The sequence below is a fragment of the Mesorhizobium sp. M0771 genome (assembly GCF_040320155.1).
Taxonomy (GTDB): domain Bacteria; phylum Pseudomonadota; class Alphaproteobacteria; order Rhizobiales; family Rhizobiaceae; genus Mesorhizobium.
This window is the reverse complement of record NZ_JAMYPC010000001.1, coordinates 280,517-391,594: the sequence shown is the minus strand read 5'-3', so window position 1 is coordinate 391,594 and position 111,078 is coordinate 280,517. Positions and strand designations below refer to the sequence as shown.

Annotated in this window: 113 protein-coding genes, 1 tRNA gene and 3 pseudogenes (2 of these 117 only partly in view); 55 read left to right on the top strand and 62 right to left on the bottom strand. The window is 61.4% G+C overall.

All coding sequences use genetic code 11. The annotated features are described in order from the left end of the window. The 3 genes in view from NKI05_RS01940 to NKI05_RS01930 are tightly spaced (at most 21 nt apart) and all read right to left on the bottom strand, a layout consistent with a single transcriptional unit that may run on beyond the window. On the bottom strand, positions 1–9 hold the beginning of the coding sequence (locus NKI05_RS01940) for an ABC transporter permease (RefSeq protein ID WP_023683345.1). 912 nt of this gene lie to the left of the window's left edge; the window shows 9 of its 921 coding nt (coding positions 1–9); its start codon is at positions 7–9; its stop codon lies beyond the left edge, outside the window. Further along, the gene (locus NKI05_RS01935) at positions 6–941 is read right to left on the bottom strand and encodes an ABC transporter permease (protein WP_023683344.1); all 936 of its coding nucleotides are present in this window, start codon (positions 939–941) and stop codon (positions 6–8) included. Before NKI05_RS01935 ends, NKI05_RS01940 begins: the two co-directional genes overlap by 4 nt. Before the next feature lie 21 nt (positions 942–962). Then, positions 963–2,450 carry an ABC transporter substrate-binding protein gene (locus NKI05_RS01930; RefSeq protein WP_352792157.1) on the bottom strand — a complete coding sequence of 496 codons (1,488 nt, stop codon included), beginning with the start codon at positions 2,448–2,450 and terminating at the stop codon, positions 963–965. Between the two features lie 767 nt (positions 2,451–3,217). Between NKI05_RS01930 and NKI05_RS01925 the strand changes: the two genes are divergently transcribed. Then, complete coding sequence (locus NKI05_RS01925) at positions 3,218–4,186, top strand: LysR family transcriptional regulator (RefSeq protein ID WP_023683342.1); 969 nt, start codon at positions 3,218–3,220, stop codon at positions 4,184–4,186. A 40-nt stretch (positions 4,187–4,226) separates the two neighbouring features. Next, the gene (locus tag NKI05_RS01920) at positions 4,227–4,682 is read left to right on the top strand and encodes a RidA family protein (protein ID WP_245261772.1); all 456 of its coding nucleotides are present in this window, start codon (positions 4,227–4,229) and stop codon (positions 4,680–4,682) included. A gap of 39 nt (positions 4,683–4,721) precedes the next feature. Here the strand turns inward: NKI05_RS01920 and NKI05_RS01915 are convergent, their stop codons facing one another. Next, positions 4,722–5,858, bottom strand: a complete 1,137-nt coding sequence (locus NKI05_RS01915; protein WP_023683340.1) for an aminotransferase class V-fold PLP-dependent enzyme — start codon at positions 5,856–5,858, stop codon at positions 4,722–4,724. A 4-nt stretch (positions 5,859–5,862) separates the two neighbouring features. Continuing rightward, entirely contained in the window at positions 5,863–6,873 is a 1,011-nt protein-coding gene (locus tag NKI05_RS01910; RefSeq protein ID WP_023683339.1) for an ornithine cyclodeaminase family protein, read from the bottom strand. A gap of 227 nt (positions 6,874–7,100) precedes the next feature. On the opposite strand from NKI05_RS01910, the gene NKI05_RS01905 reads away from it, so the two are divergent. The 6 genes from NKI05_RS01905 to NKI05_RS01880 all read left to right on the top strand — a co-directional run bounded on the left by NKI05_RS01905 (position 7,101) and on the right by NKI05_RS01880 (position 13,895). Then, positions 7,101–8,258 (top strand): NAD(P)/FAD-dependent oxidoreductase, encoded by a 1,158-nt coding sequence (locus tag NKI05_RS01905; RefSeq protein WP_081727304.1) that lies wholly within the window; start codon positions 7,101–7,103, stop codon positions 8,256–8,258. A gap of 171 nt (positions 8,259–8,429) precedes the next feature. After that, on the top strand, positions 8,430–9,992 hold the full coding sequence (locus NKI05_RS01900) for an ABC transporter substrate-binding protein (protein ID WP_352792156.1): 1,563 nt from the start codon (positions 8,430–8,432) through the stop codon (positions 9,990–9,992). Positions 9,993–10,056: 64 nt separating this feature from the next. Continuing rightward, a complete protein-coding gene (locus NKI05_RS01895) occupies positions 10,057–10,995 on the top strand; it encodes an ABC transporter permease (RefSeq protein ID WP_023686269.1) in 939 nt (312 codons plus the stop codon). Positions 10,996–10,997: 2 nt separating this feature from the next. Next, a complete protein-coding gene (locus NKI05_RS01890; protein WP_023683335.1) occupies positions 10,998–11,873 on the top strand; it encodes an ABC transporter permease in 876 nt (291 codons plus the stop codon). Continuing rightward, positions 11,870–12,898 carry an ABC transporter ATP-binding protein gene (locus NKI05_RS01885; RefSeq protein WP_352792155.1) on the top strand — a complete coding sequence of 343 codons (1,029 nt, stop codon included), beginning with the start codon at positions 11,870–11,872 and terminating at the stop codon, positions 12,896–12,898. Before NKI05_RS01890 ends, NKI05_RS01885 begins: the two co-directional genes overlap by 4 nt. Further along, on the top strand, positions 12,891–13,895 hold the full coding sequence (locus NKI05_RS01880) for an ABC transporter ATP-binding protein (RefSeq protein WP_023686268.1): 1,005 nt from the start codon (positions 12,891–12,893) through the stop codon (positions 13,893–13,895). The genes NKI05_RS01885 and NKI05_RS01880 overlap by 8 nt, the downstream gene beginning before the upstream one ends. Positions 13,896–14,172: 277 nt before the next feature. Here the strand turns inward: NKI05_RS01880 and NKI05_RS01875 are convergent, their stop codons facing one another. The 8 genes from NKI05_RS01875 to NKI05_RS01840 all read right to left on the bottom strand — a co-directional run bounded on the left by NKI05_RS01875 (position 14,173) and on the right by NKI05_RS01840 (position 20,793). Then, entirely contained in the window at positions 14,173–14,865 is a 693-nt protein-coding gene (locus NKI05_RS01875) for an amino acid ABC transporter permease (RefSeq protein WP_023669865.1), read from the bottom strand. Positions 14,866–14,882: 17 nt separating this feature from the next. Then, complete coding sequence (locus tag NKI05_RS01870; protein ID WP_023686267.1) at positions 14,883–15,599, bottom strand: amino acid ABC transporter permease; 717 nt, start codon at positions 15,597–15,599, stop codon at positions 14,883–14,885. A 67-nt stretch (positions 15,600–15,666) separates the two neighbouring features. Continuing rightward, on the bottom strand, positions 15,667–16,494 hold the full coding sequence (locus tag NKI05_RS01865) for a transporter substrate-binding domain-containing protein (protein WP_023669867.1): 828 nt from the start codon (positions 16,492–16,494) through the stop codon (positions 15,667–15,669). A 24-nt stretch (positions 16,495–16,518) separates the two neighbouring features. Continuing rightward, positions 16,519–17,259, bottom strand: a complete 741-nt coding sequence (locus tag NKI05_RS01860) for an amino acid ABC transporter ATP-binding protein (protein WP_023669868.1) — start codon at positions 17,257–17,259, stop codon at positions 16,519–16,521. Between the two features lie 57 nt (positions 17,260–17,316). After that, a complete protein-coding gene (locus tag NKI05_RS01855) occupies positions 17,317–17,880 on the bottom strand; it encodes a peroxidase-related enzyme (RefSeq protein ID WP_023669869.1) in 564 nt (187 codons plus the stop codon). Beyond that, a complete protein-coding gene (locus NKI05_RS01850; protein ID WP_023669870.1) occupies positions 17,877–18,359 on the bottom strand; it encodes a CMD domain-containing protein in 483 nt (160 codons plus the stop codon). The genes NKI05_RS01855 and NKI05_RS01850 overlap by 4 nt, the downstream gene beginning before the upstream one ends. After that, the gene (locus NKI05_RS01845) at positions 18,356–19,825 is read right to left on the bottom strand and encodes an NAD(P)-binding domain-containing protein (RefSeq protein WP_023686266.1); all 1,470 of its coding nucleotides are present in this window, start codon (positions 19,823–19,825) and stop codon (positions 18,356–18,358) included. The genes NKI05_RS01850 and NKI05_RS01845 overlap by 4 nt, the downstream gene beginning before the upstream one ends. Next, a complete protein-coding gene (locus tag NKI05_RS01840) occupies positions 19,822–20,793 on the bottom strand; it encodes a LysR family transcriptional regulator (RefSeq protein ID WP_023669872.1) in 972 nt (323 codons plus the stop codon). The genes NKI05_RS01845 and NKI05_RS01840 overlap by 4 nt, the downstream gene beginning before the upstream one ends. A gap of 231 nt (positions 20,794–21,024) precedes the next feature. Between NKI05_RS01840 and NKI05_RS01835 the strand changes: the two genes are divergently transcribed. After that, a complete protein-coding gene (locus tag NKI05_RS01835; protein ID WP_031202372.1) occupies positions 21,025–22,095 on the top strand; it encodes an NAD/NADP octopine/nopaline dehydrogenase family protein in 1,071 nt (356 codons plus the stop codon). Between the two features lie 210 nt (positions 22,096–22,305). On the opposite strand, the gene NKI05_RS01830 is transcribed toward NKI05_RS01835, so the two are convergent. The 3 genes from NKI05_RS01830 to NKI05_RS01820 are packed head-to-tail and all read right to left on the bottom strand — an operon-like array spanning position 22,306 to position 24,160. Then, entirely contained in the window at positions 22,306–22,953 is a 648-nt protein-coding gene (locus NKI05_RS01830; RefSeq protein ID WP_352792154.1) for a transmembrane anchor protein, read from the bottom strand. Between the two features lie 34 nt (positions 22,954–22,987). After that, positions 22,988–23,722 carry a HupE/UreJ family protein gene (locus NKI05_RS01825; protein WP_031202371.1) on the bottom strand — a complete coding sequence of 245 codons (735 nt, stop codon included), beginning with the start codon at positions 23,720–23,722 and terminating at the stop codon, positions 22,988–22,990. Positions 23,723–23,770: 48 nt separating this feature from the next. Beyond that, positions 23,771–24,160 (bottom strand): hypothetical protein, encoded by a 390-nt coding sequence (locus NKI05_RS01820; protein ID WP_023683326.1) that lies wholly within the window; start codon positions 24,158–24,160, stop codon positions 23,771–23,773. A 104-nt stretch (positions 24,161–24,264) separates the two neighbouring features. On the opposite strand from NKI05_RS01820, the gene NKI05_RS01815 reads away from it, so the two are divergent. From NKI05_RS01815 to NKI05_RS01775, 9 genes are all read left to right on the top strand, one after another. Beyond that, a complete protein-coding gene (locus NKI05_RS01815) occupies positions 24,265–24,546 on the top strand; it encodes a metal-sensing transcriptional repressor (RefSeq protein WP_023669876.1) in 282 nt (93 codons plus the stop codon). Between the two features lie 8 nt (positions 24,547–24,554). Further along, positions 24,555–25,895 carry a cation diffusion facilitator family transporter gene (locus NKI05_RS01810; protein ID WP_023686263.1) on the top strand — a complete coding sequence of 447 codons (1,341 nt, stop codon included), beginning with the start codon at positions 24,555–24,557 and terminating at the stop codon, positions 25,893–25,895. A 64-nt stretch (positions 25,896–25,959) separates the two neighbouring features. Beyond that, a complete protein-coding gene (locus NKI05_RS01805; RefSeq protein ID WP_023691678.1) occupies positions 25,960–27,282 on the top strand; it encodes an MFS transporter in 1,323 nt (440 codons plus the stop codon). A gap of 9 nt (positions 27,283–27,291) precedes the next feature. Further along, a complete protein-coding gene (locus tag NKI05_RS01800) occupies positions 27,292–27,732 on the top strand; it encodes a YqaA family protein (protein ID WP_023683323.1) in 441 nt (146 codons plus the stop codon). 130 nt (positions 27,733–27,862) lie between these two features. Then, positions 27,863–29,425 carry an ABC transporter substrate-binding protein gene (locus NKI05_RS01795; protein WP_023686260.1) on the top strand — a complete coding sequence of 521 codons (1,563 nt, stop codon included), beginning with the start codon at positions 27,863–27,865 and terminating at the stop codon, positions 29,423–29,425. A gap of 28 nt (positions 29,426–29,453) precedes the next feature. Next, positions 29,454–30,395 (top strand): ABC transporter permease, encoded by a 942-nt coding sequence (locus tag NKI05_RS01790; RefSeq protein ID WP_023686259.1) that lies wholly within the window; start codon positions 29,454–29,456, stop codon positions 30,393–30,395. 4 nt (positions 30,396–30,399) lie between these two features. Further along, entirely contained in the window at positions 30,400–31,311 is a 912-nt protein-coding gene (locus tag NKI05_RS01785; protein WP_023814961.1) for an ABC transporter permease, read from the top strand. After that, positions 31,308–32,318: an ABC transporter ATP-binding protein gene (locus NKI05_RS01780; RefSeq protein WP_023686258.1), complete on the top strand. Its 1,011-nt coding sequence runs from the start codon at positions 31,308–31,310 to the stop codon at positions 32,316–32,318. Before NKI05_RS01785 ends, NKI05_RS01780 begins: the two co-directional genes overlap by 4 nt. Beyond that, complete coding sequence (locus NKI05_RS01775) at positions 32,311–33,294, top strand: ABC transporter ATP-binding protein (protein WP_023686257.1); 984 nt, start codon at positions 32,311–32,313, stop codon at positions 33,292–33,294. Before NKI05_RS01780 ends, NKI05_RS01775 begins: the two co-directional genes overlap by 8 nt. A 34-nt stretch (positions 33,295–33,328) precedes the next feature. Here NKI05_RS01775 and NKI05_RS01770 read toward each other — a convergent pair whose 3' ends face one another. The 3 genes from NKI05_RS01770 to NKI05_RS01760 form a co-directional block, all read right to left on the bottom strand. Beyond that, the gene (locus NKI05_RS01770; protein ID WP_023669885.1) at positions 33,329–33,799 is read right to left on the bottom strand and encodes a chromate resistance protein ChrB domain-containing protein; all 471 of its coding nucleotides are present in this window, start codon (positions 33,797–33,799) and stop codon (positions 33,329–33,331) included. Then, the gene (locus tag NKI05_RS01765; protein ID WP_023669886.1) at positions 33,796–34,770 is read right to left on the bottom strand and encodes a Fe-Mn family superoxide dismutase; all 975 of its coding nucleotides are present in this window, start codon (positions 34,768–34,770) and stop codon (positions 33,796–33,798) included. The genes NKI05_RS01770 and NKI05_RS01765 overlap by 4 nt, the downstream gene beginning before the upstream one ends. 109 nt (positions 34,771–34,879) lie before the next feature. Further along, a complete protein-coding gene (locus NKI05_RS01760) occupies positions 34,880–35,104 on the bottom strand; it encodes a hypothetical protein (protein WP_352792153.1) in 225 nt (74 codons plus the stop codon). A 236-nt stretch (positions 35,105–35,340) separates the two neighbouring features. Between NKI05_RS01760 and NKI05_RS01755 the strand changes: the two genes are divergently transcribed. From NKI05_RS01755 to NKI05_RS01745, 3 genes are all read left to right on the top strand, one after another. Continuing rightward, complete coding sequence (locus NKI05_RS01755; RefSeq protein ID WP_023669887.1) at positions 35,341–36,318, top strand: chromate resistance protein ChrB domain-containing protein; 978 nt, start codon at positions 35,341–35,343, stop codon at positions 36,316–36,318. 17 nt (positions 36,319–36,335) lie between these two features. After that, positions 36,336–37,751 carry a chromate efflux transporter gene (chrA, locus tag NKI05_RS01750; RefSeq protein WP_031192963.1) on the top strand — a complete coding sequence of 472 codons (1,416 nt, stop codon included), beginning with the start codon at positions 36,336–36,338 and terminating at the stop codon, positions 37,749–37,751. An 86-nt stretch (positions 37,752–37,837) separates the two neighbouring features. Then, positions 37,838–38,875 (top strand): Cj0069 family protein, encoded by a 1,038-nt coding sequence (locus tag NKI05_RS01745; protein ID WP_031205226.1) that lies wholly within the window; start codon positions 37,838–37,840, stop codon positions 38,873–38,875. 229 nt (positions 38,876–39,104) lie between these two features. Here the strand turns inward: NKI05_RS01745 and NKI05_RS01740 are convergent, their stop codons facing one another. After that, positions 39,105–39,749, bottom strand: coding sequence for a TetR/AcrR family transcriptional regulator (locus tag NKI05_RS01740; RefSeq protein WP_023669890.1), 645 nt, complete (start codon positions 39,747–39,749; stop codon positions 39,105–39,107). A 153-nt stretch (positions 39,750–39,902) separates the two neighbouring features. On the opposite strand from NKI05_RS01740, the gene NKI05_RS01735 reads away from it, so the two are divergent. From NKI05_RS01735 to NKI05_RS01700, 8 genes and pseudogenes are all read left to right on the top strand, one after another. Further along, positions 39,903–40,715 carry a class I SAM-dependent methyltransferase gene (locus NKI05_RS01735; protein ID WP_050587014.1) on the top strand — a complete coding sequence of 271 codons (813 nt, stop codon included), beginning with the start codon at positions 39,903–39,905 and terminating at the stop codon, positions 40,713–40,715. A gap of 154 nt (positions 40,716–40,869) precedes the next feature. Next, the gene (locus NKI05_RS01730) at positions 40,870–41,397 is read left to right on the top strand and encodes a hypothetical protein (protein WP_023685957.1); all 528 of its coding nucleotides are present in this window, start codon (positions 40,870–40,872) and stop codon (positions 41,395–41,397) included. Between the two features lie 87 nt (positions 41,398–41,484). Then, positions 41,485–42,129 (top strand): DUF1007 family protein, encoded by a 645-nt coding sequence (locus tag NKI05_RS01725; RefSeq protein WP_155929560.1) that lies wholly within the window; start codon positions 41,485–41,487, stop codon positions 42,127–42,129. A gap of 20 nt (positions 42,130–42,149) precedes the next feature. Further along, positions 42,150–42,866 (top strand): HoxN/HupN/NixA family nickel/cobalt transporter, encoded by a 717-nt coding sequence (locus tag NKI05_RS01720; protein ID WP_023669894.1) that lies wholly within the window; start codon positions 42,150–42,152, stop codon positions 42,864–42,866. A 481-nt stretch (positions 42,867–43,347) separates the two neighbouring features. Then, positions 43,348–44,690, top strand: a pseudogene (locus NKI05_RS01715) (hemolysin family protein). A 651-nt stretch (positions 44,691–45,341) separates the two neighbouring features. Beyond that, positions 45,342–45,485, top strand: coding sequence for a hypothetical protein (locus NKI05_RS01710; protein ID WP_023686252.1), 144 nt, complete (start codon positions 45,342–45,344; stop codon positions 45,483–45,485). 161 nt (positions 45,486–45,646) lie between these two features. After that, positions 45,647–45,760, top strand: a complete 114-nt coding sequence (locus NKI05_RS01705) for a YHYH domain-containing protein (protein ID WP_023686251.1) — start codon at positions 45,647–45,649, stop codon at positions 45,758–45,760. A 115-nt stretch (positions 45,761–45,875) separates the two neighbouring features. Further along, positions 45,876–46,127: a hypothetical protein gene (locus tag NKI05_RS01700; RefSeq protein WP_245261776.1), complete on the top strand. Its 252-nt coding sequence runs from the start codon at positions 45,876–45,878 to the stop codon at positions 46,125–46,127. 282 nt (positions 46,128–46,409) lie between these two features. On the opposite strand, the pseudogene NKI05_RS01695 reads toward NKI05_RS01700, so the two are convergent. Together NKI05_RS01695 and NKI05_RS01690 are read right to left on the bottom strand one after the other, a co-directional pair. Then, a pseudogene (locus NKI05_RS01695) lies at positions 46,410–46,641 on the bottom strand (hypothetical protein). Continuing rightward, positions 46,601–46,792 (bottom strand): hypothetical protein, encoded by a 192-nt coding sequence (locus NKI05_RS01690; protein ID WP_155929562.1) that lies wholly within the window; start codon positions 46,790–46,792, stop codon positions 46,601–46,603. Before NKI05_RS01690 ends, NKI05_RS01695 begins: the two are co-directional and overlap by 41 nt. 662 nt (positions 46,793–47,454) lie before the next feature. On the opposite strand from NKI05_RS01690, the gene NKI05_RS01685 reads away from it, so the two are divergent. Continuing rightward, positions 47,455–47,766 (top strand): DUF736 domain-containing protein, encoded by a 312-nt coding sequence (locus tag NKI05_RS01685; RefSeq protein WP_023669902.1) that lies wholly within the window; start codon positions 47,455–47,457, stop codon positions 47,764–47,766. 88 nt (positions 47,767–47,854) lie between these two features. Here the strand turns inward: NKI05_RS01685 and NKI05_RS01680 are convergent, their stop codons facing one another. The 3 genes from NKI05_RS01680 to NKI05_RS01670 form a co-directional block, all read right to left on the bottom strand. Then, entirely contained in the window at positions 47,855–48,385 is a 531-nt protein-coding gene (locus tag NKI05_RS01680; RefSeq protein ID WP_023669903.1) for a Ros/MucR family transcriptional regulator, read from the bottom strand. A 540-nt stretch (positions 48,386–48,925) separates the two neighbouring features. Then, a complete protein-coding gene (locus NKI05_RS01675) occupies positions 48,926–49,174 on the bottom strand; it encodes a conjugal transfer protein TraD (RefSeq protein WP_023669904.1) in 249 nt (82 codons plus the stop codon). 1 nt (position 49,175) lies between these two features. After that, positions 49,176–49,502 (bottom strand): conjugal transfer protein TraD, encoded by a 327-nt coding sequence (locus NKI05_RS01670; protein ID WP_023686249.1) that lies wholly within the window; start codon positions 49,500–49,502, stop codon positions 49,176–49,178. A 172-nt stretch (positions 49,503–49,674) separates the two neighbouring features. On the opposite strand from NKI05_RS01670, the gene traA reads away from it, so the two are divergent. Beyond that, the gene (gene traA, locus NKI05_RS01665; RefSeq protein WP_352792152.1) at positions 49,675–52,722 is read left to right on the top strand and encodes a Ti-type conjugative transfer relaxase TraA; all 3,048 of its coding nucleotides are present in this window, start codon (positions 49,675–49,677) and stop codon (positions 52,720–52,722) included. 129 nt (positions 52,723–52,851) lie between these two features. Continuing rightward, complete coding sequence (locus tag NKI05_RS01660) at positions 52,852–53,067, top strand: helix-turn-helix transcriptional regulator (RefSeq protein WP_023669907.1); 216 nt, start codon at positions 52,852–52,854, stop codon at positions 53,065–53,067. Positions 53,068–53,152: 85 nt separating this feature from the next. Here NKI05_RS01660 and NKI05_RS01655 read toward each other — a convergent pair whose 3' ends face one another. After that, entirely contained in the window at positions 53,153–53,395 is a 243-nt protein-coding gene (locus NKI05_RS01655; RefSeq protein ID WP_023699715.1) for a helix-turn-helix domain-containing protein, read from the bottom strand. A gap of 135 nt (positions 53,396–53,530) precedes the next feature. Here NKI05_RS01655 and NKI05_RS01650 point away from each other — a divergent pair, with 135 nt between their 5' ends. The 3 genes from NKI05_RS01650 to NKI05_RS01640 all read left to right on the top strand — a co-directional run bounded on the left by NKI05_RS01650 (position 53,531) and on the right by NKI05_RS01640 (position 56,773). Continuing rightward, positions 53,531–54,211: a hypothetical protein gene (locus NKI05_RS01650; protein WP_023691674.1), complete on the top strand. Its 681-nt coding sequence runs from the start codon at positions 53,531–53,533 to the stop codon at positions 54,209–54,211. 7 nt (positions 54,212–54,218) lie between these two features. Continuing rightward, positions 54,219–54,674 carry a helix-turn-helix domain-containing protein gene (locus tag NKI05_RS01645; protein WP_023686247.1) on the top strand — a complete coding sequence of 152 codons (456 nt, stop codon included), beginning with the start codon at positions 54,219–54,221 and terminating at the stop codon, positions 54,672–54,674. A gap of 470 nt (positions 54,675–55,144) precedes the next feature. Beyond that, complete coding sequence (locus tag NKI05_RS01640) at positions 55,145–56,773, top strand: recombinase family protein (protein ID WP_031205257.1); 1,629 nt, start codon at positions 55,145–55,147, stop codon at positions 56,771–56,773. On the opposite strand, the gene NKI05_RS01635 is transcribed toward NKI05_RS01640, so the two are convergent. Next, positions 56,730–56,806: transfer RNA gene (locus NKI05_RS01635), tRNA-Met, on the bottom strand. The two genes, NKI05_RS01640 and NKI05_RS01635, sit on opposite strands and share 44 nt — an antisense overlap. Before the next feature lie 235 nt (positions 56,807–57,041). On the opposite strand from NKI05_RS01635, the gene NKI05_RS01630 reads away from it, so the two are divergent. Then, positions 57,042–58,001 carry a Gfo/Idh/MocA family protein gene (locus NKI05_RS01630; RefSeq protein WP_023699712.1) on the top strand — a complete coding sequence of 320 codons (960 nt, stop codon included), beginning with the start codon at positions 57,042–57,044 and terminating at the stop codon, positions 57,999–58,001. Positions 58,002–58,066: 65 nt separating this feature from the next. Here the strand turns inward: NKI05_RS01630 and mnmA are convergent, their stop codons facing one another. Next, on the bottom strand, positions 58,067–59,257 hold the full coding sequence (mnmA, locus tag NKI05_RS01625) for a tRNA 2-thiouridine(34) synthase MnmA (RefSeq protein WP_023683624.1): 1,191 nt from the start codon (positions 59,255–59,257) through the stop codon (positions 58,067–58,069). Between the two features lie 257 nt (positions 59,258–59,514). Here mnmA and sciP point away from each other — a divergent pair, with 257 nt between their 5' ends. Then, entirely contained in the window at positions 59,515–59,790 is a 276-nt protein-coding gene (gene sciP / locus NKI05_RS01620; RefSeq protein WP_013529904.1) for a CtrA inhibitor SciP, read from the top strand. Between the two features lie 64 nt (positions 59,791–59,854). On the opposite strand, the gene NKI05_RS01615 is transcribed toward sciP, so the two are convergent. Then, positions 59,855–60,784 carry an NADP-dependent oxidoreductase gene (locus NKI05_RS01615; protein WP_023669943.1) on the bottom strand — a complete coding sequence of 310 codons (930 nt, stop codon included), beginning with the start codon at positions 60,782–60,784 and terminating at the stop codon, positions 59,855–59,857. A 93-nt stretch (positions 60,785–60,877) separates the two neighbouring features. On the opposite strand from NKI05_RS01615, the gene NKI05_RS01610 reads away from it, so the two are divergent. After that, positions 60,878–61,279 (top strand): winged helix-turn-helix transcriptional regulator, encoded by a 402-nt coding sequence (locus NKI05_RS01610; RefSeq protein ID WP_023669944.1) that lies wholly within the window; start codon positions 60,878–60,880, stop codon positions 61,277–61,279. Positions 61,280–61,387: 108 nt separating this feature from the next. On the opposite strand, the gene NKI05_RS01605 is transcribed toward NKI05_RS01610, so the two are convergent. After that, complete coding sequence (locus NKI05_RS01605) at positions 61,388–61,765, bottom strand: flagellar export protein FliJ (protein WP_023669945.1); 378 nt, start codon at positions 61,763–61,765, stop codon at positions 61,388–61,390. Positions 61,766–62,214: 449 nt separating this feature from the next. On the opposite strand from NKI05_RS01605, the gene ctrA reads away from it, so the two are divergent. Then, the gene (gene ctrA, locus NKI05_RS01600; RefSeq protein ID WP_006203583.1) at positions 62,215–62,910 is read left to right on the top strand and encodes a response regulator transcription factor CtrA; all 696 of its coding nucleotides are present in this window, start codon (positions 62,215–62,217) and stop codon (positions 62,908–62,910) included. Between the two features lie 85 nt (positions 62,911–62,995). On the opposite strand, the gene NKI05_RS01595 is transcribed toward ctrA, so the two are convergent. Next, positions 62,996–63,364 carry a response regulator transcription factor gene (locus tag NKI05_RS01595; RefSeq protein WP_023669946.1) on the bottom strand — a complete coding sequence of 123 codons (369 nt, stop codon included), beginning with the start codon at positions 63,362–63,364 and terminating at the stop codon, positions 62,996–62,998. Positions 63,365–63,607: 243 nt separating this feature from the next. Continuing rightward, on the bottom strand, positions 63,608–64,237 hold the full coding sequence (gene chpT, locus NKI05_RS01590; protein ID WP_023669947.1) for a histidine phosphotransferase ChpT: 630 nt from the start codon (positions 64,235–64,237) through the stop codon (positions 63,608–63,610). A 390-nt stretch (positions 64,238–64,627) separates the two neighbouring features. Between chpT and NKI05_RS01585 the strand changes: the two genes are divergently transcribed. Next, positions 64,628–65,164 (top strand): DUF1134 domain-containing protein, encoded by a 537-nt coding sequence (locus NKI05_RS01585; protein WP_245259859.1) that lies wholly within the window; start codon positions 64,628–64,630, stop codon positions 65,162–65,164. Positions 65,165–65,312: 148 nt separating this feature from the next. Continuing rightward, positions 65,313–66,473 carry a coiled-coil domain-containing protein gene (locus NKI05_RS01580; protein ID WP_023686196.1) on the top strand — a complete coding sequence of 387 codons (1,161 nt, stop codon included), beginning with the start codon at positions 65,313–65,315 and terminating at the stop codon, positions 66,471–66,473. Positions 66,474–66,476: 3 nt separating this feature from the next. On the opposite strand, the gene NKI05_RS01575 is transcribed toward NKI05_RS01580, so the two are convergent. The 6 genes from NKI05_RS01575 to NKI05_RS01550 form a co-directional block, all read right to left on the bottom strand. Then, entirely contained in the window at positions 66,477–67,304 is an 828-nt protein-coding gene (locus NKI05_RS01575) for a TrmH family RNA methyltransferase (RefSeq protein ID WP_023686195.1), read from the bottom strand. A 71-nt stretch (positions 67,305–67,375) separates the two neighbouring features. Next, positions 67,376–67,714, bottom strand: a complete 339-nt coding sequence (locus NKI05_RS01570; protein WP_023669951.1) for an ArsR/SmtB family transcription factor — start codon at positions 67,712–67,714, stop codon at positions 67,376–67,378. Between the two features lie 153 nt (positions 67,715–67,867). Beyond that, positions 67,868–68,638, bottom strand: coding sequence for a HugZ family pyridoxamine 5'-phosphate oxidase (locus NKI05_RS01565; protein ID WP_023686194.1), 771 nt, complete (start codon positions 68,636–68,638; stop codon positions 67,868–67,870). A gap of 35 nt (positions 68,639–68,673) precedes the next feature. Continuing rightward, positions 68,674–69,840: a CaiB/BaiF CoA transferase family protein gene (locus tag NKI05_RS01560; RefSeq protein ID WP_352792151.1), complete on the bottom strand. Its 1,167-nt coding sequence runs from the start codon at positions 69,838–69,840 to the stop codon at positions 68,674–68,676. Positions 69,841–69,846: 6 nt separating this feature from the next. After that, a complete protein-coding gene (locus NKI05_RS01555; protein WP_023705950.1) occupies positions 69,847–70,608 on the bottom strand; it encodes a 3-hydroxyacyl-CoA dehydrogenase in 762 nt (253 codons plus the stop codon). Between the two features lie 106 nt (positions 70,609–70,714). Next, the gene (locus tag NKI05_RS01550; RefSeq protein WP_023669955.1) at positions 70,715–71,251 is read right to left on the bottom strand and encodes a GNAT family N-acetyltransferase; all 537 of its coding nucleotides are present in this window, start codon (positions 71,249–71,251) and stop codon (positions 70,715–70,717) included. 271 nt (positions 71,252–71,522) lie between these two features. Here NKI05_RS01550 and NKI05_RS01545 point away from each other — a divergent pair, with 271 nt between their 5' ends. Then, positions 71,523–72,509: a glutathione S-transferase family protein gene (locus NKI05_RS01545; protein WP_352792150.1), complete on the top strand. Its 987-nt coding sequence runs from the start codon at positions 71,523–71,525 to the stop codon at positions 72,507–72,509. 16 nt (positions 72,510–72,525) lie between these two features. Here the strand turns inward: NKI05_RS01545 and NKI05_RS01540 are convergent, their stop codons facing one another. Then, positions 72,526–73,026, bottom strand: a complete 501-nt coding sequence (locus NKI05_RS01540) for an NUDIX domain-containing protein (RefSeq protein WP_031195394.1) — start codon at positions 73,024–73,026, stop codon at positions 72,526–72,528. Positions 73,027–73,097: 71 nt separating this feature from the next. Between NKI05_RS01540 and NKI05_RS01535 the strand changes: the two genes are divergently transcribed. Continuing rightward, positions 73,098–74,024, top strand: a complete 927-nt coding sequence (locus NKI05_RS01535) for a metallophosphoesterase family protein (protein ID WP_023695843.1) — start codon at positions 73,098–73,100, stop codon at positions 74,022–74,024. Here the strand turns inward: NKI05_RS01535 and NKI05_RS01530 are convergent, their stop codons facing one another. The 4 genes from NKI05_RS01530 to leuA all read right to left on the bottom strand — a co-directional run bounded on the left by NKI05_RS01530 (position 74,025) and on the right by leuA (position 79,272). Further along, the gene (locus NKI05_RS01530) at positions 74,025–74,642 is read right to left on the bottom strand and encodes a hypothetical protein (RefSeq protein WP_023686189.1); all 618 of its coding nucleotides are present in this window, start codon (positions 74,640–74,642) and stop codon (positions 74,025–74,027) included. Positions 74,643–74,726: 84 nt separating this feature from the next. Beyond that, positions 74,727–75,530, bottom strand: a complete 804-nt coding sequence (locus NKI05_RS01525) for an alpha/beta fold hydrolase (protein WP_023686188.1) — start codon at positions 75,528–75,530, stop codon at positions 74,727–74,729. Between the two features lie 103 nt (positions 75,531–75,633). Continuing rightward, positions 75,634–77,403 carry a tetratricopeptide repeat protein gene (locus NKI05_RS01520; protein WP_023814966.1) on the bottom strand — a complete coding sequence of 590 codons (1,770 nt, stop codon included), beginning with the start codon at positions 77,401–77,403 and terminating at the stop codon, positions 75,634–75,636. A 192-nt stretch (positions 77,404–77,595) separates the two neighbouring features. Then, positions 77,596–79,272 (bottom strand): 2-isopropylmalate synthase, encoded by a 1,677-nt coding sequence (gene leuA / locus NKI05_RS01515; protein ID WP_023737773.1) that lies wholly within the window; start codon positions 79,270–79,272, stop codon positions 77,596–77,598. Positions 79,273–79,754: 482 nt separating this feature from the next. Between leuA and NKI05_RS01510 the strand changes: the two genes are divergently transcribed. The 3 genes from NKI05_RS01510 to NKI05_RS01500 are packed head-to-tail and all read left to right on the top strand — an operon-like array spanning position 79,755 to position 82,017. Further along, positions 79,755–80,921 carry an ATP-grasp domain-containing protein gene (locus NKI05_RS01510; protein WP_023695839.1) on the top strand — a complete coding sequence of 389 codons (1,167 nt, stop codon included), beginning with the start codon at positions 79,755–79,757 and terminating at the stop codon, positions 80,919–80,921. 5 nt (positions 80,922–80,926) lie between these two features. After that, complete coding sequence (locus NKI05_RS01505) at positions 80,927–81,703, top strand: esterase family protein (RefSeq protein ID WP_023814967.1); 777 nt, start codon at positions 80,927–80,929, stop codon at positions 81,701–81,703. Further along, on the top strand, positions 81,703–82,017 hold the full coding sequence (locus NKI05_RS01500; protein ID WP_031192978.1) for a nuclear transport factor 2 family protein: 315 nt from the start codon (positions 81,703–81,705) through the stop codon (positions 82,015–82,017). Before NKI05_RS01505 ends, NKI05_RS01500 begins: the two co-directional genes overlap by 1 nt. A gap of 10 nt (positions 82,018–82,027) precedes the next feature. Here NKI05_RS01500 and NKI05_RS01495 read toward each other — a convergent pair whose 3' ends face one another. Further along, the gene (locus NKI05_RS01495) at positions 82,028–83,563 is read right to left on the bottom strand and encodes an MFS transporter (RefSeq protein WP_023695837.1); all 1,536 of its coding nucleotides are present in this window, start codon (positions 83,561–83,563) and stop codon (positions 82,028–82,030) included. A 146-nt stretch (positions 83,564–83,709) separates the two neighbouring features. Here NKI05_RS01495 and NKI05_RS01490 point away from each other — a divergent pair, with 146 nt between their 5' ends. Then, on the top strand, positions 83,710–84,606 hold the full coding sequence (locus NKI05_RS01490) for a LysR family transcriptional regulator (protein WP_023814968.1): 897 nt from the start codon (positions 83,710–83,712) through the stop codon (positions 84,604–84,606). A 56-nt stretch (positions 84,607–84,662) separates the two neighbouring features. Here the strand turns inward: NKI05_RS01490 and NKI05_RS01485 are convergent, their stop codons facing one another. The 5 genes from NKI05_RS01485 to NKI05_RS01465 all read right to left on the bottom strand — a co-directional run bounded on the left by NKI05_RS01485 (position 84,663) and on the right by NKI05_RS01465 (position 88,298). Continuing rightward, positions 84,663–85,415, bottom strand: coding sequence for an SDR family NAD(P)-dependent oxidoreductase (locus tag NKI05_RS01485; protein WP_023669968.1), 753 nt, complete (start codon positions 85,413–85,415; stop codon positions 84,663–84,665). A 45-nt stretch (positions 85,416–85,460) separates the two neighbouring features. Beyond that, positions 85,461–86,549: an AbrB family transcriptional regulator gene (locus NKI05_RS01480; protein ID WP_023751272.1), complete on the bottom strand. Its 1,089-nt coding sequence runs from the start codon at positions 86,547–86,549 to the stop codon at positions 85,461–85,463. A gap of 80 nt (positions 86,550–86,629) precedes the next feature. Continuing rightward, positions 86,630–86,938, bottom strand: a complete 309-nt coding sequence (locus NKI05_RS01475) for a putative quinol monooxygenase (protein ID WP_023686181.1) — start codon at positions 86,936–86,938, stop codon at positions 86,630–86,632. A gap of 78 nt (positions 86,939–87,016) precedes the next feature. Next, entirely contained in the window at positions 87,017–87,796 is a 780-nt protein-coding gene (locus tag NKI05_RS01470; RefSeq protein ID WP_023686180.1) for an SDR family NAD(P)-dependent oxidoreductase, read from the bottom strand. A 73-nt stretch (positions 87,797–87,869) separates the two neighbouring features. Then, positions 87,870–88,298: a DsrE family protein gene (locus NKI05_RS01465; RefSeq protein WP_023686179.1), complete on the bottom strand. Its 429-nt coding sequence runs from the start codon at positions 88,296–88,298 to the stop codon at positions 87,870–87,872. Between the two features lie 100 nt (positions 88,299–88,398). Between NKI05_RS01465 and NKI05_RS01460 the strand changes: the two genes are divergently transcribed. The 3 genes from NKI05_RS01460 (at position 88,399) to NKI05_RS01450 (ending at position 90,175) form a co-directional block, all read left to right on the top strand. After that, positions 88,399–89,481, top strand: coding sequence for a hypothetical protein (locus NKI05_RS01460; protein ID WP_352792149.1), 1,083 nt, complete (start codon positions 88,399–88,401; stop codon positions 89,479–89,481). A 65-nt stretch (positions 89,482–89,546) separates the two neighbouring features. Further along, complete coding sequence (locus NKI05_RS01455) at positions 89,547–89,792, top strand: antitoxin (protein WP_023724992.1); 246 nt, start codon at positions 89,547–89,549, stop codon at positions 89,790–89,792. Continuing rightward, on the top strand, positions 89,789–90,175 hold the full coding sequence (locus NKI05_RS01450) for a type II toxin-antitoxin system VapC family toxin (RefSeq protein WP_023724991.1): 387 nt from the start codon (positions 89,789–89,791) through the stop codon (positions 90,173–90,175). The genes NKI05_RS01455 and NKI05_RS01450 overlap by 4 nt, the downstream gene beginning before the upstream one ends. A 6-nt stretch (positions 90,176–90,181) precedes the next feature. On the opposite strand, the gene NKI05_RS01445 is transcribed toward NKI05_RS01450, so the two are convergent. Together NKI05_RS01445 and NKI05_RS01440 are read right to left on the bottom strand one after the other, a co-directional pair. Further along, positions 90,182–91,111 (bottom strand): cation diffusion facilitator family transporter, encoded by a 930-nt coding sequence (locus NKI05_RS01445; RefSeq protein WP_196814886.1) that lies wholly within the window; start codon positions 91,109–91,111, stop codon positions 90,182–90,184. 23 nt (positions 91,112–91,134) lie between these two features. Then, a complete protein-coding gene (locus NKI05_RS01440) occupies positions 91,135–93,324 on the bottom strand; it encodes an anthranilate synthase (RefSeq protein ID WP_023814971.1) in 2,190 nt (729 codons plus the stop codon). 321 nt (positions 93,325–93,645) lie between these two features. On the opposite strand from NKI05_RS01440, the gene NKI05_RS01435 reads away from it, so the two are divergent. Then, a complete protein-coding gene (locus NKI05_RS01435) occupies positions 93,646–94,416 on the top strand; it encodes an isocitrate lyase/PEP mutase family protein (protein ID WP_023814972.1) in 771 nt (256 codons plus the stop codon). Position 94,417: 1 nt separating this feature from the next. Here NKI05_RS01435 and NKI05_RS01430 read toward each other — a convergent pair whose 3' ends face one another. From NKI05_RS01430 to NKI05_RS01415, 4 genes are all read right to left on the bottom strand, one after another. After that, complete coding sequence (locus NKI05_RS01430) at positions 94,418–95,473, bottom strand: succinylglutamate desuccinylase/aspartoacylase family protein (protein ID WP_023814973.1); 1,056 nt, start codon at positions 95,471–95,473, stop codon at positions 94,418–94,420. Positions 95,474–95,564: 91 nt separating this feature from the next. Beyond that, positions 95,565–96,737 (bottom strand): MFS transporter, encoded by a 1,173-nt coding sequence (locus NKI05_RS01425; protein ID WP_352792148.1) that lies wholly within the window; start codon positions 96,735–96,737, stop codon positions 95,565–95,567. 120 nt (positions 96,738–96,857) lie between these two features. After that, on the bottom strand, positions 96,858–98,249 hold the full coding sequence (locus NKI05_RS01420) for an FAD-containing oxidoreductase (RefSeq protein WP_023814975.1): 1,392 nt from the start codon (positions 98,247–98,249) through the stop codon (positions 96,858–96,860). Beyond that, positions 98,246–98,707 carry a membrane protein gene (locus tag NKI05_RS01415; RefSeq protein WP_023695827.1) on the bottom strand — a complete coding sequence of 154 codons (462 nt, stop codon included), beginning with the start codon at positions 98,705–98,707 and terminating at the stop codon, positions 98,246–98,248. The genes NKI05_RS01420 and NKI05_RS01415 overlap by 4 nt, the downstream gene beginning before the upstream one ends. 154 nt (positions 98,708–98,861) lie before the next feature. Here NKI05_RS01415 and NKI05_RS01410 point away from each other — a divergent pair. Continuing rightward, positions 98,862–99,418: pseudogene (locus tag NKI05_RS01410) on the top strand (sugar O-acetyltransferase). Positions 99,419–99,433: 15 nt separating this feature from the next. On the opposite strand, the gene NKI05_RS01405 reads toward NKI05_RS01410, so the two are convergent. Continuing rightward, positions 99,434–100,429 carry a helix-turn-helix domain-containing protein gene (locus NKI05_RS01405; RefSeq protein WP_023814976.1) on the bottom strand — a complete coding sequence of 332 codons (996 nt, stop codon included), beginning with the start codon at positions 100,427–100,429 and terminating at the stop codon, positions 99,434–99,436. 127 nt (positions 100,430–100,556) lie between these two features. Here NKI05_RS01405 and NKI05_RS01400 point away from each other — a divergent pair, with 127 nt between their 5' ends. Both NKI05_RS01400 and NKI05_RS01395 read left to right on the top strand, forming a co-directional pair. Next, positions 100,557–101,195, top strand: coding sequence for an isochorismatase family protein (locus tag NKI05_RS01400; RefSeq protein ID WP_023748141.1), 639 nt, complete (start codon positions 100,557–100,559; stop codon positions 101,193–101,195). 520 nt (positions 101,196–101,715) lie between these two features. Beyond that, positions 101,716–103,032, top strand: coding sequence for a hypothetical protein (locus NKI05_RS01395; RefSeq protein WP_352792147.1), 1,317 nt, complete (start codon positions 101,716–101,718; stop codon positions 103,030–103,032). A 61-nt stretch (positions 103,033–103,093) separates the two neighbouring features. Here NKI05_RS01395 and NKI05_RS01390 read toward each other — a convergent pair whose 3' ends face one another. The 3 genes from NKI05_RS01390 to NKI05_RS01380 form a co-directional block, all read right to left on the bottom strand. Beyond that, positions 103,094–104,773 carry a formate--tetrahydrofolate ligase gene (locus NKI05_RS01390; RefSeq protein WP_023683662.1) on the bottom strand — a complete coding sequence of 560 codons (1,680 nt, stop codon included), beginning with the start codon at positions 104,771–104,773 and terminating at the stop codon, positions 103,094–103,096. Between the two features lie 312 nt (positions 104,774–105,085). Beyond that, complete coding sequence (locus NKI05_RS01385; protein ID WP_023686165.1) at positions 105,086–106,210, bottom strand: DUF2333 family protein; 1,125 nt, start codon at positions 106,208–106,210, stop codon at positions 105,086–105,088. A 16-nt stretch (positions 106,211–106,226) separates the two neighbouring features. Continuing rightward, positions 106,227–107,531: a DUF6638 family protein gene (locus NKI05_RS01380; RefSeq protein ID WP_023683664.1), complete on the bottom strand. Its 1,305-nt coding sequence runs from the start codon at positions 107,529–107,531 to the stop codon at positions 106,227–106,229. 127 nt (positions 107,532–107,658) lie between these two features. Between NKI05_RS01380 and NKI05_RS01375 the strand changes: the two genes are divergently transcribed. Further along, positions 107,659–107,796, top strand: a complete 138-nt coding sequence (locus tag NKI05_RS01375) for a hypothetical protein (protein WP_023701543.1) — start codon at positions 107,659–107,661, stop codon at positions 107,794–107,796. A gap of 68 nt (positions 107,797–107,864) precedes the next feature. On the opposite strand, the gene NKI05_RS01370 is transcribed toward NKI05_RS01375, so the two are convergent. The 3 genes in view from NKI05_RS01370 to NKI05_RS01360 are tightly spaced (at most 27 nt apart) and all read right to left on the bottom strand, a layout consistent with a single transcriptional unit that may run on beyond the window. After that, positions 107,865–109,775 (bottom strand): ATP-binding protein, encoded by a 1,911-nt coding sequence (locus tag NKI05_RS01370; protein ID WP_023695821.1) that lies wholly within the window; start codon positions 109,773–109,775, stop codon positions 107,865–107,867. Between the two features lie 24 nt (positions 109,776–109,799). Further along, on the bottom strand, positions 109,800–110,945 hold the full coding sequence (locus tag NKI05_RS01365; protein WP_023751264.1) for a hypothetical protein: 1,146 nt from the start codon (positions 110,943–110,945) through the stop codon (positions 109,800–109,802). A 27-nt stretch (positions 110,946–110,972) separates the two neighbouring features. Then, positions 110,973–111,078 carry the 3' portion of a hypothetical protein gene (locus NKI05_RS01360; protein WP_023669990.1) on the bottom strand. The gene runs 983 nt beyond the window's last position, so only the last 106 of its 1,089 coding nucleotides appear in the window; the start codon falls outside the window, past its right edge; the stop codon is at positions 110,973–110,975.

Here is a 111,078-nt window from a genome sequence, read left to right as displayed (position 1 = left end):
GCGCTTCATGCCACCTGCCTCCGCAGCTTAGGGTCCGCCGCAATCATCAGCAAGTCGGCTATCAGGTTCACCAGCGAGACATACAGTACAAACGCCAGGAGACAGGCCTGCATGACCATGAAATCTCTGGTGCGAACGCCTGATACAAAGAGCTCGCCTATGCCGTGAAGGGCGAAAAGCGGTTCGACGATGATCGCTCCGATAGTCATCGAGCCGATCATGTTGCCCAGCGCGCTGACATATGCGGGAACTGCATTGGGTAAGGCATCGCGGAGCATGATATGCAGGACCGAGAACCCCTTCGCGCGCGCCGTCAGGGCATAAGGCCGTGTCATCGCTTCGGAAATGCCGATCCGGAGCACACGAGAAAGCACAGCAGCGGAAGGCGCCGCCATCGCGATTGATGGGAGTACCCAACTCAAAATGGAGCTGTCGCCAAACGAAGGCAACCATCGCAAATTGACGGCGAAAATCAGGATCAGAACTGCGCCTCCGAAAAACACTGGTGTCGACGCGCCTAGCAGAGCCATGAGCCGCACTATGTGGTCGGGGAAACGTCCTGGCCAAGCCGCACCGATCAGTCCCATCGCTGCCGACAAGACTATCGTCACGATGCTCCCCCCGAGAATGAGTTTCATCGTGGTCGGAACCCTGTCTCTGATGGCGTTGCCGACATCTTCGCCTGTTATATAGGCAATGCCGAAGTCACCTTGAGCGACGCCTTGCAACCAGTGCCAATAGCGAACAGGAACAGGATCGTTCAGCCCGAGCTCCTGCGCGACCTGGTCTACCATAGCCTTGGATGCGCCCGGAAAGCGCAGCTCGGCGATGAGCTGCGCGACATTTCCCGGGGCAGCCACGACGAGCCCGAAACACAATACTGACGCCATCAGCAGCAGCAGTGCTGAGTTTCGCAATCGGCGCCTCAGATAAATAAACATGAACAAGCCACCTCCCCGAAACTAAGACTTCAACACCATACCTCGATAGGGGAATTCTGTATCGGTGGGAGGGACGTTGAAGCCTTCGACCCGACTCGAAGCTGCCCAATATGTCGGCGGGTAGAGGACTGGTGAATATAGGACATCTTCACGAAGCTTGTCGTAGAAGACCTGCAATGCGGCCAACTGAGCTTCAACTCCCACCGCTTCAGTGGCAGCTGCGATGAGTGGATCCAGACTTGGATCGAGCGCGACCTTGCCGTCGGACCCGCTTTCTATCGTGGATAGGAACAGAAGTGTCACCGAGCCGAATGGATCATAGGGAGCGCCATAGGTCTGAAAGATTGCGATGTCATATTCGCGCTTAGGAATCTCGGAATGGCGGGAGGCATGGTCGACGGAATGCACCGTGACGTTTATGCCTATTTCACCAAGCTGCTGCTGAAGAATTTCGCCAAACACCTTGGAGCCGGCGATAAAATCGTCTGAAACTAGAAGCTCCAGGGACAAGTTCTTGCCACTCTTCGAGCGGTACGGCGCGCCCGTCCAACCGGCGTTCTCGAGCAGTTGCTTCGCTTGCTCGACGTCGCGAACGGGTGCGTCATGCCTCGTGCCAGACAAGGGCACGGTGGGCCCGAGAAGATCACCAGCCGGAGCGGCGTCGCCATTGAAGAGCACAGCCGATACGGCAGTCCGGTCGTAGCCAACATCAATCGCCTGTCGTACGGCCTTCTCCGCAAGGGCGGGGTTCCTTTGAGTATTGAAGGAAAGCACCATCGTCATCGAGCCCTGCGCGGTGATGACGTTGATTTCCGCCCGCCGCAAGGTGTCCGCCTCCTGCGATGTCAGCGCAGCGGCTCCGCCGCCGACAATGTCCAGTTCATCAGAACGCATGGCATCAACACGGGAACGAGAATCCGGCATAACGGTAATCTCGATCCCGGAAAAAGATGGCTTATCTCCCCAATATTTATCATTGCGGATGAAAGAACTGCCGGAGGTCGAATTTGCTTGAACAATCCACGGCCCAGTTCCAACCGGTGCCTTGAGGGTTCCGTCCTCGTTGACGGAAATGGGAGACAGGAAACGTACGGGCCGAACATAGCTGAGTTCATACATGAGCCCCGGTACGGGCTGCGTAAACTTGATCTCGATCGTGTGCTCGTCGATCTTCTGGACACCCGAGAAAAACTTGGAGGCGTTGATCCAGGAATTGTCCGCAACACCCATCCAGAGTTTCAGGTTCCAGATAGCCGAATCCGCGTCGAAGGGATGCCCGTCGGTAAAGCTTACATTCTTCCGCAAATTCAGCGTCAATCGAGTGTCGTTGTCGGAAAGGCTCCAGGATTCTGCGAGGCAGGGTACCGGAGCACCCCTTTCCCCATATCTGATCAATGGCTCGTAAATGAGATCTTGCAGTTGGAACTGGGCGACATAGTCACGCGCGTCCAGATTGGTGGACGCTTTGGCCACCGCGACACGCAAGGTTCCCGTGTGGTTGTCGGCCATGGCAGACCTGATCAGGCCGTCCAACCCCAACAGGAGTGGTGCAGTGCGAAAGACGTTAGAATGTTGCGACGCGTAAGTGTCATTGAGCTTTCTCCATCGCCCTTTTCCCCATTTTACCTCGCGAGCCGGACGGGCTGCCTCCGCGCGGTTCCGATCTTTCCTCTTGCCGGATTATTTTGGTGAGTCGCCGAAGTGGTGTTGCCGCGATCGTTTCCGCAAACGCCGTCCGAACCAAGGGCAGAACCTCTTTCCAATTCGGCACGGCCGGTATCCACTCCAGCTGTCACATGTAATTTTAAGGAAGGTGACATGGCGCAGATCATGCCGTCTAATATTTTTATCAGCACGAGCTATTCTCGAGGGTTATAGGATGGGATCATCGACGTTCATAAAGTCGGGGCAATGAGATTGCGTTGACCCTGGCAGAATCTCCCATACCGCAGGGATGATTGGCCTCCCTCCGCCCGCTCTCCGAGGTAACGGGCAGGCGAAATGGCGAGGCATCGCCCCAAGCGCCCGTGAGGTTTTCTCCGATTTTGTGTGATCGCCGATCAGGATCGCAAGGCTTGCGGGCGCATCCTTGAGGCAGCGCGGCCACAACGCACCCTCATGTTCGCCTGCAAAAAGGGCCAAAGATACGAACGGCTGGCAATGATCTCATTATCTATGAACTGCTTGCATGAGATTATTCCCCAAAGTTATTAGTAGAGACACTCGCCTGGCCATAGCGTCAAGTATCTGGTTTTTGATAACAAGGGTGGTTCTGGATGGGCAATCGAAGTGCCACTGATCCAGGGAAACACGAGGAATTCACTCCCCGCGAAATCGAGGTGTTCGCCTCGGTTATGCTGCACGGAACAACGACGAAGGCAGCGGACGCTCTGGACATCACGCAACCGGCCGTTAGCAAGATGCTGCAGCACCTTGCGGAGAAGGCCGGCTTCCAGCTTTTCAGGAAGACCCGGCAACGTCTCATTCCGACGCCGGAGGCGCATATGCTGCACGCTGAAGTGCAACGGGTTTTTGAGTCGGCACGAGGTATTTCGCGTGCGGCTAGAGATATCCGTGAACTACGCAGCGGCCGGCTGAACGTATGTGCATTACCAGCTTTTGGACTCACGTTACTTCCGTCGCTGATCACCAGCTTTTCCCAACTTCATCCATCAGTCTCGATCTCGCTGGAGATCCGGAGCTCGATAACCGTTATCCAGCGGGCGAGCCGTAACCAGTTGGACATCGGAATCGGCGTTACCTCATCGGAAGAAAACCCATCAATCGTTCGCCGCGCCTTGACGGCAACTCCGCCGGTTTGCGTGATGCCTGCCGGCCACAAGCTCTCACAATTGCAGGTCATTCAGGCGGACGATCTCGACGGCATCAACTTCATTTCGATGGGATCATCAGATCCAATGCGGCGGCAACTCGACGCCTTGTGCGTGGAGCGTGGGGTGAACCGTTCACTCAAAGTGGAGTCGAGCCTTTCAAGTACCTGCATCAGTCTTGTGGCGTGCGGCATGGGCGTAACCGTCGTTGATCGCTTGTCCGCCTGGACGGCGCGCGACCTACCGATCGAGATCAGGGATTTCCGGCCTCATCTCGATCTCAATCTCAGTGTCTATCGACCATGGGGCGTGATCGCATCCACGGCAGCCGATGCGTTCACCGAACATCTCATCCAGGGCACGCGCAGCTATATGAACGGGGTAGAGGAAGGCATCCTGAACCTCGTGCGCTGAGTTCATAACTTTTCGCCCGATGCGTGCGGCCCCAACTCAATTGACCGATTTTGATCCCGAAGCGACTGTCGCCGCATCTGGCGGCAGCAAAAAGCTAGTTCAGCAAGCTCTGGCCGCCGATGCAACAGCAATGGAAACCAAATTGATGTCAGACATCCAAAGGCTAGAAACAAACGAAAAATTGAGCCGTGTGGTTATCCATCAGGGGGTGGCATATCTCTCGGGCCTGACAGCCGATGACAGAAGTGCCGATGCTTTCGGGCAGACTCTACAGGTGCTGCGGAAGGCTGACGCGCTTCTTGGCAAGGCTCAGTCGGACAAATCGAAAATTCTGTCAGCGCAAATTTGGATGCGCGACATCAACGAGTTTGATGAGATGAACAGGGCATGGATCACATGGCTCGAAGGCACGGTTCCTCCCGCACGCGCTACCGTGGGCGCGACCTTCGCGCTCCCGGACATCCATGTGGAAATCCAATTCACTGCCGCCGTCTGACCGTGTCAGCGAAGGGGAGGGGTCTTGCGGCCCCGCAATTCATGCAATAGCTGCGAAGAGGCGCTTCACATCCTCTTCGTCGTTATAGACGTGAGGAGAGATCCGTAGTTTCTTTCCACGCACGGTCGCAAAAATTCCCTGGCTCTTGAGGTGTTCGGAAAGTCCCTCTATCGGCCTGTCGCCAAGATCGACGATTGCAATATGCGGGGCTCGAAAGCGGTTGTCAGACACCGTTAGATCGAGCTTCGCAGCTTCGTCCCAGATCAATTGGTTGAGGTAATCAAGCCGGGAAAACACGGTTGGGACGCTCCACTCACTCAAGAGGCGAAGAGAAGCGGTCGCAACTGGCAGTACCGCGAAATCGGAGCGTTCGCCCATGTCAAATCGCCGGGCGCCTGGTAGAAACTCAGCCACATCTACCGCATAGAAGTCCGATTTATCGCCGCCTACACGGTTCCACGAATGGTGTTCGAGAGGCTTGCCTGTCGAATGCCATCGGCGGTCCGCGTAAAGAAACGCGAGCCGATATGGCCCGAGAAGGAATTTGTAGGTCGCGAAAACGAGAAAATCCGGACGCACCGTCTTGACATCGAAAGGCAGCGCTCCCACCCACTGGGTTCCATCGACGACGACACAGGCGCCAACCTCCCGTGCGGCGGATGCGATTGCCTCCAGGTCAACCGACATTCCCTCGAACCAGTGCACCATCGTACCTGCGACGACAGCGACCGGCACGCTGGACGACCCGATCGTCGAGATGATCGCAGACGTCCAGTCATTGTCGGCGGGCCGTTTCGCGATTGTGATCGACGCACCTTTTTTCTCCGCAAGTTCGTACCAGACATACCGATGCGACGGATGTTCGTTCTCCATGAGGATGATCGTCGAGCCGGGCTCCACAGGCACGTTGGCCGCGGCAACTGCTGTACCGTAGCTTGTGGCAGCAACGATTGCGATATCGTCCGCATCCGCGTTGATCATCGAAGCGGCCAGTGTCCGTGCATCCTCGACCTCGTCGTAGTACGACCCGATGGACATCTTCCAGGGCGACGCTTTCACCGCCGTCCCGGCTATGCCAGCCTGCAGCGATATTTTCGGGATTGGAGACATGTATGCGGCGTCGAGATAGGAGATCGACCTTGGGAGATCGAAAAGATCACGTTGGCAGTCCAGCATACGATCACACCTCGAAATCAATGGGCGTGCCAAGCGACTTTTCGCGGGCAACGCAGTAAACGAAATTCGCAAGTTCGATATCCTGCGCCGGGACGCCGAGAGAACGGTATAGAGTGATCTCCGCATCGGTAGTGCGGCCGGGGATGGCGCCTTCCAACATCGCGCCGACTTCTCCGCGGATGTCGTCTCGGCTAGCAACCCCGAGCTTGAAAGCTTCGACCATCTCTCCGGCCGCGATGAGCGCCATTGGCATGTAGTCGACCCAAATGCTCGATCTGCGCACGCATTCCAGGTCGAGTTCGCGGCATTGAGACACGCTTGCGCCGACGGCGTTGATGTGAATCCCCGGAGGCAGCCATTCGCCGAACAGTACCGGCTCCTGCGCCGAGGTTGTGGTGCAGACAATGTCCGCTTCTACCAGGGCGTCTCTTGCGGATGGGAAGACCAATGTCTGAAAGCCTGCGCTCGCCTGTTCTTCGGCGAAACGCGACGCCTTCCCAGGATTTCGCCCCCAGATGTGAAGCCGCTTGATAGGCCGCACCTTCGAGATCGTTTCTATGTGGCGTCGCGCCTGTTCGCCATATCCAAAGATCGCAAGGATTGAGGAGTCGGCGCGAGATAGTGCTCTGGTAGCGACGGCACTCGCTGCCGCTGTGCGCCAGGCGGTCAATTCCCCGCCATCGACCAGTGCAACCGGACTGCCATTTTCCTTATCAAAGAGGATGATAGCTCCTCGATGAGAAGGCAGCCCCAGGGCGAAGTTGTCAGGAAAGATAGAGAGGACTTTCGCACCGAACAGGTCACGGTCGGAGAGCGCCGCGTACATTACGGATAGGCAAGTTCCTTCCGACCCAGGCAGCGTCAGCGTTCGTCGGACATCTTGGCTCGCAACGCCGTTCGACGTCTTGCGTAGGGCTGCTTCTGCGATCTCGAGCGACAGTTCGATCGAGAGCGCAGCTCGAATGGCATTTTTGTCGAGCACCATAAAAGCTGGTGCTTGATGATCGGCACTCATGATGCATGCGTCCCTGGGCAATTTTCGTGCAGCCTATCACCGGCACTACCGGACTCATCCGCGAAGTTCATAACTTTAAAGCATAAACCACACGTTGCTGGATCGTTGACGATGCATGTCGCTCTCAGCAGAATACGCCAGCAGAGACAGCCGCTTCCAAGACGAACTCGGCTGCATGCTGAGATGCCGAAAGCATTCCTGGGATAAAGCGCTCGGAGCAATAATATATGCGTGCTATCGTTATAGGATCAGGAGTTATTGGTACCTCCGTTGCATACGAGTTGGCGAAAGCGGGAGCGAAAGTTTCTGTCCTTGAGCAGGGTAGAGTTGCTTCTGGCGCTTCCGCGGTAAGTTTTGCTTGGACCAATGCCAACGGCAAAAGACCTCGCGAATACCATGCGCTCAATGTCGCTGGTATGCGCGCCTATATCGATCTCGCCCGTGAGTTCGAGGGCGCGGGCTGGTTCAACCAAACAGGCAGTTTCGAATGGTGGACCACGGAGGCTGCACAGGCAAAGCAGCTGGCGGGAGTAAAGCTTGAACAGGAATGGGGGTATGGCGTCGATTTCATCTCCCGGGATCGCGTTGCCGCGATGGAGCCCGACCTCGATGTTCGGGCGATAGGTGAGGCGCCTATCGTCTATTACCCCGAAGAGGGCTGGATCGATCCAGTTCTGTACGCAGCTTGCCTGTTGCGCAGTGCGTGCGAACGCTGGGGCGCGCAGGTGTACACCGGCACGCAAGTCAAGTCGTTGGAGACGCGGTCTGGACGCGTTTCAGGCGTGCGCACGGCGGCCGGCGAACGATTTGAAGCTGACATTGTGGTGAATTGCGCAGGGGGGGCATCCAAAGACAGCTTGGGCGAGATTCCCGGCATCCCAATGAAGTCGTCAATCGGCGTTCTGGCGTTCACTCAGCCAGTGGCGATGACCTTGAGACGGCAGTTCCACGCTGACGATCTCGATGTCCGTCCCGACGGCGCAGGCCGCCTGATGCTTCATAAAATATCAGTCGACGATCAGCTCTCCGAACCGAAACTGCTTCGGCCCGATGGCATCGAAGCGACCACCATCCTCAATGCTGCACGTGAGCTGCTTCCAGCGCTCGAGGCAGTCAGCATCGAGGCCGTCAGGACGACGGTTCGCCCGATTCCCGGCGACGGATTGAGCTGCGCCGGCCCGATGCCGCAAGTCGATGGGTATTATGTTGGCGTGACACATAGCGGTGTCACGATCGCCCCGCAGATGGCGCGGTTGCTGGCTGATGAGATTGTTCACGGGAACATCCGCGAAGAACTCGCCATGTTCAGACCAGCGCGCTTCTTCGGCGGAGCCCCTGGCAGCGTCGTACCCAAATCCGCGGTTGCCGGCCCCAGCCACGACTGAGCATTCAGGCAAGTCAAGCACCGAGGTGTGGCGCTGCCGTAGGAGATCAACCAGTCCGGAATTCGAATCGAACAAATGAGCGCAGCCTCGGAAAGGGGCGACAATCAAAAGGAAGCGCAAGGGTCGAAGGCTACGCAGAAGACAGGTCATAACCATAACAGGGGAACTCAGATGACACTTCTTTCACGCAGAACTCTATTGCTGGGATCGGCGGCCATTGGCGGCCTCTTGGTCACCGGTGTTGGTACGAATCAAGCTTCGGCAGAAGAAGGCAACACGTTGCGACTGCCGATCGGTCGCGCAGCGGGAAATCTCGATCCGCAGCGTTATGTCGGCATCTTCGCCGTGCAGGATATGATCTTCGACCCGCTCGTGCACTACTCTTCGGGCGGCAAGATCGAACCGGCTCTGGCTGCCTCGTGGGACAAGTCACCCGATGACAAAGTATACACGTTCAAGCTTCGCCCCGAGGTGACGTTCACGGATGGCGAGCCTTGGAACGCCGAAGCGGCAAAGTGGAATCTGGATCGCTGGCTTCCGAAGGAAGACTACAACTGGATGCGTATCAGCGCGAATCTCGACAAGATCGAGATCGTCGACCCGATGACGATCGCAATCCATTTCAAGCAGCCGACTCCCACGGCTCTCGTAGAGTTTTCCTATGTCAGGCCCGTAAGGTTCCTGAGCCCTAAAGCAGTTGATGGAGAGGGTAAGTACGCATCTCCTGTGGGAACCGGTCCGTGGAAGATCGAGAAGGACGCGCCTGAGGGCACCGACCTCATTCCCAACGAAAAGTACTGGGGGGCAAAGCCTTCTGTTGACAAGGTTTCGCTGATTGTCATGCCGGACGCACGCAGTCGGATGTCGGCGCTACGAGCAGGCGACATCGACGCGATGGGCGGACAGTTCATCGCTCCCGTCAGTCCTCAGGATGCGAAGACCCTTGAGTCTTCCGGCATGACCGTGGTGACCGACACGGGCACGGATACGATTGTGCTCGGCTTCAACCCGCGCATCGATACTTTTAAGGATGTGCGTGTTCGCGAGGCGTTCAACCTGCTTATCGACCGCGAGGGCATCTGCAAGGCAGTGATGAAGGGTTTTGCCACGCCTACGATGAACCTTTATCCCGAGGTGATCGCCTATTCGGGAACCCGATTTGAAGTTCCGAAGCGTGACCTGGAAAAAGCTAAGAGCCTGCTCGACGAGGCCGGTTGGGTTGGAGAGCCTGTCCGATCCAAGGACGGCAAGCAGCTGAACATCGATCTTGTCATATCCGAAGACGCGGTCCCGAGCTCCCGGGCCCTAGGCGAGGTTATACAGGCGTTGCTTTCGGAAGCCGGTATCGGCGTGAAGTTGCGCAACGTCGACCACGCTACGCGTCACGGTGATATTCCGGAGTTCAAGTATGATCTCTCGCTGTTTATAACCAACGGCGCGCCGTATGACCCCTTCAATTCAATTGGTTTGATGGTCCTCTCGACGATCGAACCGGGAACGGACGGAAAGATCTACGAGGACAAGGCGGTTGACCCACTGATCCTCAAGGCACTCTCGGCTCCGGAGCCCGAGCGGGCTGAGGCATTCCAGGCCGTTTTCACCTGGCTGCATGACAACTGGGCGATGATGCCGCTGTTCCACGCCCAGCGAATCTGGGCGCACAATGATCGCGTCAAGGCTTTTGCCATACCCGCGGCAGAATACGAGATGCCGCTGAAAGGCATATCTCTTTAAGCTGTACCTGTGCCTCGGCTTCGCGCCGAGGCACCCGCAGTCTCAGGAAAGCCAAAGGTTCGCCATGCTGAGAATAGCCATGAAGCGCGGTGTTTCCGCCGCCATCCTCATCGCCATCGCCTCTGTGTTCTCTTTCATCTTGATCGCAGCGTTTCCCGGAAACGTGGCCGCGCTCATAGCTGAGTTGAGAGGCGGCTTTGTGTCGCACAAGGTCGTTGAGCAGGTGGCGATCGAATACGGCCTGAACGATCCGCTGCCATTGCGATATGTGCACTGGCTCGGCGATGTGTTGCAGGGCGATTTCGGAAGGTCGCTGCGAACCGGTCAGCCGGTCTCAGAAGCCATAATGGAACGCCTTGAGCCCACTCTGGTTCTTATTGCTGGCGGCGGCATTGTCATGCTGATCGTTGGTGTCGGGCTCAGCTTCATGGGTGCCATGTGGCCTAACGGAACGACAGACCGGATGATCCGCGCCTTCGCCGTTTTGAACGTGTCGATCCCAAAATTTTTCCTAGCATCAATGCTCATTTATGCGTTCGGCGTGACGTGGAACGTGTTTCCCACTTTCGGCTTCAGGGGACTTTCCAGTTGGATTTTGCCGAGCATCGCCATTGGGGTTGTTCCAGGTGCGCTCCTCAGCCGCGTCGCACGGGTCGCGCTGGAGGAAACTATGAGCAAGCCTTATGTCATCACCGCGATCAGCAAAGGCTTCAGCAGACGAAGAATTCTGTTTCGCGACGCCTTGCCGAATATCGTCCCGGTCGTTTTGACAGCGTTTGGAATGGCGCTGGCCCAGATGGTGCCCAACGCGTTCATCATCGAACCGATTTTTTCGTGGCAAGGTCTTGGCGCCTATTTTGTTGAGGCAGCTCGCTTCCGGGATCTCCCAGTACTGCAGGCGTGCCTGCTGATCTTCTCCGTGCTGTTCATTGTGGTGAATCTCGTCGTCGACCTGATCGTCATTGTCGTCGATCCGCTTCAACGTCGAGCTGCGAGGGCCTGATCATGAGTTCGATAAAATCATTCTTTCGCAGCGTCGGCTGGCCGATCTCGCTGATGATCGGGTTCTTTGTCTTCATCGCGACCTTCGGCTCACTGGTCAGCCCTTATGACCCGAATACGCAAAACCTCCTTGCTCCAACTGAATCGTTTTCAGGAGTCTACTGGCTGGGCACCGACAACCTCGGGCGCGACGTGCTCAGCCGACTTATTGCGGGTGCCCAGACCACGCTCGTGGGTGTGACCATTGTCCTGTTTCTTGCCGGCATATTTGGAATGTTGGTTGGGACCATATCCGGCTATTTCGGTGGCTGGATCGACGAAATCCTCATGCGTATGGTCGACTTCGGCCTCAGTGTGCCTAGTCTCGTGGTGGCGCTGGCGATCGTTGGTGTATTCGGTCCTAGCTATTGGAATATGATCATTGCGCTGGCGATCGCCTGGACGCCAATCTATGCCCGGCTGACGCGAGGTGTGGTGGCGGCGGCAGTAAACCAGCCGCATATCGAAAGCCTTCGCGTTTTGGGCGCCAGCCGACTCAGGATCATATTCAAACATCTGGTGCCGGTCGCATTGGGATCCGTGCTGATCTACGCGAGCGCGGACGTCGGTATTTTGGCCCTCGCGATCGCTAACTTGAGCTTTCTGGGGCTCGGTGTGCAGCCGCCGCAAGCGGAGTGGGGACAGATGCTGGTTTCGAGCCTGCCCTATCTTGAAGAAGCACCGCGCCTGGTGATCCTTCCGGGGCTCGCGCTTACCATCATGGTCGTAGGTTTCAACCTGTTCGGCGAGAAGATCGCGCTGTCCAAGAACCCGCGCCGGATGACCAAGCGGAGCTTGGCCGCCCGCAAGAAACTGTTCATGAAGGAGATCGCGACATGAGCACTGGGAGTTCCCCAACACCTGCATTGCTCGAAGTCTCCAATCTGTCGGTGACGCTCCATACGGCGAGAACCAGCGTCAAGCCGGTCGATGGCGTGAGCTACCGTGTGAACGAAGGCGAGGTCCTGGCGATTGTCGGCGAAAGCGGCAGCGGCAAGACCATCCTCAACATGGCGCCGCTATCTCTGCTTCCGACGGGACTCGACGCTGAAATAGAGGGGACGGTGAAATTCAACGGCCTCGACATCCTGCGAGCGCCTGAGCAACAAATGCGCAAACTGCGTGGCGGCGAGATCGGCGTCATATTTCAGGATCCGTTGAGTTCTCTCAACCCGGTCCGACGCATTGGAAGGCAGATCGCCGAGGTCTCGGAATTGCACCTTGGCATGACTGCGGCGCAGGCCGACAAACGAGCCGCCGAACTGCTGGCGTTGGTCGGGCTACCCGATCCACTAAGCCGACTGCAGCAGTATCCGCACGAGCTTTCCGGGGGTATGCGCCAGCGCGTTGGCATAGCGATGAGCATTGCCGGCGAGCCCAAGCTCCTCATAGCGGATGAGCCTACCACCGCGCTCGATGTCACGGTTCAGGCTCAGATCGTGGAGCTGCTGAAAGACCTACAGAGGCGCCTGCAGATGGCCATCGTCATCATCACTCACGATTTTGGTGTGGTCTCCGGCATGGCGACCAAGGTGGCGGTGATGTACGCCGGCCGGCTGTCAGAACTGGGTCCGGTGGGCGACGTGCTGATGACGCCGGTCCACCCCTACACCAAAGGTCTGCTCGGTTCAGTTCCATCGCTAAATGCAGACATTGGTTCGAAATTTATTGGTCTTCCTGGCCAGCCGCCAGATCTGTCTCGGTTGATACGCGGTTGTGCGTTCACGCCACGCTGCGCTTCGGCGCTGCAGAGCTGCAGCGCCACTCAACCGCACTTGCTTTCAGTACCAGGAGAGTCGTCGACGCACGTCGCCGCATGCCCGGTCATCATCAACAAGCTTGCGCGAGTGATGGAAGATGCCTGAGAACCTCATTGAGATCGTCGATCTCAAAACTCACTTTCGCGACCGCCACACAGGGGCTGAGATTAAGGCCTGTGATGGCGTGAGCCTGAAGATTGGCGCGGGCGAGATTGTAGGATTGGTCGGGGAGTCGGGATGCGGAAAATCGACACTGGGTCGCACGATCGTCGGTCTCGAGAGCGCCAAATCCGGAGAGATCCGATTCAAGGGCGAAAATTTCCTGGCTATGAGCGGCAAGCATTTGTTCGAACGAAGGCGCAAGATCCAATACATCTTTCAGGATCCGCTTTCCTCGCTGAGTTCCCGACAGACGATTGGTCAGGCGATCGATGAAGCGCTGCTCATCAATGGGGAGAACAACCATTCCGCGCGGGCGGCACATGTCAAAGAACTCTTGGACCAAGTGGGGCTGCCCGAACAGATAATGGAGCGCTATCCGCGCGAGATGTCGGGTGGCCAACGTCAACGCGTGTGTATCGCGCGATCGCTTGCTGCCAACCCAACCGTACTCATATGCGATGAGCCTGTCAGTTCGCTCGATGTCTCCATCAGAGCGCAAATCATGAACCTGTTTCTGAAGCTGCGCGATGATTTCGGAATGTCATGTCTTCTCATTGCGCACGATCTGGCCATCGTTCGCCAGGCCGCACAGCGCGTCTACGTGATGTATCTCGGCCGCGTCATGGAAGAAGGTGAGAGCGGCGCGCTCTATAGCCAGCCCGCACATCCGTATACACAGGCGCTGCTCAGCGCGGTCCCGTCGACAAATCCAGTTGAGGAGCGCGAACGTCAGCGGATCATTCTAAAGGGAGATGTGCCAAGCCCTGTGAATCCGCCGACCGGATGCCGTTTTCGTACGCGCTGCCCTGCCGTGCAAAGTGTTTGTGAGACATCGCCTCCGGTCAACAGCTTGTCGGAATCGCATCTCGCAAGTTGTCATTTCGCTGGTCGGATCAAAGCGGGTATCCTGCAGGAATACGACGTGAGACAAGTCGGATAAACCGGCGTGGGAGACGGAGAGGCCCAGGTTCTCCAATATTGATGCGTACTCGCGGCGCCGAATACGGCTTGGGGATCTCCATGCCAGTAGCCGGAGACCGGATTCCTCTGGTCGGCACAGTCGCAACGTTGCGTCGGCGCGATCGGTGCTTCAGTCGGCATTCAGCGGTACATACATCGGCTACTTGGGTTTCTCCTCAAGCTTTTCATCCCCGAAAGAATTGCCTCCCAGGTGCGGCTCGATATCCGAAGCTTGACGATTCTATCCCACATCCGCCTCACGTCCGCACCCTCAGCGCCTGCTCCAGCCTGTCGGCAATCTGTGTGACGATATAGGCAATCACCATGTAGATCACGACGGCAATCACGAAGGCTTCGAGGTAGTAGTAGTTCAGGGCGGCGGTCAGCTGGGACTGGGCGAAGATATCGACGACCTCGATGGCGAATCCGAGAGAAAGCGCCTTCATGATGACCATCATCGAAGTCGTCAGGTCGGGAATTGCGGTGAGGGCCACCTGGGGAAACAGGATACGTCGAAACAGTTGGCCGCCCGTATAGCCGAGCGAATGGGCCGCGTCCGACTGACCGGTGTCGAATGCATTCAGGGCTCCCTTGATAATCTCGGATTGGAACGCGGCGACACAGCCGGTAATCGCGACGACAAGAATGACCCAATTGGGGGTTTCGTGAGCGTTGAAGTTGATCCCGAGCAACGAGAACAGGAACTGAAATGCGGGCGGCAGACCGAAATAGGCGAGGAAAATAACGATGACCATTGGAACGCCCTTGAAGACGATCTTGTAAGTCATGATGAGCTCTCGCAGAACCGGCACCCGTCTGTATTCGATCAGCGCGAATATGCTGCCGACTATCGTCGACAGGACGAAAATCAAGAGTGCCATTCCAACGGTCACGGGTACGGCACTCAGAATTTCCTGCGTGTCCTGGAGCAAAATATCGGTATCAAACATGGTTGAATACCCTTACGTCAGACGCTCGCGAGGAGCTCGTTCTTGATCGGAGTTGTTGTCGTTGACTCTGGCGCTTGCATCGGTGATCGAAGCTCGAAGAAGCGCACGATGAGCCATGCGACCAGGCACATCAGCGAATAGATGACCGCCAGGACGAGGTAGGTTTCGAACTGGAACTGGTTGTAGTCGCGCTCCATGATCAAATGCGCAGTCGCCATGACGTCGGCGGCGCCGATGTACATGACCAGCGCAACGTTATGGATCAGGTAGATGACGGAGTTCCCGTAGCCCGGTAGTGCGAAGTGCACCGCTTGCGGGCCGACGACGCGAGTAATTTTCTGCCGGAACGTATATCCAAGGCTATCGGCCGCATCGTGCTGGCCGCGATCGACGGCAAGATATGCAGGCCGCATGACTTCCGACAGATATCCTCCATGGTAGAGGCTCAACCCCACCATGGCAGCCATCGTCGGCGAAATAAAATCTTTGGCGCCGAACAGGATCACCAACAGCGGAAGCCCATAAAACGCGACGAACAGCTGCAGGACGACAGGAACGCTCCGGGCATAGGACACGTAGAGGTCCACCAGGTGACTGATCAGTGGCACCCTGCGAACCCGGAGTGTTGTCGCGATGAGAGCCAGACAGAACCCGGAAATGAGGGCCGTAAACGTGATGGCGAGCGTCAGCGGCAGTGCCGAGAGCAACTCGGGAATCATAGCAGATACATCCACTTTGAAACGCTCCTTTTTGCAATTCAGCCTTGCCGCTGACTAGCGAATATGGCCCTCGACGGCCGTGCTATTTCATGTACTGGACGATGCCCTCGCCGAACCACTTCTGCGAGAGCTTCTCGATCGTGCCGTCGTCTTTCAATTCCTTGAGAACCTTGTTCACATCGTCAGCCAGAACCTTGTTCTCGTCTGATCTGTGGATCAGCATGTAGGTGTTGTTGCTGAACACTGGTTCGGACGCCACGATATCGAGTTTCTTTTGCTCGATGACGGTCTGCTCACCGAGATTGGACGGCAAGACGAGAGCGTCGAACTTACCGTTCTGAACTTCGTCCAGCCGGTTCGGGTAGGGAATGCCTGCACTCGATGCCGTGACATCGAGCTTGTATTGCGGGTTTTCTTTCTGCCAGTTCATGATGAACTTGTAGGTTCCACCGCCGGCCGTGGTCGGAACGATCCTCTTGCCGACCAGGTCTTTCATTTCCTTGATGCCGCTGTCTTTCTTGCTGTAGATCTTCATCAGGCTGGCGCCCATGGGATTTTCCGGAATGAAGAACTGCTTGGAGCGCTCGGGCGACTTGTAGTAGCCACCCACCGCGATGTCGTACTTGCCCGTAGCGAGACCGGTTTCCTGGGCAATGTCGGAGACGCCTTCCATTTCGAACTTGTATTGCGGCAGCTTTGCGTTGATCGCCCTCAGGAGATCGGGCTCATAGCCTTGCGGCTCGACGCCGATCGCGCCCCATGCCAGCGGCTTGGATTCGGCAGACGTCGCGATCTTGATTGTCCGAACGGTCTGGCCATAGCTGACCCCCGCCGTTGCAAGGGCTATTGCGATGCCGCCGACGACAGCCAGGGCATGACGACGGGAAAAGCGGGATGTGATTACAGACATTTCTTAGGTTCCCTTGTTGTTGGATTATTGAAAAGCGAGTTCTGACTGCAGGAATTGAGCAAGTCGTGGGCTGGAAGGCGCGTCGAAGATATCAGCCGGGCTGCCATCGGCGGCGACCACGCCACGGTCCATGAAGACGATCCGGTTGGAGATGTTCCTTGCGAATTGCATCTCATGGGTCACAAGCAGCGAAGTGATCCCTGACGAGGTGACGTCCTTGATCACCTTCAGGACTTCACCGACGAGTTCTGGATCCAGCGATGACGTAGGCTCATCGAAGAGTATCACGTCGGGACGAACCGCCAGGGCGCGCGCAATGCCGGTGCGCTGGAGCTGGCCGCCCGACAGTTGGGAGGGATAGCTGTCTCGCTTCGGGGTGAGGCCGACCCGCTCGAGCTCCCGCAAGGCGATCTCCCGCGCCTCGTCCGCGGACTTGCGCTGCACGACGACCAGTGGATCCATCACGTTCTGCAGGACCGTCATGTTCTTGAAGACGTTGAATTGTTGAAAGACCATCGCCGTTCGCAACCGGATCGCCTGGACAGCGACCTTGTCGGCACGCTGGTAATCCATCCGGATCTGATCGAACGCGATGGTTCCTGACGACGGCTTGGCCAGGTAGTTGATGCATTTCAGCAACGTGGTCTTGCCGGTGCCGCTGGGGCCGATGATCGAAACCACGTCACCCCGCTTTACCGAGAGATTGACGCCGTTCAGAACCTGCGTGCTTCCGTAAGACAGCTTTACATCTTTGAGTTCAAGCATTGCTGGTTGTCCCTTCGGAAAGTGTGAGACGGACTGCTTCGACCGCATGCGACATCATCACCCGCTCTCCGCATGGCCGAGAACGTGCATCAGCCGGTTTGCCCAGCCGAAGATCGATATGGCGTGGATCAGGTCGATAATCTCGCGGTCGTCCATGCCGACTGATCGAAGCGCGGCGATATCGTCTGCCGTTGCTTCCGACGGGGCCGCCGACAGGCGGCGGGCAAAACTGTAGATTGCCGCATCGCGTGGGCCGAGCGCTTCAGGTTTATCGAGATAGAGCGCGGTGACCACTTCGTCGTTCTTGGTCAGCTCTGCATGCCTGCGGGCGTGAACAACGGCGCAGAATTTGCAGCCATTGACGATGGACGCACCTAATGCACCAAGCTCGCGGTCAGGGCGGGCAAGCCCGCCTTCGACATACATGATGGCGTTGAACAAGATGGTGCGGGCAAGGTAGCTCTCAGGGTCATGCGCAAGGGTGCGCACATATTCCGAAACTTTCTTGGCTGATGGCGTGACCTTCATCGCTTCAAGCTGTTCCGGCGTGGCCTCGGATAGCTCGACCGGCGCTATGTACGGATGCCAATTCAATGGCTTCAGGCGCACCGCGGAAATCATGCCGTCCTCAACAATCGCAGGCCGGTTGCCACCCGCGTCTGGAAATTGACGAAGGCGATGAGCTCGGAAAGGGCGACGATCTGAGGATTGTTCAATCCAGCTTGGGCGAGCAGGGCGATGTGGCCCGCTTCCGCCTTTTTCGGTGTCAGCGTAATCAGGTCCACATGACGTGCGATGGTCGCCAATGGCTCTTCCAAATCCGTTTCCCCCTGGGCTAAGGCCAGAAGCTGCTCAGTCGGATCGAGCTGAGCCAGCTGCACATCAAATTCGGCCATCAGGACCGGATCGGCATTCAGAGCGGCCATGCGACGGGCCAGAGCAACCCGCAAATTAGGCGCAAGCCCTTGGTCGTTTGCTGGCTGCAGGACGGAGAGGCGACATTCCTCGGCCCCCAGCACGAATTCAGGCCGAAACCGACGCGCGCTGAAAAGCGCATCGTGCGGTGATAGACCGGCGGCCTTGTCCATTGCGTCGATCACAGCGCGGCCTCCTTCTCCAACAAGGGTGTTGAATCGACCCATTCGTCGCCCAGAAGTTCGGGCGTGTCGTAAGCGATCAGGTTGGCGAAGTGGGTTTCGACATCTTCGGCAAACAGCGATGCGGCAATGCCGCGGACCAAACGGTCGGCACCCGCGCTGACGGCTGGGATATCACCGGAGACCTTGCCGTGCGTCAGCATGGCGGCGTCGTTGAAGCAGTGGATATGCGACAGCATCGGGCAGGAGCCGGGGACGCGCTCACGAAACTCGAAGGCGGGACCTAGGTCCGGTGCGTCGGACATGCCTGCACGCGCCGGCCCCATGTCCGGTGTATATCGGCCATCCGACCAGGTGCGGATATGTGGCGCGATGGCTGCAAATTCCGGGCGGCCGTTGAAGTCGTTTGAAAAGCCGGTTGCCGCGATCAGGAAGTCGTAGCGCATCAGCCCCTGGGTGGTTTCGATAAGCAGGCCTCCCGCATCTTCCGTGACCGCGACGATGCCGCAGTCGAGAAAGAACCGGGCATTGGGGTGGCGAGAAACGCGAAGCGTCGATGAACGCGGCGGCGGCGTCTGGGTTGAGGCGGTGTAGTCGAAGAACTTCCACTTCCAGGCATCGGGCAATTGATGCATGCCGAGTACAACACCCGGACTGCCGATTCCGGTCAGCTTGTTGACGCGCGGCATTTCCTTGCGCCGGATCAACATGTCCACAGATCCGGCGCCCGCCTCGAGTGCGGTTGCGGCATTGTCCATGGACGAGGCACCGGCGCCGATGACCGCCACACGCTTACCTTGCAGCGCGTCGAAATCGATCTCGTCCGCAGAATGGGCCCAATAAGCGCGATCGATGCCCCTGAGGAAATCGGGCACGGCAAAACCGCCCAGACCAGAGCGGCCGGTGGCCAGAACGAGATGACGGGTGAGAACCCGGCCGGATTCCGCGCCTTCGATATCGATCGCAATCAGATCACCAACCGGTGCGACGCCGGTCATGCGCACGCCGTTGCGCACAGGCAGAGCAAGAACCTTGCGGTACCAGACCAGGTAATCCATCCACTGGCCCTTGGGGATTTTGTCCAGCGACCGCCAGGCGTCGACGCCCCATTGCGCCGTGAACCAGGCGCGGAACGTCAATTGCGGCAAGCCGAGCGACGGACCGTGCAGGGTCTTCGGCGACCGGAGTGTTTGCATGCGGGCAAACGTTATCCACGGTCCTTCGAGCCCAGCCGGCGCCGCATCATAGGCGACGACATTGGTGATCCCTGCCAGCACCAGCTTTGCCGTGGCAGCAAGTCCGCACATGCCAGCGCCAATGACCACGACATCACGGACCGGGGCGCCCTCATGCATGCGTGTGGGGACCCAGGGCTTGGCGGGCAGCTCGACAAAGTCGAGATCCTGCGCGAGCTGGGCTTCCAACGCGGCAAGGCCCGTCGATGCTGCCGGGGTGGGAGTATGCTTCATATTCCAGTTCCGTTATTTGTGCCCGACGCGGGATCGTTCACCAATTGGCTGGCCAAAGCTGGATCGAGCTTCTTGAAACCGACGATCGACCGTTCAGCCACCGCTTCGACCGCATCCATCAGCGCCTGCGCGACTGGGCGAAGGGGACGTTTTGAGGCAGCCACAACGCCCCAATAAAAGAGAACGGTTACATCGATCGGGCGAATGACGACCCCAGGCAGGGCGACGCCATAGGCCGTGAGGGGATCGATGACGGCCGCGACACCAGTATGGCGCACGATCTGCAACGCGCCGTAGGCAGTATTGGTCCGGATCACCGGGCCGGTGTCGATGCCCCGGGCAGCGAGTGCCTTGGCGACATGCAACTGAAACCGCAGCGGATTGAGCAACGTAGCCACGCGACGACCCGCAAAAGCCGAAAGCGGTATGACATCAAGTTCAGCCAGCGCATCGTCCTCCCGCACGGCAGCAACATCAGGCGCCGAATAGAGCCGTAGGACATCCAGACCGGGCGTATCGAGCGGCAGGCTTGAAAACCCGATCTCGGCACGTCCGCTGCGCACTTCCTGGGCGACGATCGAGGGAAGAAACTGCCCGAGATGCGTCTCGTGCGGAAGCTCGACACCCTTGAGCTCGGCCAGGGCCGCCGGGATCAAGCCGGTGCCGATCGCGGAGGTTGTGACAATCTGCAGGATCCGCCCACGGCCGGCGGCGATCATCTTGGCCCGCGCTGCAAGTTCGGTGAAAGACATCAACAATCGCCGCGCTTCCTCCTCGAATGCGACACCCTCTTCAGACAGCTGCACCCGTCGACCGATCCGATGCAGCAATTCGAAGCCAAGTTCGGCCTCGAGCTCCTGAATGGTGCGTGTCACCGAAGGTTGGGAACGCCCGAGCATGTCAGCCGCCTTGGTAATGCTGCCGCTGGCAGCAACCGCAAGGAAGGTCTGAAGGTCCCGGGTTTCCATGTTCTCCCTACATGCGTAATTCGTATGATTGACATCGTCTCATTCATTTTTGATATATGTCAAGCGGAAACTAATAGTCGTTGCGGCGTTTGCCGGCTCAGAGCCGGAGTCCTGATCGAAACGGCTGATGGCAACCGACGTGACTTCAATTCGGATCCTCCCGATGAAAAAACTTGTAGGCGGGGACGGCAAGGATTCTCGAACCATAAAGCCGGCGACAGGAGGAATGTTATGCGCGTGAGTATTCTGGGCGCTGGAGCAATTGCCTATGGCCTTGCGGCCTATTTGGCACAATCGGGACATACGCCAACACTTTGGTCACCGTCGGGAGACCGCACCAGAACGTTGGCGACTGGCGAATTATTGAAGGCGACGGGGGATATCGAGGCGACGGTGCCGGTGCGTATTGCCAATGATTGTAAAGATGCCATCGATCACGCGGATGTGGTGGTGATCGCGCTTCCCGCTTACGGCCACAAGATAGTGATGGATGCCGCCGTCCCTCACCTGGCAGATGGTATTCCTGTCATCGTCAGTTCGCACAGTTCGTTCGGCGCGCTGTATCTCTCCAAGCGGTTAGCCGAGCGCAAGGTCAGGTTGCCGATCGTCGTTTGGGGCACAACGCTCTTGACCGGCCGCCAGCTCGGACCAGCAGAAGTCCAGGTCACTTCCATTCGCCAGAAGCTTGATGTTGCGACGCTGCCTTTCGATGCGCTCGATCAAGGGTACAAGCTTTGCACGGCCTTGTTCGGCGATCGTTTCGTCAAGCGCGATGGTCTGCTGGCAATTGCGCTCAGCAACCTCAATCCGCAGAACCATCTGGGAATTGCCCTTCTCAATCTCACACGAATGGAGAAGGCCGAGCGATGGAGCCAGGGGGGAAATGTCACTCCTGCCGTTGGTCGCTTCATCGAGGCTCTGGATGCCGAACGATTGGCCATAGCTGGCAATTTCGGTATCGCGGTTCGTACCGTCCAGGAACATTTTTCATTGTCGTTCCACGTCCCCATGAGCACCGTTTCGGAAATGAACCTGGAGATGGATCGCCAAGGTCGTGGCGGCTTTGGCCCGACGACTATCGAGAGCCGCTATATTCTCGAGGACGTTCCGTTCGGCCTGTTACCAACCGCAGTCCTGGGGAAGATCAGCGGAAATCCGGCGGTTCTCCATGAATCCGGAATTTCCATATTGTCGGCGGCTTATGGCCGGGATCTCAAGGGAGATAATGATATTCTTCCTGGGCTCGGCATCGAGAAAATGACAAAGACGGATCTTGAAGCCCTTTGCCGCAAGGGGTTTTGAGCGCGCTCGCGGCCAATGCGGCGTGATTACGCTTTGGGGAAGCTAGCGCGACGCTCCTGTTACATCATTGCGAGCTGATTCTAACCAACGACATCCGAAGGGGACCAACACAGGTTGGATATTATCAAACTGTGTTGGTCCGAGTTGGCTATTTCACCTGCTTGATCTCCCCCGGCGCCAAACGGCGCCGGATAAGACGTGCCGTATCGATCACATCATGCGTTTGATGTCGGTGTACGCGCCATTCGTCTTCAGCGTCACGGTGACGTCGGCACCGGTGCGGTTGCGCCAGAACCAACCGTGATTGCCGTCAAAGGCTGCCTCAAGTACGCCCTCGTCCTCTGCAGCACCGCGTCCCTTCTCGTATGAGATGCTTTCGCCGCCGCCGTCACCATGGGTGTCGAAGTTCACCGCCGCGCCATTGGCTGTCCAAGAGTAGTTTGCCTTTGCGCCCTTGGCCATGACGAGCTTGATCTCAGCTCCTTCGCCGGGCTTGAGGGTGACCGACATTTCGTCCGTCCGCAGTTCCTGGGCAGAGGCGGAACCAATCACCAGTTCAGCGAAGACGCGCTCCAGAAGACTCGACTGCTGATCTTGGCCTGGCACTGCGGTCGGCGTGCCGTTTTGCAATTCGCGAAGGCGGTCTTGCTCGGCCTCTTCGGCGAGTTGTGTCTTGATCTCGCCCATCTCGGTGAGCTCGAGCGCTCGCCCAACGCCGGTGGGATCGATGGCGTATTCGGCCGGCAGCACGATGGTCACAAGGATGGCCGCTGCCGCGACAATGGCGATGAGGGTAGATCGGAGGAGCTGCATGGATGTCGGCAGTTCAGCGCGGGTCGGGGTGTCTGTGTTGTACATGGGAGAATTCCTTTTTTGATCTTTACTTGGAGGTTCAGGAGACGACCCAGCCGGTGAGCTGATAGCCGATCAGCACAAACCCGGCGGTCATCATGATGGTGTTGGCGGTGTATGCGTGGCGCCAGAAACTGTCGGTCCGGCGCCAGTAGCCCATGACGATAAGGATAGCAGCGAGCGCGAGAAGCTGACCGACCTCAACGCCGACGTTGAAGGCAAGTAGGTTGGGCACGAGCCCGTCGGGCGAGATGTTGTATTCGATGATCTTCGTCGACAGGCCGAAGCCGTGGAAAAAGCCGAAGATCAGCGTCGCGATCTTGGTGTTCGGCTGGAAGCCGAGCCACCTCTGGAAGGCACCCATATTGTCGAGCGCCTTGTAGACGACCGACAGGCCGATGATCGCGTCGATGATGTAGCTGTTGATGCCAACGTTGAAATAGACGCCAAGCAGCATGGTCGTGGAATGGCCGAGCGCGAACAGGCTCACATAGATGCCAATGTGCTTCATCCGGTAGAGGAAGAAGATCACGCCGAACAGGAACAGGACGTGGTCGTATCCCGTCACCATGTGCTTGGCGCCGAGATAGATGAAGGGCAGCAGATTGATGCCCGTGATCTCCTGGATATAGCCCTTGTCGCCTTCGGCAACGGCATGGGCGAGGGCAGTCCCCCCAAGCAATGGGAGGGTCAGGAGAGCAATGAGCACAGGAAGGGCCAACCGCCAGCGCGCGCAAGGCGTGCGTGGCGGACCCTTGTAGAAGGATCCTTGCATGAGAATTCCAATCGTCGTCGTTGAGGATGGCCGCGCGTGCGGCCGCGATCATGCGATGACGATCTGCCTGGGAGGGCGCTCAAGCCGGAAACGGATTTCGAGGTCGGCAAACGAAGGCGGGTAAACCAGCCAGCTCCGGCCTATCGGCGGTGCTGGCTGCGCGAAGCCCGGAAGCGTGCTCGCCGTTTCATGGGTGTGGTCGGCCGGATTGTGGCCGTGGGTATGACCAAAGCTCTGCTCATCGGCTTCGCCATCGTCATGGCTGTGGCCGTGTTTTTCGATCTGTGCTGTCAGCTCTGCGTGACGCGCTGCCTCGGCGGCAGCGAGCGCAATCGGGCTATGCGAGGCCGAACTACCCACTGGGGAGAGCAGCACGCCGAGAGTCATCGCGAACGCGACGATGAGACGAAAGGCTGTGCTAGGGATCCAATTCGGCATGCTTAACGATTATTCTCTAAAATCCTAACGAATGGTGGCATGCACCAGAATCGAGGCCACTTTGAGGCTTGGAATATCCTCTCTGGGGGGATAGCATCAAGGGCATGAATGAGCGTCCCCACGTCCACGAAACCCATCCTGCCATCATCAAGCGGCTGAAGCGCGCCGACGGCCATCTGCGCGGGATCGTCGAGATGATCGAGGCCGGGCGACCGTGCCTCGACATCGCCCAGCAACTTCATGCCGTGGAGAAGGCCATCGCCCAGGCCAAGAAGACGCTGATCCAGGACCACCTCAACCACTGCCTTGAGGACGTCGTCGGACCGCTGGCGCTCGAGCAGCGCCGCTCGATCGACGAGTTCAAGGATATCACCAAGTACCTGTGAGAAGCGCCATGATGGACAAAGTTCGCGATTGGTTCGGGTTCGGCCCGATGACGCAAGGCATGGGCGGCCACGGACATGATCACGGCGAGGGCGGCCATGGCCACACGCATGGCGTCATCGACCCGACGATCGCCACGACGACGCGCGGCATCTGGGCGATCAAATGGTCATTCGTCGTTCTGGCCATCACGGCGGCGCTGCAGTTGGTGGTCGTGTTCCTCTCCGGCAGCGTGGCGCTGCTGGCCGACACGATCCACAATGTCGGCGACGCGGTCACCGCCATCCCATTGTGGGTCGCCTTCATGCTGGCCCGTCGCAAACCGAGCAAGACGTTCACCTACGGGCTGGGCCGCGTCGAAGATCTGGCCGGCATTCTGATTGTCCTCATCATCTTGTTCAGCGCCATCGTTGCCGGCTACGAGGCGATCGACCGGTTGATCAATCCGCAGCCGATCGCATTTCTTGGCTGGGTCGCCATAGCCGGCATTATAGGTTTCTTAGGCAACGAGGCCGTTGCAGTGTTCCGTATCCGGGTCGGCCGCGAGATCAACAGCGCGGCGCTGATCGCCGACGGCTACCATGCGCGCACCGACGGCTTTACCAGTCTGGCGGTTGTGCTGGGTGCTATCGGCGTATGGCTGGGGTTTCCGCTGGCCGATCCGATCATCGGGCTCTTGATCACGGTGGCCATCTTCGCGATCGTCTGGCAGTCTTCGAAGGCAGTCCTCACGCGCATGCTCGACGGTGTCGAGCCCGGCATCGTCGATGAAATCCATCATGCCGCCGAGCATGTGTCCGGTATCGAACGTGTCCAAAGCGTGCAGGCGCGCTGGATCGGCCATCGCCTGCATGCCGACGTCGCCATCAGTGTCGCCGACGCGGCGACGGCCAAGGACGTGATGGGCGTCACCGAAGCCCTCAAGGAGGAACTGTTCGCCCACTTGCCGGCGTTGGCTGAAGCGAATGTTCGTCTGGAGAGTTCGGCCGGGTCTGCCGCGACGGGCACGGAACCCTCTCACTCACATGGTCATCATGCGCCGGAGCCCTTCAAGGTCGACTGCGATCTGGCTGCCGGGACATTGGAAATCGTCGACACGCCGGCTGGCGAGCGGATGCGGCTGACCATCGACCGGCATGCCGACGATCTGATGGCAACGGTGATCATCGATAGGCCTGGCGGGCCGGAGACGCTTCGCCTCGAACCCGTCGCCGACAACCATCATCGCCTTGAGAGCACCGTGGCTCCTGCTGAGCCGCATGAGTTCCAGGCGAGGCTGGTCTTGGCCGCGAAGGGTCGCGAGCAGGTGCTGCCGTTCAAAATGGTCGAGCCGGAAGGCCACCATCACTGAGATCAGGCCCGCCATTCAATCGCCACGGATCAACGACCCATCGCTCCTCCAAGAAGACAGACATATGCTGCAAGTCCTTGCCAATCGCACTTATCGCCATCTTTTCCTGGCCCAGGTCATCGCCCTGATTGGCACTGGCCTTGCCACCGTGGCGCTCGGGCTGCTGGCCTATGACCTTGCCGGCGCCGATGCCGGCGCGGTGCTCGGCACGGCGCTTGCCATCAAGATGATCGCCTATGTCGGCGTGGCGCCCGTTTCCGCCGCGTTCGCCGAGCGCCTACCACGCCGTACCATGCTGGTTTCGCTCGACCTCATCAGGGCAGGGGTTGCCGTATTCCTGCCCTTCGTCACCGAAGTCTGGCAGATATATCTTCTCATCTTCATCCTGCAGTCGGCGTCAGCCGGCTTCACCCCGACCTTCCAGGCTTCGATCCCTGACGTGCTGCCCGAAGAGAAGGACTACACGCGGGCGCTGTCGCTGTCGCGGCTTGCCTACGATCTGGAGAGCGTGGTCAGTCCGATACTGGCGGCGGCACTGCTTTCCGTCATCAGCTTCCATAGCCTGTTCGCAGGCACGGTCATCGGCTTCCTGGCGTCGGCCGCGCTGGTGGTGTCGGTGGTTCTGCCGAGCCCGAAACCCTCTGAGCCGCGCGGCATTTACGAGCGCACCACACGCGGCATCCGTATCTATCTGGCGACGCCGAGATTGCGCGGCCTGCTGGCGCTCAACCTCGCTGTCGCCGCCGCCAGTGCCATGGTGATCGTCAACACGGTCGTGCTGGTTCAGGCAAAATTCGGCCTTTCCCAGAGCGACACGGCACTTGCCCTTGCCACCTTCGGTGGCGGCTCGATGATCGCGGCGCTGGTCCTGCCGCGGCTGCTGGACAGCATCCCGGATCGGGTTGCGATGTTGTCAGGCGCCGGCCTGCTGGTTGCCGGCGTGTTCGCAGGGCCGTTCGCCATCAGCTATCAGCTGCTCTTGCCGCTCTGGTTCGTGCTCGGGCTGGGCTATTCGCTGGCGCAGACCCCGTCTGGGCGGCTGATCAAGCGCTCGGCCGATCCCGTCGACCGGCCGGCATTGTTTGCCGCGCAATTCGCGCTTTCGCACGCCTGCTGGCTCATCACCTATCCGATCGCCGGACTCGTCGGCGCGGCGATGGGCCTGCCCTTCACCTTTATCCTGCTTGGCGTCATTGGCGCCGCGGCACTCTTTGCCGCGATGTGGTTGTGGCCGCGTCACGATCCCGACGTTCTCAGCCACGCCCATGACGATCTGTCTGACGGGCATTCGCACCTCGAGGACGCCGTCTGGACCGAAGCAGGCTTCGAGCATGCGCATGGTTATGTCGTTAACGATAGGCACCCAAAATGGCCGAAAGCGAGCTGAGCGGCCCCAATGCTGGGAGATGTTGGTGCCTTCGGCGCGCTGTTCCTCACCGCGTTCGCCGCAGCGACAATTCTGCCGCTGCAGTCAGAGGCGGTGCTGGCCGGCCTGCTGCTGACCGGAAGCCAGTCACCGGCGGCGCTGATCCTGGTCGCGACGATCGGCAACGTGCTTGGTTCGGTTGTCAACTGGCTGCTCGGCCGCTGCATCGACCGCTTTCGCGACCGCAAATGGTTTCCGGTCAAGCCCACTGCGCTCGATCGCGCCGCGGCGCGCTACCGCCGTTACGGACGATGGAGCCTGTTGCTGAGCTGGGTTCCCGTCATCGGCGATCCGCTGACGATGATGGCCGGTGTTCTGCGCGAGCCGCTCTGGAGCTTCGTTGCGATCGTCACGATGGCGAAAGCCGGCCGCTATCTCGCGCTCTCGGCGGCGGTGCTGAACTGGCTGTAGGCCGCAACCGCGACCAAGTGGGTCGCTGGGGTAAAACTCTCAAACGGTTTTCCGACTTTATGTCTTATGTCTATACAAATTAGCAAGCGTGCACATGATCGTTGCCAATCAAACAAAAAGGGGAACTAACATGATGACTCTCGACCGCCGCAATTTCCTGGCCTCCACAGCCGGCCTGGCCTTCATTGCCGCGTTTCCGCGCGCCGCGTACTCGGAGGGGCATGAAACGTTGAAGGTCGCCATTGCCGCCGAAACCGGCGATCTCGACCTGCTGCAAAACGTCTCCACGCTGAGTTCCTACACGGTCGTGTTCGACGCCCTCATACACTATGGCCAGGACGGCGCGCTCGAGCCCGGGCTCGCCACCAAGTGGGCTGTCGCCGACGACCAGCTTTCGATCGCCTTCGACCTGCGCGAAGGTGTTGCCTTCAGTGACGGCACACCCTTCGATTCGACCGCCGCCGAATGGAATCTCAAACGCTGGCTGGGCGTCGCGGATTTCTCATGGATCGGTGTGTCCGACGGATTCGACAGCATCGTCACCGATGGACCCAGCAAGTTGACGATCAAGCTGAAGCGTCCGGTGCCCGCCGCCTTGCTGGAGCTCACCATCGTGCGTCCGGTGCGCTTCCTGTCGCCGAAGGCTGTCGACGCCGGCGGCAAGCAGACCGCTCCGGTCGGCACCGGACCGTGGATCGTCGAAAGCTACGATTCCTCCGGCACCGTGCTGGTGCGCAACGACAAATACTGGGGCGAGAAGCCACTGTTTGCTCGCATGGAGCTGAAGGTGGTTCCCGACGAACTCGCCCGCGCCAACGCCCTGCGTTCCGGCGATCTCGACGTGATCGGCGGCGACTGGGTGGCGACGCTGTCGCCACGCCGCGCCCGCGCGCTTGAAAAGGACGGTATGAAAGTGGTGGCCGAGGCCGGCACCGCAACCATGCTGCTCGGTTATTCGCCGAAGGCCAAGATGATGGCCGACAAGGCCGTGCGCGAGGCCATCTATGTCTCGGTCGACCGCGCCGCGATCGCCAAGGTGTTGTTCGAAGGCTACGCAGATCCGGCGGCGGATCTCTTCCCGGCCAACGTGCCTTCGTCGGGCAAGCGGCATGACGTGCCGGTACGCGACGTCGCCGCGGCCAGGAAAATCCTTGCCGATGGCGGTTGGAGCGAAAGCGGAGGCGCCTGGAGCAAGGAGAGCGCGCCGCTGGCGATCGATTTCCTCGTATCGGAGGAATCGCTGCCGGGTTCGCGCCGCATCGCCGAGATGATCCAGGGTCAGCTGTCCGAGGTCGGCTTCCAGGTTCAGGTCTCGTCAGTCGACAACGCCACCATGCACGACCGTCGCCCGGCGTTCGAATATGATCTTGCCTTCTTCACCACCTATGGCGCGCCCTATGATCCGCACGGCACGCTCGGCAACGCGTTCGTATCCACCGCCGACAGCGGGCCGGACGGCAAGATCTATGTTTCCCCGGAGCTTGATGGCGTGGTCAAGGCCGCGCTCGAAGCGAGCGGCGACGAACGCGAAGCCAAGATGCAGGCGCTCTACGACTGGCTGCACGACAACCGGGCGATCTGCCCGCTCGTTGTCAGCCAGCGGCTGTGGGCGCACAATCCTCGCGTCGAGAACTTCGCGCTTCCCGCGACGGACTACGACCTGCCGTTCAAGGCGATCACGCTGAAGGCCTGAACGCCTCGAACCTCCTGGGGGAGTTCCGATGAGACGCACGATTCTGCGAAGGATGTTGCTTGCCTGTCTGCTTGTCGTGGCGGCATCGGCATTGACCTTTACCCTGGTTGCCGCGGCGCCGGGCAACGTCGCCGCGCTCATGGCCGAGCGTGCGGCAGGCCCGGGCGCGGATGCCGAAATGATCAAGAAGATCGGCGAGGACCTCGGGCTCTATGATCCGCTGCCGGTCCGCTACGGCCGATGGCTTTTCAGCGCCATCACAGGCGATCTCGGCGTCTCGCTGCGCACCGGCAAGCCGATCGCGCAGGAATTCGCCGCCAGAATCCCGATGACGGCGGCGCTGCTTGCGGGCGGCGGCATTCTCGCCTTTTTCCTGTCGCTGGCGCTCGGCGTTGCCGGTGCGGTCAGCAATGGTGGCGCGTTGGACTGGTTCCTCCACGCCTTCTCGCTGGTCGGCGCCTCGACGCCGAACTTCTTCGTGGCGGCGCTGCTGGTCATCGTCTTTTCGGTGATGCTGGGCTGGCTGCCCACCTTCGGCGTCAGCGGCTTCACCTCGTGGCTCTTGCCGTGGGTGACAATCGCCCTGTTTCCGGCATCGGTGCTGAGCCGCGTCGTCCGCGTCAACCTCCAGGAGGCCATGTCGCGACCCTTCGCCACGACGGGCTTCGCGAAGGGCTACACGAGGACACAGGTGCTGATGCGCGAGGCTCTGCCCAACATCGCCATCCCGTTCCTGACCACCTTCGGCGCCCAGTTCACGCTGATGATCATCGGTTCGATCGTGGTTGAAACCGTGTTTGCGCTGCGCGGCGTCGGCGCCTTCTTTATCGATGCAATCCGCTTCCGCGACTTCGTCGGCATGCAGTCGGTTCTGTTGCTGTTCGTGGTGTTCTTCGTTGTCGTCAACCTGATGGTTGACGTGATCTGCATGTTTGTCGACCCGCGCATGCGTAGGGCGAGAGGAGCTTGATCCGATGAACACGTCCTTGTTCAGGAGCATGAAGGACTGGCCCTGGCTGGTGCTGCTGCCAGTCGTCTTCTTTGTCGCGGTCGCTGTGCTCGGTCCCTCGATCATGCCTTACGATCCCGGCGCGCAAGACTACGACGTCACGCTTGCGGGACCGAGCTGGGCTCACTGGCTGGGCACCGACTATCTCGGCCGCGATATTCTGAGCCGCATCATCGGCGGCGCCCGCATATCGCTGGTGGCGATGGTGATCGTGCTGGTGGCCGCACTTGCCATCGGCGTCAGCATCGGTTCGTTCGCCGGTTATGTCGGCGGGCGCGTCGAGCTGGTGTTGATCAGCCTCATCGACATCGCGCTGGCGCTGCCAAGCCTGGTGATCGCGCTGGCGCTGATCGGCATTCTCGGCACCGGCTACTGGTCGATGATCACGGCGCTGACGCTGGCGTGGTGGGCGAACTATGCCCGCATGAGCCGCGCCGTGGTCACCGCCGAATTGCAACAGCCCTATATCGAAGCGGCAAGGGTGATGGGCGCCAGCCATCTGTGGATCTTTGTGCGCCATATCCTGCCGCATGTCCTGGCCCTCGTCGTGGTCTATGCCAGCGCCGATGCTGGCGCCCTTGTCCTGGCCATCGCGACGCTGAGCTTCCTCGGCCTGGGCGTCGCGCCGCCGGCGCCGGAATGGGGCCAGATGCTGGTCGACGGCATGAGCTACATTGAGGAATACCCGAGGCTTGTCGTCCTTCCGGGCCTTGCGCTCACTTTGGTGGTGGTCAGCTTCAATCTGCTGGGCGAGACCTTCGCGTTGCAAAAGGTGCCGAGGCCGGTGCGCGGCGGTTTGCTGCGCAAGCGTCGCAAGGCGCGCGCCGTTGAGGAAGCGGAGCGGAACGCCGTCGAAACGGGAACAGCCGCGCCATGAGCGACGAGCCGATCTACTCCATAGAAAACATGGTCATTGATCTCTACGCCACGACCGTTTCCGTGCGCGCGGTCGATGGGGTGTCGTTCAACGTCCGTCCCGGCGAGACAGTCGCCGTCGTCGGCGAGAGCGGTTCGGGCAAGACCGTCATGACGCTTGGGCCGCTCGGCCTGCTGCCCGAGGGCGTCACCGTCGACATCAAGGGATCGGCCCGAGCCGAAGCGAGCGAACTGGTCGGAATGGAGTCCAGGCGCTTGTCTGACCTTCGCGGCCGCTATTTCGGCGTCATTTTCCAGGACCCGATGAGCGCGCTGAACCCGATGCTGAAGATCGGACCGCAACTGGCGCGCCAGGCGCGCCGCTTTGCCAATCTCTCGTATGCGGATGCCCGCAAGGAAGCGGTCTCGCTGCTCGCCCGCACCGGCATCCCTGACCCGGAAGACCGCTACGATCGCTATCCGCATGAAATGTCTGGCGGCATGCTGCAGCGCGCCATGATCGCACTGGCCCTGGCAAGCCGGCCGCGCGTGCTGATCGCCGACGAGCCGACCACTGCGCTCGACGCCACGGTGCAGGCGCAGATCCTGGAGCTCATCCGCCAGATCCAGCGCGAGGAAGGCATCGCGGTCGTGCTGATCACGCACGACATCGGCGTCGTCGCCTCGGTCGCGGACCGGGTCATGGTGCTCTATGCCGGGCAGGTGGCGGAGGAGGGGATCGCGATGGATGTGCTGACGCGGCCGACGCATCCCTATACACGCGGGCTGCTTGCCTCTGTACCGGATTTCCGCGCCGACGAACGCGCCGCGACCAAGGAAATACCAGGTTTGCCGCCGAACCAGATCAGGCTGGAGCCGGGCTGCCGTTTCGCTGCCCGCTGCGAACTGGTTGAGCCCGAATGCCGCGTGCATCGGCCGCCGCTCCAGACGATCTCGACGGGCGGGACGCCGCACAAGGTGGGATGCCCGGTGGTGCTGAGGCGGGAAGGGATAGCAATCCATGGCTGACATTGCGGCGATTGAGGTTAAGGGCCTGAAGGTCCATTTCGCCAACCGCTCCGGCACAGGCGCCGTGCGGGCGGTCGACGGCATCGACCTGACCATTCCGCGTGGTGCCTTCCATGGCATCGTTGGCGAATCCGGTTGTGGCAAGACCACGCTGGCTCGCAGCGTCGTCGGCCTGCAGAAGGAGACTGAGGGTACGGTGCTGATCTCGGGGCGGGATCGCGCCCAGTGGCTGAAGTCGGACCGCAAATCGTTCAGCCGCGAGGTCCAGTTCGTCTTCCAGGATCCGCTGGGCTCGATGAGCCGTCGCCAGACCGTCTACCAGACGCTGGAAGAGCCGCTGCAGATCCATCGCCTCGGATCTCCGGCCGAGCGCCGGCGCCGTATCGGCGAGCTGCTGGATCTGGTGGCGCTGCCAGCGACCGTGCTCGACCGCCTGCCGCGTTCGCTTTCCGGCGGCCAGCGCCAGCGCGTTTCGATCGCTCGCGCGCTTGCGCTGAAGCCATCGATCCTGGTTTGCGACGAACCGCTCAGCGCGCTTGACGTTTCGATCCGGGCGCAGATCGTCAACCTGTTCACATCATTGCAGAAACAGCTTGGCCTTACCATCGTCATCGTTGCGCATGACCTGGCGATCGTGCGCGAGGTCTGCTCAAACGTGACGGTGATGTATCTTGGCCGCATCGCGGAAGCCGGCGTGACGCGGCCGCTGTTTCGCGAGCCGGCCCATCCCTACAGCCAGGCACTGCTTTCGGCGGTTCCTTCGCCGGATCCTCGTATCGAGGCCGGCCGTCGCCGAATCATCCTCGCGGGCGACCCTCCAAGCCCCAGCGCGCCGCCACCGGGATGCCGCTTCAACACCCGCTGTCCTGTGGCGATCGATGTCTGCCGGACCGAGGAGCCGATGTTGCGCTCGGTGCCGCATGGCGGGGTCGCGGCCTGCCACCTTGCCGACGGCGAGCGGCGGCCGGTGATTTGAGTGCCGACTTGATCTGCCCTCGTTGCCCGCTACTTCAGGCCGCCGCCGGCTTCGTGACGGGTGGCCAGCTATGGGTCTCCGCCTTGCGTCGTGAGGCCCAGGCATAAAGCGCATCGTAAATGACGAAGCCGTGCTTCAGGATCTCGTGGTCGTCGGGCGTCACGTCCCGCAGCCCCATGGAGATCGCGAGCAGTCCTGCAGACTGTGGCGTGAGATCGTGCCGATCCGTGTCGGCGCCGCGCACGATCGCGGCAATGGTCACGATCGCCGGGTCGCGATCGAGGCCGAATTTCGAGACGAAGGTGTCGAAGCTGCAACCGTCGCCGACATGGGTGAATTCGACGCCGGGCACGTCGTAGGGTGTCGCGCCCGCTTCCTGGGCAACACGGATCACCTGATCAGGTGCCGCGAACAGGAAATCAGGTTCCTTGTCGATGAAGCGTGCAATCAGCCAGGGGCAGGCGATGCGGTCGATGACCGGGCGTTCACGGGTAACCCATTTCATGACGCAATCCTTTCTTCGCTCATCACCAGAGGGACGGTTGGCGCGCCGATGGCGTGCCAGGCGGCGATGCCGCCTGAGAGCGCCGTTGCATCGACGCCGCGGCGACGCAGTTCGGCGACTGCGTCGCCGCTGACCTGGAAGCCGTACACGCAATAGACGATGACAGGCCTGTCCCTCGGCAGTTCATCGGCCCAATCGGCAATGGTCTCGGGAGCGCGGAGCTTGGCGCCCGGCAGCATATCGCTGCGTTTTGCCAGATCGTCGGCCAGGCAGACGTCGAGCACGACCAGATCTTCGCCCTGGTCGAGTCGGGCCCGCAGTTCCTCTGGCGCAACAGTTGGAACCTTATTGTCCGATGCAGGTCCTGTTGAAGGATCGCGCTGCGCGACAGCCCGCCGGTGGCGGGCGGCAACCCGCTCCCAATGGATGTTCTTCATGAACGCGTCGACATAGGCGCCAGCCTTGGCGCCAAAATCGAGGTGGTAGGCATGTTCGTACATGTCGAGCGCGAGGATCGGCATGCCGCCGGCGAGACAATTGGTGTGATCCGCCGCCCATTGAATCGTCAGCCGATCGCGGCGCTCCGACCAGGTCAGCAGCGTCCATCCCGAGCCTCCGGCCTGCGCCTTAGCACAAGCCATGAACTTGGCGCGCCATGCCGCCACGCTGCCGAAGTCGCGCTCCAGTGCTGCGGCAAGATCGCCTCCGGCATCGCCGGAACCACCGAGCCCATCGAAATAGATCTCGTGCAGGATCGCCGAATTTGCCGCGACCAGCTCTTCGCGCTTCAACCCGTTGATGTCGAAGACGGGTGCTGCGCCCCAGTCGAGTTCATCGAGCCGCTGTTCGATAGCGTTGAGGCGGCGAACCGCACCGCCGTAATTGTTTTCATAATGGCTGGCCAGCAGGCGTTCGGACAGTCCGACGAGCCTGGGCGGCTTGAACGGCAGCGGCATGATCTGGTGCGGCATTGGATTTCCTCGCTCGGCGGCACGGCCCATCCGTGAGCAGGCGCACGTTATGCCCAAACGAGAAATGATACAAGTGTTGCATCTTGCTCAGGCGTTTGATACGGGTCACTTATGGGCGAGAGGGAATCGATCCCAGCTGCGCCGGGTATTCCTCCAAGGACGAGGAGCGAACCATCTGCGGCTGAACCGCAGTCCTCAGGGGCGGCACGCCTTGGGTGGTTGCCACCACCGATGTCGCTTCCGAAAGGCCCGCCGTCACCTCGACGCGACCGTTCTCGGTGACACCAGCCTTGATGGCGAGGCGTGTGATGCGATTGTCCGTGACTGTGTACACGAAGGTGCCGTCGCCATTACTTCCGGGGCCTCCATTCCTGCCGGACGACGTTCGAGGGGCGCCACATGAGCTTTCTTTCTTCGCCCGGAAGTGCGCTGGGGCGCTTCGACAACCGACGATGAGCTTCGCCCGCATTGAAGTATGGTGTCTCTGCGGATCTTGGCCATTTAGTATGGTTTGCGCATGAGCCATGATACAAGTGTTGCATCTAATTCAGTCCATGATACGGTTCACTTATGAGTGAGGGGCAATCGCAGGAGCAGCGCTGGCTGCTCCTGATTTATCAGCTGCCAAGCAAGCCCGCCTATTTCCGGGTGAAGATCTGGCGACGGTTGCAAGGCATCGGCGCGGTCGCAGTCAAAAGCACCGTTTACGCCCTGCCGGCCAATGCCGAGATGCAGGAGGATTTCGAATGGCTTCTGAAGGAGATCGTCGCCGGCGGCGGCGAGGCCATGATTTGCGAGGCGCGCCTTGTCGACGGTCTGTCGGACGCGCAGGTGCGGGCGATGTTCGACGCGGCCCGTGATGCCGACTATGCGGAGATCGCTGGGGAAGCGCGCGAGCTGGCTGCAGCGATTGGGGCCGACGCGACATCGGAAAAACACGCAGAAGCGCGTCCGCAACTTGGTCGCTTGCGCAAGCGGCTCACTGAAGTGGTGATGATCGACTTTTTTGGTGCCAGCGGTCGCCTCACGATCGAGGGACTGATCGCCGAACTTGAAACACAGCTTACAGAGGACAAGGCCATGACCAAGGAACCGAAGAAGGCCGCCGAGCCGAGCGAGCTCAAGGGCCGAATCTGGGTCACGCGCCGGGACGTGCATGTCGACCGCATCGCCTGCAGTTGGCTGATCCGCCGGTTCATCGATGCTGACGCGATCATCCGCTTCGTAGCGGGCAAGGGATACGTGCCAAAGGAGGGGGAATTGCGCTTCGACATGTTCGAAGGCGAAATCACCCATGAGGGCGATCGCTGCAGCTTCGAAGTTCTGCTTACCCGCGCCGGCATCAATGATCCGGCACTCCAGGCCATCGCCGAGATCGTCCATGACATCGACCTCAAGGACAACAAGTTCGGTCGCGAGGAGGCGACTGGGATTGCCAGTCTGATTGCAGGCATCGCCATGGCGAACGAGAGCGACGAACAGCGGATCGCGCAGGGCGCTCCTGTCTTCGACAACCTCTATCAGTATTTCCGCAAGAAACGCGGATGACCGCAGGGACTCAAACTATGGCCAATCTGGAGCAGTCCGTCACGACGCCGCCATCTCTGGCCGAAACCCACGACCATGACATTTCGTTTGCGGACGCCATGCGAGTATGGGCCCGCGTTGCAATGCTCAGCTTCGGCGGCCCGGCCGGCCAGATCGCCATGATGCATCGGATCGTCGTTGAGGAAAAGCGCTGGATCGGCGAGACGAGATTCCTGCATGCGCTCAACTACTGCACGCTGCTGCCAGGTCCGGAGGCGCAGCAATTGGCCATCTATATTGGCTGGCTCATGCACAAGACCAAAGGCGGCCTCGTCGCGGGAATCCTGTTCGTGCTGCCAGGCGCGGTCGCCATCATGGTCCTGAGCTGGATCTACGCCATCTTCGGCAACGTTGGCGCTATCCAGGCGCTCTTCTTCGGCCTGAAGGCGGCGGTTCTGGCCATCGTGCTCGAAGCGGTCCTGCGGATCGGCAGGAGGGCGCTCAGGAACAATGTGATGGTCGGCCTCGCTGCGGCAGCCTTCATCGCCCTGTTCTTCTTCCATGCACCGTTCCCGCTGGTCATCCTGGTTGCGGCCGTGATCGGCTACGTCGGGGGCAAGATGGGTTGGGCCGCATTCCAGCCAGGCAATGGACATGGCAAGCTTGGTGGCAAGCAGGTCGATGATGTCGACTCGGCGCTTGGCGAAGGGATGCCGGCGCATGCCCGGCCATCCATCGAATGGTCGCTGAAGATTGCGGCGGTGTTTCTGCTGCTATGGTTCGTTCCGGTCCTTTTCTTGTTGCTGTTTCTTGGGCAAGGCAATGTCTTCACCGACATCGCCATCTTCTTTTCCAAGATGGCGGTGGTGACGTTCGGCGGGGCCTATGCGGTGCTTGCCTATGTCGCCCAGCAAGGAGTCGAGCACTATGGCTGGCTGAAGCCTGGAGAAATGCTGGATGGCCTCGGCATGGCCGAAACGACGCCGGGTCCGCTGATCATGGTCACTCAATTCGTTGGTTTCATGGGAGCATTCCGGGAGCCGGGGGTTCTTAACGCGTTGGTCGCTGGAACGCTCGGCGGCCTTCTGACGACGTGGGTGACCTTCGTCCCGTGCTTCCTGTGGATATTTCTCGGCGCGCCGTACATAGAGACGATGCGCAGCAACAAGGCCCTGTCAGCCGCACTGTCGACCATCACGGCAGCGGTGGTTGGAGTGATCCTGAACCTCGCGGTGTGGTTCGCGCTTCATGTCCTGTTTCGCGATTTGCATGAGATCGGCTTGCTGGGCATGAGGCTCGACGTGCCAGTCCTCGGTTCCCTCAACATTCCGTCTCTCGTACTGACCCTCGGTGCGATGCTGGCGGTATTCCGCTTCAAGGTCGGCGTGATCCCGGTGCTAGCGGCATGTTCGATCCTGGGCGTGCTTTTCGGCGTCGCGGCGGGCTCGGTCTAGGGCGATCTTTCTGCTCGGATGCGAGCATCGCAGTCTATTTCGTATCGGGGCTGCCTGATGGGCGAGCAAGTAGGAGGCGAGGTATAATGGGCACGAGGCGAGTGGCTGTGGTCTGGCGCGGTGACCTGGAGGCGCGTCGCACGGCGACACCGCAGAACAACCGGTTTCATCGCGTGTTCGAGGAACTCGCTGCGATCGGTGTTCACGCCGAACCCGCCGTTTATGACGAAGAGTTTGCCGAGGAGGTTCGGACCCAGCTCCTGGCGACGGACGGCGTGCTGGTCTGGGTCGATCCCTTGCACGAGGGAAAAACCCGTGCGGTGCTCGACCCGCTGCTGCGCGACGTGGCGGCACGCGGCCCCTGGGTGAGTGCACATCCAGACGTGATCCTGAAAATGGGCGTGAAGGAAGTTCTGCACCGTACGAAGCATCTCGGATGGGGAACCGATACTTACCTCTACGGCTCCGCCGAGGCTTTTCGCGAGGCGTTTCCGGAGCGGCTTCGGACGGCCGGTCCACGGGTGCTGAAGCAGAACCGCGGCAATGGCGGCCAGGGAGTATGGAAGGTCGAGCTGATCGGTTCGCTTCCTGGCGGAGAGCCGGCGGTTCGGGTGCTGCACGCGCGACGCGGCAGTATGCCGGAAGAACTCGCACTGCCGGATTTCATGGCGCGCTGCCAGGTGTATTTGACACCCGATGGCTGCATCGTGGATCAGCCATTCCAACCGCGTTTACCCGACGGGATGATCCGCTGTTACATGGGCGCCGACAAGGTGGTCGGCTTTGGCCACCAGTTCATCAAGGCCCTAATCCCACCACCTCCTGAAGGGCCAGATTCCGAGGCTGCGCAACCAGGGCCGCGGATAATGCATCCCGCCACGGCCGAACCGTTTCAGTCGCTGCGGACCAATATGGAAACCGGGTGGACGCCGCAAATGATGGCTGTGCTAGGCGTCGATGCCAGGTCGCTGCCGATCATTTGGGATGCCGATTTTCTCTACGGACCACGGACTGTGTCAGGTGAAGACACGTATGCGCTTTGTGAGATCAACGTCAGCTCGGTCTTTGCCATCCCCGATCAAGCGCCGGCCGAAATAGCTCGACTCGTTGCCATGCGATTTTGAATCGACGAAGATTGGCGGTCCGAGTGGGGCTCTGGCCGAACGCGGTTCGGCGGTCAGTCCGATGGTCGCCGGACCCCTGCTTGCCGTTTCCGGTTTCGGCTGACCAATTCTCGTCGCCGGTGGCTTGAACACCATCTACGAAATCCTTTGCTCATGACGTTTCGCAAGATTCGGCCGCCCGAGGAACGTTAGCCTCAACCGGCGCGAGATCTGGATTTGGAAGGTCTTGCTAGGGTGACCGCCCCGGAAGAGCTGAACCCGCCATCCGCTGGAACAGGTCGTCGACCTGGGCCGGCGATAGGCTGGAGTCCTCGGCGATCCACCAGGCAAGCACCGAGAGAAAGGCTCCCGATATGAACTGGACGACGAATTCCAGCGGCACGCCCGCGTCGCCGATCCGCTTGCCAGACAGTTCGGTTCGCACTGCGCGCCGTATGCGTTCACGCAATTGATCGTGGATCGTGTCGCCGCTGCTCGCAAGTAGCGCTTTGTGAAGCGACCGGAACGCCCGCGCGTGCTCGAACATCGGCAGGCTGAATTCGAACAGGCGATTGCCTGTCTTTTCGTCTGCCGACACGCGCCTGCTCAGCGACAGCAGATGCGCCTCAAGGGCCGCGCTGCGCAATTCGTCCTTGCCGGCATAGTGCGTATAGAAGGTCGACCTGCCGACATCAGCTTTCTGGCAGATGTCTTCCACGGTGAGAGCCGCATAGCCGCACTCTGGGATCAGAGCAATCAGCGCGTCCTGCAGCATGGCGCGCGTGCGCGCGACACGACGGTCGATCGTACCCCTGTCGTCGGGCCGCTCGATTTTAATGGTCATTGCTCTTTCCACCGTGCGGTTTGGGACGTTCAGCGGTCCGTTGTCCAGCAACAGCGCTAATGGACAATCTGTCCAGTATGATACGCCGAGTCCAGAAGCTCAAGAATGCCTTGAGCACTCCGGAAACGGACGAGGAGGCAAAAGGAAATGCACCAATTTGGTCATCGGGCTGGAAACGGACAGCATTCGCGAAAGGGTGTTATTATGCTTGCTGTGCTCGTCAAACTGTCGCTGGTCGCCGGTTTTCTGCTAATGCTTCATTTCGGGGACGGCTATCTCAATGCCGGTGCTTGGACGGCTGCAGTCCACGGCCTCATCCTCGCTGCGGTCGCGGCATTCGCACTCTGGGGCGGCTTCCATCACATGCGGACTGCCGGCGCGCATGGCGCCGGCGAAAGGGGCATCGGCATCGTCCTGCATAGGGCGGTCGGCTATGACCTGCTTGCGCGCGTCCTGACTTGGGGCCGCGAGGACCGGTTCCGTGAATTCATGCTGCGTCTGGCAAGGCTCCAGCCCGGCGAGGCGATGCTCGATGTCGCCTGCGGTACGGGCACGCTTGCCATAGCCGCGAGACGGTTGGTCGGAGCGGTCGGACGCGTCACGGGCGTCGACGCATCGGTCGAAATGGTCGAGAGGGCGCGCGTCAAGGCTACGCGAGCCGGCGTTGATCTTACCTTCGTCCAGGCGACGGCCCAGGAACTTCCCTTCGAGGATGGCCAATTCGACATCGTGATCGGTACGCTCATGCTGCATCACCTGCCGAAACCCGACCGATCGACCTTCTTCCGTGAAGCGGAGCGGGTTCTGAAGCCGGGAGGCCGACTGCTGCTGATCGACTTCGGAAGGCCGCTGCACGAATCCAGATTGCCGAGGCTCCATCGGCACGGGCATATCGACATGAATGCGGTCGGAACTCTACTGGTCGAGACAGGCTTCAGGGTCGACGATACCGGCGCCGTCGGGACCATGAACCTCGATTATGTGCGCGCGACCACGGACAAGATCCTGCCTGCCTGAGCGCCGCATGCCGCGGCGACCGGACCGGGCGCGCCGCCGCCAGGAAGACGCGCGGGCCGGTAGTCGCGGGCCGCGCTGCATTGCGTGCGTAGCCGCCGCGGCGCTATCTTGCCGATTGGCTATCCCGGCCTGCTTCGATACGCGAGTCTACCGAATGCCCAAGACCTACTTGTCCTTGACGCTTGCGGCCGCATGGTTGGCATCACCGCTTGCGCATGCCGATGGCGTCGACCGGGCGCTGGATGCCTTCCACGCGACATGCCTGGCGCACGGCCCCGACTTCGAGCGAACCGCGACATTGGCAAAGACGCGCGGATGGACGCCGCTCGTCGACGGCGCGGCACTTGCTCCTGTGGATGCCATGAAGGCGTTCCGCGGATGGCAGGTCACCGGCGACGACCTTCCGGCCGGAACGATGGTCGCGGTGACCAGGGCGACCATGGACGGCAGGTCCGTCCAGACCTGCTCGCTCAAGCTTTTCGATGTCGACCGCGCCGAGTTTGAAAAACGGTTCTTCCACCGCACCGACGCCGAAAAAATCGGCGAGGAGAGGAAGGGCAGGCAGGTTTCCCGGCTGTTCATACTGATCGCGGGCAATCGCAAGCAGCTCGTGCATTTGACGTCGCCAGCCGTTCGGGGCACAGCGAACGCCATCATAGCAAGTTCGATAGTCGATGATTGAAAAGGCTTCGCGGGCCGCGTCCCAATTTAGCCTGCTTGCGCTGCCAGATCACTCGGTTGGCGCGCAATGACGAGAAAGCGAGCGCAAATGCGACTGACCAGCACGATTTTTGGCATGGCGCTCCTGCTCGCCTCCACCGTCGCGGTCGGCGCTCATCCTCATGTCTTCGCGGAAGCCCGTTTGGACCTAACGGTTGGCGCTGACAAGTCGGTCAAGTCGCTCAAGCATCTCTGGCGGTTCGACGAGCTCTTCTCCTCGACGGTGCTGATGGAGTTCGACAAGAATTCCGACTTTACTCTCGACGCCGAAGAACTCGACGCCGCCGCCCTCACCATCCATGCCTCACTGGAAGAATACAATTATTTCCAAATGGTCACTGTGGAAGGCAAGGACGTGGCGATGACGCCGCCGGCGAGGCTGGTCACTAGCTACGAGAACAATCAACTCATCATCCAATTCGAGACGCAGCCGAAAGACACGTTGGCGCTCGCCGGCAAGGTGAGCATCGGCGTCTACGATCCGACCTTCTACACCGCGATCGATTTCACCGATGACGATAAGATCGCCGTGGCTGGCCTACCGAAAGATTGCACGAGGGCCGTCGTCCGCCCCGATCCGAATACCGCAATCGCACAGAATCAGACGAAATTGACGGATGCCTTCTTCAGCGATCCGACCGGAACCGATCTCGGCAAGATATTCGCGACACGCCTTGAATTGACGTGCAGTTGAAGCGGCGGAACGGATAGAACGTGTTTTTCCAAACCCTGGTCGAGTTTCAACGCACGATATACTTGGCGCTCGCCGAACAGATCAAATTGCTGTCAGCCGGGGGCGACTGGCTGGCGTTCACTGCCTTCCTGCCGATGGGTGTCCTGTTCGGAGCTGCGCATGCTTTGACACCCGGACACAGCAAAGCCGTGCTGGCTACCTATTTGGCCGGATCGGATGCCAGCATCCGTCGCGGCCTACTGGTGTCGCTGACACTCTCCTTCACCCATGTCACGATTGCCGTTGTGATTGCAGCCCTCTCGTTGCCATTGGTCTCGATTGCGCTGGGCAGCGTCGGCCGGGCGCCGCTTTTGGAGGATGTCAGTCGTGGCCTGCTCGGGTTAATTGGTCTGTGGATGCTTTGGCGGGCGCTCAGCCACGGTCATCACCATCAGCATGAAGGCGAGGTTGTGGGCGTCATGGCCGGCCTGATCCCATGTCCATTGACGCTCTTCGCGATGACCTTCGCGATCTCAAGAGGTGTTCCGGTCGCGGGCATACTCTTTGCAATCACCATGATGGCCGGCGTGGCACTGACGTTGTCTTGCGTGGCAGTTCTGTCGATCCTGTTTCGGGAACGGCTGGTGCATTTCTTCGACCGTCGGCCGCGCCTGTTCGATGTGATATCGCGAACTATCGAAGGTACCGCCGGCCTTATTCTTACTGGCGTGGCTGTCTGGCAAATCTCGTCGAAATGAGAAAGTTTGACCGACCGCCAAGGCCACAGCGATTCTCATAGGGATCACATTGCAATTAACGACGTCGTGCCATTAAGTGCCGGCACGCGCGGTTCGGGTTTGGGTTTAGAACATTGAGCGACCGTCAGAAGATCATTTGGATGATAGCGCTGGCGATCCTCGCCGGCATCGGGGTGATATTGCTAAATCACTGGATCAAAGGCGATCTCTACGCGGCGGGTCCATTGACTTCGACTACCCAGACGCCACATTTAGTTCGGCCGGCATGACCGGTTCTTTTTCTATCCGATTTCTGGCCCGCCGGTTCGCGCCGGCGGATTTTTTGCGGGGGTAGGATACTCAGCGCGGATTTGGCTATCTTGCCCCTGATTGTCAGAGGCGGAGCTGCGGTGATCGCTCCGCAATGATGGCCAACGGCGGTTCCACGACGGCGGCATACGCGCTTGAGAGATGAGAGTGGCTGTTTCATAAAGAGGATATCATGCCTGCGGACGATGGTAGTCTACGCGACATTCTTGGAATTCTGTTGGTTCTCCTACTCGTAGGCGCCAACGGTTTCTTTGTCGCCGCCGAATTTGCGCTGGTCGCGGTTAGACGAAGCCGCGTCGACGAATTGGCTACAGCTGGACGCTCGAACGCCAGCCTCCTTCAACGGGCTTTGGTGAATCTCGATGCGAACCTTGCAGCAACTCAGCTCGGCATCACCATCTCATCGCTGGCGCTCGGTTGGGTCGGCGAGCCTGCACTCGCTCATTTGATCGAGCCACTCCTCTTGGGAGTGATGGGGTCGCTGGCCACGGCAGCTTCGCACACCATTGCCGTCGCAATCGCCTTCATCATCATAACCGCGCTACACATTGTCCTGGGTGAACTAGCGCCGAAAAGTCTGGCGCTCCAGCGCAGCGAGAGCACGGCACTTCGGGTCGTCCGCCCTCTCGGTCTGTTCCTGCTCCTGCTCAGGCCGGCGATTCTTGTTCTCAACGGTCTCGGCAATCTGGTGCTGCGTCTGTGCGGTCTGCGTCCGGGCACAGGCGAGGAGTCCTTGCATTCGCCCGAAGAGCTGAAGCTGCTCGTGGCGGCAAGCCAGGAGGCAGGGCTCCTTCATCAGACGCAACAGGAACTGGTCGAGCGTGTCTTCAACATCGGCGATCGGCGCATTGCCGACATCATGACACCGCGACGCGATATCGACTGGATCGATACCGACGACATCCCTGACGAGATTCTGCGCACCATCCGGCAATGTCGCCATGAGCAGCTTCTGGTCGGCCGTGGGGGGATAGACGAACCGCTTGGCATGATTCTGAAGAAGGACCTTCTCGACCAGGTGCTCGACGGCAAAACGCTTGACCCGATGGCGGTCATCCGAGAACCTTTGATCGTTCACGAGGCAACGCCGATTTTCCGTGTACTCGATCAGTTCAAGCGGACGCCGGTGCGTCTGGCGATCGTATCGACGAATATGGCGCTCTGGAGGGGATCGTCACCCAGACCGATCTGCTCGAAGCCATCGCAGGGGACCTTCCTGACCTGGACAATGAGGACCCTGATGTCATCGAGCGCGATGACGGGTCCTTGCTCATCGACGGAATGATGCTGGCGCACGATGCGTTCGCTCGCCTAGGATTCCGATCGGGGTCTGCCGAAGGGGATTTTCACACGATCGCTGGGTTCGCCTTGTCCAGCCTTGGGCACTTGCCGGAAGCCGGTGAGCACTTTGACCACGAGGGCTGGCGCTTCGAGATCCTCGATATGGATGGAAGGCGGATCGACAAGCTGCTCGCTCGCCGTGAGCCGCCTACATCCAAGCCGGCAACCAGTTGAGACTGACCGCGCGACAGGCCGGTAAGCCGGCCGGCCTTTTGCGCGCGAATATTCCCACTTTTCGAACCCACGCTCCCACAGTAGTCCCTATCCACAAACGCCCGTCAGTTCGCCCAGGACGCGTATCCGCTGGAGTCACAGTGACTGGTGAGCGTCTTCGCGTCGCGCTATGTGATCAATGGAACCGACAGTTGAGGGTCTAAATGGACGCCAAGAGCGCCGTCTGGCTGATTATTGGGGTCCTGGTGGTGCTAGTGGTGGCCTTTCTCACCGCAATGGCATTCGGGCTGCTATGAGTCAGCCAGGCTGATCGACACTCGCCACAGGCCGTTGTGGCGCCGTGGCGGTGGCACCCCCATTACCACAGCGACTGCGCGACGGAGGGACATGTCGGTTGCGTGTCGACGAGCGACCACAGATGCGGCATGCGGCAATTTTTTGCGGCGAAGAATGATTTTTGAATCGTGTACAGAAGTCATGGCCAAGACCAATCCGAAATCCCCTGATTTTCCGCCGCCGCGCCGTTGACCCGCTTTGAGAAAGCCGAGTTCGCGAAGCTTTGCGATCCGAAAGGCCGTCGCAAATCAACTTGCGCCGACAGATGCCTCGCTGGTCTGTGATCTGGTAGCGGCGAGGTCGCGCTGATTCGCCATGCGAGCCCTGTTCAAGCGCGCTGTGGCCGATTGCAGCGACTCCGAATTTCTTTCGACGAAACGACATCTGCTGTCGATCACCAGCGGCATTGACCGGACGACGGCGGCCACGCAAATGATGGCCGCGCAATTGGGCGTCTAAGCCCGTCGCTCGCCATTTCATCGGCCGATCTTGATGCGGGGGGCAATATTGGATATTGAAGATCGCCACTTAACAAGTAGGTAATTTGCATTCAGCCAGTTGTGCTACTCCACGATAGTGCTCTTCTGTCCAAATTATCTTGGGAGGGCTTCCTTGCCGCCATGGCGGCTTTGACCATGTTCGCATTTTCGATGGATACCTTCGCACACGGCGGCGGCACCGATGCCAATGGATGCCATACCAACCACAAGACTGGCGAGTATCACTGCCACTGATATCAGGACCAAATTGCGTGATTTGGGTTCGTGCGAGTAGGCATATTCGCGGCGCCTAGATAGCAGCGTTGCTCACCATGGGGGGGCGCAGATGAGAATTCGAAGGCTGTTCCACTTGGGCACATTGATGCTTGCGGCGGCATCAGCCACGCCATGTCATGCGCAGGGGACTTTCGGAGGAAATGACTGCACCGAAGATTGTTCCGGGCATAAAGCTGGCTACGACTGGGCTGAGCAAAATCAGATTTCCAACAACAGCGACTGCAGCTCAAACAGCCAACCATTTAATGAGGGCTGCCAAACCTTCGTCGAAGACTCGTCTCGCGGTTCGAACGAAGACGATGAAGGCGAAGAGATAGACGACTGAGATACAGCGCTGATTCGGATAAGGATCCAGCCGGCGGCTTCCCGTCGTGTAGGCGCGGTCGCTTTTGGTGTGGCATCTTTCATCGGCTGCGCTCATGCCGAAGACGCGTGCGCCCCAAACTACGCGGGAGCCTGCGTTCCAATCGCCAGCGACGTCGATTGCTCCTCCGGAAAGGGCAATGGTCCGCCTATGTACGCGGCCCGGTCACTGTTGTCGGCAGGGATATCTATGATCTGGACCGCCACGGCGATGGGATCGGCTGCGAAAACGGCTAGAGCCACGCTACGGCTTGCACGGCCCTGTCCCGTTCCACTGGATGAACGCCACTTCCTTCCCGGTGACTTCCCGCACGGCTTTCAACAGCACCTCATGCAGGACGCGCGTCTGCCGGTAAGTGGTCGCTATCGGGCGATATAAACGGCTTGATGATACTTAAGTGCAGTGCCTCCGCTGCCGTCACAAAGCGCTCAATTTCAGCCTGTGATAATTGCTGCGAACCTTTCGACCTGGCCATGTCCTACCCTCGAAATCTCTGTGTGCCAGACGACCTTGCCGTCGATCTTCATCGGCTTGTGGATCATCAAGCGCTTCGGCAGATGCTCGGGGTGCACCTCCAAACCAATGGTCGAACCGGGAATTTCCACCACTCTTATCGGGAAAGTCACGCAGCGCATCACCTCGGCGTCAGACGCCCGGCGTGAATCCGACCTTCCAGCAATGCCTCACCGCGCGTCGGCGTGACCGCAGCGGGAACATTCGGCCATGCGGTGGAGGATCAGGTGTGACGCATCTATAGGAAATCGTCGGCATCTGTCGGCTTAGAAGTGCTGCCCTCAGCAATCAATTGGTCGCCTTCGGAGCCGCCCCGAACGCGATGACGATTCAGCCCAAAGATTAGGGAAATCGGACGTCCCTTCTTCACCGGTTAGGAGTAGGACCAACACCGCCCTGGCGCGTGAGGAAGGTCTGTGACCGAAATTCAGAAGCGCAGGGCGCAAGCTACAATGGCCCTGACTGGATCTTAGCCAATGTGGCGTTCCTTCCGGGTATTCTTTCCAGGCCACGCCCAAGGCGTCCTCGAATGGATTGGGTCTGACCGAAGACCGTCTTCGTTTCACTCCGTCTCGATCGTCTTCTCGCAACGTCGGCGCTGCGTTTTCTTCCCCTGTCCGCTGCGCGTCCATTCCTCACGGTCCAAGAAAGCCTCGCGTCGCCGTCTTCCACTTCGTTTCAGCCCCTTCGGGATGCAGACCGATCGTTTCCGGTCTCACGTCCACCATCGAGGCCGCGATGGGCGCGGCCCGAGAAAACACAAAGGAACATCACCATGGCTACGATCGGCACTTTCTCCCGCACCGCGAACGGCTTCTCCGGCTCGGTCAAGACCCTCAATCTCAACGTCAAGACGGTAACGTTCGCTCCGACGGATGGCGAAAATGAAAAGGGTCCCGACTTCCGCATCTTCGCTGGCGCCACCGAGTTCGGGGCGGCATGGAAGAAGACCTCGCGCGAGGGACGCGACTACCACTCGGTCAAGCTCGACGATCCCAGCTTCCCCGCTCCGATCTATGCGAGCCTGGTCGAGACCGACACCGAGGGTGAGTTCTCGCTCATCTGGTCACGCCGCGCCGCAGAGTGACCCGACAAAACACAAAGCCCCGCCGCAAGGCGGGGCTTTGCCATGTTCAGGTCCTATACAACTTGGCACGTCCGCTAGGTGCAGCGCGTTACGCTTTGGCCGGCGCCTTGCGGACCTTCTTCAGCGGCGACTTCATGGCCGCCGCAGTCGTCGCCGCTGCCGCCGCACGAGTAGCCCGTTTTGGTTTTTCCGCCGCGGCAGACGTGGGCGTCGCCGCCTTGCGCCCGAGCCCTATTGATTTCGCCAGAGCCGACCGGGTAGCCGCGTAGTTCGGCGCCACCATCGGATAGTCGGACGGCAGGTTCCATTTCTGCCGGTATTCGTCGGGGGTCAGGTTGAAGTGCTGAAGGTGCCGCTTGAGCGATTTGAATTTCCTTCCGTCTTCCAGACAGATGATGAAGTCAGGTGTCACCGATTTCTTGATCGAAACTGCCGGGTCCTGTTTTACCACAGGTTCTACCGCCGGCGTGCCGATGCCATTCAGGGCGGCATGGATGTCGCCGATGAGTTTTGGCAACTCGCCAACCGGTACTGGATTGTTCGATACATAGGCGGCGACAATGTCAGCCGTTATCGACACGGTATCCAGTTTGTTGCCTTGCTCGAGAGCAGTGGTCATATGATTTCCCTTTTTTGTATCGGATGAATTGAGCGACGTTTGATTTTTCTAGCCTGCCCACGGCGCAAATAGTACGTTTCTTCGTAAAATCCACCTCTCTTGCGCAACATGACAAGAGTAAGTTTCGCTTCTGTTGTCCCATCGGCTGGGATGCTTTTGCCTATCTCATCTAAAGCGAGGAGCTTCCTTCACTTTTCCGCCCGTTCCAGCTGTGCAGAGCAATGCCGCTGGCTCTCACCCTGGCTATAGAGTTTGTATCAATGCGCAGTGTGCATGATCGAATCTGGAGGGCGTGGGAGGTTTCGAGGGCACGATCTGGATTTTGAAGTTCGCTCATAGGGCAGCGCCCGCTTTGACGAGCGTCGCCAACGCGAGCCTTGCGCTCTATATGATCAGGATCAAGGCTCGCGAGAGAAGATTGTCGGCGGTCGCGAGGAGATCGCGAAAGCTTCCTGCGCAAGCGCTTGACTGCGGCGCTGGCACACCGGCGGAAGTTTGCTGTTCCGACTTTGGATTGGCCGCTGCTCGCGCCAACTGTGGCTATGTTCGCCAGTCCATCTGCTCTTCACGCCGTTCACCATCGAATGCCTGCTTTCCCTTCGCGGCCAAAAGCTCCCGGGCATGCTTACCGTCATGGCCCTGCAGCTTCGCGGCGATCCAGAGCATCGCGCCGTAGATGATTGCGCGATCGTCATTGGTGAGCTCGACAATGCCTGCCTTGAGGACGAGACCGCCAAGCTCGATCAGCTGTCGGGTGCGTTTGCGACGCTCCACCTGCCATGTTCTCATGTCATTGCGAGCCTGTGCCGCCTGCCGGCGATTGCGCGCTGCCCGATTGCGCTGGAGCGCCGCGAGGGTTGCGCTGAGATGCCGAAGCAGTTCGCCGGCACCTGCTCTCGAAAAACATCACCCCACGCTTAGCCCATGCCTCACGCTTTGCCGTGTCTTTCGTCTCAGTGATTGCGACCAGTGCGCCCGCCAGTTCGTCGGCGCTGAGCTGATCGGCGCCGGTGGCGATCACCAGCTCGCCAAGCTGCTGCACCTTTCTGGTTTTGAGCTCTCGCGCTTTTTCTTCCAGGGCTTGAAGTTCTGCGTCGAAGTCCCGCGGTTTGCGCATGGCTGTCTCCATCGGTTGTCGGTCGGAGGATGATAGGGGAGCGGCTGCCGGAAGGCTTCAGGGTCGCCGAGACAGCCCGGGACGGGCTGGTCCATCCCGAGATTTTTTCGAGGGAGGGCGCGCTTATACGTCGTGCCGACGTGGGCTTTGACGTGCAAATGATCTGGTCGCGATGGCGATCTATCATCTTCACGTCAAGGTCATTGGCCGCAAGGCAGGCTCAAGCGCTGTGGCGTCCGCCGCCTACCGCTCGGCCTCGCGGCTGAGTGACGAGCGGATAGAACGCAGCCACGACTTCTCCGCCAAGCGCGGTGTCGTTCATTCCGAGGTGATGCTGCCGGAGGATGCACCGGAGGCCTGGCGCGACCGCGAACGGCTTTGGAACGATGTCGAGGCGTTCGAGGTGAGGAAGGATGCGCAACTTGCCCGCGAGGTCGAGTTTGCGCTCCCGCGTGAACTCAGCCAGGCGCAAGGCATCGAGTTGGCGCGCGACTTCGTTCAGGCTGAGTTCGTAAGCCGGGGCATGGTCGCCGATCTCAATGTGCACTGGGACCGCGCAGAGGATGGAAGCCCCAAGCCGCATGCTCATGTCATGCTGACCATGCGGGCCGTGGACGAGAATGGTTTTGGCGCCAAGGTTCGAGACTGGAATGCTACCCAGCTGGTTGAGCGCTGGCGCGAGCGATGGGCGGAGCTGGCCAATGAACGCCTGGCCGAACTCGACATCGACGCGCACATCGATCATCGCAGTCTGGAAGCGCAGGGCATTTCACTGGAGCCGCAAACCCAGATTGGTGCGCCAGCACAGCGCATTGAGGGCAGTGGCCTTGCTGCTAGCGACATTGAAGCAGATCGCGCCGAACTGCATCGCGACATCGCGCGCAACAATGGTGCGCGCATCATTGCCGATCCATCCGTGGCGCTCGATGCCATCACGCATCAGCAATCGACTTTCACCCGAAAGGACATTGCGAAGTTCTCGCATCGGCACAGCGACGGAGTGGAGCAGTTCAACGCGGTCGTGGCAGCCATCAGCAACGCACCCGATCTGATTGAACTCGGCAAGGACGGACGTGGCGAAGATCGCTTCACCACTCGGCAGATGATCGACACCGAACAGCGCCTTCACCGCGCTGCGGAGCGTATCGATTTGGACGAGAGACACGCGGTGAGTAAGGCACATCGCGAGGCGGCACTGGCGCGCGCAGCGCAACGCGGGCTTGTCCTTTCGAGCGAGCAGACCGATGCGCTGGCGCATATCACCGATAGAAACGGTCTTGGTGTCGTCGTCGGCTTTGCCGGAACGGGCAAGAGCGCCATGCTGGGCGTTGCGCGCCAGGCATGGGCAGCGGCGGGCTACGAGGTTCGAGGCGCCGCACTCTCCGGCATTGCCGCCGAGAATCTGGAAGGCGGATCAGGCATCTCATCACGCACCATCGCCAGTATGGAGCATAGCTGGGGACAGGGCCGCGATCTGCTCACAGCTCGCGATGTCCTGGTGATTGATGAGGCCGGCATGGTCGGCACGCGCCAGTTGGAGCGCGTGCTTTCCCATGCCGCCGACGTTGGCGCAAAAGTCGTACTCGTCGGCGATCCGCAGCAGTTGCAGGCGATCGAGGCCGGCGCCGCGTTCCGTTCCATCCACGAGCGTCATGGCGGCGTCGAAATCGGTCAGGTCCGCCGGCAGCGTGAGGACTGGCAGCGCGATGCCACGCGCGATCTGGCAACCGGCAGGATCGGCGCCGCGATCGGCGCCTACGATGCGCAAGGCATGGTGCATCAGGCTGCAACGCGCGACGAGGCGCGAGCTGAACTCGTCGAGCGCTGGGATCGCGACAGGCAGGCGCATCCAGAGGCAACCCGGATCATCCTCACCCACACAAACAACGAGGTGAGCGCGCTCAACCAGGCAGCGCGCGAGCGCATGCGCGCTGCCGGCGATCTCGGCGACGAGGTTCAGGTGGATGTGGAACGCGGTGCAAGGGCCTTCGCCGGCGGCGACCGTGTCATGTTCCTGCGCAACGAGCGCGCGCTTGGCGTCAAGAACGGCACGCTCGGCGTGATCGAAGAGGTCAGCATACAGAGGATGACGGTTCAAATCGACGACGGCCGATCCGTGCGCTTCGATCTGAAAGACTATGCCCACATCGACCACGGCTATGCCGCGACCATTCACAAGGCCCAGGGCATGACCGTCGACCGGACGCATGTGCTCGCCACACCGGGCATGGATGCGCATGGCAGCTACGTCGCACTGTCGCGGCATCGAGACGGAATGGACCTGCACTACGGCAGCGATGACTTCACGACCCGCGAACGCCTCGTCCGGACGCTGTCACGGGACCGCGCCAAAGACATGGCGTCGGATTACGAGCAGGTCGACTCGGCGCAACACTATGCCGAACGGCGCGGTATCACGTTCCGCGAGCGCGCGGTCGAGATCGTGCGCCGGATCGTTCCGGAGAAGCTGCGCGACAGGATAGGCGGACTGCTCGACGGGTTGCGCTCGCCCGCAGACGCCGTGCCCATGCAGGAACGTGGACCTGGGCCGGGAAGGGAGAGTGTAGAGGTACGGATCGGAGATGCGGACCCGACGCCCGGCAGAGAAAATCTCGCCACCGGAGTGCCACGCGGCGCGAATGTGCCGGTGGACGCGGAAGCGGCGTTGCGCAGCGCTCGTACGAAGGCGCTTATTCGTCACGCGCGCGCTATCGACGCGATATCGCACAACGGAGATGCGGATGGGCTGGGCAGTCCCGAGCAGATGCGCGAGTTGAGGGATGCCCGTAGGGCCTTCGAGAAGGTGCGGCCCTTTGGCTGGCGCGATGCCGAAGCGGCTTATGTGAAAAATCCCGAACTTGTCCACGAGGCGGGGGCTGGCCGTGTCCGCCGCATCGTGCTTGCTCTCCAGCTTGAGACGGAAATCCGCACCGGGATGGACATCGATCCAGGCCGCCGCGCCGACCGTTTCGTCGAACGCTGGCAAAAGCTCGATCGGACGGGACGGGAGCAATATCAGGCCGGCGACATGTCCGGCTACAAGTCAACGCGCTCGGCCATGTCCGATATGGCCAAGAGCCTTGAACGCGATCCGCAGCTTGAATCCATGCTTGCCAATCATAAGAAGGCGCTTGGCATCGAGGTCGAATCCGGCCGGCGTCTGGGTGTGGAACTGGCATTCAGCCATGGCATCGGAAAGGGGCGGGGCCTTGGGCTCTGACACCCCTCCGATTTGCCACCGTTTTCACGCTACAGGCGGATGAAGCGAAAAATCGGATTGCCTCCGGCATGGGTTCGTCCTGTCTGTCCCAACAGAAATCAGCTACAACCATTCAGGTGGACGCAAGCTATGTCCGAGCCGGATCGTATCGTTCGTCTCAAAACAGTCCTCGCCAGGACCGGCCTGTCCCGCTCGACAATCTATCGCAAGATCGCCGACGGCACGTTCCCGGCTCAACTGAGGATCAGCACCAATGGCGCCGGGTGGCATGAATCCGAGATCAACCGCTGGGTTGAGGATCCCATTCGATGGGGGTCGAAGGCTGAGGTGAAGAGGTCCGATTGAACGGGTAGGTGCAACAACCTGGGGGCTTCCTTGCCGGTTCTGCAAATTGTCAATTTGCACTAGCGCGGTCACACGCTCCCATCGCTCAACCTGTTACTTCCGATAGCTTCTTGATGGCTGACGGAGCGCTAAAACCGAGAATCTCGGCGAGGTTTATAAACTCCACGACATCAACACGTCTCTGTCCGCTTTCTAGTCGAGCTACGAACGATTGGTATTGGCCGAGCCTGGTTGCCAACTCAACTTGCGTAAGGCCTGCCGCTTCACGGTTTTTGATCAGCAGCGCGATCAAAGCTTTGTGCCGATTCGTACCGAGTGTATCGACCACTTATCACCTCATCTGAACTCAGATGGGGGCTTCCTTTATATCTGATTTTCAGTTATCTTAAATTCAGATATTTAACTGAGGCCGCCAAAGCGTTTGGCTGTATCACTCCATGCAAAGCTGTTTGGAGCTCGGATCATGGATGATTCCGACGATAGCATAAATTTGTTTTTCATCACCCGGCGGCGCTTGCTGACGGGAACGGCCACGGGCGCGGCGGCATGGCCCTTCCAGGCAAAATCGCTGGCTGGCGAACTGACGGACGGCAGCGCGGCCGATCCTGCTCTTCGTCTGTGTGGGAGCTGGCAAAGAATCCATGATGAGACACTGGCGCTGTGCCGCGAACAGCAGCGGTTGGAGACACACCTCGCCAGGATAGTTGGCTTTCCCTGCGCCAAGGTGCGGCTTGCCGATGGTACGGACGTGACGCTCCATTCCATCGAGAGCCTGAACGATGCCCACTCTCCTGAAAATGAAGTCGAATGGGGCAGGGCGCTTGCGGATTTCGTGGCACACCAGGCGCGCTGGGACGCTGCTGATGCTGAGATCGGCTATTCGAGAACAGACGAACTGATCCGAAAATCGGAAACAGTCGAAGGGGCACTTCTGGATGATCTACCGCAGACAGCGGCCACGTCCATCGAAGGCATTTTGGCCAAGCTCAAGGTCATCCTGCGTGACGGTGAGCACTGGGAACATCCAGACGATTTTCCCTGGCCGCACATCCGATCGGTACTGAATGACCTCGTCCGTCTTCACCGTTTAGACGTTGCGACGAACCCAAGCTCAGAAAAGCAGCAAAACTCACAGAGCAGGTGAAGCCTTGATGAAAATCTTGGATCGTTTTCAAAGCGGTGTGGCACCTAACGGTGAGGTCGGTCCCCATCCGGCCGACCGTCACGTCGGCAGGCAGATCGCGACTCTGCGAGTCCAGTCGGACGTCTCGCAGGCGCAACTGGCCCGTGCGATCCGCATCAGCTTTCAACAGCTCCAGAAATACGAAAGCGCGCGCAACCGCGTCAGCGCTTCCACGCTCTACGAAATCGCCCGCTCGCTGGATGTTCCTGTCAGCCGCTTCTTCGATGGTCTGCCGGGCAATGGCGAGGCAACCGCTCCGCTCCTGACCGTAGACGAACGCCTGGGATTCATCGCCAGCGCGGAAGGCAGACGCTTGATCGAAAGGCTGATGCGACTCCCCCCGCGTGTGCGCAACCGCGTGTCGTCTCTGCTCTTTGAATTGGGAAAGGAAATCGATCCTGTGCAATGCCCAGACGAGTATTAGAAACGAGGTTGAGGAGGTCGTGAGGGCCCGCGCCACTTGTTGCCTACAACCTCGGAAAGACGGCGGTGGGTGTAGTCAGGCGATCCCGCCAGACATGCCTGAGAGCTTCTCCAGAGCCGCCCGGAATAGCTTGCGGCTTGAGGTTGGGACTTACGGATTTCCGAAAAGCACGCCTTGCTATCCAATTCTGCGACTAATCAATTTGATGGCTTTTCTCATCTCCTGCATGCGCGCATCTGGGAGACATGGACCAAGATCATGATCTCGGCAGGATCGAACCAAGCCGCGCATTCTTATTTTCAGCAGAAGCCCAGCCGATCCGTAGCGAGCGCTACTCGCAATGGTTGTGAGGCACCAAAAAAGGGCCTTGTTCCGAGCGCCTGATAGAGCGATTCTGCGCCTTGCAAAAGCACTTGCGCGCCAAGCGGCTCGCGAAGACCACGAGCGTGAACAGGCCGAGAAAACTTATCATGACTCGAACCGCGATCTACGCACGCTTCTCAACCGACCTTCAAAATGAGCGATCAATCGACGATCAACTCGCTTTGTGCCGAGCATATGCAGAACGTGAGGGGTTGAACGTTGTCGCAACGTTTGACGACCGAGCACGCTCCGGTGGCTCCGTCCTGGGCCGTGACGGATTACTTCAGCTCATGGACAAAGCGCGTGAGCACGAATTCGACGTGCTCGTCGTAGAGGCACTTGATCGGCTCTCGCGCGACATGGAAGACCTTGCGGGCATTCACAAACGCCTTTCATTTCTCGGCATCGAAATTCGTGCCGTTCACGAAGGCGTGGTGAACACGGTCTTGGTCGGCCTGCGCGGTCTCGTTGGCCAGCTATACCGAGAGGACATCGCTCACAAAGTCCGCAGGGGCCAAGCCGGCCGAGTCAACAAAGGGCTTCACGCCGGCGGTCTGACCTATGGCTATTCGTACGTGCTAGGCGATCCCGGGAAGCGGATGATCGCAGAGGATGAAGCGGAAATCGTGCGTCGTGTCTTTCGAGAGTATGTCGCAGGGCAAACCCCGCGCGATATCGCTCACGATCTAAACACAGACCGCATACCGCCGCCTCGCGGTCGTGCCTGGAATGCCTCCACCATCAATGGAAATGTGCAGAGAGGGACGGGGCTGCTTCACAATGAGCTTTATGCTGGCCGCCTGATCTGGAACAGGGTCAGAATGATCAAGGATCCTGACACGGGGAAACGTGTCTCGCGCCCAAATCCCAAGGGTGACTGGCGAGTAGTCGCAGTGCCCGACCTCGCTATTGTTCCGTCCGACCTGTTCGACGCAGCACAAGCACGCAAGAAGGCGCGTGCAACCACTCATCCAAGCCACCAGCGCCGACCACGGCACATGTTGACGGGGCTCCTGAGGTGTGGTGCCTGTGGTGCGGGAATGTCGTCGAAAGGCGTGGACAAGTCCAAGCGCATTCGCATCCGCTGTTCCGCCGCGACTGAAAGCGGAACATGCGCCGATCCCAAGACCTTCTATTTGGATACGGTCGAAGCTGCAGTTCTGAACGGCCTTTCCGCCGAGTTGCGCCATCCCGAAGTGATTGCCCAGTACGTCCAGACCTACCACGAAGAACGGAAGCGCTTGGCAGCCGACACCGATGCCAGGCGCAGCCGTTTGGAGCGACGGCTTGAAGAACTAACTCGGGAGATCGAGCGCCTGGTCAACGCCATTGCCAAGGGCTATGGCGACCCAGCCGTGCTGGGACCGCAATCAACAACGCTGAATGAAGAGCGTAAGGGCATTCTAGCCGAGTTGGATCGGGTGCCCGCCGCTACGGGAGTGATCGCGCTGCACCCTGCGGTGCTCGCTCGCTACGAGGAACAACTAAACCAACTTCGGACCGGGCTTGCTAAGGGCATTGCTTTTGGCGATTCCGAATGTGCAGAGGCAATGCGCGACTTGGTCGAAACCGTCACGGTGTTTCGAGATCCATCGAGGATCGGCGGCGTCGAAGTCGAAATCGCTGGGCGGTTAACGGCACTCTTGGGCGAGGGTGCCTTCCCCCACGGCGTCAAACGAGCGGGGGGAATGGTGGTAGCGGGAGAGGGACTTGAACCCCCGACCCCAGGATTATGATTCCCGTGCTCTAACCAACTGAGCTACCCCGCCAGGGCGGCGAAAGGCCCGAAATCCGCCTTAAATCGAAAGGCATTTCGAGGCGTTCGCCAAGGTCGCGCGGATATAAGGTTGGGAGGGCGAGCCTGTCAAGCATCGATGCGCGAGGGCGCCGGCATATTGTCGCCGGTAAAAGCTTTGCCGGGCTGGCATCTCCGGTAAGCCACCGGGGTTGAGTTCGACGGGGCACGCCGCTATGTCTCGGCCAAGAAATTAGAGTTTGAAGCTGATGAAGCCGCGCATTGCAGTCCTCGGTTGCGGATACTGGGGCAGCAACCACATCCGCACCCTCAAGGCGCTCGGCGCGCTACATGCGGTTTCCGATGCCAATCGGGCGCGGGCCGAAGGCTTTGCCAGCGAGCAGGACTGCCTGGCGATCGAGCCCGACCAGCTGTTCGTGCGTGATGATATCGACGCCATCGTCATGGCGCTGCCGCCGCAATTCCATGCCGATCTTGCCGTGCGCGCCGCTGAGGCCGGCAAGGACGTGCTGGTGGAAAAGCCGATTGCGTTGACCGTGCCCGACGCCGAGCGCGCCGTGCAGGCGGCCAGGGACAACGGCCGCGTGTTCATGGTCGGCCATGTCTTGCGATTCCATCCCGCCTTCGAGACGCTGAAGGCGCTGATCGACAATGGCGAGCTCGGCGAGGTTCGCTACATCCACTCGCACCGGCTCGGCCTCGGCAAATTCCACACCGAGAACGACGCACTGTGGGATCTGGCGCCGCACGATCTGTCGATGATCCTGGCCATCACCGGCACCGAGCCGATCGACGTCAGGGGCGAGGGGGCCGCACTCCTCGACAATCTCAGCGATTTCGCGCATCTGCACATGCGTTTTCCCAATGGCTTGCGCAGCCATCTCTTCACCTCGCGGCTCAATCCCTATCGCGAGCGGCGGCTGACCGTGGTCGGCACCAAGGCAATGGCGGTGTTCGACGATGTCGAGCCATGGGAGCGCAAGCTGGCCGTCTACCGCCACGCGGTGTGGCAGGACAGCGGCCAGTGGGCCTTCACCACCAACGAGCCGTCCTATGTCGCGGTCGGCCAGGGCATGCCGCTGACGCGCGAGCTCGAGCACTTCATCCAGTGTATCGAGACGCGGGCCGAGCCGCGCACCAGCGGCGAGGAAGCCATCAGGGTGCTCCGCATCCTGACGGCGGGTACAGTCACGCACACAAAGTCCTGAGACCGTTTCGAAACTCTGCCCTTAAGGCAGATCGAAACTAAAACTGTCTCCGAGAGGGGTAGTGTTTACTCTGCGGGAATCTGCGCCGGCCTGGCTGCGAGCCGGCTGAGCATGGCTTCGGCCTCGGCGCCGCGCTCGGAGCGCTCGATGAAGCCGCCGCCGAAGACGCGGGCTTCGTTGCCGTCGTCGGAATAGAGCACGCAGGCCTGTCCGGGCGCGATGCCGGACTCGCCGTCGACCAGTTCGACAAAGGTGCTGCCGGCGCGGTGATGCAGCACGGCCGGGCGCGGCGGCCGCGTCGAGCGGACCTTGGCGAACAGCTCCATGCCGGCGGCCGGAATGTCGGACAGCGCGCGATCGCCCAGCCAGTTCATGTTGCGCAGATAGATCTTGTGGGTCTCCAGCGCCTCGCGCGGGCCGACGATGACACGGGCCCGGTCGGCGTCGAGATGGACGACGTAAAGCGGCTCGCCCGAGGCGATGCCGATGCCGCGGCGCTGGCCGATCGTATAGCGCAGGATGCCGTCATGGCGACCGAGCACGCGGCCGTCGATATGGACGATGTCGCCTGGGTTGGCGGCAGCTGGCTTCAGCTTGGCGATGATGTCGGAATATTTGCCCTGCGGCACGAAGCAGATGTCCTGACTGTCCTGCTTGGCGGCAACGGTCAGCCCCATTTCTTCGGCGATGGCCCGCACCGCAGGCTTGGACAGCCCACCCAGCGGAAAGCGCAGATAGTCGATCTGCGCCTGCGTGGTGGCAAACAGGAAATAGCTCTGGTCGCGGTCGGCATCGACGGGCCGGAACAGCGCGCGGTGGGCGCCATTGGCCCCGGAGCGGATATAGTGGCCGGTGGCGAGCGCATCGGCGCCAAGGTCCTTGGCGGTGGCCAAAAGGTCGGCGAACTTCACCGTCTGATTGCAAGAGACGCACGGAATGGGCGTTTCGCCGGCGACGTAGCTTTCGGCAAACGGGTCGATGACCGCCTTACGGAAGCGCTCCTCATAGTCGAGCACGTAATGCGGAATGCCCAGTGTCTCGGAAACGCGGCGGGCATCGTCAATGTCCTGGCCGGCGCAGCACGACCCGGCCCGGTGCGTTGCGGCGCCATGGTCGTAGAGCTGCAGCGTGACGCCGACGACATCATAGCCTTCGCGCTTCAAAAGGCCGGCAACGACAGACGAATCCACACCGCCCGACATGGCGACGACGATGCGGGTGTTTTGCGGGCTGGCGGGAAGGTCGAGGCTGTTCATGGTTCTTTCGTTCTGCGCGGCGCTTCAATGGCAGTGGCGCGAATATAGGTCAACCACACCAGCGGCGCCAGCTTTGCGGCGGTGCCGATTTTGCGGGAAAATTGCGCGCCTGCCCGCCGTTGCCTCAAATGCCGACGAAAAGACTAACGCGGCGTTCATGATCCTTACCTACTCATTAGGGTTCGCTTAGGCAATTTTTAAAGCTGTGGCGGTAATGTGGTGGGGATTGGGTCTTTGAGTTTTTAGTAGAGAGTACGATGACCGATCTTGTTAGACCGCGAGTCAAATATGTTATTGGGCCTGACGGCAGCCCTCTTACGATTGCCGATCTTCCGCCGACGAATACACGTCGCTGGGTTATCCGGCGCAAGGCGGAAGTGGTTGCTGCGGTGCGCGGCGGGCTTTTGAGCCTCGACGAGGCATGCCAGCGCTACAAGCTGACCACCGAGGAATTCCTGTCCTGGCAAGCGTCGATCGACGAATACGGCCTTGCCGGGCTGCGCACGACGCGCATCCAGCAATACCGGCACTAGAGCCAGGACCACAACAGAAAAGGGCGCGGTAACCGCGCCCTTTTGCCTGTCGGTAATGCCTGCTTCAGACCGTCAGCACCACCTTGCCGATCGGCCTAGTGGCGAGAAAAGCGTGCGCGGCGCCCGCCTGTTCGAGCGGAAACGCCTTTGCCACATGGACCGCAAGCTTTCCCGCATCGACCAGTTTGCCAAGTTCGACGAGGCCTTCACGGTCGGGCACGACGGACATGCGCTCGACGCGGATCCCACGCGCAGCAGCCTTGGCTCGGGTGGTGTCGTGGACATTGAGCAGCGACACCAGGGCGCCACCGTCCTTCAGGACTGTCAGCGATTGGTCGGCATGGTCGCCGCCCATCGGCTCCAGCACCAGGTCGACGTCGCTGACCTCGGCGGTGAAATCTCGCTTGGTGTAGTCGACCACTTCATCGGCGCCGAGCGAGCGGACGAAATCGAGTTTCTTCGGGCTGGCGGTGGCGATGACATAAGCGCCGTGCGCCTTGGCGATCTGCACCGCCAGATGCCCGACGCCGCCGGCCGCGGCATGGATCAGCACGCGCTGGCCGCGCTTCAGGCCGCCATGGCGGACAAGGCCTTGCCAGGCGGTCAGGCCGGCCAGCGGCAGCGCGCCTGCATGAAAGTGATCGATGCCTTGCGGCTTCGGTGCGATTTCATCAGCCGGGGTGACAGCGAGTTCCGCATAGGCTGCGGCCTGCTTGGGAAAATGCGGCATGCCGAACACGGCGTCACCGACCTTGAGGCCTCCATCGACGCCTGGGCCTACCGCCTCGACCGTGCCTGAAATATCCCAGCCCAAAGTGAAGGGCGGTTCGCCCAGCAAAGGATAGTAACCGGCGCGCACCGAGCCATCGACCGGATTGATGCCGGCGGCATGCACGCGCACGAGCACTTCGCCTGACTTGGGCAAGGGCGCAGGGCGATCGGCGATGACGAGGACGTCGGGTCCGCCGACGGAATTCTGGACAACGGCACGCATGGGTGAGGCTCCTGCTGGGGTTTCTGTGCCACTATCATTTGGATAGTAATATTCCCTTGTCCAGTATGTACCTTTTCCATATATAGGCACTTTATGGATAGTGATAATGATTGCGGCTCCGGCTATGACGCCTTCCAGCGGACGTGTCCTTCGCACGCCGTGCTCGAGATGCTGGCCAGCAAATGGGTCTATCTGACGGTTTGTGCGCTGCGCCGTGGCCGGATGCGCAACGGCGAACTGGCGCGCAAGCTCGAAGGCATCACGCCTAAAATGCTGACGCAGACGCTGCGCGTCCTCGAGCGCGACGGGCTTGTGCGGCGCGAAATCTTTCCGGTGATCCCGCCGCGGGTCGAATATGAATTGACCGAACTTGGCCAGAACCTGGCGGGGCTGCTCACCCAGATACGGTCCTGGTCGGAAGAGCATGTGCCTGACATCAAGCAAGCGCGGGCGAGGGCGGCGGCGAACCAGGACGGGGATTTGACACGGGCCTGAAGCTGCGGCCGCCTTGCGGCCAGGTCAGCAGCGCCGGAGCCTTTTGGCGCGCTACACGCAAAGCAAAGCGCGGCGTCAGGGGGCGCCGGTCGGGTTAAAACCCTGCCGTCAGCCGATCATGGCGCTGCGACCGCCGAGTTCCGCGTCGCGGATCTTGGTGTCGCGCGATTCCAGCATCTCGGCCTTGGAAAGCTCCGCTTCAGCTTCGCCGAGTAATGATTCGGCAGCGCTTCGCTGCTGGGCGAGGTCGCTTTGAGAGTTTCTGAGGTTATCACGGCGCAGACGCGCCGCCTTGGCGAAGGTCGGATAGGCAAAATGATTGATGTCGGTGATCCCGGCCTTCTTCTCCTCGGCGGTGATCTGAAGCTCCAGTTCAACGGCCATGCGCTCGAACTCGGCGATCATCATGTCGAGCTGCAGCAGCTGCCGCCGCTTCTCATTCACCTGAAATTGCTTCAGCCGAACGAGGTTTTCACGTGACTTCATGATTCGGTACTCCCGGAAACGCACACCTGCACATATCGTCCAATCCGCCCGCCAGGGCCTGGCGCCGCCCGTATCCACCGGCATTCCCCGAACTATGGGAAACAAATCCCTAAAGTTTTTTGCCGGCGGTAACCATTCGTTTACGCGCATTGTTAATCATAAGGGCGAGGACTTAAGGCCGGGTAAAAATTCCGGCTCCCGATGCGGAAGCCGGCCAGCGAGTCCCTTGAGTCACTTAGTCCGACTTATTAATGTGTAGCATTAGCGATTTGGTTCTGTGATTCATCATTAGATTCAAGAGGGTGTAGAAAGCGGTTAAAAAATCTGGTACCGTCCTTGGTGCGGAATTAGGTTTTGTTAACCATTCGATGGCAGCCTCTGTTCAGGCAATCACTGCTCCGGTCCCGGATGGGTCGTGACATGGTCCGGCGGCAGAAAAGGGGAATGAAATGCGCGTTCTGCTGATAGAAGACGACAGTGCAACCGCTCAGAGCATCGAGCTGATGCTCAAATCTGAAAGTTTTAATGTTTACACGACCGACCTCGGCGAAGAAGGTGTCGATCTCGGTAAACTTTATGATTACGATATCATTCTTCTCGACCTCAACCTTCCCGATATGTCCGGCTACGAAGTCTTGCGGACACTTCGCCTGTCCAAGGTGAAGACGCCGATCCTGATCCTGTCCGGCATGGCCGGTATAGAGGACAAGGTGCGCGGCCTGGGCTTCGGCGCCGACGACTATATGACCAAGCCGTTCCACAAGGACGAGCTGGTCGCCCGCATTCATGCCATCGTGCGCCGTTCCAAGGGCCATGCCCAGTCGGTCATCACCACCGGCGACCTAGTGGTCAATCTCGACGCCAAGACCGTCGAAGTCGGCGGCCAGCGCGTGCATCTGACCGGCAAGGAATACCAGATGCTGGAGTTGCTCTCGCTGCGCAAGGGCACCACGCTGACGAAGGAAATGTTCCTCAACCACCTTTATGGCGGCATGGACGAACCGGAACTGAAGATCATCGACGTCTTCATTTGCAAGCTGCGCAAGAAGCTCGACGCAGCATCCGGTGGCCAGAACTACATCGAGACGGTCTGGGGTCGCGGCTATGTGCTGCGCGAGCCGGAAGACATCCGCGTCAGCGCCTGAGCGAACACCATCCGATTGAACCAATGCAAAAAACCCGGCTCAGGCCGGGTTTTTTGCTGTCCTTTTTGGCCGAAAACGAGCCGAATCAGGCGGCAACCTTCAAGGTACGAAAACGTTCGAGCAGTTGCGGCCGGTTGAACGGCTTCAACAGATAACCCTGGGCGCCGGCGCGCTTTGCCTTCATGATCGAGGCAACGTCGACCTCGACCAGTGAGATCAGAATCTGTGGTTTGATCGTGCTCTCCATGGCGCGAACCTGGCGAATGACGTCGACCGCTTGCATGTCCGGCAGGGCGCCGTCGACGACAATCACATCAGGCATCTCGGCAGCGCACATCTCGACAGCATCAAGTCCAGTTGCCGCTTCGATCACCACCATGTCGGAGCCGCCAAGAATCCGTTTTGCAACTTTTCTGATGACGCTCGAATCGTCGACAAACATGCAGCGCTTCATTTCCGGGTCCTCTTTGCCATGGGGCGAACCGGCGGCATCCGGGTATCGGGATGCACACTAGGCCGATCTGGTAAAGAAGCAGAAAAGCCGTTAGGTAAAGTTTTTACAAACATGTCGTTTGCAGCCCCATTCTGCAGGGGCGTTGCCGGCAATGAAACTTGCCTGTTCTGAATTGCCGCAAATATCAGCGGGAAAAGATACTTGATTGTTCTTGATGCTCGGCGTCCTGCCGAACGGCTTCGCTCAAGCCGCGGACAGCACGATCTCTTCGGCGGTCGCGTGAATCGAGATCGTCATGTTGGCCTCACGCGCCAGCAGCAGCGTGTAGTAGGGCTGGACGGTATGGGCGTCGATAGGCTCCTCGGGCTTGTTGCCGGAATGGAGCTCGAGGAATTTCGGCGGCACGCGCAGCATCGGGCCGCTTGCGGCAAGCGCAAAGCGCGGCTCGGTGTCGAGGTTTTCCAGCGTGACCACCAATCTGCCACCGCGCGGGATGGCGGCATTGGCGACGAGCAGCAAATTGAGCAGCAGCTTGACCTTGTTCTTGGGCAGCAGGGCGCGAACCCCGTTCCAGATCAATTCCGGCTTCTCGTTCTTCAGGAAGGCGATGGCGACGGACTCGGCATCGCCGGTGTCGATCATCATGCCCGCCGAACCGGCGGCGCCGAAGGCGATGCGGGCGAATTGCAGGCGGGCCGAAGCGTTTCTGGCGCTCTGCCGGATCAGTTTCATGGCGTCTTCGTCGGCGCCGCCCTCGTCCAGGAGTTCAAGGCCGTTGTTGATGGCGCCGACCGGCGAAATGATGTCGTGGCAGACTCGGCTGCACAACAAGGCTGCGAGATCGGGTGCGGAGAGAGAGAAAAGCTCAGCCATCGGCGAAAAACCCCTGCTAAAATTCACATCCTGGTGGCCGCGCGGCCGACAGCCACGCTCACCACCCGAATCACGCTCTCTCCCCCCAGGCATTCTGAATACACAGCGCCCGAGCGTGCAGCAACAATCCACAATTCTTGTGAGAAAAACGGCACTTTGCACAGGATGGGCGCCCGCGCAGACCGTCAGAAACAGCCTTCGAACCGCCATGTTCATGTGGGAGGTTAATGGTTGAAAAAGGATTACGGCATAGTTTGCCCGTAACAGTCATCCTTAACGGCCGCCTAAAGAGCCGGACGGGGTGCGAGGCGTCGGCGAAAGTGCTCCCTGACGGAGATTGGAAGCATGGTTTCCCGATTCTACGACCGGACGTTTGTCCGCGTCTTCTTCATGGCGATTGCCCTCATGGGCGCTCTCGCTTTCTCAACCTCTGCGTCGCGGGCACAGGAATACACCGCTCAGGAGATCGTCGATTCCGGTCACAAGTTCTTCGGCGCGACGTCGGGCGGTCTCGCCACCGTCGTCGAGAAGATTTTTGCCTCCTACGGCCTGCCCAATGGCTATCTGCTCGGCGAAGAGGGATCCGGCGCGCTGATTGGCGGCCTGACCTATGGCGAAGGTACGCTCTACACCAAGAATGCCGGCGACCATAAGGTGTTCTGGCAAGGGCCTTCGCTCGGTTGGGATTTCGGCGGCGAGGGATCGCGGGTGATGATGCTCGTCTATAACCTCGACGACGTCAGCAATCTCTACAATCGGTTCGGCGGCGTTGCCGGTTCGGCCTATGTCGTGGCCGGCGTCGGCTTCAACGTGCTGCAGAACAACAGGGTGCTGCTGGTGCCGATCCGCACCGGCGTCGGCGCGCGGCTTGGCGTCAATCTCGGCTATCTGAAGCTGACGCAGAGGCCGACCTGGAATCCTTTCTGAGCGATTCCGACCACACTTCGACCCGATCAACAGATTCTGACCCGGTGCAGCTGCGGCAAACCCTTGCCGCAGCGCTGGATTTGCGTCATTGGCAAAGTCCAGACTTGGCGGTTGCCGGATAGCGGCCCGCCCGTAACGGGTAGTCACCTTGGTTCAGTCGATCCTGTTCTTCGCCCTCGGCTTTCTGTGCGCAGGCTTTCTGGCGCTGCTGGTCGCGCCGGCCATCTGGCGGCGGGCGGTCGCGCTGACACGCAAGCGTGTCGAGGCGTCGGTGCCGCGAACGCTGGCCGAGATCCAGGCCGACAAGGACAGCTTGCGGGCCGAGTTCGCCATGACGACGCGCCGGCTCGAAATCAGCATCAAGACGCTGCGTGAGCAGGCGAATGAGCAACTCGTCGAAATCAATCGCGGCCGCGAGGCGCTGAAGGGCCTGGCGGTCGAGCGCAAGGACAAGAAGCAGGCGCTTTCGGAGCTCGGGGAAAAAAACGAATTGCTGCTGCATCGCGAGCAGCAGATACAACAGCTGTCGGACAGGCTTGCACAAACAGAGCGCATGATGGAAAAGCGCGCGCTCGAGCTGGAAAAGCTCGAACATATGTACGACGACGCGTCCTTCTCCTCCAGCAATCGTCAGATCGAACTGGTGGCTCGCGAATCCGAGCTGGAAAAACTTGCCAACGACATTTCAGTGCTGCGCGGCCAGCGGAAGGAGGCCGACAAGCGCCATCAGGAAGTCGTCGCCGAAGGCAAGGCCACGCGCGATGCCTTGAAGGCCGAAAAGAAAAGAACCGCCGACCTCGACAGAAAGCTCGAGCGCCTGCTCGCCACTCTTGCCGATCGCGAGGACAAGCTCGATCGCCGCGAAAAGGAACTGGCCCGGCTTCGCGAGCGGGTGAAGGGCGAGGCTACAGGAGGCGCCGCGGCTGCTGGCCTGGTTGGTGCGCAAGACAGTGCCCGCGCCAGGAACGAGGACATGGACAAGACGCTCGCCAAGCTCGAAGGCGACCGAGAGCGGCTCGAAGCCAGGCTGACGACGCTGGCCCGCGAAAACAAGCGGATGAAGGCGGAGCTTGGCGGTTCTGGATCCGCGAAGCCCGGGAATGGCCCCGGCAATGGCAATGATGCCGGTTCTGCCTTGCGCGAACAGATGAACAATCTGGCGGCTGAGGTCGTCCATTTGACGGCCAAGCTCGAAGGACCTGATTCACCGATCGCCAAGGCGCTGGCGGCGCCGCAGGAAACGCGGTCGGGAACCACCAGCCTCGCCGATCGCGTGCGGGCGTTGCAGAAGGCAGATTTGCCGAGCTGAGTTTCAAGCCCCGGCTTGGAATTGCCTGACTACGCCTATCAGGGCGAAATGGTGCAGCGCAATGGCTGACGCGGCAGCAACATTCAGGCTGTCGAACCCTTCCGACATCGCGATCCGCACCGTCCGCAGGCGGGCAAGCAGGCTCTCCGGGAGGCCCTCGCCTTCGGTGCCGAGATAGAGGGCCAGTCGTTTCGGTCGCGCGGCATCGCGAATGTCAGCCTCACCACGCGGCGACAAAGCGACCTGGCCGAAGCCCAACTCGCCGAGCTTCGCGATGAAAGCTTCAGTGTCGCCGAAGGACGCAAAGGGCACCTTCAACGCGGCGCCGACGGAGACGCGGATCGCCTTGCGATACAGTGGGTCGCAACAGGTGGCGTCGACGAAGACGGCATCGGCGCCGAAGGCGGCGGCATTGCGGAAGATCGATCCGATATTGTCATGGTTGGCGATGCCGATGAGAACGACGATCAACGCTTCGGCAGGCAAGGTGTCGAGCAAGGCCTCGGCGGGCTGTGGCGTGCCCTTGCTGCCGATCGCCAATATACCGCGATGCATGTGGAAGCCGGCGATCCTGTCCATGACGGCGCTTGCCGCAACGTAGACCGGCAGGTCGGCAGGGGCCTTGCGCAGGATGTCGTCGAGCCCGGCCAGCCGGTTTTCGAGGACCAGGACCGACTCCGCAGCAAAGCGTCCGGCTGACAGCAGGACGTCCAGCACCACCTTGCCTTCGGCAACGAACCGGCCATGGCGGCCGGTGAGATCGCGCTCGCGGATGTCGAGATAGGCGGCGACCCGCGGATCGCGCGCGTCGTCGATCTGGATCGGATCCATCAATACCTCGGCCGGCGAAAAATCGTCAGCGAGGTAAGGAGCGATCGGAGCCGCAGGTCAAGCCCTGCAGGTCAAGTCCCGGCGCGGCGCAGACGCGTTGCCATTTGGGACAAGTCGCCTATCCCGAAAATGCCGTCCAGCATGCGCAACAGTTCGCGCACGGCTTCGGACTTGCAGGAATAGTAGATCATCTGCCGGTCGCGGCGGGTCTCGACAAGATCGAGCGCCCTGAGCTTGGCCAGATGTTGCGACAAAGCGGACTGGCTGAGCATCACCTTTTCGGCGATGGCGCCGACCGACATTTCACCGTCGGCCAGATAGCTCATGATCAAGAGCCGCTTTTCGTTGCCCATAAGGGTCAGAAATGTCGCCGCCGATTCGGCATTGGCGATTAGTTTGGTCGAGACCATCGATGCCCCATGTTTTCCTGCTCATCCAAACGCTATGGGGGCAAATAGCGTTGGCTGCTATAATTCAGCTATGGATCACGCTGCTGATTCAGCGTCGCCTGAATCGTAGATCATTTCGCCCAAATCTCAAGACGTGCTTTTGATTCATGACGATTATCCTTGCGTAGCTGGCGCACGACCGGCTTTGGCCATGTCGACCAGAACCGGCCGCAGGTCGCGCGCGGTCTTCAATGGCTGTGGAAAATAGACCCTGCAAACGGTGTCGCCCGATGCCAGGTCGATGCCATCGGCATCGAAGCCGGTCATGGTCCAACCATCACCTTCAACCCTGGCGAAATGATGGGCATAGACGGCGATGGCGTCGAGATGGTCGGCATTCATGTGGTCGAGAGCGGATTGTTCGCTGGCGGCCAGCTCGTCGACGATCAACCCCTCGGTGATGAGATCGGCACGGTCGAGCAGGTAGGCCTTACCGTAGCCGCCATTCAGGCTGGCGCGCTCCGGCTCGAGGCGAAAGATCGAGAAATCGCCGAGCCCGGCATAGAGCTTTGCCTTGGGATTGCGGTTGAGATAGCGCCGCTCGGCGCGGGCATGCGCGCTCGACCCGCGTTCCAGCGGCTGCGCCCGGCAGACCAGCGTTATCCTGGGATGCGCCAGCGGATCGCCCTTGCCGGGTTCGCCGACAAGCAGCGAGCAGCGCGGCTCGGCAAGGATGGCGCCGGTATGGGCTGACAGCGCCGAGACAAGGATCAGAGGCGTGCCATCGATGTCGGTGGCGACTCCGACCCTGGAGGCCAGCGGTGCGCCGGTCGAAGGCTCGATCACCGCGAGGGCGCCGAAACGGGCGCTGCGGATCAGCGTTGCGGCCAGCCTGATCGCCTCGGCGTCCGTCGCGCGAATGACGTCCTTCTTCGGCTGGTCCAAAATGCCCACCAGGTAAGTTGATTTTCTAAATCCAGTTATTGGCCAATCATGCCGGCTTTGACAAGCGCTTTGATCTCGGCTGTCGAAAAGCCGAAGCGCGCCAGCACAGTCTGGGGCAGCTGATCGTCATCTTCAGACATGCCGGCAAGCGCCGGCTGCGAGGCCGAGAAGCGTGGCGCGGGCGCGGGGCGCTCGAGCGCACCGGCCTTCACAAATGCGTGACGCGCCCGGTTGTGTGGATGATCCCTGGCTTCGGCCAGCGACAGAACCGGCGCCACGCAGGCATCGCTTGCGGCAAACAGCGCGTCCCAGTCGTCGCGTGTCTTCTGCCGGAACCGGTCGGCAATGGCCGCGCGCATGTCCGGCCACAACGCCTTGTCGTATTGGCCGCGGACAAAATCCTCGCCGAGCGGCAGCAGTCTTGCGAATGCGGCGAAGAAGCGCGGCTCAAGGCAGCCGACCGCAACGTGGCGTGCGTCCGCCGTCTCATAGGTGTCGTAGAAGGGCGCACCGGAATCGAGCAGGTTGGCGCCGCGCCGGTCGCTCCACAGACCTGCCGACATGAAGGCGTGTATGGGGGCCACCAGCATCGAAGCGCCCTCGACCATCGCCGCGTCGATCACCTGGCCTTTGCCGGAGCGCGAGCGCTCGAACAGCGCTGCAAGCACCCCGGCGATCAGCATCATGGCGCCGCCGCCATTGTCGGCGATCAGATTCAGCGGCGGCACCGGCCGGCCTTCCTCCCGGCCTATGGCATGCAACACACCGGAATAGGCGAGGTAGGTGATGTCGTGGCCGGCGCGACCTGCGAGCGGCCCGTCCTGGCCGAAGCCGGTCATGCGGCCGTAAATCAGCGCCGGATTGCGCGCCAATGCAGCATCCGGGCCGAGACCAAGCCGCTCCATCACACCGGGGCGAAAGCCTTCGACAAACAGATCGGCCTTTTCGGCAAGGCGCAGCAGCAGTTCCGTTCCTTTGGCCTGCTTGAGGTCGACGCGCAGGATGGAGCGGCCGTGACGGTCGAGATTGTACGCATCGGAGAGCGGCAGCAGGGGTTGGTCCGAACCGGTGCGCTCGATGCGCAGCACCTCGGCGCCCATGTCCGACAGCATCAGCCCGGCCAGCGGCACCGGGCCGAGCCCGGCCATCTCGATGACTTTCAGGCCGGCCAGCGGACCGGTCTTCACTGCGCCGGCCGCCATGGCCGTCTATTTCGGCGCCATGCGGATTGCCCCATCGAGGCGGATGGTTTCGCCGTTGAGCATCTGGTTTTCGACGATATGCAGGGCGAGCGCGGCATATTCGGACGGCTCGCCGAGGCGGGACGGGAAGGGCACGGCCGCGCCGAGCGAATCCTGCACCTCCTGCGGCATGCCGGCCATCATTGGCGTCTTGAAGATGCCGGGCGCGATGGTGCAGACGCGAATGCCGGAGCGCGCCAGGTCGCGGGCAACCGGCAGCGTCATGCCGACGACGCCGCCCTTGGATGCGGCATAGGCGGCCTGGCCGATCTGGCCATCATAAGCGGCCACCGACGCGGTGTTGACGATGACGCCGCGCTCGCCGCCCTGCAGCGGTTCGAGTTTGGCGGCACGGTCGGCGACGAGTCGGATCATGTTGAAGGTGCCGATCAAATTGATCTCGATCACCTTGCGGTACTGGTCGAGCGGATGTGGACCATCCTTGCCGATCGTCTTCACGCCGATGGCAATGCCCGCGCAATTGACCAGGATGCGCGCTGGCCCAAGTCTCTTTTCCACCTCGGTGACCGCGGCCGCACCGCTGTCGGCGCTGCTCACATCGCACTGGATGGCGGCGCCGCCAATGTCGCCCGCCACCTTCGATGCCCGGTCGATGCCGATATCGAAAATGGCGACGCGCGCGCCCTTGTCGGCCAGCGCGCGGGCGGTTGCCTCGCCGAGGCCGGAGCCGCCGCCGGTTACGATCGCAATCTGGCCGTTCGGGTTCATGCTGCATGCTCCGTGCTGTTCCGGGTCATGCTACGGAGGTCGCCGCCATGGTGCAACCTGACCAATGGGGATCCATCGCGACCGGTGCCGCGACCGATCCTGGAGCTCAGGCCATCACTGGTGCCTGCTCCGCGATCCTGGCAAGGCTGGCATGGCCGACCTCGCCGGAGAGCCGCGCCACGGCACCGGGCACGATCTCGTGCGACAGCAGCCGGTCGAGGTCGACCGGGCGCGGCATGGAGATCTGGCCGCGGGGGATCTTTCTGAAGCCGAGCGGGCCGTAATAAGGCTCGTCGCCGACAAGGATCACCGCCGGCGCGCCGGCCTTGGCGGCCGCCTCCAGCGCGATCGCCACGAGCCGGCGGCCGATGCCGAGATTTTTGAAGGCGGGCCGCACGGCAAGCGGCCCGAGCATCAGCGCGCGGCCGGCGCCGGCGGCGATGCGGGTCATGCGCACCGAAGCAATGACGATGTCGCCATCCATGGCGACAAAGGACAGCGAGCGCTCGTGGCCGCCGGTCTCGCGGATCTTGTAGGCGGCCAGCACGAAACGGCCGGGGCCAAAGGCTTCGTCGTTGATGGCTTCGATTTCGGGATCATGCGCCGGAGTTTCCGGCAGGTATTTCACGTCGGCAAGGCTCATGGTCTTCGCGGTCCGATAAAGAGGAAAGGTTGCTGCAAGCGGCAGCGTTCGCCAGTCAGCGCTTTCTAAGCGCGGGCGCCCTTTCGTCGTCGGTCAAACCGGATCAAGCCAAGATCGAACATGCGGAGTGTCCGCTAGCATCAATTTCCGGCGGCTGCAATCGGCTGTTTTCATCCGGCGTTTCATACGAGTGACGCTCTGTTCAGCAGATGACGGCTTCGGCATTGCCGCCTTGCGACTACATTGGCCAAGGCACGCAAGGAGATTTCGTATGGGATTGCTGGTCGAAGGCAAATGGCAGGGCCGTCCGGCCAATGTCGATAGCAGCGGCAGGTTCATCCGCGCCGAGACGCAGTGGCGTGACTGGATCACGCGCGACGGCGCGCCGGCGCAAGGTCGTACGCGCGGCTTCAAGGCCGAGCCCGGACGCTACCATCTTTATGTCTCGCTCGCCTGTCCGTGGGCGCACCGCACGCTGATCTTTCGCGCGCTGAAGAAGCTAGAAGACATCATCCCGGTTTCAGTCGTGCATCATTTCCTCGGTGCTGAGGGCTGGACGTTTTTGGCCGAGGATGGCGCCACCGGCGACACGCTCTACGGCCTCGACTTCCTGCACCAAATCTACACCAAGGCCGATCCAGCCTATTCGGGCCGGGTTTCGGTGCCGGTGCTGTGGGACAAGAAGGAAGAGACCATCGTCTCCAACGAATCCGCCGAAATCATCCGCATGCTCAATTCGGCCTTCGATGAGTGGGGCGATGCCGCTCTCGATTTCTATCCGCCAGGCCTGCGCGGCGAGATCGACAAGGTCAATGCGCTGGTCTTTCCAGCCGTCAACAACGGCGTCTACCGCGCCGGCTTTGCCACCACGCAAGCGGCCTATGAAGAGGCGTTCGGCGAGCTGTTCGCGGCGCTCGACACGCTGGAGGGCCGACTGTCAAAACGGCGCTATCTCACTGGCGAGCGTGTCACCGAGGCGGATTGGCGGCTGTTCACCACGCTGGTGCGTTTCGACCCGGTCTATGTCGGCCATTTCAAATGCAATCTGCGCCGCATCGCCGACTATCCGAACCTTTCGAACTATCTGCGCGACCTCTACCAGGTGCCCGGTATCGCCGGCACGGTGAACCTGCACCACATCAAAATGCACTATTACGGCAGCCACGAGAGCATCAACCCGACGCGCATCGTGCCGGTCGGGCCTGGGCTCGACTATGGCGCGCCGCACGACCGGGCGCGGTTCAGGCAGGCGGCGTGAGCATCGGATTGACAGCCTACCAGTACGGCGACACCGGCTCGCCTTCAAAAACCTCGGCAAGCCGCCGCAGCGTCGCCGGCGTCGTGCCATGCGGCAAGCGGTCGAGCGGAAAGAAGCCTGCTTCGGCGATCTCGTGGTCCGGCAGTTTCGGCGCGGTCTGGTTGAAGGTTTCGATGAGATAGAGGCCGACATGGTCGCGGCGGCTGGAGCGGCGGTTGAAATGCATCGATTTCAGCACCGGCTGGGCTGTCAGCGCGATGTTGCCTTCCTCGGCCAGTTCGCGCACCAGCGCCTCACCGAGCGTCTCGCCGACTTCGACGCCCCCGCCCGGCAATTGCCAGCCGGGAACGTAGGTGTGGCGGATGAGGAAGACAGTGTTCGAGGCGCGATCGTGGATTAGGCCGCGCACGCCCAGCGTCATCGGCCGCCGCAGCAGGAAATAGAGATGGAACAGCCTTGCCCTGAGGCCTGCCCAGCCGGTCTGGCGAAACGCCTGCTCCGGGTCCGATATAGCCATGACTAGCGAAACCGTGGATGGGCAGGAAACAGTGAGTGGAAAGCGGGGAGCGCGTCGCCTATGAAGGAAGGATGTTCAGGCTCGCGCATATTTCCGATGTCCATCTGGGGCCGCTTCCCGGTGTAACCTATCGCGAACTCGCGTCCAAGCGCGTCGTCGGCTACGTCAACTGGCAGCGCAACCGCCGCCGCCATATGCACGATGCCGTCATCGACACCATCGTCGCCGACATGAAGGCGAGCACACCCGACCACCTCACCGTTACCGGCGATCTGGTTAATCTGGCGCTCGACGGCGAGATCGAGATGGCCAAGCACTGGCTTGAGACGCTGGGTTCGCCGGAGGATGTCTCGGTGGTGCCGGGCAACCACGACGCCTATGTGCCGGGCGCCTTCGACAAGGTCTGCCGCTCCTGGGCGGCGTGGATGAGCGGCGACGGCGTGACTGCGCCGATCGACCGCAACGCTTTTCCCTATCTGCGCGTACGCGGCAATGTCGCGCTGATCGGCGTTTCGACGGCGCGCGCCACGGCGCCGTTCATGGCCAACGGCTTCTTCCTCGAAGGTCAGGCGCAAAGGCTGGCGACAGTGCTCGACGCAACGAACAAACGCGGCCTGTTGCGGGTGATCATGATCCATCATCCGCCGGTGCGCGGCGCCGTCGCCCAGCAAAAGCGCCTGTTCGGCATCTCCCGCTTCCACAAGACCGTTCATAGGCATGGCGCCGAACTCGTGCTGCACGGCCATTCGCATCTGCCGTCGCTGTTCTTCATCGGCGGGCGCGGCGCCAGGATTCCTGTCGTCGGCGTCGCCGCCGCCGGGCAGTCGCCAGGCAGCAAGAACCCGGCGGCACAGTACAATCTGCTCGATATTGACGGGGAGAAGGGCAATTGGCTGATTCGCCTGACGCGGCGCGGCCTGACCGGGCCGGCCTTGCCGCCATCGGACCTGCAGGTCATTGAACTCGGCGCGCAGACACCGAGGCCTTCAGATCGTTGATCAGAAGCTGATCTTCATCGCCATCAGGCGATCCCAAAACAGCGCGGCCGCCACCGCCAGGCCAACAAGCGCGCCGGCGGCGACGAAGCCCAGGCCTGCAAAGAAGGTCGACCAGCTCTTGCCTGGCGCGGCTGCTTGCAAGGGCGGCTCCGCTTCGACCACCGCAGGGCGTTTCAGGTCGGCGACGGCCGGCTCGACACCGCCCTCCATCATGCGCTGGCGCTCGACGATACGCTCCGCCACATAGCGCGTGACCTGATCGGCGACCGGTTTCATATCGGTCGATTCGGCGAGCACGACGCGGCCGATGCGGGTATCCCTGAGAAAGCGGTAGGTGCGGCGGTCGCGCCCCATGGCGACATGGCTGACGGCGTCGATCCACAGGCGGGGCTGCAGGCCGGAGGAGACGACGAAGTCGAAATTGTCCATGTCGGCGGGCACGTCGGCAAAGACCGGGGCGAGCTCGGCGGCGAGCAGATCAAGCCGCATCCGGTGCGCCTCGCGCATGTCGACCACGACATCGTCGCGATCGGCGAAGGCATTTTTCACATCGCGAACGGCGTCGGACAGTTTGCGGGAGGTGTCGATGGGGGTGATGTTTTCGCCAGTGTCCTTCATCGGCGTCGCCTCGCTGATATGGTTAATTGCGAGTTAACACAGGCGGCGGCAAAATGCACTGGCGAGATGCGGGGCGCAAGTAAGTTAGCTCGCCGCGGCCTCGAATGTCGGACGCAGGCGCCTGCCGCGGCGTGCCATGTTTCGGCGCACGGCCTGGGCGACCACATCAGGCACTTCCTCGACCAGCATATGGCCGGCATCGAGCACGTGATGAATATGAAAATGCGCCGGCAGACAATCAGCCTGGGTAAAGGGCAGCACCGGATCGTCCGTTCCCCAAACCACCATCACCGGCATGTCGAGGGTGTCCAGCTGTTCGCGGGGTATGACCCCCTGCCGCTCGTTCCTGGTCATGACGGCCGATATCTCAATCAGCTTGCGCAACTGGCCGGGGCGACGGCGTAGGTCCGCCAGGACGCCAACGATGCGTTCGGGCGGCGGGCTTCGCGGTCCCGACATGGCGGCAAGGCAGGCGCGGATTTCCCGTCTGTCGGCGGCCGCGGCGTAGCGGCGCAACAGCGGTCCGTTGATCTCGGGGCCAACACCGCCCGGCGCCAGAAGCGTCAGCGAGCCTATCCTTTCAGGCTCGGCAAGCGCCATCAGGGAGGCGACCGCGCCGCCCATCGAATGACCGGCGACATGCACCCTTGCTATCCCGCGTGCGGCGATATCGGCGAGAACCGCTCGCGCCGCTGTTTTGGCCGGGCCGCTGCCAGGAAATTCGAGAGACAGTCCGTGTCCCGGAAGATCGTAGGCCAAGGTCCTGACATCGGGCCCTAGCGACGCGGTCACCTCGCGCCAGATATCATGGCAACCACCGAAGCCATGCAGCAGGACGACCGTCTTCGGCCCGGCGCCCCGCTCGGCAACATAGAGGGATGAGACCATGAAAATGTGCGATTATTGCAAGACTGGAGAGGAAATTCGAATCGAGGCTGGATTGCTCCCAGTCCAGACCGATGGCCAGTAAAGTTTTCGCGATCCGGAAAGACTAGCTGGCGTTGCCGAGGCCCGCGGCGCGCAGCGCCTCAACCAGCCGGTCGGTCAGATCGGCGGGATATTTGCGCTCGGCGAAGGCCGCGCGCGGATCGGCGGCGAATTTCGGGAATTTGGTGGTCAGCTCATCCAGAAGCTTGGCTGCCAGCTGTTCGCGGCCGGCAGCCTTGGCGCCGATCAGCCGCGCCGCCAGATAATGCGATTTCATCGCCGTCGTGCGCAGCGACTCGCTGGCTATCGCGGCCTTGTTCATGTCGCCCAGCATGAACTGTCCAGCGAAAAGCCCAAAATCCCACCATGTCGGATGGCCGCTGAACGTCTCGACGGCATGGGTCAGGATGGGTGTTCCCTCGGCATATTTGCCGGCAAAGATCAGGCCATAGCCGTAAGCGGCAGCCATGCCGAGGTCGTAGGGGTTGAGCTCATAGGCCTTGCGCATCCAGCGGATCGATTCCTCGGTGTTGCCGAGGCGCGAGTTGAGATAGCCATAGGCGCGGTGCGCATAAGGGCTGGTCGGTCCCATCTGGATCGCGCGATGGGCGAAAGACATTGCCTGTTCGACCGTCGCGCCAGGCGGATAGGCGTAATGATCGGTGGCGGCCTCAAGGGTCAGGGAGGCCAGTTCCGAATAGACCAACGACGATTTCGCACCCTGGCCGGCGAGCTTGTCCAGGCAGCGATAGGCAGCCTCGTGCGTCCTGGTGCTCTGGTCGAGATAGTATCTGTCGTTGAGGATCAGGCAGCTCGTCAGCCCGGTCTGGATGCCGTTCTGTTCGATGTAGCTGTAGAGCGGGCCGGAGGCGGGAATGGTCGAGCTGAGGATGGCGGCGATACGATCCTCGACGATGCCAGGTGCGCTGTCGGCGGCCGTCAGACTGCGGGACAAAAGCACGCGGCCGGTCGCCACGCTCTGCAGTTCGAGCGTCACGTCACCTGCCATTGGTCCCGGCAGGACATCGAAAACGAAGGCGGTCGGGTCGGTGCTTGGGTCGCGCTTGCCATCGGCGTCGCGGCCGATGAAGTCGATCGTGTCGAAACCGGCAAGGCCGGCGCGCAGCGAAGCAGCGACGCGGCCGGCCTCGGGGCCGGTGGCCTTCACCGCGATGTAGACGAGGGGCAGGGCCTCCATCGACGGCGATGCGATGCTGCTCGTTACGCCCGCGGTCTCGACCGCCGCGGTAGGATCGCTGCTGGCAAGCAATGCGCCGCTGCCCTGGCGCAGGATGAGCACGCCCAGCATGAGAATGACCAGCGTCATGGCGACCCAGAAGAACTGGAGATGGCGCGCCAGCGAAGGCCCAGGTTCTGTAACCCCCGAAGCTGTCGCGGCAGCGGGAACGGCGTCAAGAGCCGCCTGGTCGGGCGATCCGGGCAAGGCGGCTACCGCCGCCGCAAGCGGCTCCTGCCCAACCGGCAGGCGTATGGCGTTGAGCTCATAGGACGGCACGTAGCCGCCGCGCGGAATGGCAATGCGAACCGGTTCGGCTATGCCTTCATTGGCGAAATAATGCTGGAGAAGTTCGCGCAGCCGGCCTGCCTGCACCCGGACAACGGCGTCGGTCGACGAATCGAAATCGCCGTCCTTGCCGAAGACGTCCATGGCGATGGAGAAACCCTTGAGCCTGTCGGCTTCGCCGGCCTGCTCGCGCTCAACAAGATAGCGCAGCAACTTGCGCGCGCGCTCGGAACGTCCGAACGTTTCGCTGGCGAGCAGTCGCTCCAGTGTCTCGCGCACTGCGGGGGCGGCAGGCGTGGCATGCTGCAAGTGTCGATCCTCTCGAAGTCGGCACAGGTTGAGGCGCAATCATATAGAGCCTGCACTTCCATACAAGCATGCTTATGTTATGCGATCGCGTAACACACCGGATAGTTGCCGGTGGTTGACACAAAAAACCGGAATTTCCCTCGGCAAATGGGGGATTTCCGGGCGCCGCGGACATTCGGCGCCCGGGAAATATCAGCCGGCCTTGCGGCCGATTATCCGGTTGGCGGCCGAAACAACGGCTTCCAGCGAGGCGGCGACGATGTTGGTGTTGATGCCGGCGCCGAACAGCTTGCTGCCGGGATATTCCATCTCGACATAGGAAATCGCCGAGGCGTTCGAGCCGCGCTGGAGCGAATGTTCGGAATAATCAAGCACCGACATGTCGACGCCAACATGACGCGACAGCGCATCGACGAAGCCGTCGATCGGGCCGGTGCCGGAGCCGGCGATTGTCGTCTCCTTGCCGTTGTCGAGGATCACCGCCTCGACCACGCGCCGGCCCTTTTTCTCGGTATCGGGATAGGTGTGATGGTCGAGGAACTTCAGTCGTGCGCCGGGCTGGTCGACATAGGTTTCGATAAAGCGGTCATGGATGCGTTTTGCCGGCACTTCCTTGCCTTCGGCGTCGGTGATCGCCTGGATCTCCTGGCTGAACTCGATCTGCAGGTTGCGCGGCAGATTGAGGCCGTAATCGGCCTGCAGTACATAGGCGATGCCGCCTTTGCCCGACTGCGAGTTGATGCGGATGATCGCCTCGTAGCTGCGTCCGACATCGGCCGGATCGATCGGCAGATAGGGCACTTCCCAGACCGGCGTGTTGGCCTTCTTCAAGGCCTTCATGCCCTTGTTGATGGCGTCCTGGTGCGAGCCGGAAAAGGCGGTGTAGACGAGTTCGCCGACATAGGGATGGCGCTCGGAGATCTTCAGCTGGTTGGAATATTCGTAGACGTCCTTCATCCGGTTGATGTCGGAGCAATCCAGATGGGGATCGACGCCTTGCGTGTACATGTTGAGCGCCAGCGTCACGATGTCGACATTTCCGGTGCGCTCGCCATTGCCGAACAGCGTGCCTTCGACGCGGTCCGCACCCGCCATCAGGCCGAGCTCGGTGGTGGCGATGCCGGTGCCGCGATCGTTGTGGGGGTGCAGCGAGATCAGCAGGTTCTCGCGGTCGTCCAGGTTGCGGCACATCCATTCGATCCGGTCGGCATAGATGTTGGGCGTCGACATCTCGACCGTCGACGGCAGGTTGATGATCAGCTTGTTGTCGGCTGTCGGCTTCACGATCTCGGTGACGGCGTTGCATATCTCCAGCGCGACTTCGAGCTCGGTGCCGGTAAAGCTTTCGGGCGAATATTCGAAGCGATAACCGCCGCCGGCCTTGGCCGCCATGTCGGTGATCATCTTGGCCGCGTCGGTGGCGATGCGCTTGATACCGCCGACATCCTTCTCGAAGACGACGCGACGCTGCAACTCGCTGGTCGAATTGTAGAAATGCACGATCGGGTTGGTGGCGCCCTTCAGAGATTCGAAGGTGCGGGTGATGAGTTCGGGACGGCACTGCACCAGCACCTGTAGCGAAACATCAGCCGGCACATTGCCTTCCTCGATGCACCAGCGGGCGAAATCGAAATCGGTCTGCGAGGCCGAGGGGAAACCTATCTCAATCTCCTTGAAACCCATGTCGAGCAGCAGGGCGAACATGCGCGCCTTGCGCTCATGACCCATCGGATCGATCAGCGCCTGGTTGCCGTCGCGCAAATCGACCGAGCACCAGACCGGTGCCTTGTCGATGACCTTGTTGGGCCAGGTGCGGTCGGTGAGACCGACCGTCGGGTAGGGCTGGTATTTTCGGGCCGCGCCCGGCATGTGGCCGGCCGCGCGTTTTACGCTTTCGGCTTCGCCGGCGCGGATGTCTTCTCGTGCGTTCATCGTCTTGTTCTCCCGGCGGCTCGCGGATCGGTCTTCGGACGGATTCCAGGGCGAGCAGCGCCTTATCAGATTTTCGTTCGCTTGATGTGAATTGCCAATTTCTGAACTGGCCAAGGAGCGTGCGCGTAAGCGGCGGTTCGACCGCCGGGCGCTCCTTCAGCGAACCCGGCGATCGCCGATAAGGCCGAGAAGAAGCAGGGTCGATGCCAGCGCGCGCACGGTCTCCCCGGCAAAGCCGGTCGGACGGGAAGCGACGGAGGAGACGCGCGTGTTCATGGCGGGGTTCATACAGGAGCCGCCATGGACAGGCAAGTGGGCTGCCATTCCACCACTCGCGAGCACTCTTCCCCATGCGCGGCAAATGCGCCAGACTTGCGTGTAGCCGGGGCCGCAATGCTTCGCCGTCGGAGGGGTCATCCGTGAATTTTGTTTTCTTCTCGCCGCATTTTCCCGCCAACGGCGCCGATTTCTGCGACCGGCTGAAAAAGGCCGGCGCTACGGTGCTGGGCATTGGCGATGCGCCTTATGAGGCGCTGGACGGCAAGCTGAAGGCGGCCCTGTCGGAATATTACCGCATCGCCGACATGGAGGACTACGATCCGGTGTTCCGGGCGATGGGTCATTTCATCCACAAATGGGGCCGGATCGAGCGCTTCGAGTCCCTCAACGAGCATTGGCTGGAGCTGGAGGCCAATATCCGCACCGACTTCAACATCTACGGCACCAAGCTCGATTTCGTGAAGAATTTGAAGCGCAAGAGCCGCATGCGTGCATTCTTCCGCAAGAGCGGCGTCGACACCATCGCCCAGCGCAAATGCTCCGACCGGGCCGGCGCCATGACCTTCATCCGCCGCGTCGGCTATCCCGTGGTGGTGAAGCCCGATTCCGGGTCCGGCGCCTCGAACACCTTCAAGATTTCCAACGCCAGGGAGCTTGACCAGTTTTTCAGAGACAAGCCCGAGGACGTGACCTTCGTCATGGAGCAGTTCATCGAGGGGCTGGTGGTGACCTTCGATGGGCTGGTCAACCGTGACGGCGAGGTGGTGCTGGCGGCCAGCCACCGCTACGACCAGAGCATCATGGAAGTGGTCAACAAGGATCGCCACATGAGCTACACCTGCTTTCCCAAGGTCCGACCGGCGATCGAAGAGGCCGGCCGCAAAATCCTCAAGGCGTTCGACGTGCGCGAGCGCTTCTTCCACATCGAGCTGTTCGAAACCAAGGACGACCGCGTCATCGCGCTTGAGGTCAACATGCGGCCGCCCGGCGCCTGGATGACCGATGCGATCAACTACACGTTCGACATCGACGTCTACGCGGCCTGGGCGGACATGGTGGTGAAGGATGCCACCGGTGGTCCTTATGAGGGCAAGTATTTCACCGCTTATGCCAGCCGCAAGCAGCACCTCCACTATTTGCACAGCCATGAGGACGTGCTAGCCGCGCATCGCGACAAGATCGTCCATCATCAGCCGATAGAAAAGGTTTTCAGCCGCGCCATGGGAAATTACGCCTACCAGATGCGCTCGAAGGACGAAGCAGCACTGCGCGCGGCTGTCGCCTACATCCACGCGGAAAAGGCTTAGACGCGATGGACATCTCTTATCACAAGGGTTTCTCCGGCAATCTCGGCCGCGACATGGAATACAAGCGCTACGGCCATGCCGGCCGGCCGGTGGTGGTGTTCCCGACGTCGCAGGGGCGGTTCTACCAGTTCGAGGATTCCGGCGGGGTAGGAGCGCTGGCCGAATTCATCGACACCGGCCGCATCCAGCTGTTCGCGGTCGACGGCGTGGATTCGGAATCGTTCTTCAACAAGCATGCCGGCGCCGCCCACCGCATCGGTCGCCACGAGGCTTACTTCCGATATGTGCGCGAGGAGGCGCTGCCGGAGTTTCTGGCGACCGCCGAGCAAGCCAATGGCGGGCGCAAATTAAAGCCGCTGTTCACCGGCTGTTCGATGGGCGGTTATCATTCCACGAACTTCGTCTTTCGCTTTCCCGAACTCGCCAGCGGCGTCATCGCGCTGTCGGGCGTCTATTCGGCGGGCGACTTCTTCGGCAAGGCGCTGGAAGGTGATATCTTCTACAATTCACCGCTCGACTATCTGCCCGGCATCGTAGACCCAAAACTGCTTGCCCGGCTGAAGGCGCTGAGGATGATCTTCTGCTGCGGGCAGGGCGCCTGGGAAGAGCGGATGCTGGTCGAGACCCGCAGGCTGGAACAGATCCTGCGCGACAAATCCATTCCCGCCTCGGTCGACTATTGGGGCGGCGATGTCAGTCATGACTGGCCATGGTGGCACAAGCAGCTGGTCTATTTCTTCGGCCGCTGGCTGGATGATGATCTGATGCACCGGCTCGATTGATGACCACACCCGAACCTATCCGCCGCTTTATCGAGGCCACCAATGCGGGTGATAGCGAAGCCGTTCTCCACACGTTCACAGCCGACGCGTCCCTGACCGACTGGGGGCGGTCCTTCCAAGGCCGCCAGCAGATCGCGCGCTGGAACCAGTCGGATAATATCGGCGTGAAGTCCAATCTTCGCATTGTCCGCATCGCCGAGGTCGAGGGCAGCTACCGCGTCCGCATTGCCGTGAAAGGCAATGGCTTCAACGGCGAGGGTGACATGACCTTCGTGCTCGACGGCCACCGCATAGCGAGCCTCGTCATCTCCTGACGCGGCTCAGCTACCCTTCCTGGCAAACCGGCAGAGCAATGGTCTCGTGTTCCACCGCCCATCCACGGCGCAAGCCGAGAAAGACGACAAGGGCGGTGACGATGGTGATTGCCGCCAGCACGATCAGCAGCCTGTCGAACGCGATCTCATAGGCCTGGACCAGGACCGTGGCTCCGGCACCCGGCAAGCGGGCTGCCGCTTCGCCGATGTTGCCGGTCACCAGCAGCTGCGCGGCGGCGGTTGCATCCAGGGAAGACGCCGTTCCCTGAGCCGCCAGTTGGGCTGCCGTGAAACCCGACAGGACTGCCATGACGATCGCCAGCGCCACGCCTTCGCAAGCGACGCGGGTGGTGTTGAAGATGCCGACCGCCATGCCGGCACGCTCTTTCGGCACGACGCCGACGGCAAGTCCGTCCATCAGCCCCCAGGGCAAGGCGATGCCGACGCCGATGAGGATCAGCGGCGCCACCAGCGCTGCGACGACAGGCGGTATCAGGCTCAGCCAGACAAGGCCGCCGGCGGCCACAAGCAGGCCGACACCGCAGATCGTTGCCGGAGCGATCCAGCGCGCTACCTGGCCGGCGAGCAGTGGCAGGATCAACAGCGGTCCCGACAGGCAGATCATCAACTGCCCCGCCTTGATCTCGCTCATCCCCTCGATGCCGATGAAGCGGATCGGCAACAGCACCAGCAGGACGACGAAGCCATAGGCGGGAGCGGCCGCCAGGAACTGGACGCCGACGAAGCGGGGAAAGCGGAACAGCGAGAGATCGAGCATCGGCCGGCGCACGCGCCGCTCGACGACGACGAAAGCGGCAAAGCAAAGGGCGGCCGCCACGAGAAGCGCGATCACCAGGGGATCGGTCCAGCCGCTCTGCGGCGCTTGCAGCACGCCGTAGGTCAGCGATGCCAGCGCGATCGTAAAGGTGCCGGCTCCCGCCCAGTCGAGGCCGGTCGCATCCGGATCGCGCGATTCCCTGATGGTGCGCAGGCCGAGCAAAGCGGCTGCAATCGCGAGCACTGCCACCAAGACGAAGATCGATCGCCAGCCGAAAGCATCTATGAGCAGGCCCGACGCGATCGGCCCAAAAGCGAGGCCGATGCCGAAACTGGTGCCGAGGAAGGAGAAGGCGCGCAGCCGCAATGGCCCATCGAATTCCTGGGCAAGAGCGGAGGCGCCGCCGGCAAAGGCGGCGGCACTGCCGAGCCCTTGCGCAGCCCTGAGCACATCGAACCAGACGATATCAGGAGCAAACATCGATCCCAGCGATGCCAGCACATAGGTGGCGAGGCCAACAAGGAAGAGCCGCTTGCGGCCATGATTGTCGGCCAGCGCGCCTGATGCCATCAAGGTGGCGGCGAAGGTCAGCATGAAGGCGTTGGTCACCCAGTTGAGCGCGATCGGGCTGCCGCCGAGGTCGGCCGCAATGCGGGAAAGCGCGACGGCCGGGCCGGTGAAGGTCAAGGGCATTGTCATGGCGGCAAGGCATACCGACAACAGGACAAGCCATGGCGCGACCGCGCCGTTTGTGGTCTTCGGGGTCATAATTTTCCTATCTGAACCAGGATCCGCCGGCCTGCCGCAAGCTTGCTGCGCCGGTCGTAACGGGAAGATAGGCTCGCGACACTTCGAGAAAAATAGTGTTAAATCTCCAGATATACCGGACTGAAACGCTCGAATGGAGAGATGCGATGGAACGCCTCAATGGGCTCCTGGCCTTTGCCCGCACGGCTGAGTTCGGCAGCTTCATCGCTGCGGGCCGCACGCTCGGAATATCGGCATCGGCCGTCGGCAAGAGCGTCGCCAGGCTCGAGCAGGATCTCGGCGTAAGGTTGCTTCAGCGCAGCACGCGCCGCATCGGCCTGACCGAAGAGGGCAAGCTGTTCAACGAGCGGGTGCGGCGCATCCTCGACGACATCGACGATGCCGAGGCGATGCTGTCGCGGAGCCGCGAAACACCGCATGGGCGGCTGCGCGTTTCGACGCCGATCGTGACCTATCATTTGCTGTTCCCGGTGCTGTCGGAGTTCATGGCGCGCTATCCCGAAATCGAACTCGACATCGACTTTAACGACCGCATCGTCGACCTCATCGACGAAGGCGTCGACATCGCGATCCGCAGCGGCGACCTGCCGGATTCGCGCCTGGTGGCGCGGCCGCTTGCACCCTTCCGGCTGCTGTTGTGTGCGGCACCCTCCTATATCGAGCAGCACGGCAACCCGAGCCGCCCGGACGATCTCGTGAACCATTACGGCATCCGCTTCCGCTTTCCCAACAGCGGCAAGCTGCAAGGCTGGCCGTTCATCGGCGGCAGCGCCGAGCCGCAGGTCCGCTCGATGCTGACCTGCAACAACACGGAGGCGCTGAAGGGCGCCACGATGGCCGGGCTCGGCATCAGCTCGATGCCCGATTTCCTGGTCCGCGAGGCGCTGCGTGACGGCCAGCTACGCACGGTGCTGGACGACCATGTCGACGGCCGCGGCCAGTTCCAGTTGTTGTGGCCGTCCAATCGTCATTTGTCGCCGAAGGTTCGCGCCTTCGTCGATTTCCTTCCCGACCGGCTTGCCGCGACGCTGAGCGGCTCTTGAATTAGTCCTTCGCGGCCGACGGCGATAACGAAGACAGCGAGGAATAGCTCTGCTTCTCAGTAGGTGGCGCGGCCGCCGGACAGGTCGAAGGTCGCGCCGGTGGTGAAGGAATTTTCGTCCGATAGCATGAAGGCGATCATCGCAGCCGCCTCTTCGACTTCGACGAACCGGCCTCGCGGCACCTTGCCCAGCATGTAGGCGACCTGGGCCTCAGTGAGCTGTTCGAGGATGCGGGTGCGGGCGGGCGATGGGGTCAGCGCGTTGACGGCGATGTCGTGGCCGGCCAGTTCCTTACCGAGCGATTTTGTCAGCGCGAGCACGCCGGCCTTGGCGGCGGAATAGGCGGCGGCATTCGGATTGCCTTCCTTGCCTGCGACCGAGGCGATGTTGACGATGCGGCCGTAGCTGCGCGCGATCATGCCGGGCACCAGGCGCTTGCAGCAGTAGAAGACGCCGTTGAGGTCGATGTCGATTATCTGGCGCCAGGCGGCAGGATCATAATCCGCCACCGTCGCTGCCGGTCCGGCGATGCCGGCATTGTTTACCAGCAGATCGACCGGACCAAGCGAGCGCTCGGTTTCGGTCGCGGCGCTGTCGACGGCCTCCATCAGCGATTGATCGCACAGCAAACCCTCGACCCGGCCGAGCGGGGCGAGTTCGGAAACGGCCTTCGCCATGGCGGTCTCGTCCACATCCCAGATGGCGACGCTGGCGCCCGATGACAGCAGTCGCCGGGCGACAGCAAGGCCGATGCCTTGCGCGCCGCCGGTCACCACGGCGACCCGGCCTGAGAGATCGACGGCATTCACACGACGTTTCATGGGCACTTTTCCTCTTCCCTGGATATTTGAATCTCAGTCCCTGACGGCTCTCGCCATCAGCCGCGCTATGCTCGGCCCGGCGATGAGCACGACCAGGAAGCGGGCCGACTGCAAGGCCATGACGAAGGATATGTCGACGTTCTGGGCGGCGGCGGCAATGATGGCGACGCTGTCCATGCCGCCGGGGCTGGTCGCGAGATAGGCGGTCAGCGGATCGATACCGAGGACGTGGCTGATCAGCCAGGCTAGCCCGCCGCAAAAGGCGATCAGCACGACGATAGAGCCGACGATCTGCGGCAGCGCCCGTGTCGCATGACGCAGGATCGCCCGGGTAAAATTCAGCCCTATCGACCAGCCGACCATCGCATAGGAGAGCGCCAGCAGCCATGGCGGCAATTGCATCGCCACGCCGAAGCCGAGATGGACGATGGTGCCGATGATGAAGGTGCCGAGGAAGAAGGGTGACGGCAGCCGGCACAACCGGCCGAGCAGGCCGCCGACCAGCGCCACGCCGAGCGTGGCGGCAAAGGCTGCCGGTTCGATCGGCGGGAACCAGACGATGGCTGGTACCTCGATGCCCGAAGTGTCGACCCACATCTTGGCGACGAGTGCTGCCGTCATCGAGACGAAGATGACGCGCAGATACTGCATGAAGGCGACGAGGCGCTGATCGGCGCCGAAGGCACCGGCCATCAGCACCATGGCAGTGGCAGCACCCGGCGACGAGCCCCAGACCGCGGTGGTGCCGGGCAGGATGCGCCAGCGGCTGATCAACCAGCCAAGCAGGCTGGACGCCGCAAGGGTCGCCAGCACCACGACAAGGACCAGCGGCCATTCCTTGTAGAACACCGAAAAAATGTCGGTGGAGATCGACGCCGCGACCAGACAGCCGACCAAGGCCTGGGCGGCGGCGAACAGCGGCCGCGGCACGCGCACCGTGGCGCCATTGGTGCCGGCAAGGATCGCCGCCAGCATCGGGCCGATCAGCAGCGCCGCCGGCAGTGCGGCGTATTCCAGCGCGCCGGCGAACAGCAGCGAGACGATCAGCAGCACCACCCACTGCCGAACCGGACGCATGCGCGCCATGCGTTCGACGGCCGGTTGGTCTGGCGAAGAGTCCATGTTTGGGTCTTAGACCTGGAAGAGAAAAATGCGAACGCTGTCTCGGACGAAATTCACGACCCCGACCCCGCGTTGGGATGTCACTCGTTCTTGATGGCGGGCAGGCCGAAACCGCCGGCCGGATGGGTCTCGACCTGGAATTCGAAGCCGGCGATGATCGGCCGGGCCTTGGCGATCGCTGCCTGGACCTCCGGCAGCTGCAGCGAAGCCTTGTGGCTTGCGGCGTCGGTCCACACTTCGGTCACCCAGATCGCGTCGGCATCGGCCGGGTCGCGGGCGATGACATAACTCAGGCAACCCGGCATGGCGCCGGTCGAGGCGAGCAGCACATCCATGATCGCGTCGCGCTGGCCGCGCGACGCCCGCATCTTTCCGATCAATCCGTACATTGCCTCTCCCCTTCTTCCAACCTCAGCAAACGTGCGCACGACATGCATGGTTGCGAGACGCAGTATGCAATTGCCGGCTCACGGCATCAACTGGCCACCGTTCACCTCGATCACCTGGCCGGTGATGTAACCACTCAGGAGATCGGAGGACAGGAAGAGATAGGCGCCGACGCAGTCTTCGGCCGTGCCGGCACGCCCTTGAGGAATGGTGGCGACCATGCCCTTCATCTGCTCGTCGGTGGAATAGCGCTCATGGAAGGGTGTCGCGATGGTGCCCGGCGCCACCGCGTTGACGCGGATGCCGAAGCCGATCAGTTCCTTGGCCATGCCGCGCGTCACATTGGAGACAAAGGCCTTGGCCGAACCGTACAGCCCGGCGCCGCCGCCAGCGCCATTGCGCGCCGCGATCGACGAGGTGTTGACGATGAAGCCGCCCTGCTTCTTCAGCCATGGCATCGCCTTGCGCGAGGCCGTCAGCACCGAGCGGGCGTTGAGGTCCATCACCGCGTCGTAGTGCGCCTCGGTCTGCTCCGCATAAGGTACGCGGCCGAGCATGCCGCCGGCATTGTTGATCAGCCCGTCGAGCCGCCCGAATGTTTCGGCGCTCTCCTCGACTACCCGCTCGACATCGGCTGCCTGTGAGAAGTCGCCCTGTGTCAGGAACACCTCACCGCCGCTGTCGCGGATGTTTTTGGCCAGCGTTTCTGCGGCCTCCCGGCTCGAATTGTAGTGCAGGGCGACCCGGCATTTTTGGGCGGCGTAGGCCAGTGCAAGGGCGGCACCGATGCCGGTCGAAGCGCCGGTGACCAGCACCGCCTTGCCGGCAAGATCGGGGATGACGAGGGTGGTCGCGGTCATGAGCACTTTCCTTCGGGCTGTTTGGCCACCCTTCGTAGGCTCTCATGGCCTTCACGTTCAAGCCCGTGGCGGCTCAGGGCCGGAGATAGGCGTAGCCCTGGCGCTGCAGTTCGGCGAGCTTGACGACGCCGCCCTTGTCGGCGGCGTGGAAGCCCTCGAGCAGGTCGGCAAGCGTGATCTCCATGCCTTGCATGGTGTTGCCGCAGGCATGCGGCTCAAGGCCCTGCTGGACAAGGCCGGCAAAGCGTCCCGAGATCGCCGCCGATATGCCTTTCGACTTGAAGCCGGCGAGGGCCGGACCATGCACGACCAACACGATGTCGACATTGCCGCCGGTGCCTTCATAGTGGTTCTTGATGTTGCCGAGCACGAAGTTGACCTTATCGAGGTCGCTGAGGTGATAGGCGACCTTCGGTCTGTCTTCAGCGGCGGCGGCCCGGCTCAGCCCGAACAGGCCGGCGGCACCGGCAAGGCTGGCCCGGAACATGTCGCGTCGACGCATGGCATCCTCTCGGCTTGGCGCTCCCCGCAAATTGCGTGGCTGCGGCCATGATACTAGCATAAATTCACGTTACGTCCTGTCGATGCGAGGAGGGGGTCACATGGCGTTCAGGAAGTGGAAGGTTGTTGCCAGCGCTGGATTTGGCGCCGTGCTGCTCGGCGCGTTTGAGGGTTTTGCCGGCGATGCGCTTAAATTACCCGAACTCAGCCCGAATGGCGTCGATGCGTGTTTCGGCCGCGTCTATGATGCGGCGCACCTCAAGGCGCATCCAAAGCAGAAGGTGGCGCGGATCTTCTTCCTCTATGGCCATGATCCGGTGAGCCATCCGAACGAGGAGCCGATGGCAAACGCCGACACCTCCTACAACGGTTTTCTCACCACCATGGTGCGCGGCGCCAAGGCGCCGCAATGGGCCGGCGGCTGGTGCAATCACGAGTCCGAGGACGGCAAGTCAGGTCCGATCCGCTGCGGCATGGACTGCGACCGCACCATGGCGTCGCTGAAGCTCGACGACAAAGGCCGCCTGATCCTCACCGATGTCTCGTCCGATCTCTATCTCGACGCCGGATCGGAGGACGAACTGGGCGAAGCCGAATATGACCGGCAGGCGCTGGGCTCGGAGGACCATAATTTCCGTCTCGACCCGATGCCGGCCGCAACCTGCCAGGCTGAATTCGCCAAGATCGACCCGATCGATCCGGCGCTTGGGGCTCCCTTGCGCGAGCGACTGAAACCGGACCAACCCTTCTGCTTCGGGCGAGACTACGATGCCGCGCATCTCTCCTCGCATCCCGACCAGGTGACGCAGTCGATCCGGGTCTTCCGCGGGCCGGTCGAACTCGCCTCCTTTGCCTCAGGCGATGTCGCCAACTGGCCCGACGGCTCCGATGTCGCCGTCTCGGTGACCACCAGGAAGAACGGGACGAAGGTCACGCAGACCTATTCCTGCCAGGGTGAAGCGGATCAATGGCGCTGCGCGGCCAGTTCGAAGATGAGCAACTTTTCCTGCGATATCGCGCAAAAGGAAATCTTCCTCAAGCGCGGCGCCAACGGCACCCTGATGCTGGCCAACCCCAATAGCAGCCTGGCGATTGTCGATCTGTGCTCGGCGGATGGCAAGACCAAGTCCGATGACAAGGTCTACCGTTTGGAGGCTATGCCGCAGACGGCCTGCACTCGTTGAGTTCGATCTTGTCTATGACGCTACCATGGTATATATCTTTGCTATATCTCATTTGAGGATAGCACATGGACAAGGCAAAGGTGTTCTGGTCAGGCCGGTCACAAGCTGTGCGCTTGCCTAAGGAGTTTCGGTTCGAGGCAGACGAGGTTTCGATCCGTCGTCATGGGCAAACTGTCATCTTGGAGCCGCTTGCGCAGGATTGGGCATGGCTCGACCAGGTCATCGGACCGGTTGACGACGATTTCGTCCAGGGAGCGCTGGAGCGTCAGGATGGTCAGGATCGACCTGCTTTGGATGACCTCTTTAAGTGACCTACCTGCTCGACACCAATGCCGTCATAGCGATCATCGCGGGCGACGAGGGTCTGCTGGCTTTGCTCAAACGGCATGCACCACAAGACTTTGCTCTCTCGGCGGTCGTTTTGCATGAGCTGTACTACGGCGCTGAAAAGAGCCAGCGAAAGGTCCAAAATCTGGCGCGCATCGAAGCTTTGCAGTTCCCGGTACTTGAATTCGACCGAGACGACGCGAGACATGCCGGCGAGATTCGTGCTGGGCTTGCGGCACTGGGAACCCCGATTGGTCCCTACGATGCGCTGATTGGCGGGCAGGCACGTGCTCGGGACCTCACGCTGATAACCCGCAATATCCGGGAATTCGAGCGGATCAAAGATCTCACTATCGAAACGTGGTAACTCGCCTCACGCGAACGGCACCGCCGTCGTGCCTTTCGGCAGCTTCGCCTCGTCGTCCGGCTCGACATGGATGGTGACGCGCACCGAGGGGATTTCGGCCTTCAGCGCGTCCTCGATGCGGTCGCAAATGACGTGGCTGGCGCCGACCGTCATGTCGGCGTCGACGACCAGGTGGAACTCGATGAAGGTGGCGCGGCCGGCGATGCGGGTCTTGAGGTCATGAACCTCCAGCGCGCCCTTGCAATTGGCCGAGATGATGTCGCGAATGTGCATGTGTTCGGTCGTGTCCACTGCGCGGTCCATCAGCCCGTTCATCGACGAGCCGATGACGTGCCAGCCCTGCCACAGGATGTTGAGCGCGACGATGACGGCAAGCGCCGGATCAAGGATCTGCCAACCGGTCAGGATAGCGCCGACGAGGCCGCCGAAGACGCCGACCGAGGTCACGACGTCGGTCATGATGTGCCGGCCGTCGGCGACCAGCGCCGGTGATTTTGCGCTGCGCCCGGCGCGGATCAGCGTCCAGGCCCAGAAGGCGTTGATGACGGTGGCGACGCCGTTGATCGCCAGGCCCTCCCAGGGTTGTTCGAGCGGGGTCGGCGTCTGCCAGAAGCGCCAGACCTCGTTGAGGATCAAAAGCGCGGCGAGCACGATCAGCACGCCTTCCAGCACCGCCGAAAAATACTCGGCCTTGTGGTGGCCGAACGGATGGTCCTGGTCGGCCGGCTTGTAGCTGACCAGGACCGCCCAATAGGCGGCGGCCGAGGCTATGACGTTGACGATCGACTCCAGCGCATCCGAATAGAGCGCAACGGAGCCGGTGACGTACCATGCGGCAAGCTTGAGCGCGAGCACCACGCAGGCGATGACAATCGACCAGAAGGCAAGGCTGGCGATCCTTTGCCTGGCCGCTGCCTTCGCTGCGATCGCCGCCATGTTGTCCGTCGCCGCCATCGTTTCTAAGCGGCCTTTTCCTTGGCCTTGCGCGGCAGATGCGCAACGATGTTTTCGATGATGCGCATGCCGGCATTGTGGCCGAGCGTCATGATCGATTCCGGATGGAACTGGACGGCGGCGATCGGCTCCTTGCGGTGTTCGAAGGCCATGATGATGCCATCCTCGGTCTCGGCGGTGACGATGAAATCGTCGGGCAGCCGCACCGGATCGGCAAAGATCGAGTGGTAGCGGCCGACGGTCACTTCCTTGGGCAGGCCGGAGAAGATGATTCCGGGCTTGGAGACGCGGATGCGCGACGGCTTGCCGTGCATCGGCACGTGCAACTGCCTGAGTTCGCCGCCATAGGCCTCGGCCAGCGCCTGCAGGCCAAGGCAGACGCCGAAGATCGGCAGGTCGCGGGCGCGGGCGTTCTTGATGGTCGCGGCGCAGTCGAAATCCTTCGGCGTGCCCGGTCCGGGCGACAGCACGACGAGATCGGGCTTCAGCCGTTCGAAGACTTCTTCCGGCACCGGCGAACGCACGGTCGAGACATTGGCACCGGTCTGGCGGAAATAGTTGGCCAGTGTGTGGACAAAGGAGTCCTCGTGGTCGACGAGCAGGATGTTGACGCCGTCGCCGACGCGCGCGGTGGTGCGTTCGGCGCCTGCGGCATTGCCCAATTTGGCGTCGCGAATGGCGGAGAGCATGGCGGATGCCTTCAGTTCGGTTTCGGCTTCTTCTTCCTCGGGGATGCTGTCGAAGAGCAATGTGGCGCCGGCTCGCACCTCGGCAATGCCGTCCTTGATGCGGATGGTGCGGAGCGTCAGGCCGGTGTTCATGTCGCCGTTGAAATTGACCATGCCGATGGCGCCGCCATACCAGGCACGCGGGCTCTTTTCGTTCTGCTCGATGAAGCGCATCGCCCACAGTTTCGGCGCACCGGTGACGGTGACCGCCCAGGCATGCGACAGGAAGGCGTCGAAGGCATCCATGCCTTCGCGCAGGCGCCCTTCGATGTGATCGACGGTGTGGATCAGGCGTGAATACATTTCGATCTGGCGGCGGCCGATGACGCGCACCGAGCCCGGATCGCAGACCCTGGACTTGTCGTTGCGGTCGACGTCCGAGCACATTGTCAGCTCGGATTCATCCTTCTTGGAGTTGAGCAGCTTCAGGATCTGCTCGCTATCGGAAATGGCGTCGTCGCCGCGCTTGATGGTGCCGGATATCGGGCAGGTCTCGACGCGGCGGCCATTGACGCGCACGAACATTTCGGGCGAGGCGCCGATCAGATACTCGTTTTCGCCGAGATTGATGAAGAAGGAATAGGGCGACGGGTTGATCGACTTCAGCTTGCGCGAGATTTCGGAAGGCTGCGTCTCGCAGCGTTCGTAGAACATCTGCCCGGGCACGACCTCGAACAGGTCGCCGCGCTTGAAACTGTCCATCGCCTTGCGCACCAGATTGGCGTATTCGCCAGGCTCATGGTCGCCGCGCGGCGGGATGCGGTCGGCGGTCTTGAACGGTTCGGCGATTTCGTCGCGCGGCAGCCCCCCGGTTGAAAAACCGTCGCCGGAATAGTCGTAGCGGTCGGTCCAGGCCTTGGTCGAATAATGGTCGACGACCAGGATCTCGTCAGGCAGGAACAGCACGAGATCGCGCTGGCTCTGTTTGCGCTCGAGCTTGTAGTCGACCGGATCGAACTGGAAGGCGAGGTCGTAACCGAAGGCGCCGTAAAGGCCGAGATTGGCGTCTTCATCGGTCTTGAACAGAGCGGTGATGGCGCGCAGCACAGTAAACACAGAGGGGACGCGGCTGCGCTCTTCCTCGGTGAAGACGCGGCCGGGCTTGGCGACATCGAGGCGGATCAGCTTTTTCGAGGTTTCAGCAATCGTCACCTCGGCAACGCCGGCCAGCGTCTTGCCGATCACCGGCAGCAGCACTTCGCCACGGCCATTCAGCGCCTCGATGCGCATGGCGCGGCCACGCGCGGAAATCACCAGCGGCGGATCGATGATGGCCGTATCCCAGCGTGTGTAGCGGCCCGGATATTCGTAATTCGAGGAAAACACCGCACCACGGCGCGAGTTCAAGCCATCGACATAGGCATCGATCGCACCGGCGTAAGGCTTGTCGTGGCGTTCGCGGGTGATGGTGACACCACCTGCGGTCACGAAGCTTTCCGCGCCGTTTTCCAGAGCCTTCATCGTCATTGCCGTCTCCATATGGCTTGTTGGGGCAACGGACCCGGGAATGGCTTTGAAAAAACAAATGGCCGCCCGGACATTCCGTTGCGGCCACCCTCTATTTTCACGCGCACGCGTTCGAACAGGCCGCTGTCAGCGAGCCCACCACCAAATGGTCTTGATCGAGCGCATGTTCATGGGCGAAATCCATAGCGGCGAAAAGCCGGATGCGCAACAGGTTTGAAAGGCCTGTTTGTGGCCGCCGCTTCTGCAGCCCATGGCACATCGCCAAGGCTTGGGGTCCTGCCTAGACTGTTCGTCCAACATCGGAAAGACGGGAAGACAGCAATGACCGAGCAGATCGAGCGCGCACGCACGTTCCATGCCCTTCATGTCAAGGGCAACCCGATCGTTCTCTACAATGCCTGGGATCCGGGCTCGGCCAAGATCGTCGAGAGGGCGGGCGCCAAGGCGATCGCCACCGGAAGCTGGCCGGTCGCGGCTGCTTTTGGTTATGCCGATGGCGAGAAAATTCCGCTGGAGCTAGCGCTGGACAACATCAGGCGCATCGTGGCGGCAGTCGACCTGCCGGTGACCATGGACCTCGAAGGCGGCTACGGCGTCGAGCCGGAGACTGTCGCCCAGGCGGTGACACGTGCCCTGCAGGCCAGCGCCATCGGTTTCAATTTCGAGGACCAGATCGTCGGCGGCGCTGGTCTGCACGACATCGCGGTACAGGTGAAGCGGATCGAGGCGGCAGCGGCGGCGGTGAAGGCTTCCGGCATTCCCGCCTACATCAACGCCCGTACCGACATTTTCCTCAAGGCCAAGCCGGATGCGCATGACAGCGTGCTGCTCGACCAGGCCATCGAGCGGGCGCACGCTTATGAAAAGGCAGGAGCTAGCGGCTTCTTTGCGCCGGGGCTCGGCGACGAGGGTCTGATCGAGGCGCTGTGCAAGGCGACGGCATTGCCGGTCAACATCATCGCGCTGGCGCATGTGCCGCCGCGCCAGCGCCTGGCCGAGCTTGGTGTTGCCCGTGTCAGCCACGGCCCGGTGCCGTACCGGCAAATGGCCGAATGGCTGGAGGCCAAGGCGCGGCTGGCGATTTCGGGTTAGCTCAGTCCTCCAGCGTGCCTGACCTCGCGTCGGCGCTCTTCTTGTCGCCGACCAGCTTCAAGAGATCCTCGCCGGCGCGGATGATGCGGCGTGAGCGGCGGGTCAGGATGACGCCGTCCTGCGGCGCCAGCACTTCGGTGCGGCCACCGGCCTCGCCCGGTGTGTGGACGATGGTGGCGAGGCGCGCGCCCTCGGCGACGCGGTCGCCGGGCTTGACGTCGTAGAGGATGGCGCCGGCCCGGGGCGCCGGCATCATGTCGATGTTCTCCAGCGGCGCGACGAGGCCCTTGAACGCGCCGGGTGCGGGAAGGGCGGTATCGGCGATGACGCCGCGCGCCGCCAGCAGCCGGTAAAGGCCTTCGGCATCGGAACTTGCCAGCGCGCCGTCGACATCCAGCATGCCACGGTATTCTACCGTGGTGGCAACGCGGCGGTCGAGCTTCGCCACGTTGGCGGGGACGTTCTGGTAGGGCATGATCGTGACGCCCTCGAAGGTGCCGTCGGTGTCCTCGCTCCACAACACCACGGCGTCGATACCCATGGCGGCGGCGCAATCGGCCATCGCCGGCCACAGGCTGGCGTGGACGTAGAGATAGGCAAGGCCCTCGTCGTCGCAATGCAGGTCGAGCACGATGTCGTGGCCGAGCGACAGCTGCACCAGACGGGTCTTCAATCGCTGGTCGGGGGTGCCAAGCGTGGTGTCGGGCAAAAGCTTGGCGTCCGGTGCTGCGAGCAACGGAAAGCCGCGGTTGAAATTGTTGCGGGTGCCGAGATGAAAGCGGCCCTGGTGCTCGCCGAAATGATATTGCGCGCGGCCGATCGGATTGGCCCAGGGCACGACCGTGATGCTGCCCTTGATGCGGCCTTCGGCTTCGGCCTTGTTCAGCGCCGGCATCAAGGCGTCGATGGCGACGACACCAGGCAATTCACCGGCGTGGAGTGCTGCCTGCAGATAGGCCGAAGGTGCTGCCGCGTCGGCGCCGGCGAAGCGGAACACCGGGAATTCGTAGGAAACGCCTTCGGTGTCGCCGGCGATGCGTTCGATCGATTTCTGCATGGGATGCCTCCAGGATAAGAGGCAGAACACATGCACTTTTGCCGAAGGGCTGTCGATTGGTCCAGTTCGCGCCGCCATGGGCGCAATGGAATTATTCGGCGGCGGCCGGAACCGGCGTTATCGGCGCCGATCCTTCGAGCGCCTGCGAGACAACGGCTACGCTGACCGCCAGCAGGGCCAGCACCGCGCCGACCAGCGGCAAATGAGCATAGGAAACGCCGGCCGACAGAGCCACGCCGCCGATCCAGGCGCCGCTGGCATTGCCGATATTGAATGCGCCCTGGTTGAGCGTGGCGGCGAGGTTCGGCCCTTCCGAAGCCGCTTCGACGACGCGGATCTGCAGCGGCGGCACGACGACGAAGATCAGCAGTCCCCACAAGAAGACGACGCCGATGGCGACGCTGGCGATAGCGCCGAACTGCGTGAAGCCGACAAACAGAACTGCCATGAAAAGCAGCGTGCCGATGACCGTCGGCATCAATTTCCAGTCGGCCAGCCGGCCGCCGATGATGTTGCCTATGGTCATGCCGGCGCCGAACAGCAGCAGGACCCAGGTGACCGCGGAGGTCGACAGGCCGGAGACATCGGTAAGGTAGGGCTTGATGTAGGTGAAGACGGCAAACAGGCTGGCCGAGGCCAGCGAGGCGATCAGCATGGCGAGCCAGACTTGCAGATTGCCCAGCACGCGCAGTTCGCTGCGCAGGCCGCCGCCGCTCGGTTCGGCGACATTGGATGGCACCAGCCAGGCGATGGCGGCAACAGAGATCAGGCCGATGCCGACGACTGCAAAGAAGGTGGAGCGCCAGCCGAAGGCTTCGCCAAGCGCGGTGCCGGCAGGAACGCCGAGAATGTTGGAGAGCGTCAATCCCGCGAACATCATCGCCATGGCGCTGGCGCGCTTGTTGCGCGGCACCAGGCTGGCGGCAACGACGGAACCGATGCCGAAAAAGGCGCCATGACCGAACGCGGTGAAGACGCGCGCGGCCATCAGGAGCCAGTAATTGGGCGCAATGGCGCAGAGCAGATTGCCGACGACGAACATCGCCGTCAGCGCGACCAACACTGGCTTGCGCGGCAGATGCGCGGTGGCCATGGCGACGATGGGTGCGCCGAAGACGACGCCCAGCGCATAGCCGGTGACCAGCAGGCCGGCCGAGGGGATCGACACGCCGAGATCGGCCGCAACCTCCGGCAACAGGCCCATGATGACGAATTCGGTGGTGCCGATGCAGAAGGACGCAATGGCAAGCGCAAGGATCGGCAAAGGTGTGAAAATCCAGACTGAATCGGTTCAATTCAGACTGAACGAGAAGCCTTGCCGCGCGCAATGCACATTGCTGCAACGCACCAATGCAGAAAGCGCTGAGCTTGACGCGGGGCTATGTCAGGCGAGCGGCTTCAGCTCCTGGGCGATGGTTGGCAACAGCTCCGAGACGTTGGGGTGGATATGCACGGCGCGCGCCAGCGTATCGACCGACGCCTTGGCGTACATCAGGTCGAGCACGCAGTGCACTGCCTCGTCGCCGCCGGGGCCGAGCACGGAGCAGCCGAGGATTTGCCTGGTGTCGGCATCGACCAGGATCTTCATGAAACCTTGCGTCTCGCCCTTTTCGATGGCGCGGCCGACGCGGGTCATTGGCCGCTGGCCGACCAGCGCCTTGCGCCCGGATTTCTTCACCGCCGCCTCGGTCATGCCGCAGCGGCCGAGCGGCGGATCGATGTAGAGCGCATAGGCCTCGATGCGGTCGCTGACCTTGCGCGGATCGTCGTCGAGCAGATTGGCGGCGACGATCTCGTAGTCGTTGTAGGAGGTGTGGGTGAAGGCGCCCTTGCCGTTGCAGTCGCCCATCGCCCAGATGCCGGGCACGCTGGTGCGCAACTGGTCGTCGACGGTGACGAAGCCGCGCAGATCGACCGCGATGCCGGCCTTGTCGAGGCCGAGGTCGTCGGTGTTGGGGGTGCGGCCGAGTGCCAGAAGCACATGCGAGCCGACCGCCGGCGGCTTGCCGGATGAGAAGGTCACGGCGATGTCCTTGCCCTGTCTGGCAAAGCGGATGTCGTCGGCGCCGACATGGACTTCTATGGCTTCGTTTTGGAGGATCGATAGGATGGCCGCCGACACGTCCTCGTCCTCGCGGCCGGTCAGGCGCGAACTCTTCTCGATGACGGTGACTTCAGAGCCGAAGCGGCGAAACATCTGCGCGAATTCAAGAGAGATGTAGCTGCCGCCGACGACGATGAGATGGCGCGGCAAAACGTCGAGGTCCATCATCGAGGAGTTGGTGAGGTAGTCGACGTCGTTGACGCCGGGCAGGTCGGGCACTGAGGCGCGGCCGCCGGTGTTGAGGAAGATCTTTTCGGCGGTCAGAAGGTCGTCGCCGACACGCACCGTGTTGGCGGATTCGAAGCGGGCATGGCCGCGATAAAGCGTGCAGCCCTTCATGCCGGCGATCCACGTCTCCAGATTGCTGCGGGAGTCATTGGTGACCTTGTCCTTGCGCGCCTTGATCCTCTTGTAGTCCACGCCGACAGGGCCTGAGAACGTCACGCCATAGTCCGCGGCACGCCGCGCCAGATGCGCGGCATAGGCGCTGGCGACCATGGTCTTGGTCGGCATGCAGCCGGTGTTGACGCAGGTGCCGCCGACCAGCTTGCGCTCGATCAGCGCCACGCTCATGCCGGCTGACGTCAGCCGGCCGGCGAGAGGAGGGCCGGCCTGTCCGGCGCCGATGATGATGGCGTCGTATGTCTTGGCGTCTGAGGCTTGGGCAGTCATACCACCGCCGCCACGATCAGCAGGCCGCCGATGATCGCCACCGCGTCCTCGATGAGGGCGGCAGGCAAATCCTTGCCGAAGGCGGCGGCCAACCGGCCGCGCGCTTCGGCGCCGCCATAGGTGCCGATGACAGCACCGATGGCGCCGGCAATCAGGCCGCCAATGGTGGAACCGGCGGTGGCGCCGATCACCGCGCCGCTGAAGGCGCCAAGCAGGATGCGGGCGCCGAATTGCTGCGGCACCTTGCGACTCGGCGTCGAGGGCAGCTGGTCGGTGACCAGTTCGACGATGGCGAGGATGGTGAAGATACCGACGGCGGCCCAATGGCCCATGAAACTTGCCCAGGTGCCGGCCACCGGCAGCCAGCCGAGATACGCGCCCCAGGCGATCGCGGCCGGCGCGGTCATGGCGCGAAGACCGGCAATGACGCCGATCAGAAGTGCAAGCAAATAGAGCATGTAGATCCCCTCGAAAGCAGGCCCGGGACTGGCCCACGAGGGCAAGCTAGCATAGGTCCTGCGTTTGACGAGAGTAGGCGATGGTGCTTCTTCCATCAGCGAGCATTGTACTTTGGTAAACAGTCGAACACGACGAAGGGACGGAGTCGCTGTGATGGCCGGAAGCGAACGGACAAGGATGATTGCAGGCGAATGGTACACCTGCATCGACGACGAACTGGAGGCGCTCCGCGTGATCGCGCGCGATGCGGTGTTCGAGCACAACGCGCTGCCGCCCCAGCAACGCGGCAATATCGGCCCGACGCTATTGGCGCTGCTCGGCAGCGCGGGCGCAGGCTCCCGGATCGAGGCGCCTTCCACTGCGCCTACGGTTTCAACATCCATCTCGGCGACGGCGCCTTCCTCAATGCCGGCTGCACCATCCTCGACCCCGCGCCGGTGCGTATCGGCAGGCGGACGCTTCTCGGCCCCAATGTGCAGATCTACTGCGCCGAGCACCACAAGGAGGCCGCGGGCCGTCAGTCGGGACTGGAGATTGCCCGGCCGGTCACCATCGGCAATGACGCCTGGATCGGCGGCAGCGCCATCATCCTCGGCGGCATCAGCATCGGCGGTGGCGCCATAGTCGGCGCCGGCGCGGTGGTGACGCGCGACGTGCCTGACAACACCACGGTGGTCGGCAATCCGGCGCGGGCGGTCAAGCGGGGCTGAACTCGTCGTGGGCGGTCAGTATGAAGCCGTGCGTGCCATACGCTCGTCCGGACCGGCTCGCCGCGAGAATTCACGCCGGTATTGGGCCGGTGACGTCTTGAGCCGTGCGGCGAAATGCTGGCGCAGCGAGGTGGCGCTGCCGAAGCCGGCTTCGAAGGCCACCATGTCCATCGATTTTTCCGTCGCCTCCAGCAGCTGTTGCGCCAGTTCGGTGCGTTGGCCGGCCAACCATTCGCCAAAGCTGGTGCCGATCGATTTCTGGAAACGGCGGGTGAAAGTGCGCCGGGTCAGGCCCGCGGCCTCCGCGACGCGGTCGAGGTTGTGCGTTTGTCCGAGCGTTGCCCGCACCGTGTCGAGCGCCAGGGTGAAGCGGTCGGTGGCCGGGGTTTTCGCCAGCGGGCGCTCGATGAACTGCGCTTGCCCACCCTGCCGGTGCGGCGACAGCACGATGTGCCTGGCCAGCCGCAGCGCTAGCTCTGCGCCATAGCGGGCGCGCACAATGTGCAGGCAGCAATCGAGCCCGGCGGCGACGCCGGCCGAGGTGACGATGTCGCCGTCGTCGACATAGAGCACGTCGGCGTCGACTTCGATGTCCGGGTACAATGCCTGCAACCGGTCGGTGGAGGCCCAATGTGTCGTCGCACGCCGGCCCGCAAGCAGCCCGGCGGCGGCAATGGCGAAGGTGCCGAGACAGAGGCCGACGATCAGCGCACCGCGCCGGTGCGCGTGGGTGAGCGCTGCCAGGAGCGGCGGCCGAAGTGGGGCCTCGAGATCCTTCCAGCTCGGAACGATGACGATGTCGGCATCGTCGAATGCGGAAAGGCCATACGGCACCGCGATGGTCAGCCCGACATCGGTGTGGATCGCTCCATCGTCGAGCGCGCAGACGCGAAAGTCGAAACGCGGCAGGCCAAGCTTGGTGCGGTCGGTGCCGAACACCACGCACGGCACGGAGAGGTGGAACGGGCTGATGCCGTCAAAGGCGAGAACGGCAATGATCGGGTCGGCCATGCGTGTTTCCAGCAAGCGAAAAGCGCATTGTCCCAATTCTTTCGAATGATGTCAATCGGGCCACTTTTGGCAGTCGGGCGATCCGCCTATTTTCGACCTATCCCATTCAAGCCCGAAGGAGAACACCATGTCCGCCAATATCACGCCGCGCCGCGCGCTCATCGTCATCGATGTCCAGAACGATTATGATGGCGGCAACCTCGCCATCCAGTATCCGCCGTTCCGCGACAGCGTCGTCAATGTCGCGCGCGCTATGGATGCCGCCGCTGCGGCCGGCGTGAAGGTGGTGGTCGTCAAGCAGATGGCGCCCGAGACCTCGCCAGTCTTCGCCAAGGGCAGCCATGGCGGCGAACTGCATCCCGAGATCGCCCGGCGAAGCCGCGACCACTATGTCGAGAAGTCACTGCCTAGCGCCTTTGCCGGCACCGACCTCGAGGCGTGGCTGCGCGCCAATACCATCGATACGATAACGGTGATCGGCTACATGACGCATAATTGCGACCTGTCGAGCATCATCCACGCCGCGCATGTCGGCTTTGCGGTCGAGTTCCTGTCCGACGCCACCGGTTCGCTGCCTTACGCCAACAGCGCCGGCTACGCCTCGGCCGAGGAGATCCACCGCGTGGTGTCCATCATCCTGCAGTCGCGCTTTGCGGCCGTGCTCAAGACCGCCGAATGGATCGATTGCCTGAAGACCGGTGCTTTGCCCGAACGCGACACGCCCTATGCGTCCAACCAGCGCGCGCTGGCGCGCAACGCTGCATAGGCAAATTGCCGCGAAGGAACAGGGGCGCCGCAGTCTGCGGCGCCCCTTGGCGTTCCTGATCACGACCACCGGGGCGTGGCCTCGTTTGGAAGTCTTTTCGGCTGGGCCCATTCACTTTCGGGATGAGAGCCGGCTAAACGCAAGAAACTCAGATCGGGCTCTATCTCAGGATGGGGAACTGGAGAACAGAGTGAAGTCTTTCACAGACGAAGGCCTCTCTCCGAGGAACGGTATATCTGGATCAAGGGGTGGGACGGGGTAGACTTCCCCGGGAGAAACAAGTGAAAGCGCGAATTGCACGAACTACAGTCGTTCTCGCCTTGGCTGGTGCCGCGGCACTCTTGCCATGGCCCGCTTTCGCCCAGGTCCCTTCGCACGCGCCGGGGACGATCTGCTTCACTCAATCCTTCTGGTGCTGGGCGCAGCCGCCCGGCCCGCCCGGATATCCGTGCGGGTGCCCGTCGCAATACGGCTATGTGCCGGGCTATCTAGGCTAGTCGTCAGGCGGGGGGATTTCACGATGACGACGACACCGGCCGACCCTCTCGTTTCTGGACTCATCGGGGACGCCAAGCTGGTCGCCAACTACGGCCGCTACGGCGTGTTCAAGGACAGTTCCCTGTTTGCGGCCATCGGCAATGCCGAAAAGCTCGACGATGCGACGGCCAGCCAGCCTGAGGTCGTCAATCTTCAGACGGTTTTCAACGATTGTTCCGGCACCGTGCCATTTGCCACCCTGGCGGCACTGCGATCGGGCTGGTCGCCCGGTGACATGTCGCGCAAGACCGCGCTGGCGACGTACTTTCTCGTGGCTCTTTCCGTGCTTTTCATGGTTGTAACCGGAAGATTGACGTACATTTACAACAAGGGAGTCGCGATAAACTCCGAACTCATAGAAATCGACAACAATGATTTCAGCGCACGGTTCGGACAGGCGATACGCCAGGTTTGGGCGACGAAGAAACAACTGAGCTCGGCATCGTCCGAGCAGGCTTCGACCACGGATCTGACGCTTCTGAAGGACGCCTATTACAATTCGGAAGATAGCCTTCACGCTCTCGACCAGCGCTTTTCCTCCCTGGTGAGAAGAGCGCAAGGGTTCATGACTGAGGACGCGCAATTCCCGATCTGGGGAATGCAATGGATGTACTGCAAATTTTATTCAACCTCCACGGCAGATGGCGTAGCGGCGGGCCAGGCTCAGTATTCCCAGCAAGGTGCCATAGACCAGTTCTGTGACCAGCCGCTGGGGGTGAGTAAATCCACGCCTCCAGACAAGCTCAAGGAGCTCCCCAATCAGCCGGATGCCTATTGCGCGCAGATAAACACCGAAAAGAAAAACCCGAACAATCTTGAAGGTACGTCTTCGGAAAAAGTGACGGACGTGAATGCCGATTTCGACGAGGCAACGCGCAGCCTGCAGTGCGACGGAGTGATCACGATCGCGCCGAACTCGATCTACACGCTGACCGCGCAGATAAAGACGCTGGACGAGGTTCTCAGCCCATATGCCTTGTGGATACTCCCGGCCTTCTACGGCGCGCTCGGAGCCATCATGTTTCACATGCGGATGATCCTCAATCCGCTGCTGCCCAATCCACCGCTGTCGCGGCTGATCCACAGGATCGCACTGGGGGCGCTGGCCGGCATGGTGCTTGCCTGGTTTGTAGCACCGGGCACCAAGCTTGGAGAGGAGGCTTCGGGAATAGGCTTCAGCCTCTTCACCTTCTCCTTCCTGTTTGGGTTCAGTCTGGATATCTTCTTCACCATTCTCGACCAGTTCGTCAGCATGTCGGTCGCCGGGATCAAGAAGTTCGGGTCCTCGACAGTGGCGTGAGAAGCCCGGCAAGCAAAAGGGCGCCGCATGGCTGCGGCGCCCTTGGTTGTCGAGACAAATCTCAGAACAGGCCTTCGATCTGGCCGGCCTCGTTGAGGAAGATTTTTTCCGAGGACGGCGCCTTGGGCAGGCCGGGCATGGTCATGACCTCACCGCAGATGACGACGACGAAGCCGGCGCCCGCCGAAAGCCTGACCTCGCGCACCGGCACGGTGTGGCCGGTCGGCGCGCCGCGCAGGTTCGGGTCGGTCGAGAAGGAATACTGGGTCTTGGCCATGCAGACCGGCAGGTGCCCGTAGCCGGCCTGCTCCCAGGCATGCAGCTGGTCGCGCACCGACTTGTCGGCGATCGCCTCGTCGCCGCGATAGATGCGCTGGACGATGGTGTTGATCTTCTCGAACAGCGGCATTGCGTCGGGATAGAGCGGCGCGAACTGCGAGGCGCCGGATTCGGCGATCTCGACGACCTTGCGCGCCAACTCCTCAATGCCGGCAGAGCCATTGGCCCAATGCTTGCACAGGATCGCCTCGGCGCCGAGCGAGGCGACGAAATCCTTCATCGCCTGGATTTCCACCTCGGTATCGGTGGTGAAATGATTGATCGCCACGATCGCAGGCACGCCGAACTGTTTCACATTCTCGATGTGGCGGCCCAGATTGAGGCAGCCCTTCTTGACTGCCTCGATGTTTTCCTTGCCGAGGTCTTCCTTCTTGACGCCGCCATTCATCTTCATGGCGCGCACCGTGGCGACGATGACGGCAGCCGCCGGCTTCAAACCCGCCTTGCGGCACTTGATGTCGAAGAATTTTTCAGCACCGAGGTCGGCGCCGAAGCCGGCTTCGGTGACGACGTAGTCGGCGAGCTTCAGCGCCGTCGTGGTGGCGACGACCGAGTTGCAGCCATGGGCGATGTTGGCGAACGGACCGCCATGGACGAAGGCCGGGTTGTTTTCCAGCGTCTGCACCAGGTTTGGCTGCATGGCGTCCTTCAGCAGCACCGCCATGGCGCCGTCGGCCTTGAGGTCGCGGGCATAGACCGGCGTCTTGTCGCGGCGGTAGGCGACGATGATGTCGCCAAGGCGCTTTTCCAGATCCTTGAGGTCGGTGGAAAGGCACAGGATAGCCATGACTTCCGAGGCGACGGTGATGTCGAAGCCGGCCTCGCGCGGATAGCCGTTGGCGACGCCGCCGAGCGAGCAGATGATTTCGCGCAGCGCCCGGTCGTTCATGTCCATGACGCGGCGCCAGGCGACGCGGCGGGTGTCGATGCCGAGCTCATTGCCCCAGTAGATGTGGTTGTCGATCAGCGCTGACAGAAGGTTGTGCGCCGTGGTGATGGCGTGGAAGTCGCCGGTGAAGTGGAGGTTCATGTCCTCCATCGGCACGACCTGCGCGTAGCCGCCGCCGGCAGCACCGCCCTTGACGCCGAAATTCGGGCCGAGCGAAGCCTCGCGGATGCAGACGATCGCCTTCTTGCCGATGCGGTTCAGACCGTCACCAAGGCCGACGGTGGTGGTCGTCTTGCCTTCGCCGGCCGGCGTCGGGTTGATGGCGGTGACGAGGATCAGCTTGCCGTCCTTGTTGCCCTTCACCGATTTGATGAATTCGGCCGAAATCTTCGCCTTGTCGTGGCCGTAGGGCAAAAGGTGCTCGGTCGGGATGCCGATCTTGGCGCCGATCTCCTGGATTTGCTTTTTCTTGGCGCCGCGCGCGATCTCGATGTCGGACTTCACTTCGGCCATGACGGCTTTCCTTCGGATTGGACGGTGGAGGGGACGGGTTTGATCTCACTCGCAGGCATGTTGAACCCGGGCGCGGGCATGTTCTAACCCTGTCGCTCCCGCGGCGTCAACTTGCATGCAACTATGTTTCCTATGAAGAAAGTGTCTCCGCGGCCGGCCGACCTGTCGCCGGTTCTTCCTGGCTCCGTTGCCGCGCCGTATAGAAGCCAGAGGACGCGACGTTCCGCCGTCTCAAAACAGCCGCCCAATGCACGGAATGCGACAGAGGCGACGGCGCAAATTCGCCATCGCTCGCCGGGAAAGCTGTGGACGCTACTGAGTCAGGACGTTGCTGATCTCGACCATGTTGGAGCGCACGCGAAGCACGTAGAAACCCATCGTCGTCAGGTGCGTCGGCATGATCCAGCCATCCTCGCGGCCATTGGCGATGATGAAGGGCTGGATGCGCAGCGCCGAGACGAATTGCGCATCCATCGTGTCCCACAGATTGCCGAGATGCTTTTCCTTGATGACGTCCTCGAAGTCGGCCTGGGCGCCCTTCATCAGGCCGTAATAGGCATAGAGCTGGCCATAGGCGAACCAGAAGCGGTCGTCGGCGCGGAAGTCGAACCAGCCATTGTTATGGTTTTCGGCGCGCTCCTTGAGGATCGCCGAGGTCGAACCGATGTCGGAGGAGATGCGGTCGATATACTGCTTCAGATTGTCGGCGCGGGCATCGAACGTCGCCTGGCAGCTGCCGAGGCGGGCGTTGAAGGAGCGCAGCTTGGTGACGGCATCGCGATAATAACTCGGCGTCGGCGTCTTGGGGCCGAACGGGTTGAGGCCGAAATACCAGGTCTCCTCGTCGAACTGCAGATTGCCGCGCGCATCCTGCAGGTCGCCGTCGATCTGCGATGTGGTGCGAACACGGCCGAGATTGTCGGCAAGCTCGGTGGCGGTACGCCGCACCGCCTGGTTGATGCCGCGCTGGAACGAGGCCTTGTTGTCCATGAACGGCGTGTTGTCCCAGTCGATGCCGAACAGGCCGAGTTTGTAGAGGATCATCGACGAGATCCAGGCATTCTGGTTGACGTTGAAGTCCGTCAGGTCGGCCGCCACCTGGGCGATGCCCGAATTGCCGCAGGTCTTGGCGGTGTCGGTGCCGGCGCCGGCGGCGACCTGTTCGCCGGCGGAAATGTTGCGGTTCTCGAAGGTGTATTTGTCGACGTAGTTGGGATCGAACTTGTTCCACCACTGGGTGGCGTAGAAGAAATTGGCGTAGAGGCCGATCAATACCAGAAGCGCGAGGCCGACCACAGCCTTCAGGATCCAGCCGCGCTGCGTATACCAGCGCCCAGCCCAGAGGAACGGCCACAGGATCGCGCCGATGACGAGGCCGATGCCGCGGCCGATCCATTGGAAGATGCGGGTGAAGAAATTCACGATCGGATCAAGCATGGCTCTCGTTCACCCCTCAGTCAGTCAGGCCGTAAAGGCGCGTGCGAAACGCCACTTTGTCTTTCAAATATGTGGTTTTCAGAACGTCCACAACATGCGACCGCCAGGCGTCGCTGTAGCCGTCATAGTCCTTGTAGAAGCCCGGCTTGTTGAAGACGTAACGCGAGACAAAGTCCTGCGGCACGAAATCCGAGATCAGCTGGTTGGTCAGCCAGGCGTCGGGATGGTCGGGCTTGCCACGCACGACCAGGAAGCGCTGTTGCGGAAACACATCCTCGATCTTGAGATGGCCGAGCTGGGCGATCTCACGCTTGGCGGCGTTGAGAAAGGGGAAATTGCCGTCCTTGGTGATCAGATCGGCATGGCCATGGATCCAGGTCTGCAGCCAGACCTTGTCGACCTCGGTCAAATTGCGGTTCGGCTCTGTGTCGCGGATGAGAGAGCGCACCACCATCTCGGCGCGATGCTCGAGATAGCCCGAGCTTTCGACCCATGACGCGCGGGGCAGTTCGATGCGGCCGGTGCTGGCCAGGAACTTGAACACCTTGTCGGCATCGTTGATCGAGAGATAGCTGACCTGCCAGGGCCGCGAACGGCGAAAGCCGGGGGCGGCCGGGTCGCCGATGACGGTGGTCATATCAGGATCGACGAAGACGTAGACGCCGCCGAAATGGCTGGTCCAGTAGGCGTTGTGGCGGAAGATCACCTGGTCGGGCACCAGCGCATTCTCACGGATATCGCCGCAGACCTTCGCCAGCTCCACCATACGGCTCAGCATGGTGTTGTCGCGCCAGGCATCGGGCTCCTGCTTCAGCCGGTCGACCAGCTTGCCGAGTTCGGCGGCCTTGCCCAGCACGTCCTCGGCCGAAAGCACCCTGAACTCGACCTGGCTGATCGACAGCAGATCCTCGATGTCGTTGACCAGGGGAACGGAATCCTCGATCTCGCCGTAGATGACATCCTTGATGGTCAGCGCGTCGATGGCGCGCTGGTTCTTGGACATGAACTCGAACATCAGCTGCGAGGTGTTGGAAAAGGCGGTGTGCACCACCGGCAGATCGATCTGCGACGGCGTCAGGATGATGAAGCGGCGGTTGACCTCATTGGGGTCGAGATAATCGTAATCGCCGCATTCCTCGGCCACTTCGGGCGAGAAGCCGGTGCGGTCGATCTGGAAGCTCTTCAGCTTGGTGGGCTTGAGGCCGAAGGCAACAAGCGCCTTGTTGTAGCGCTGGATGAGGTGCGACTCGTCGACGGTGAGCAAGCGGCCGTAGATCAGCTCATTGTCGCGGAGAAGGTCGGGTTTTTTGGCGTGGCTCATGCAGAACGTTCCGAGCGGCGTTGCCTGTTGTGGCGAAGCGCCAACGCTGACGCCTCCCTCTCCCCGTTCTTCACGGGGAGAGGGTAAGGGTGAGGGGCAGCGCTAGCATTCAAGGACATGTCTCCCCATGGCCTTTGGCGTCAATAAATCGAAGATCATTGGTCCGGATGTCCCGATCGAGGCGCTGTTCGATAGCTGCCAGTATGGTCGGAGCGATCTCTGGTCCACGCATGCGCCGCCCCTCACCCTTGCCCTCGCCGCGTGAAGGACGGGGAGAGGGGGGCGTCAGCGTTAGCGCCAAGCCTTTCAGCACCCGCGGGCAGCGAAGGAAGTTCACGCATTCCAGAGCCCCTTCTTCTTCATCTCCTCCATCTCGCGCCCCGCCCGTTCGCGCAGGCGTGCGTCGCGCAGCAGCTTCTCCACCGCGGCGTCGTCGGATTTGTCGGAATAGCGGAACTCCGAGTCGGCGTAGCGGTTGATCTCCTGCATGACCATGTCCATCGAGAACGGCCCCCGCAGTTCCTCGATCATGGCCTTCTTTTCGTCGTAGCCCTTGTGCATGAAGACTTCCGGCTTCTCGAACCAGTCGTCGGGCAGCTCGATGTCCATGGCGCGCATCTTGATGGCGTCGGTGACGTTCTTGATGGCTCGGCCGGTGAAGCGCGGCTCGGCATCCTTGATCAGGTGCAGATAAGTGCCGATGTCGGCCATCGATTTCGGCGCGCCATTCTCCTTCATGTAGCGCTCATAGACCTTCATCAGCCCGTCTTCCTGAGGCTTCTCGTGCTCCTCATAGGCTTCGGTCACCGCGCGCTGGATCTCCTGCGCGGCGTAGAGCTTGTGGTCGCCGAGTGGGATCTTGTGGTTCTTGCCGGCAAGCAGGACGAAGATGTCGATATAGTCGTCGCGGCTCTGTGGGCCGTCGACCAGCCAGCGGGCCCCGGCGCGCTGGCGCAGCGCATCGTCGACATTTTCGGGATAGTTGGAAAACATGCCGAACGAGCAATTGCCGCGCACCACCGTGCCGGCGCCGGCAAAGGCGTCCATCAAGACGCCGGTGATTTCCTGTTGGCCGGCCGAGGCGCGGTCGTCGGAGCGGCGGGCCGCCACCTGGTCGATGTCGTCGACGGTGCCGAAACCGATGACGCGTGGGTTCAAGACATTGTTGATGAACTGGCGGCAATTCTGGCCAGATTTGCCCTGGTAGGACGAGATCTGGTCGACGCCGAAATTCTCATAGGCGAAGGGATAGCCGGCAACCTGACAATAATTGTTGACGAGGCCGGCGATCATCTGGATCAGCGTCGTCTTGCCGGTGCCCGGCGCGCCGTCGCCGATGAAGGTGAAGAGGAAGCCCCCGAGTTCGACGAACGGGTTCAACTCGCGCTCGAAATCGTAGGCCATCAGCATCTTGGCGAGCTTGACCGACTGGTATTTGGCAATGTGGTTGCCGACGACCTCTTCCGGCTTCTTGAAGGTCATCACCAGCGGCTTGGAGCGCTTGCCGGGCGCGACGTCGAAGCCGTCGAGGGTGAAATCGTCGGCGTCGATGCGGATATGGGCGTTCTCGAACGGGCCGATGCCGTCGAAGCGGCCTTTACGGGCCAAGAGCCCGTCAATGGCAACACGGGCGAAAGCACGCGCCCGGGTCGTCAGGTCGCCATCGTCCTTCGACCCGGTGATCGCCTTGTCCAACCCAGCCACGATCGACTTCACCGCGTCCTGCGGCGTGTCGAACAGGAAGTCGGGTTCGGGGATATCGTTGGGCGCCTCGCCATCGCTGTCGATCAGCTGGAACAGATAGGAGGCAAGGCTGAAGGCCGAAACGTAAGCAGAGGCTGACAGAAGCTTCTTGAAGGTCGCGGCTTCATCGCCTTCGAGCGGTGCGCGGGTGTTCTTGGCCTGCAGGCTTTCAAGGTCGGAGCCTTCGGCGAAGACATCGGAAATGGCGAGCGCAATCGCCAGGCCGCGGCGGGCGCGAAACAAAAGCGTGTGCTGCGGGATGCTCATCAACTGGTCGTCGGGATGGATCGCGGCGACGGTCTTGGTAAGCTCGACCTCGCGGGTACGGCGCACCGAGCCGACCGAGACTGTCGAGACAAAGCGGCGATTGGTGCCGGCAAGCGCGGTGCCGGATTCGCGTGAAGGATCCTCCAGCACGACGACGCGAGTGATGAAGCTTTGCGCGGTTGCGCGGTGCTTTTCGATAGCCGCTTCCGGAATGGTGGTCAGGCCGGTGTCCATGAAGGATGCTCCGCGATGTGACGGTCAGACATCTGAAATCACCTGCCCATTTGACAGGATGTGAACCTTGTAGCCGGAAAAGATCTTTTGAGCTTCGCCGGCGGCGTAGAGTGCTTGATAGGCTTCGTGCGAGATCAGGGCGTGGTTCTCGTAGCTCGACACACCCTGGCGCGCGGCTTCGAGATCGTCGGTGTTGATAAAGAATTCCTGCGTGGTCTTCTCGCTCGAAAACAGGCCCTTGCGGCCGGGTTTCTCGCCCTTGGAGTAGACCTCCTGGATGGTCCAGGTGAGCAGCCAGGCATTTTCCGGTTTGCGCACCTTGGCCAGCACCTCGGTCACGGTCGAATTGTTGTCCGTAATGCCTGCGGAATAAAAGGGGCCGAGCACGACGCGGCGCAGCTGCTTAGGGTGCAGCGGCTCGAAATCCTTGTCGAGATTGACCGCAATCGTTGCGGGCGAAAGCGTGTAGGCGGAATTCTTCTCGGTGAAATCGTCGAAGCGATGGGCGAGTTCGGGGTTGAGCAGGCCGTCCACCGGCAGCGGGATGTCGACCCGTTCATTGAGCTTGCCGCTGCTGTCAACGAGCTGCCGGATCATGCTTTCGGAGGAATCCTCCACCGTCACCATGTAGACCAGCGGCAGGTTGGCGCTGCCGTCGAAGCTCGCCCAGTGCACGAGGTAATAGGGGCGCCCGGTCTTTGGATTGACCGAGACCTTGGCCGTCTGCGCCAGCGAGAACGGGCCAAAAGTCTGTTCGCTCTTGACGTCCTCGAGATAGAGCCGCTCGGCCATCGACTTCTGCAGCGCTTCGGGGAATTCCTTGTGGCGCAGGATGAAGTCGGCCATTTCCTCGCGCAATTCGCCGGCCAGCGGAATGTTGGCCAGCCGCGCCTCGGCCTGGCGGCGGTCGTTTTCCAGTTCGAGCAGGTTCTGGAAGACGGGATAGCCGCTGTCGGCGCGCGAAATGCGGAACGTGTCCATGAAGCCGAGCCGGTTGCGCCAGCAGGAAAACGATTTGTCCAGCCGGGCAATGTATTCGGCGACAATCTTGGCGACGATGCCGTGCCGGTAAAGCGGCGAGCGGTCGTCGCGCATGAACACTTCGAGGCCGCTGAGTGCCGCCGTGATGGCGGAAAAATAGCGCGCCGCCGCTTCGTTTTCGGGAGTCATGCCGGTGTGCCCGCGTGCAGCCGCTCCTTACGACTGCACGTAGTTGGCCGAATTGTGCTTCTTCATCACGTCGTCGAAACGGCGGGCGAAGGCGTCGTCGGCGAGCTTCTTGCGGCGCTGGATGTCGGAGCTG

Bases quoted from the DNA above. Each gene is read 5' to 3' on its own strand.
- NKI05_RS01885 (WP_352792155.1), top strand. From the start codon at position 11,870: ATGAGCACTGGGAGTTCCCCAACACCTGCATTGCTCGAAGTCTCCAAT.
- NKI05_RS01460 (WP_352792149.1), top strand. From the start codon at position 88,399: ATGGCGTTCAGGAAGTGGAAGGTTGTTGCCAGCGCTGGATTTGGCGCC.
- NKI05_RS01545 (WP_352792150.1), top strand. From the start codon at position 71,523: ATGGGATTGCTGGTCGAAGGCAAATGGCAGGGCCGTCCGGCCAATGTC.
- NKI05_RS01375 (WP_023701543.1), top strand. From the start codon at position 107,659: ATGGCCTTTGGCGTCAATAAATCGAAGATCATTGGTCCGGATGTCCCG.
- NKI05_RS01455 (WP_023724992.1), top strand. From the start codon at position 89,547: ATGGACAAGGCAAAGGTGTTCTGGTCAGGCCGGTCACAAGCTGTGCGC.
- NKI05_RS01660 (WP_023669907.1), top strand. From the start codon at position 52,852: ATGTCCGAGCCGGATCGTATCGTTCGTCTCAAAACAGTCCTCGCCAGG.
- NKI05_RS01855 (WP_023669869.1), bottom strand. From the start codon at position 17,880: ATGATTTCCGCGGTGCGCCTGAAGCCATTGAATTGGCATCCGTACATA.
- NKI05_RS01440 (WP_023814971.1), bottom strand. From the start codon at position 93,324: ATGACGATGAAGGCTCTGGAAAACGGCGCGGAAAGCTTCGTGACCGCA.
- NKI05_RS01400 (WP_023748141.1), top strand. From the start codon at position 100,557: ATGTCCGCCAATATCACGCCGCGCCGCGCGCTCATCGTCATCGATGTC.
- NKI05_RS01780 (WP_023686258.1), top strand. From the start codon at position 31,308: ATGAGCGACGAGCCGATCTACTCCATAGAAAACATGGTCATTGATCTC.
- NKI05_RS01480 (WP_023751272.1), bottom strand. From the start codon at position 86,549: ATGGACTCTTCGCCAGACCAACCGGCCGTCGAACGCATGGCGCGCATG.
- NKI05_RS01530 (WP_023686189.1), bottom strand. From the start codon at position 74,642: ATGAAGGACACTGGCGAAAACATCACCCCCATCGACACCTCCCGCAAA.
- NKI05_RS01560 (WP_352792151.1), bottom strand. From the start codon at position 69,840: ATGGCGGCCGGCGCAGTGAAGACCGGTCCGCTGGCCGGCCTGAAAGTC.
- NKI05_RS01925 (WP_023683342.1), top strand. From the start codon at position 3,218: ATGGGCAATCGAAGTGCCACTGATCCAGGGAAACACGAGGAATTCACT.
- NKI05_RS01420 (WP_023814975.1), bottom strand. From the start codon at position 98,249: ATGACTGCCCAAGCCTCAGACGCCAAGACATACGACGCCATCATCATC.
- NKI05_RS01895 (WP_023686269.1), top strand. From the start codon at position 10,057: ATGCTGAGAATAGCCATGAAGCGCGGTGTTTCCGCCGCCATCCTCATC.
- NKI05_RS01790 (WP_023686259.1), top strand. From the start codon at position 29,454: ATGAGACGCACGATTCTGCGAAGGATGTTGCTTGCCTGTCTGCTTGTC.
- NKI05_RS01815 (WP_023669876.1), top strand. From the start codon at position 24,265: ATGAATGAGCGTCCCCACGTCCACGAAACCCATCCTGCCATCATCAAG.
- NKI05_RS01745 (WP_031205226.1), top strand. From the start codon at position 37,838: ATGGGCACGAGGCGAGTGGCTGTGGTCTGGCGCGGTGACCTGGAGGCG.
- NKI05_RS01845 (WP_023686266.1), bottom strand. From the start codon at position 19,825: ATGAAGCATACTCCCACCCCGGCAGCATCGACGGGCCTTGCCGCGTTG.
- NKI05_RS01890 (WP_023683335.1), top strand. From the start codon at position 10,998: ATGAGTTCGATAAAATCATTCTTTCGCAGCGTCGGCTGGCCGATCTCG.
- NKI05_RS01905 (WP_081727304.1), top strand. From the start codon at position 7,101: ATGCGTGCTATCGTTATAGGATCAGGAGTTATTGGTACCTCCGTTGCA.
- NKI05_RS01555 (WP_023705950.1), bottom strand. From the start codon at position 70,608: ATGAACCCGAACGGCCAGATTGCGATCGTAACCGGCGGCGGCTCCGGC.
- NKI05_RS01915 (WP_023683340.1), bottom strand. From the start codon at position 5,858: ATGCTGGACTGCCAACGTGATCTTTTCGATCTCCCAAGGTCGATCTCC.
- NKI05_RS01825 (WP_031202371.1), bottom strand. From the start codon at position 23,722: ATGCAAGGATCCTTCTACAAGGGTCCGCCACGCACGCCTTGCGCGCGC.
- leuA (WP_023737773.1), bottom strand. From the start codon at position 79,272: ATGCCGGGCGCGGCCCGAAAATACCAGCCCTACCCGACGGTCGGTCTC.
- NKI05_RS01840 (WP_023669872.1), bottom strand. From the start codon at position 20,793: ATGGAAACCCGGGACCTTCAGACCTTCCTTGCGGTTGCTGCCAGCGGC.
- NKI05_RS01770 (WP_023669885.1), bottom strand. From the start codon at position 33,799: ATGAAATGGGTTACCCGTGAACGCCCGGTCATCGACCGCATCGCCTGC.
- chrA (WP_031192963.1), top strand. From the start codon at position 36,336: ATGGCCAATCTGGAGCAGTCCGTCACGACGCCGCCATCTCTGGCCGAA.
- NKI05_RS01505 (WP_023814967.1), top strand. From the start codon at position 80,927: ATGGACATCTCTTATCACAAGGGTTTCTCCGGCAATCTCGGCCGCGAC.
- NKI05_RS01585 (WP_245259859.1), top strand. From the start codon at position 64,628: ATGGCGATTGCCCTCATGGGCGCTCTCGCTTTCTCAACCTCTGCGTCG.
- NKI05_RS01685 (WP_023669902.1), top strand. From the start codon at position 47,455: ATGGCTACGATCGGCACTTTCTCCCGCACCGCGAACGGCTTCTCCGGC.
- NKI05_RS01445 (WP_196814886.1), bottom strand. From the start codon at position 91,111: ATGGCGGCGATCGCAGCGAAGGCAGCGGCCAGGCAAAGGATCGCCAGC.
- NKI05_RS01860 (WP_023669868.1), bottom strand. From the start codon at position 17,259: ATGCTTGAACTCAAAGATGTAAAGCTGTCTTACGGAAGCACGCAGGTT.
- NKI05_RS01490 (WP_023814968.1), top strand. From the start codon at position 83,710: ATGGAACGCCTCAATGGGCTCCTGGCCTTTGCCCGCACGGCTGAGTTC.
- NKI05_RS01550 (WP_023669955.1), bottom strand. From the start codon at position 71,251: ATGAGCCTTGCCGACGTGAAATACCTGCCGGAAACTCCGGCGCATGAT.
- NKI05_RS01645 (WP_023686247.1), top strand. From the start codon at position 54,219: ATGAAAATCTTGGATCGTTTTCAAAGCGGTGTGGCACCTAACGGTGAG.
- NKI05_RS01430 (WP_023814973.1), bottom strand. From the start codon at position 95,473: ATGCAGAAATCGATCGAACGCATCGCCGGCGACACCGAAGGCGTTTCC.
- NKI05_RS01935 (WP_023683344.1), bottom strand. From the start codon at position 941: ATGTTTATTTATCTGAGGCGCCGATTGCGAAACTCAGCACTGCTGCTG.
- NKI05_RS01900 (WP_352792156.1), top strand. From the start codon at position 8,430: ATGACACTTCTTTCACGCAGAACTCTATTGCTGGGATCGGCGGCCATT.
- NKI05_RS01680 (WP_023669903.1), bottom strand. From the start codon at position 48,385: ATGACCACTGCTCTCGAGCAAGGCAACAAACTGGATACCGTGTCGATA.
- NKI05_RS01735 (WP_050587014.1), top strand. From the start codon at position 39,903: ATGCTTGCTGTGCTCGTCAAACTGTCGCTGGTCGCCGGTTTTCTGCTA.
- NKI05_RS01785 (WP_023814961.1), top strand. From the start codon at position 30,400: ATGAACACGTCCTTGTTCAGGAGCATGAAGGACTGGCCCTGGCTGGTG.
- mnmA (WP_023683624.1), bottom strand. From the start codon at position 59,257: ATGAACAGCCTCGACCTTCCCGCCAGCCCGCAAAACACCCGCATCGTC.
- sciP (WP_013529904.1), top strand. From the start codon at position 59,515: ATGACCGATCTTGTTAGACCGCGAGTCAAATATGTTATTGGGCCTGAC.
- NKI05_RS01615 (WP_023669943.1), bottom strand. From the start codon at position 60,784: ATGCGTGCCGTTGTCCAGAATTCCGTCGGCGGACCCGACGTCCTCGTC.
- NKI05_RS01605 (WP_023669945.1), bottom strand. From the start codon at position 61,765: ATGAAGTCACGTGAAAACCTCGTTCGGCTGAAGCAATTTCAGGTGAAT.
- NKI05_RS01415 (WP_023695827.1), bottom strand. From the start codon at position 98,707: ATGCTCTATTTGCTTGCACTTCTGATCGGCGTCATTGCCGGTCTTCGC.
- chpT (WP_023669947.1), bottom strand. From the start codon at position 64,237: ATGGCTGAGCTTTTCTCTCTCTCCGCACCCGATCTCGCAGCCTTGTTG.
- ctrA (WP_006203583.1), top strand. From the start codon at position 62,215: ATGCGCGTTCTGCTGATAGAAGACGACAGTGCAACCGCTCAGAGCATC.
- traA (WP_352792152.1), top strand. From the start codon at position 49,675: ATGGCGATCTATCATCTTCACGTCAAGGTCATTGGCCGCAAGGCAGGC.
- NKI05_RS01640 (WP_031205257.1), top strand. From the start codon at position 55,145: ATGACTCGAACCGCGATCTACGCACGCTTCTCAACCGACCTTCAAAAT.
- NKI05_RS01670 (WP_023686249.1), bottom strand. From the start codon at position 49,502: ATGCGCAAACCGCGGGACTTCGACGCAGAACTTCAAGCCCTGGAAGAA.
- NKI05_RS01435 (WP_023814972.1), top strand. From the start codon at position 93,646: ATGACCGAGCAGATCGAGCGCGCACGCACGTTCCATGCCCTTCATGTC.
- NKI05_RS01535 (WP_023695843.1), top strand. From the start codon at position 73,098: ATGTTCAGGCTCGCGCATATTTCCGATGTCCATCTGGGGCCGCTTCCC.
- NKI05_RS01650 (WP_023691674.1), top strand. From the start codon at position 53,531: ATGGATGATTCCGACGATAGCATAAATTTGTTTTTCATCACCCGGCGG.
- NKI05_RS01865 (WP_023669867.1), bottom strand. From the start codon at position 16,494: ATGTCTGTAATCACATCCCGCTTTTCCCGTCGTCATGCCCTGGCTGTC.
- NKI05_RS01385 (WP_023686165.1), bottom strand. From the start codon at position 106,210: ATGCTTGATCCGATCGTGAATTTCTTCACCCGCATCTTCCAATGGATC.
- NKI05_RS01675 (WP_023669904.1), bottom strand. From the start codon at position 49,174: ATGAGAACATGGCAGGTGGAGCGTCGCAAACGCACCCGACAGCTGATC.
- NKI05_RS01810 (WP_023686263.1), top strand. From the start codon at position 24,555: ATGATGGACAAAGTTCGCGATTGGTTCGGGTTCGGCCCGATGACGCAA.
- NKI05_RS01630 (WP_023699712.1), top strand. From the start codon at position 57,042: ATGAAGCCGCGCATTGCAGTCCTCGGTTGCGGATACTGGGGCAGCAAC.
- NKI05_RS01875 (WP_023669865.1), bottom strand. From the start codon at position 14,865: ATGTTTGATACCGATATTTTGCTCCAGGACACGCAGGAAATTCTGAGT.
- NKI05_RS01525 (WP_023686188.1), bottom strand. From the start codon at position 75,530: ATGGTCTCATCCCTCTATGTTGCCGAGCGGGGCGCCGGGCCGAAGACG.
- NKI05_RS01475 (WP_023686181.1), bottom strand. From the start codon at position 86,938: ATGTACGGATTGATCGGAAAGATGCGGGCGTCGCGCGGCCAGCGCGAC.
- NKI05_RS01730 (WP_023685957.1), top strand. From the start codon at position 40,870: ATGCCCAAGACCTACTTGTCCTTGACGCTTGCGGCCGCATGGTTGGCA.
- NKI05_RS01395 (WP_352792147.1), top strand. From the start codon at position 101,716: ATGACGACGACACCGGCCGACCCTCTCGTTTCTGGACTCATCGGGGAC.
- NKI05_RS01930 (WP_352792157.1), bottom strand. From the start codon at position 2,450: ATGGCCGACAACCACACGGGAACCTTGCGTGTCGCGGTGGCCAAAGCG.
- NKI05_RS01795 (WP_023686260.1), top strand. From the start codon at position 27,863: ATGATGACTCTCGACCGCCGCAATTTCCTGGCCTCCACAGCCGGCCTG.
- NKI05_RS01495 (WP_023695837.1), bottom strand. From the start codon at position 83,563: ATGACCCCGAAGACCACAAACGGCGCGGTCGCGCCATGGCTTGTCCTG.
- NKI05_RS01710 (WP_023686252.1), top strand. From the start codon at position 45,342: ATGCGAGCCCTGTTCAAGCGCGCTGTGGCCGATTGCAGCGACTCCGAA.
- NKI05_RS01365 (WP_023751264.1), bottom strand. From the start codon at position 110,945: ATGACTCCCGAAAACGAAGCGGCGGCGCGCTATTTTTCCGCCATCACG.
- NKI05_RS01465 (WP_023686179.1), bottom strand. From the start codon at position 88,298: ATGCGTCGACGCGACATGTTCCGGGCCAGCCTTGCCGGTGCCGCCGGC.
- NKI05_RS01595 (WP_023669946.1), bottom strand. From the start codon at position 63,364: ATGAAGCGCTGCATGTTTGTCGACGATTCGAGCGTCATCAGAAAAGTT.
- NKI05_RS01765 (WP_023669886.1), bottom strand. From the start codon at position 34,770: ATGCCGCACCAGATCATGCCGCTGCCGTTCAAGCCGCCCAGGCTCGTC.
- NKI05_RS01800 (WP_023683323.1), top strand. From the start codon at position 27,292: ATGCTGGGAGATGTTGGTGCCTTCGGCGCGCTGTTCCTCACCGCGTTC.
- NKI05_RS01805 (WP_023691678.1), top strand. From the start codon at position 25,960: ATGCTGCAAGTCCTTGCCAATCGCACTTATCGCCATCTTTTCCTGGCC.
- NKI05_RS01540 (WP_031195394.1), bottom strand. From the start codon at position 73,026: ATGGCTATATCGGACCCGGAGCAGGCGTTTCGCCAGACCGGCTGGGCA.
- NKI05_RS01575 (WP_023686195.1), bottom strand. From the start codon at position 67,304: ATGGATCCGATCCAGATCGACGACGCGCGCGATCCGCGGGTCGCCGCC.
- NKI05_RS01880 (WP_023686268.1), top strand. From the start codon at position 12,891: ATGCCTGAGAACCTCATTGAGATCGTCGATCTCAAAACTCACTTTCGC.
- NKI05_RS01820 (WP_023683326.1), bottom strand. From the start codon at position 24,160: ATGCCGAATTGGATCCCTAGCACAGCCTTTCGTCTCATCGTCGCGTTC.
- NKI05_RS01470 (WP_023686180.1), bottom strand. From the start codon at position 87,796: ATGACCGCGACCACCCTCGTCATCCCCGATCTTGCCGGCAAGGCGGTG.
- NKI05_RS01775 (WP_023686257.1), top strand. From the start codon at position 32,311: ATGGCTGACATTGCGGCGATTGAGGTTAAGGGCCTGAAGGTCCATTTC.
- NKI05_RS01755 (WP_023669887.1), top strand. From the start codon at position 35,341: ATGAGTGAGGGGCAATCGCAGGAGCAGCGCTGGCTGCTCCTGATTTAT.
- NKI05_RS01390 (WP_023683662.1), bottom strand. From the start codon at position 104,773: ATGGCCGAAGTGAAGTCCGACATCGAGATCGCGCGCGGCGCCAAGAAA.
- NKI05_RS01705 (WP_023686251.1), top strand. From the start codon at position 45,647: ATGGCGGCTTTGACCATGTTCGCATTTTCGATGGATACCTTCGCACAC.
- NKI05_RS01570 (WP_023669951.1), bottom strand. From the start codon at position 67,714: ATGGTCTCGACCAAACTAATCGCCAATGCCGAATCGGCGGCGACATTT.
- NKI05_RS01380 (WP_023683664.1), bottom strand. From the start codon at position 107,531: ATGAGCCACGCCAAAAAACCCGACCTTCTCCGCGACAATGAGCTGATC.
- NKI05_RS01725 (WP_155929560.1), top strand. From the start codon at position 41,485: ATGCGACTGACCAGCACGATTTTTGGCATGGCGCTCCTGCTCGCCTCC.
- NKI05_RS01910 (WP_023683339.1), bottom strand. From the start codon at position 6,873: ATGAGTGCCGATCATCAAGCACCAGCTTTTATGGTGCTCGACAAAAAT.
- NKI05_RS01405 (WP_023814976.1), bottom strand. From the start codon at position 100,429: ATGGCCGACCCGATCATTGCCGTTCTCGCCTTTGACGGCATCAGCCCG.
- NKI05_RS01830 (WP_352792154.1), bottom strand. From the start codon at position 22,953: ATGTACAACACAGACACCCCGACCCGCGCTGAACTGCCGACATCCATG.
- NKI05_RS01370 (WP_023695821.1), bottom strand. From the start codon at position 109,775: ATGGACACCGGCCTGACCACCATTCCGGAAGCGGCTATCGAAAAGCAC.
- NKI05_RS01610 (WP_023669944.1), top strand. From the start codon at position 60,878: ATGGATAGTGATAATGATTGCGGCTCCGGCTATGACGCCTTCCAGCGG.
- NKI05_RS01500 (WP_031192978.1), top strand. From the start codon at position 81,703: ATGACCACACCCGAACCTATCCGCCGCTTTATCGAGGCCACCAATGCG.
- NKI05_RS01835 (WP_031202372.1), top strand. From the start codon at position 21,025: ATGCGCGTGAGTATTCTGGGCGCTGGAGCAATTGCCTATGGCCTTGCG.